This is a genomic window from Paenibacillus sp. CMM36 (assembly GCF_053570945.1).
In genome coordinates this window covers 285,327-400,669 of record NZ_JBSEDY010000004.1, presented here as the reverse complement: position 1 = coordinate 400,669, position 115,343 = coordinate 285,327, and the positions used below count along the sequence as shown (strand labels likewise).

The 115,343-nt window shown below is 46.8% G+C and carries 110 protein-coding genes and 6 pseudogenes (2 of these 116 cut by a window edge); 92 read left to right on the top strand and 24 right to left on the bottom strand.

Going from position 1 to position 115,343, the window contains the following annotated elements:
- From ACWA2B_RS11935 to spoIVA, 3 genes are all read left to right on the top strand, one after another.
- On the top strand, nucleotides 1-133 hold the final stretch of the coding sequence (locus ACWA2B_RS11935; protein WP_029517325.1) for a 2Fe-2S iron-sulfur cluster-binding protein. The gene continues 218 nt to the left of window position 1, outside the view; the window shows 133 of its 351 coding nt (coding positions 219-351); its start codon lies off the left edge, out of view; its stop codon occupies nucleotides 131-133.
- A gap of 244 nt (nucleotides 134-377) precedes the next feature.
- Nucleotides 378-515, top strand: coding sequence for a hypothetical protein (locus ACWA2B_RS11930; RefSeq protein WP_013371690.1), 138 nt, complete (start codon nucleotides 378-380; stop codon nucleotides 513-515).
- 38 nt (nucleotides 516-553) lie between these two features.
- Entirely contained in the window at nucleotides 554-2,032 is a 1,479-nt protein-coding gene (spoIVA, locus tag ACWA2B_RS11925) for a stage IV sporulation protein A (RefSeq protein WP_029517326.1), read from the top strand.
- 197 nt (nucleotides 2,033-2,229) lie between these two features.
- Here the strand turns inward: spoIVA and ACWA2B_RS11920 are convergent, their stop codons facing one another.
- The gene (locus tag ACWA2B_RS11920) at nucleotides 2,230-3,135 is read right to left on the bottom strand and encodes an MmyB family transcriptional regulator (protein WP_069012700.1); all 906 of its coding nucleotides are present in this window, start codon (nucleotides 3,133-3,135) and stop codon (nucleotides 2,230-2,232) included.
- Nucleotides 3,136-3,266: 131 nt separating this feature from the next.
- Here ACWA2B_RS11920 and ACWA2B_RS11915 point away from each other — a divergent pair, with 131 nt between their 5' ends.
- The 5 genes from ACWA2B_RS11915 (at nucleotide 3,267) to ACWA2B_RS11895 (ending at nucleotide 8,653) form a co-directional block, all read left to right on the top strand.
- A complete protein-coding gene (locus ACWA2B_RS11915) occupies nucleotides 3,267-4,199 on the top strand; it encodes a zinc-binding dehydrogenase (protein WP_069012699.1) in 933 nt (310 codons plus the stop codon).
- A 251-nt stretch (nucleotides 4,200-4,450) separates the two neighbouring features.
- Complete coding sequence (locus ACWA2B_RS11910; protein ID WP_340885733.1) at nucleotides 4,451-5,566, top strand: sugar ABC transporter substrate-binding protein; 1,116 nt, start codon at nucleotides 4,451-4,453, stop codon at nucleotides 5,564-5,566.
- 66 nt (nucleotides 5,567-5,632) lie between these two features.
- Nucleotides 5,633-7,150 (top strand): sugar ABC transporter ATP-binding protein, encoded by a 1,518-nt coding sequence (locus ACWA2B_RS11905; RefSeq protein ID WP_165147000.1) that lies wholly within the window; start codon nucleotides 5,633-5,635, stop codon nucleotides 7,148-7,150.
- Nucleotides 7,147-8,133, top strand: coding sequence for an ABC transporter permease (locus ACWA2B_RS11900; protein WP_069012697.1), 987 nt, complete (start codon nucleotides 7,147-7,149; stop codon nucleotides 8,131-8,133). The genes ACWA2B_RS11905 and ACWA2B_RS11900 overlap by 4 nt, the downstream gene beginning before the upstream one ends.
- A 247-nt stretch (nucleotides 8,134-8,380) precedes the next feature.
- Nucleotides 8,381-8,653: an HU family DNA-binding protein gene (locus ACWA2B_RS11895; RefSeq protein ID WP_013310732.1), complete on the top strand. Its 273-nt coding sequence runs from the start codon at nucleotides 8,381-8,383 to the stop codon at nucleotides 8,651-8,653.
- Between the two features lie 71 nt (nucleotides 8,654-8,724).
- Here the strand turns inward: ACWA2B_RS11895 and ACWA2B_RS11890 are convergent, their stop codons facing one another.
- Nucleotides 8,725-8,898, bottom strand: a complete 174-nt coding sequence (locus tag ACWA2B_RS11890) for a hypothetical protein (protein ID WP_165146994.1) — start codon at nucleotides 8,896-8,898, stop codon at nucleotides 8,725-8,727.
- Between the two features lie 156 nt (nucleotides 8,899-9,054).
- Here ACWA2B_RS11890 and mtrB point away from each other — a divergent pair, with 156 nt between their 5' ends.
- From mtrB to ACWA2B_RS11785, 21 genes are all read left to right on the top strand, one after another.
- Complete coding sequence (mtrB, locus tag ACWA2B_RS11885) at nucleotides 9,055-9,285, top strand: trp RNA-binding attenuation protein MtrB (protein ID WP_013310730.1); 231 nt, start codon at nucleotides 9,055-9,057, stop codon at nucleotides 9,283-9,285.
- A 98-nt stretch (nucleotides 9,286-9,383) separates the two neighbouring features.
- Complete coding sequence (locus tag ACWA2B_RS11880; RefSeq protein ID WP_165146991.1) at nucleotides 9,384-9,935, top strand: hypothetical protein; 552 nt, start codon at nucleotides 9,384-9,386, stop codon at nucleotides 9,933-9,935.
- A gap of 116 nt (nucleotides 9,936-10,051) precedes the next feature.
- On the top strand, nucleotides 10,052-10,921 hold the full coding sequence (locus ACWA2B_RS11875; RefSeq protein WP_039271060.1) for a heptaprenyl diphosphate synthase component 1: 870 nt from the start codon (nucleotides 10,052-10,054) through the stop codon (nucleotides 10,919-10,921).
- 9 nt (nucleotides 10,922-10,930) lie between these two features.
- A complete protein-coding gene (locus tag ACWA2B_RS11870) occupies nucleotides 10,931-11,659 on the top strand; it encodes a demethylmenaquinone methyltransferase (protein ID WP_039271329.1) in 729 nt (242 codons plus the stop codon).
- The gene (locus tag ACWA2B_RS11865; RefSeq protein WP_029517333.1) at nucleotides 11,652-12,518 is read left to right on the top strand and encodes a UbiA-like polyprenyltransferase; all 867 of its coding nucleotides are present in this window, start codon (nucleotides 11,652-11,654) and stop codon (nucleotides 12,516-12,518) included. Before ACWA2B_RS11870 ends, ACWA2B_RS11865 begins: the two co-directional genes overlap by 8 nt.
- Before the next feature lie 5 nt (nucleotides 12,519-12,523).
- Nucleotides 12,524-13,183: a UbiX family flavin prenyltransferase gene (locus tag ACWA2B_RS11860; RefSeq protein WP_340955770.1), complete on the top strand. Its 660-nt coding sequence runs from the start codon at nucleotides 12,524-12,526 to the stop codon at nucleotides 13,181-13,183.
- Complete coding sequence (locus ACWA2B_RS11855) at nucleotides 13,140-14,006, top strand: menaquinone biosynthetic enzyme MqnA/MqnD family protein (protein WP_342434252.1); 867 nt, start codon at nucleotides 13,140-13,142, stop codon at nucleotides 14,004-14,006. Before ACWA2B_RS11860 ends, ACWA2B_RS11855 begins: the two co-directional genes overlap by 44 nt.
- Entirely contained in the window at nucleotides 14,003-14,977 is a 975-nt protein-coding gene (locus tag ACWA2B_RS11850) for a polyprenyl synthetase family protein (RefSeq protein WP_307346146.1), read from the top strand. Before ACWA2B_RS11855 ends, ACWA2B_RS11850 begins: the two co-directional genes overlap by 4 nt.
- Before the next feature lie 110 nt (nucleotides 14,978-15,087).
- The gene (gene ndk, locus ACWA2B_RS11845) at nucleotides 15,088-15,531 is read left to right on the top strand and encodes a nucleoside-diphosphate kinase (RefSeq protein ID WP_039271067.1); all 444 of its coding nucleotides are present in this window, start codon (nucleotides 15,088-15,090) and stop codon (nucleotides 15,529-15,531) included.
- A 30-nt stretch (nucleotides 15,532-15,561) separates the two neighbouring features.
- A complete protein-coding gene (locus ACWA2B_RS11840) occupies nucleotides 15,562-16,362 on the top strand; it encodes a CheR family methyltransferase (protein WP_023989169.1) in 801 nt (266 codons plus the stop codon).
- 229 nt (nucleotides 16,363-16,591) lie between these two features.
- Nucleotides 16,592-17,761, top strand: a complete 1,170-nt coding sequence (gene aroC / locus ACWA2B_RS11835) for a chorismate synthase (RefSeq protein WP_013310720.1) — start codon at nucleotides 16,592-16,594, stop codon at nucleotides 17,759-17,761.
- Between the two features lies 1 nt (nucleotide 17,762).
- The gene (gene aroB / locus ACWA2B_RS11830) at nucleotides 17,763-18,857 is read left to right on the top strand and encodes a 3-dehydroquinate synthase (protein ID WP_318627154.1); all 1,095 of its coding nucleotides are present in this window, start codon (nucleotides 17,763-17,765) and stop codon (nucleotides 18,855-18,857) included.
- A gap of 2 nt (nucleotides 18,858-18,859) precedes the next feature.
- On the top strand, nucleotides 18,860-19,234 hold the full coding sequence (aroH, locus tag ACWA2B_RS11825; RefSeq protein WP_342434251.1) for a chorismate mutase: 375 nt from the start codon (nucleotides 18,860-18,862) through the stop codon (nucleotides 19,232-19,234).
- A gap of 502 nt (nucleotides 19,235-19,736) precedes the next feature.
- Nucleotides 19,737-21,287 (top strand): anthranilate synthase component I, encoded by a 1,551-nt coding sequence (trpE, locus tag ACWA2B_RS11820; RefSeq protein WP_342434250.1) that lies wholly within the window; start codon nucleotides 19,737-19,739, stop codon nucleotides 21,285-21,287.
- Nucleotides 21,288-21,321: 34 nt separating this feature from the next.
- On the top strand, nucleotides 21,322-22,368 hold the full coding sequence (gene trpD / locus ACWA2B_RS11815) for an anthranilate phosphoribosyltransferase (RefSeq protein ID WP_165146982.1): 1,047 nt from the start codon (nucleotides 21,322-21,324) through the stop codon (nucleotides 22,366-22,368).
- Nucleotides 22,358-23,152 carry an indole-3-glycerol phosphate synthase TrpC gene (trpC, locus tag ACWA2B_RS11810; protein ID WP_165146979.1) on the top strand — a complete coding sequence of 265 codons (795 nt, stop codon included), beginning with the start codon at nucleotides 22,358-22,360 and terminating at the stop codon, nucleotides 23,150-23,152. Before trpD ends, trpC begins: the two co-directional genes overlap by 11 nt.
- A complete protein-coding gene (locus tag ACWA2B_RS11805; protein WP_165146976.1) occupies nucleotides 23,149-23,820 on the top strand; it encodes a phosphoribosylanthranilate isomerase in 672 nt (223 codons plus the stop codon). The genes trpC and ACWA2B_RS11805 overlap by 4 nt, the downstream gene beginning before the upstream one ends.
- Nucleotides 23,817-25,013: a tryptophan synthase subunit beta gene (gene trpB, locus ACWA2B_RS11800; RefSeq protein ID WP_013310713.1), complete on the top strand. Its 1,197-nt coding sequence runs from the start codon at nucleotides 23,817-23,819 to the stop codon at nucleotides 25,011-25,013. The genes ACWA2B_RS11805 and trpB overlap by 4 nt, the downstream gene beginning before the upstream one ends.
- A complete protein-coding gene (trpA, locus tag ACWA2B_RS11795; protein ID WP_165146973.1) occupies nucleotides 25,010-25,816 on the top strand; it encodes a tryptophan synthase subunit alpha in 807 nt (268 codons plus the stop codon). The genes trpB and trpA overlap by 4 nt, the downstream gene beginning before the upstream one ends.
- A gap of 58 nt (nucleotides 25,817-25,874) precedes the next feature.
- Nucleotides 25,875-26,978, top strand: a complete 1,104-nt coding sequence (gene hisC / locus ACWA2B_RS11790) for a histidinol-phosphate transaminase (protein WP_342434249.1) — start codon at nucleotides 25,875-25,877, stop codon at nucleotides 26,976-26,978.
- Between the two features lie 26 nt (nucleotides 26,979-27,004).
- A complete protein-coding gene (locus ACWA2B_RS11785) occupies nucleotides 27,005-28,093 on the top strand; it encodes a prephenate dehydrogenase (protein WP_069012433.1) in 1,089 nt (362 codons plus the stop codon).
- A gap of 288 nt (nucleotides 28,094-28,381) precedes the next feature.
- Here the strand turns inward: ACWA2B_RS11785 and ACWA2B_RS11780 are convergent.
- Nucleotides 28,382-28,997: pseudogene (locus ACWA2B_RS11780) on the bottom strand (class I SAM-dependent methyltransferase).
- Between the two features lie 708 nt (nucleotides 28,998-29,705).
- On the opposite strand from ACWA2B_RS11780, the pseudogene ACWA2B_RS11775 reads away from it, so the two are divergent.
- From ACWA2B_RS11775 to ACWA2B_RS11740, 8 genes and pseudogenes are all read left to right on the top strand, one after another.
- Nucleotides 29,706-30,301: pseudogene (locus ACWA2B_RS11775) on the top strand (RNA polymerase sigma factor).
- Nucleotides 30,298-30,924: a hypothetical protein gene (locus tag ACWA2B_RS11770; RefSeq protein ID WP_029517350.1), complete on the top strand. Its 627-nt coding sequence runs from the start codon at nucleotides 30,298-30,300 to the stop codon at nucleotides 30,922-30,924. The pseudogene ACWA2B_RS11775 and the gene ACWA2B_RS11770 overlap by 4 nt, the downstream one beginning before the upstream one ends.
- 70 nt (nucleotides 30,925-30,994) lie before the next feature.
- Complete coding sequence (locus tag ACWA2B_RS11765) at nucleotides 30,995-31,597, top strand: histidine phosphatase family protein (protein ID WP_029517351.1); 603 nt, start codon at nucleotides 30,995-30,997, stop codon at nucleotides 31,595-31,597.
- 166 nt (nucleotides 31,598-31,763) lie between these two features.
- Nucleotides 31,764-32,873: a hypothetical protein gene (locus tag ACWA2B_RS11760; RefSeq protein ID WP_342434248.1), complete on the top strand. Its 1,110-nt coding sequence runs from the start codon at nucleotides 31,764-31,766 to the stop codon at nucleotides 32,871-32,873.
- A gap of 52 nt (nucleotides 32,874-32,925) precedes the next feature.
- Nucleotides 32,926-33,432: a gamma carbonic anhydrase family protein gene (locus tag ACWA2B_RS11755; RefSeq protein WP_039271101.1), complete on the top strand. Its 507-nt coding sequence runs from the start codon at nucleotides 32,926-32,928 to the stop codon at nucleotides 33,430-33,432.
- A gap of 22 nt (nucleotides 33,433-33,454) precedes the next feature.
- Nucleotides 33,455-33,634, top strand: a complete 180-nt coding sequence (locus ACWA2B_RS11750; RefSeq protein WP_013371655.1) for an IDEAL domain-containing protein — start codon at nucleotides 33,455-33,457, stop codon at nucleotides 33,632-33,634.
- Nucleotides 33,635-33,806: 172 nt separating this feature from the next.
- On the top strand, nucleotides 33,807-34,451 hold the full coding sequence (locus tag ACWA2B_RS11745) for a DUF1405 domain-containing protein (protein WP_307346094.1): 645 nt from the start codon (nucleotides 33,807-33,809) through the stop codon (nucleotides 34,449-34,451).
- Between the two features lie 171 nt (nucleotides 34,452-34,622).
- Nucleotides 34,623-35,468 (top strand): sporulation protein YpjB, encoded by an 846-nt coding sequence (locus ACWA2B_RS11740; RefSeq protein WP_165146955.1) that lies wholly within the window; start codon nucleotides 34,623-34,625, stop codon nucleotides 35,466-35,468.
- Nucleotides 35,469-35,544: 76 nt separating this feature from the next.
- On the opposite strand, the gene ACWA2B_RS11735 is transcribed toward ACWA2B_RS11740, so the two are convergent.
- Nucleotides 35,545-36,414, bottom strand: coding sequence for a YitT family protein (locus ACWA2B_RS11735; RefSeq protein ID WP_029517356.1), 870 nt, complete (start codon nucleotides 36,412-36,414; stop codon nucleotides 35,545-35,547).
- 214 nt (nucleotides 36,415-36,628) lie between these two features.
- On the opposite strand from ACWA2B_RS11735, the gene ACWA2B_RS11730 reads away from it, so the two are divergent.
- From ACWA2B_RS11730 to ACWA2B_RS11600, 27 genes are all read left to right on the top strand, one after another.
- A complete protein-coding gene (locus tag ACWA2B_RS11730) occupies nucleotides 36,629-36,958 on the top strand; it encodes a nucleotide pyrophosphohydrolase (RefSeq protein WP_029517357.1) in 330 nt (109 codons plus the stop codon).
- A gap of 50 nt (nucleotides 36,959-37,008) precedes the next feature.
- On the top strand, nucleotides 37,009-37,527 hold the full coding sequence (locus tag ACWA2B_RS11725; RefSeq protein ID WP_029517358.1) for a tetratricopeptide repeat protein: 519 nt from the start codon (nucleotides 37,009-37,011) through the stop codon (nucleotides 37,525-37,527).
- Between the two features lie 31 nt (nucleotides 37,528-37,558).
- The gene (gene dapB / locus ACWA2B_RS11720; protein WP_029517359.1) at nucleotides 37,559-38,362 is read left to right on the top strand and encodes a 4-hydroxy-tetrahydrodipicolinate reductase; all 804 of its coding nucleotides are present in this window, start codon (nucleotides 37,559-37,561) and stop codon (nucleotides 38,360-38,362) included.
- A 56-nt stretch (nucleotides 38,363-38,418) separates the two neighbouring features.
- Complete coding sequence (gene mgsA, locus ACWA2B_RS11715) at nucleotides 38,419-38,853, top strand: methylglyoxal synthase (protein ID WP_029517360.1); 435 nt, start codon at nucleotides 38,419-38,421, stop codon at nucleotides 38,851-38,853.
- A complete protein-coding gene (gene bshB1, locus ACWA2B_RS11710; protein ID WP_449292238.1) occupies nucleotides 38,853-39,545 on the top strand; it encodes a bacillithiol biosynthesis deacetylase BshB1 in 693 nt (230 codons plus the stop codon). Before mgsA ends, bshB1 begins: the two co-directional genes overlap by 1 nt.
- 84 nt (nucleotides 39,546-39,629) lie before the next feature.
- On the top strand, nucleotides 39,630-40,793 hold the full coding sequence (gene bshA / locus ACWA2B_RS11705) for an N-acetyl-alpha-D-glucosaminyl L-malate synthase BshA (RefSeq protein WP_029517362.1): 1,164 nt from the start codon (nucleotides 39,630-39,632) through the stop codon (nucleotides 40,791-40,793).
- A 55-nt stretch (nucleotides 40,794-40,848) separates the two neighbouring features.
- The gene (locus ACWA2B_RS11700; protein ID WP_340932481.1) at nucleotides 40,849-42,171 is read left to right on the top strand and encodes a CCA tRNA nucleotidyltransferase; all 1,323 of its coding nucleotides are present in this window, start codon (nucleotides 40,849-40,851) and stop codon (nucleotides 42,169-42,171) included.
- Nucleotides 42,164-43,138: a biotin--[acetyl-CoA-carboxylase] ligase gene (locus tag ACWA2B_RS11695; RefSeq protein ID WP_029517364.1), complete on the top strand. Its 975-nt coding sequence runs from the start codon at nucleotides 42,164-42,166 to the stop codon at nucleotides 43,136-43,138. The genes ACWA2B_RS11700 and ACWA2B_RS11695 overlap by 8 nt, the downstream gene beginning before the upstream one ends.
- 346 nt (nucleotides 43,139-43,484) lie before the next feature.
- Nucleotides 43,485-44,393, top strand: a complete 909-nt coding sequence (gene panB / locus ACWA2B_RS11690; RefSeq protein ID WP_039271112.1) for a 3-methyl-2-oxobutanoate hydroxymethyltransferase — start codon at nucleotides 43,485-43,487, stop codon at nucleotides 44,391-44,393.
- Nucleotides 44,390-45,328 carry a pantoate--beta-alanine ligase gene (gene panC, locus ACWA2B_RS11685; RefSeq protein ID WP_069011505.1) on the top strand — a complete coding sequence of 313 codons (939 nt, stop codon included), beginning with the start codon at nucleotides 44,390-44,392 and terminating at the stop codon, nucleotides 45,326-45,328. The genes panB and panC overlap by 4 nt, the downstream gene beginning before the upstream one ends.
- Nucleotides 45,321-45,704 (top strand): aspartate 1-decarboxylase, encoded by a 384-nt coding sequence (gene panD, locus ACWA2B_RS11680; RefSeq protein WP_013371641.1) that lies wholly within the window; start codon nucleotides 45,321-45,323, stop codon nucleotides 45,702-45,704. Before panC ends, panD begins: the two co-directional genes overlap by 8 nt.
- Nucleotides 45,705-45,786: 82 nt before the next feature.
- Nucleotides 45,787-46,419 carry a tetratricopeptide repeat protein gene (locus ACWA2B_RS11675; protein WP_209947376.1) on the top strand — a complete coding sequence of 211 codons (633 nt, stop codon included), beginning with the start codon at nucleotides 45,787-45,789 and terminating at the stop codon, nucleotides 46,417-46,419.
- 157 nt (nucleotides 46,420-46,576) lie between these two features.
- Entirely contained in the window at nucleotides 46,577-49,444 is a 2,868-nt protein-coding gene (gene dinG, locus ACWA2B_RS11670; protein WP_318627170.1) for an ATP-dependent DNA helicase DinG, read from the top strand.
- A 43-nt stretch (nucleotides 49,445-49,487) separates the two neighbouring features.
- Nucleotides 49,488-50,141, top strand: coding sequence for a redox-sensing transcriptional repressor Rex (locus ACWA2B_RS11665; RefSeq protein ID WP_029517369.1), 654 nt, complete (start codon nucleotides 49,488-49,490; stop codon nucleotides 50,139-50,141).
- Complete coding sequence (locus tag ACWA2B_RS11660) at nucleotides 50,128-51,429, top strand: amidohydrolase (RefSeq protein WP_069011508.1); 1,302 nt, start codon at nucleotides 50,128-50,130, stop codon at nucleotides 51,427-51,429. Before ACWA2B_RS11665 ends, ACWA2B_RS11660 begins: the two co-directional genes overlap by 14 nt.
- A 37-nt stretch (nucleotides 51,430-51,466) precedes the next feature.
- Entirely contained in the window at nucleotides 51,467-51,991 is a 525-nt protein-coding gene (locus ACWA2B_RS11655; protein ID WP_039271118.1) for a cell wall elongation regulator TseB-like domain-containing protein, read from the top strand.
- Nucleotides 51,992-52,437: 446 nt separating this feature from the next.
- Nucleotides 52,438-52,971 carry a hypothetical protein gene (locus ACWA2B_RS11650; protein ID WP_069011509.1) on the top strand — a complete coding sequence of 178 codons (534 nt, stop codon included), beginning with the start codon at nucleotides 52,438-52,440 and terminating at the stop codon, nucleotides 52,969-52,971.
- Nucleotides 52,964-54,466 (top strand): AAA family ATPase, encoded by a 1,503-nt coding sequence (locus ACWA2B_RS11645; RefSeq protein WP_029517373.1) that lies wholly within the window; start codon nucleotides 52,964-52,966, stop codon nucleotides 54,464-54,466. The genes ACWA2B_RS11650 and ACWA2B_RS11645 overlap by 8 nt, the downstream gene beginning before the upstream one ends.
- Before the next feature lie 137 nt (nucleotides 54,467-54,603).
- On the top strand, nucleotides 54,604-55,476 hold the full coding sequence (locus tag ACWA2B_RS11640; RefSeq protein WP_029517374.1) for a 3-hydroxyacyl-CoA dehydrogenase family protein: 873 nt from the start codon (nucleotides 54,604-54,606) through the stop codon (nucleotides 55,474-55,476).
- Complete coding sequence (locus tag ACWA2B_RS11635; RefSeq protein ID WP_029517375.1) at nucleotides 55,473-56,669, top strand: acetate/propionate family kinase; 1,197 nt, start codon at nucleotides 55,473-55,475, stop codon at nucleotides 56,667-56,669. The genes ACWA2B_RS11640 and ACWA2B_RS11635 overlap by 4 nt, the downstream gene beginning before the upstream one ends.
- 132 nt (nucleotides 56,670-56,801) lie before the next feature.
- Nucleotides 56,802-58,097, top strand: coding sequence for an asparagine--tRNA ligase (asnS, locus tag ACWA2B_RS11630; protein ID WP_013310674.1), 1,296 nt, complete (start codon nucleotides 56,802-56,804; stop codon nucleotides 58,095-58,097).
- 3 nt (nucleotides 58,098-58,100) lie between these two features.
- On the top strand, nucleotides 58,101-58,829 hold the full coding sequence (locus ACWA2B_RS11625) for a DnaD domain-containing protein (RefSeq protein WP_049816981.1): 729 nt from the start codon (nucleotides 58,101-58,103) through the stop codon (nucleotides 58,827-58,829).
- Between the two features lie 141 nt (nucleotides 58,830-58,970).
- Nucleotides 58,971-59,636, top strand: a complete 666-nt coding sequence (locus tag ACWA2B_RS11620; RefSeq protein ID WP_029517378.1) for an RNA polymerase sigma factor — start codon at nucleotides 58,971-58,973, stop codon at nucleotides 59,634-59,636.
- Nucleotides 59,633-60,103, top strand: a complete 471-nt coding sequence (locus ACWA2B_RS11615) for a hypothetical protein (RefSeq protein ID WP_449292237.1) — start codon at nucleotides 59,633-59,635, stop codon at nucleotides 60,101-60,103. Before ACWA2B_RS11620 ends, ACWA2B_RS11615 begins: the two co-directional genes overlap by 4 nt.
- Nucleotides 60,104-60,197: 94 nt before the next feature.
- Complete coding sequence (locus ACWA2B_RS11610; RefSeq protein WP_342424967.1) at nucleotides 60,198-61,463, top strand: multi-tm2 domain protein; 1,266 nt, start codon at nucleotides 60,198-60,200, stop codon at nucleotides 61,461-61,463.
- Nucleotide 61,464: 1 nt separating this feature from the next.
- On the top strand, nucleotides 61,465-62,247 hold the full coding sequence (locus tag ACWA2B_RS11605; protein ID WP_069011514.1) for a hypothetical protein: 783 nt from the start codon (nucleotides 61,465-61,467) through the stop codon (nucleotides 62,245-62,247).
- A 164-nt stretch (nucleotides 62,248-62,411) separates the two neighbouring features.
- The gene (locus ACWA2B_RS11600; protein WP_069011515.1) at nucleotides 62,412-63,023 is read left to right on the top strand and encodes a flavin reductase family protein; all 612 of its coding nucleotides are present in this window, start codon (nucleotides 62,412-62,414) and stop codon (nucleotides 63,021-63,023) included.
- 138 nt (nucleotides 63,024-63,161) lie between these two features.
- On the opposite strand, the gene ACWA2B_RS11595 is transcribed toward ACWA2B_RS11600, so the two are convergent.
- The 8 genes from ACWA2B_RS11595 to ACWA2B_RS11560 all read right to left on the bottom strand — a co-directional run bounded on the left by ACWA2B_RS11595 (nucleotide 63,162) and on the right by ACWA2B_RS11560 (nucleotide 71,048).
- Nucleotides 63,162-63,512, bottom strand: a complete 351-nt coding sequence (locus ACWA2B_RS11595; protein ID WP_318627176.1) for a nuclear transport factor 2 family protein — start codon at nucleotides 63,510-63,512, stop codon at nucleotides 63,162-63,164.
- 157 nt (nucleotides 63,513-63,669) lie between these two features.
- Nucleotides 63,670-64,326 carry a methylthioribulose 1-phosphate dehydratase gene (locus tag ACWA2B_RS11590; protein WP_029517383.1) on the bottom strand — a complete coding sequence of 219 codons (657 nt, stop codon included), beginning with the start codon at nucleotides 64,324-64,326 and terminating at the stop codon, nucleotides 63,670-63,672.
- The gene (locus ACWA2B_RS11585) at nucleotides 64,327-65,004 is read right to left on the bottom strand and encodes a 2-hydroxy-3-keto-5-methylthiopentenyl-1-phosphate phosphatase (RefSeq protein WP_029517384.1); all 678 of its coding nucleotides are present in this window, start codon (nucleotides 65,002-65,004) and stop codon (nucleotides 64,327-64,329) included.
- The gene (locus ACWA2B_RS11580; protein WP_449292236.1) at nucleotides 65,001-66,212 is read right to left on the bottom strand and encodes a 2,3-diketo-5-methylthiopentyl-1-phosphate enolase; all 1,212 of its coding nucleotides are present in this window, start codon (nucleotides 66,210-66,212) and stop codon (nucleotides 65,001-65,003) included. The genes ACWA2B_RS11585 and ACWA2B_RS11580 overlap by 4 nt, the downstream gene beginning before the upstream one ends.
- Nucleotides 66,209-67,075 carry a pyrroline-5-carboxylate reductase gene (gene proC / locus ACWA2B_RS11575; RefSeq protein WP_029517386.1) on the bottom strand — a complete coding sequence of 289 codons (867 nt, stop codon included), beginning with the start codon at nucleotides 67,073-67,075 and terminating at the stop codon, nucleotides 66,209-66,211. The genes ACWA2B_RS11580 and proC overlap by 4 nt, the downstream gene beginning before the upstream one ends.
- 39 nt (nucleotides 67,076-67,114) lie before the next feature.
- Nucleotides 67,115-68,407: a glutamate-5-semialdehyde dehydrogenase gene (locus ACWA2B_RS11570; protein ID WP_449292235.1), complete on the bottom strand. Its 1,293-nt coding sequence runs from the start codon at nucleotides 68,405-68,407 to the stop codon at nucleotides 67,115-67,117.
- A 12-nt stretch (nucleotides 68,408-68,419) separates the two neighbouring features.
- On the bottom strand, nucleotides 68,420-69,625 hold the full coding sequence (proB, locus tag ACWA2B_RS11565; RefSeq protein WP_340955743.1) for a glutamate 5-kinase: 1,206 nt from the start codon (nucleotides 69,623-69,625) through the stop codon (nucleotides 68,420-68,422).
- Nucleotides 69,626-69,866: 241 nt separating this feature from the next.
- Complete coding sequence (locus ACWA2B_RS11560) at nucleotides 69,867-71,048, bottom strand: aminotransferase class I/II-fold pyridoxal phosphate-dependent enzyme (protein WP_449292234.1); 1,182 nt, start codon at nucleotides 71,046-71,048, stop codon at nucleotides 69,867-69,869.
- A 176-nt stretch (nucleotides 71,049-71,224) separates the two neighbouring features.
- Between ACWA2B_RS11560 and ACWA2B_RS11555 the strand changes: the two genes are divergently transcribed.
- The 5 genes from ACWA2B_RS11555 (at nucleotide 71,225) to ACWA2B_RS11535 (ending at nucleotide 75,100) form a co-directional block, all read left to right on the top strand.
- Nucleotides 71,225-72,043, top strand: coding sequence for a carbon-nitrogen family hydrolase (locus tag ACWA2B_RS11555; protein ID WP_449292233.1), 819 nt, complete (start codon nucleotides 71,225-71,227; stop codon nucleotides 72,041-72,043).
- Nucleotides 72,044-72,065: 22 nt separating this feature from the next.
- The gene (locus ACWA2B_RS11550; protein WP_342434243.1) at nucleotides 72,066-73,346 is read left to right on the top strand and encodes a helix-turn-helix domain-containing protein; all 1,281 of its coding nucleotides are present in this window, start codon (nucleotides 72,066-72,068) and stop codon (nucleotides 73,344-73,346) included.
- Nucleotides 73,347-73,582: 236 nt separating this feature from the next.
- A complete protein-coding gene (locus ACWA2B_RS11545) occupies nucleotides 73,583-74,002 on the top strand; it encodes a hypothetical protein (RefSeq protein WP_029517392.1) in 420 nt (139 codons plus the stop codon).
- 72 nt (nucleotides 74,003-74,074) lie between these two features.
- Nucleotides 74,075-74,878, top strand: a complete 804-nt coding sequence (locus ACWA2B_RS11540; RefSeq protein WP_449292232.1) for a hypothetical protein — start codon at nucleotides 74,075-74,077, stop codon at nucleotides 74,876-74,878.
- Nucleotides 74,879-74,959: 81 nt separating this feature from the next.
- Nucleotides 74,960-75,100: a hypothetical protein gene (locus ACWA2B_RS11535; RefSeq protein WP_165082404.1), complete on the top strand. Its 141-nt coding sequence runs from the start codon at nucleotides 74,960-74,962 to the stop codon at nucleotides 75,098-75,100.
- Between the two features lie 338 nt (nucleotides 75,101-75,438).
- Here the strand turns inward: ACWA2B_RS11535 and ACWA2B_RS11530 are convergent, their stop codons facing one another.
- Complete coding sequence (locus ACWA2B_RS11530; RefSeq protein ID WP_029517394.1) at nucleotides 75,439-76,356, bottom strand: LysR family transcriptional regulator; 918 nt, start codon at nucleotides 76,354-76,356, stop codon at nucleotides 75,439-75,441.
- 238 nt (nucleotides 76,357-76,594) lie between these two features.
- Between ACWA2B_RS11530 and ACWA2B_RS11525 the strand changes: the two genes are divergently transcribed.
- The 3 genes from ACWA2B_RS11525 to hydG all read left to right on the top strand — a co-directional run bounded on the left by ACWA2B_RS11525 (nucleotide 76,595) and on the right by hydG (nucleotide 80,982).
- A complete protein-coding gene (locus ACWA2B_RS11525; protein WP_209947405.1) occupies nucleotides 76,595-78,211 on the top strand; it encodes an alkaline phosphatase in 1,617 nt (538 codons plus the stop codon).
- A gap of 256 nt (nucleotides 78,212-78,467) precedes the next feature.
- Complete coding sequence (hydE, locus tag ACWA2B_RS11520; RefSeq protein ID WP_274385934.1) at nucleotides 78,468-79,508, top strand: [FeFe] hydrogenase H-cluster radical SAM maturase HydE; 1,041 nt, start codon at nucleotides 78,468-78,470, stop codon at nucleotides 79,506-79,508.
- A 61-nt stretch (nucleotides 79,509-79,569) separates the two neighbouring features.
- Nucleotides 79,570-80,982, top strand: a complete 1,413-nt coding sequence (hydG, locus tag ACWA2B_RS11515) for a [FeFe] hydrogenase H-cluster radical SAM maturase HydG (protein ID WP_013310651.1) — start codon at nucleotides 79,570-79,572, stop codon at nucleotides 80,980-80,982.
- 144 nt (nucleotides 80,983-81,126) lie between these two features.
- On the opposite strand, the gene hydF is transcribed toward hydG, so the two are convergent.
- The 7 genes from hydF to ACWA2B_RS11480 form a co-directional block, all read right to left on the bottom strand.
- Nucleotides 81,127-82,380, bottom strand: a complete 1,254-nt coding sequence (gene hydF, locus ACWA2B_RS11510) for a [FeFe] hydrogenase H-cluster maturation GTPase HydF (protein WP_029517396.1) — start codon at nucleotides 82,378-82,380, stop codon at nucleotides 81,127-81,129.
- On the bottom strand, nucleotides 82,367-83,815 hold the full coding sequence (locus ACWA2B_RS11505; protein ID WP_341039490.1) for an aspartate ammonia-lyase: 1,449 nt from the start codon (nucleotides 83,813-83,815) through the stop codon (nucleotides 82,367-82,369). Before ACWA2B_RS11505 ends, hydF begins: the two co-directional genes overlap by 14 nt.
- Nucleotides 83,812-84,402 (bottom strand): 4Fe-4S dicluster domain-containing protein, encoded by a 591-nt coding sequence (locus ACWA2B_RS11500; RefSeq protein WP_013310648.1) that lies wholly within the window; start codon nucleotides 84,400-84,402, stop codon nucleotides 83,812-83,814. Before ACWA2B_RS11500 ends, ACWA2B_RS11505 begins: the two co-directional genes overlap by 4 nt.
- 63 nt (nucleotides 84,403-84,465) lie before the next feature.
- Nucleotides 84,466-85,971 carry a [FeFe] hydrogenase, group A gene (locus ACWA2B_RS11495; RefSeq protein WP_449292231.1) on the bottom strand — a complete coding sequence of 502 codons (1,506 nt, stop codon included), beginning with the start codon at nucleotides 85,969-85,971 and terminating at the stop codon, nucleotides 84,466-84,468.
- Nucleotides 85,972-86,003: 32 nt separating this feature from the next.
- Nucleotides 86,004-86,654: a 4Fe-4S dicluster domain-containing protein gene (locus ACWA2B_RS11490; protein WP_029517399.1), complete on the bottom strand. Its 651-nt coding sequence runs from the start codon at nucleotides 86,652-86,654 to the stop codon at nucleotides 86,004-86,006.
- On the bottom strand, nucleotides 86,651-88,813 hold the full coding sequence (gene fdhF, locus ACWA2B_RS11485; protein WP_029517400.1) for a formate dehydrogenase subunit alpha: 2,163 nt from the start codon (nucleotides 88,811-88,813) through the stop codon (nucleotides 86,651-86,653). Before fdhF ends, ACWA2B_RS11490 begins: the two co-directional genes overlap by 4 nt.
- Before the next feature lie 128 nt (nucleotides 88,814-88,941).
- Entirely contained in the window at nucleotides 88,942-89,478 is a 537-nt protein-coding gene (locus tag ACWA2B_RS11480; protein ID WP_239645200.1) for a hypothetical protein, read from the bottom strand.
- 295 nt (nucleotides 89,479-89,773) lie between these two features.
- Between ACWA2B_RS11480 and ACWA2B_RS11475 the strand changes: the two genes are divergently transcribed.
- Entirely contained in the window at nucleotides 89,774-89,998 is a 225-nt protein-coding gene (locus ACWA2B_RS11475) for a hypothetical protein (RefSeq protein ID WP_141695494.1), read from the top strand.
- 176 nt (nucleotides 89,999-90,174) lie between these two features.
- Here ACWA2B_RS11475 and ACWA2B_RS11470 read toward each other — a convergent pair whose 3' ends face one another.
- Nucleotides 90,175-90,600, bottom strand: a complete 426-nt coding sequence (locus ACWA2B_RS11470; protein ID WP_029517401.1) for a MaoC family dehydratase — start codon at nucleotides 90,598-90,600, stop codon at nucleotides 90,175-90,177.
- Between the two features lie 237 nt (nucleotides 90,601-90,837).
- On the opposite strand from ACWA2B_RS11470, the gene ACWA2B_RS11465 reads away from it, so the two are divergent.
- The 4 genes and pseudogenes from ACWA2B_RS11465 to ACWA2B_RS11450 all read left to right on the top strand — a co-directional run bounded on the left by ACWA2B_RS11465 (nucleotide 90,838) and on the right by ACWA2B_RS11450 (nucleotide 93,013).
- Entirely contained in the window at nucleotides 90,838-91,059 is a 222-nt protein-coding gene (locus tag ACWA2B_RS11465) for a hypothetical protein (RefSeq protein WP_449292230.1), read from the top strand.
- Nucleotides 91,060-91,131: 72 nt separating this feature from the next.
- Nucleotides 91,132-91,533: a phage holin family protein gene (locus ACWA2B_RS11460; RefSeq protein WP_449292229.1), complete on the top strand. Its 402-nt coding sequence runs from the start codon at nucleotides 91,132-91,134 to the stop codon at nucleotides 91,531-91,533.
- A pseudogene (locus tag ACWA2B_RS11455) lies at nucleotides 91,511-92,455 on the top strand (GH25 family lysozyme). The gene ACWA2B_RS11460 and the pseudogene ACWA2B_RS11455 overlap by 23 nt, the downstream one beginning before the upstream one ends.
- A gap of 120 nt (nucleotides 92,456-92,575) precedes the next feature.
- Complete coding sequence (locus ACWA2B_RS11450) at nucleotides 92,576-93,013, top strand: phage holin, LLH family (protein ID WP_069010183.1); 438 nt, start codon at nucleotides 92,576-92,578, stop codon at nucleotides 93,011-93,013.
- Between the two features lie 102 nt (nucleotides 93,014-93,115).
- On the opposite strand, the gene ACWA2B_RS11445 is transcribed toward ACWA2B_RS11450, so the two are convergent.
- The gene (locus tag ACWA2B_RS11445) at nucleotides 93,116-94,309 is read right to left on the bottom strand and encodes a hypothetical protein (protein WP_449292228.1); all 1,194 of its coding nucleotides are present in this window, start codon (nucleotides 94,307-94,309) and stop codon (nucleotides 93,116-93,118) included.
- Nucleotides 94,299-95,114: a hypothetical protein gene (locus tag ACWA2B_RS11440; RefSeq protein ID WP_238437744.1), complete on the bottom strand. Its 816-nt coding sequence runs from the start codon at nucleotides 95,112-95,114 to the stop codon at nucleotides 94,299-94,301. The genes ACWA2B_RS11445 and ACWA2B_RS11440 overlap by 11 nt, the downstream gene beginning before the upstream one ends.
- A 283-nt stretch (nucleotides 95,115-95,397) precedes the next feature.
- On the opposite strand from ACWA2B_RS11440, the gene ACWA2B_RS11435 reads away from it, so the two are divergent.
- From ACWA2B_RS11435 to ACWA2B_RS11425, 3 genes are all read left to right on the top strand, one after another.
- Nucleotides 95,398-96,813, top strand: coding sequence for a helix-turn-helix transcriptional regulator (locus ACWA2B_RS11435; RefSeq protein ID WP_039271170.1), 1,416 nt, complete (start codon nucleotides 95,398-95,400; stop codon nucleotides 96,811-96,813).
- 180 nt (nucleotides 96,814-96,993) lie between these two features.
- Nucleotides 96,994-97,224: a hypothetical protein gene (locus ACWA2B_RS11430; RefSeq protein ID WP_029514980.1), complete on the top strand. Its 231-nt coding sequence runs from the start codon at nucleotides 96,994-96,996 to the stop codon at nucleotides 97,222-97,224.
- A 49-nt stretch (nucleotides 97,225-97,273) separates the two neighbouring features.
- Nucleotides 97,274-97,693 carry a hypothetical protein gene (locus tag ACWA2B_RS11425; protein ID WP_449292227.1) on the top strand — a complete coding sequence of 140 codons (420 nt, stop codon included), beginning with the start codon at nucleotides 97,274-97,276 and terminating at the stop codon, nucleotides 97,691-97,693.
- A gap of 6 nt (nucleotides 97,694-97,699) precedes the next feature.
- Here ACWA2B_RS11425 and ACWA2B_RS11420 read toward each other — a convergent pair whose 3' ends face one another.
- Nucleotides 97,700-97,924, bottom strand: a complete 225-nt coding sequence (locus ACWA2B_RS11420; protein WP_449292226.1) for a hypothetical protein — start codon at nucleotides 97,922-97,924, stop codon at nucleotides 97,700-97,702.
- Nucleotides 97,925-98,163: 239 nt separating this feature from the next.
- On the opposite strand from ACWA2B_RS11420, the pseudogene ACWA2B_RS11415 reads away from it, so the two are divergent.
- From ACWA2B_RS11415 to purT, 12 genes and pseudogenes are all read left to right on the top strand, one after another.
- A pseudogene (locus ACWA2B_RS11415) lies at nucleotides 98,164-98,282 on the top strand (fibronectin type III domain-containing protein); the annotation flags it as partial.
- Between the two features lie 621 nt (nucleotides 98,283-98,903).
- On the top strand, nucleotides 98,904-100,328 hold the full coding sequence (gene leuC, locus ACWA2B_RS11410; RefSeq protein ID WP_322252554.1) for a 3-isopropylmalate dehydratase large subunit: 1,425 nt from the start codon (nucleotides 98,904-98,906) through the stop codon (nucleotides 100,326-100,328).
- 21 nt (nucleotides 100,329-100,349) lie between these two features.
- Complete coding sequence (leuD, locus tag ACWA2B_RS11405) at nucleotides 100,350-100,952, top strand: 3-isopropylmalate dehydratase small subunit (protein WP_165146838.1); 603 nt, start codon at nucleotides 100,350-100,352, stop codon at nucleotides 100,950-100,952.
- A gap of 232 nt (nucleotides 100,953-101,184) precedes the next feature.
- Complete coding sequence (locus ACWA2B_RS11400) at nucleotides 101,185-102,762, top strand: N-acetylmuramoyl-L-alanine amidase (RefSeq protein ID WP_449292225.1); 1,578 nt, start codon at nucleotides 101,185-101,187, stop codon at nucleotides 102,760-102,762.
- A 296-nt stretch (nucleotides 102,763-103,058) separates the two neighbouring features.
- Nucleotides 103,059-104,558, top strand: a complete 1,500-nt coding sequence (locus ACWA2B_RS11395) for an N-acetylmuramoyl-L-alanine amidase family protein (protein WP_029514972.1) — start codon at nucleotides 103,059-103,061, stop codon at nucleotides 104,556-104,558.
- A gap of 45 nt (nucleotides 104,559-104,603) precedes the next feature.
- A complete protein-coding gene (locus ACWA2B_RS11390) occupies nucleotides 104,604-105,254 on the top strand; it encodes a GerMN domain-containing protein (RefSeq protein ID WP_029514971.1) in 651 nt (216 codons plus the stop codon).
- A gap of 213 nt (nucleotides 105,255-105,467) precedes the next feature.
- Nucleotides 105,468-106,142 (top strand): endonuclease III, encoded by a 675-nt coding sequence (gene nth / locus ACWA2B_RS11385; protein WP_029514969.1) that lies wholly within the window; start codon nucleotides 105,468-105,470, stop codon nucleotides 106,140-106,142.
- A gap of 58 nt (nucleotides 106,143-106,200) precedes the next feature.
- Nucleotides 106,201-106,473, top strand: coding sequence for a hypothetical protein (locus tag ACWA2B_RS11380; RefSeq protein ID WP_013310628.1), 273 nt, complete (start codon nucleotides 106,201-106,203; stop codon nucleotides 106,471-106,473).
- Nucleotides 106,474-106,954: 481 nt separating this feature from the next.
- Nucleotides 106,955-110,605: a dynamin family protein gene (locus tag ACWA2B_RS11375; RefSeq protein WP_241113298.1), complete on the top strand. Its 3,651-nt coding sequence runs from the start codon at nucleotides 106,955-106,957 to the stop codon at nucleotides 110,603-110,605.
- A gap of 263 nt (nucleotides 110,606-110,868) precedes the next feature.
- A pseudogene (locus tag ACWA2B_RS11370) lies at nucleotides 110,869-112,645 on the top strand (ABC transporter ATP-binding protein).
- Nucleotides 112,642-114,481, top strand: a pseudogene (locus ACWA2B_RS11365) (ABC transporter ATP-binding protein). Before ACWA2B_RS11370 ends, ACWA2B_RS11365 begins: the two co-directional pseudogenes overlap by 4 nt.
- A gap of 130 nt (nucleotides 114,482-114,611) precedes the next feature.
- Nucleotides 114,612-115,343, top strand: partial view of a formate-dependent phosphoribosylglycinamide formyltransferase gene (gene purT / locus ACWA2B_RS11360; RefSeq protein WP_318627360.1) — the 5' portion only. It continues 453 nt past the right edge of the window; the window shows 732 of its 1,185 coding nt (coding positions 1-732); the start codon lies at nucleotides 114,612-114,614; its stop codon lies beyond the right edge, outside the window.

Genomic DNA, 115,343 nt, shown 5'->3' with positions numbered 1-115,343 from the left:
GGATGAAGGAATGCGCTTATCCTGCCAGGCACGTGTCCAAGGCGATATGGAGGTAACCATACCGGAGGATAGGCTCAAGGCGGCTATCAGACGGCAACTGGAGCGTCAGGCGCTGGATGATGAACTGTGGTAATGCCGATTATATCAGGAGAATAGAAAAAGGATGTTTCCGACGACTCTAAACGGTCAGGAGAAACATCCTTTTTTTATTTAATCTAGCGACGAAGTCATGGGAGAGTCTTGCCCCGCATATATTAGGTGAGTGGAACCAAACGTAAAATATCGTTTCTGCAATGATCGCTCTGTCGTAATCTATTTTTCAAAAAACTAAACATATTTTACGGAGGGGATACATATGATGGTATCAGTCCAAATGCATGTACGAGTTTACGCCGTTTCGCCGATTCCATCAGTCTCCTGAATCTCGGCGGCGGACGACTTCCGGGCATTTTAAAGGCTGTTCTGCCGCATCTGGGATCAAGCAGTTGGTTGAACACGAAGCGGATGCTCTTTAAGCATTTTTCCTTCGGAGACTTTTTAGGAGGGGATTTCATTGGAGAAAGTAGACATTTTTAAAGACATTGCCGAACGTACCGGAGGAGACATTTATCTTGGGGTCGTCGGCGCAGTCCGAACAGGAAAATCAACGTTTATCAAGCGGTTTATGGAGACGATTGTTCTGCCAAACATTACAAGTGAGGCGGACCGTGCCCGCGCCGTAGACGAGTTGCCGCAAAGTGCGGCAGGCAAGACGATCATGACGACGGAGCCTAAATTCGTACCGAATAATGCCGTCCAGATCAAAGTAACGGAAGGACTGGATGTGAATGTACGTCTGGTTGACTGTGTAGGATATGCAGTAGAAGGAGCAAAAGGGTACGAGGATGAAAATGGTCCGAGGATGATCTCCACACCATGGTTCGAAGAACCCATTCCTTTTCAGGAAGCGGCAGAAATTGGTACACGCAAGGTTATTCAGGAGCATTCGACGCTCGGTGTGGTAGTCACTACAGACGGCACGATTGCGGAAATCCCGCGCAGCTCTTATGTAGAGTCGGAGGAACGCGTCATTGAGGAGTTGAAGGAAGTTGGCAAACCATTTGTTTTGGTTATCAACTCCACGCATCCTCGCAGTGATGAAACACTCCAGCTTCGCGGTGAGCTGGCTGCCAAGTACGATATACCAGTTATGACACTCAGCGCGGCGACGATGACGGAAGATGATGTTACAGGCGTACTTCGTGAAGTATTGTATGAATTTCCGGTGCATGAGGTGAATGTAAACCTGCCGAGCTGGGTCATGGTACTGAACGAAGAGCACTGGCTGCGTAGCAATTATGAAAATTCCGTTCGCGATACGGTTAAAGATATTCGACGCCTGCGTGATGTAGATCGAGTGGTTGGCCAGTTTATGGAATATGAATTCATCGACAGGGCCGGATTGAGCGGGATGAATATGGGGCAGGGCGTAGCTGAAATTGATCTGTATGCTCCCGATGAGCTGTATGACCAGATTTTGGTCGAAGTCGTCGGGGTAGAGATTCGTGGCAAGGATCATTTGCTGCAAATGATGCAGGATTTTGCCCATGCCAAACGAGAGTACGACCGCTTCGCCGAGGCGCTGGAAATGGTCAAGACAACGGGATATGGCATTGCCGCGCCGTCGTTATCTGAGATGGCACTAGACGATCCGCAGTTGATTCGTCAGGGTACAAGGTTTGGTGTGCGGCTCAAGGCGACAGCACCTTCTATACACATGATTCGTGTCGATGTGGAATCGGAATTTGCTCCGATTATCGGAACAGAGAAGCAAAGTGAAGAGCTTATGCGCTATCTGATGCAAGATTTTGAGAATGACCCAATCAAAATTTGGGAGTCAGACATTTTCGGACGTTCGCTGCATTCCATTGTACGGGAAGGCATTCAGGGTAAAATCGCCATGATGCCGGACAATGCACGCTATAAGCTGCAGGAAACGCTGGGTCGTATCATTAATGAAGGCTCCGGCGGTCTCATTGCTATTATTCTTTAAGGGTAAGCCACACCTAAAAAATGTATAAGAGAAATACCGTGGAGAGCAATTTGCTCTCTACGGTTCGCAAAAACAAAATATTAGACTGACCTCCAAAACCAGACAGGGGTAGCCATGGACGAGAAAATAAAGTCCTAGACTACCTCTGTTTTTATTGAGCTTTTCGTTTCTCGTAAAGTGCTGTAGGCGAATTTTTCCTATTCATTAAAAGCGTAGTTCTGATATTCGGCTGGACAACCCCAATATTGAAATACTATGCGTGCAGGATCGTCAATCGGTAAGTATACTTCAATTCCAGGATACATGTGGCTACTTACAGAAAGATGAATTTGCTTGTAGCGAATAGGGACTAAATCGTCCGCGGTTCCCATTCTGGCCAAAATAATTTTGGGTTGCTCAATTTCACTTGCTGAGTCCTTTGGCTGCATATTCCAATATTTATTAAGATCATCGTATTTTTGAAATCTGTCTATTAACTTCGTATACCAATGGTCGTATCGGGACAACATGTTATATCTTTTGAAAGCTTGTATCCCAAAAATAGCATGAGACTCCCACTGTTCGAACGACTCAGCATCGAAGGTAGAACGGGGACGAATGGAAAAATCGGAGTTAAAATGAAAATCTACTTTATTCAGTTTGCCATTCATAAAAGAATCGGAAGGAATATCAAATAAATGGCGAAACGGTTCATTTAACCCTTTGATATCTAAGGTATGAGTAACAATCATCGCCGGAAATGGCAAATTACTCATGATTTGCTGTGTTTGCTCCAGCGCCAGCTCTAGAGAACGTCCTTCGAGTTCGTAATGGATCGGAAGATATTCAGCGGCGAGGAGAAGGTCATTGCGCTCATGTGAAGTACACTCCAGATACTCAGCAATATGGATTATCGTTTGCCGGTCCGGTATTCGACGAGACCGTCCAACCAATAGATTTTTATACGTAGGACATGCCTCATCATTAAGCTCCTGCTGAGTAAATCGTTTTAATAACGGGTGTGATAGCTCAGTATATTCCCGTTGACGCTTCATGCGAACAGCTTCAATCTCTCCCAAAACGTTTTTTAATGTTTTATATCGGAAGTCCTTGTGCATGGTCATCCTTTTTCAATCCTTTTCATAATGAGGTGTAGTTCTACACTTGGTGCAGATAGTTCCCTACAGTATACTACAATGTGAAAAAGGGGAGCTATTTACAAGGGTTTCTCAATGAGAATGATGGGGGAGATCATATGGTTCGTGCAATTGTAACAGATCCGTTTGCTTCAGGATATTTCGCAATAAAGGAAGTTTCAGTCCCGCAGGCCCAGCCTTGGGAAGCGATCGTTCAAGTACAGGCCTTCTCTCTGAATCGGGGTGAAGTTGTAGATGCAAGAAATCATGGAAGACAGAGCAGACCAGGATGGGATTTTGCCGGGATTGTCATCGAGCAAGCCAAAGATGGCACGGGCCCGAAACAAGGAAGCCGTGTCGTAGGACTTCTCCCGATGGGAGCATGGGCCGAACAAATTGCCGCTCCTACTTCATTAGTGGCTGAATTTCCTGATGATATTACCTTCGCCCAGGCTGCTACTTTACCAGTAGCCGGTCTGTCAGCGCTCTATACACTTCGAAAAGGAGGAATGCTGCTCGGTAAGCGAATATTGATATCTGGATCGACTGGCGGAGTTGGGACTTTTGCACATCAGCTAGCGGCGCAATCAGGAGCTTTTACAGTAGGTGTAGCCAGAACAGAGGAAAAAGCTCTACTTGTTCAAGAGGCTGGTGCTAATGAGGTTATCGTTGGCGATCCGGCGATTTCCTCGCTGGATACATTCGGACCTTATCATCTCATTGTGGATTCAGTAGGTGGGGATACGCTAGCTGCATTACTACCTCAGCTTATGCCAGAGGGGATATGTGTGTCCATGGGACATTCGTCCTCACCTTACGCAACGATTAATATTAGGGGCTTAGGTGGTAGAACTTTGTATTGCTTCTTTCTAGGTGAGGAAATAAATCGTTATTCCCCAGCGGGAGATCTAAAATTACTAGGTGAGCTTGTATCAAAAGGCCAGTTAGTACCAAAAATCGAAGTGGAGGCATCGTGGAAGGAAATTGGAGCTGTAGCCCAACAACTGATAGATCGGAAATTTTCCGGTAAAGCAGTGCTCCAAATAAGTTAGATGTGAGCGTTCTCCTATTTAAAATAAACAGACAGATTGTATCTTCGACCCAGGCTCCGCCTTGATTTCAAATTTAAGCAGCAACCGTTTTCCGGTATTCAATCGGGGGGGCGGTTGTTTGTTGTGTGTTGGCCTATAAAACCGGAAAATTTTCTATATTTAATAAAACCTATTTACATACTTGGTTTAAAGCGATATATTAAGTATCAAATTTGAATCATTTTGTGGTTGAACGAGGGGGAAATGAAATCATGGATATCCAAAAAGAGTTCCAAAGACACAAAAAGCTAGGACTGGGAGGTATCATGCTACTGGTGCTGGTTTTGCTGGTCACTGCATGTGGCGTGCCGAAAACAGAGAGCGGCACTCAAGGGACAAGCACTGCGGAATCGAATACAACAAACGAAAAAACGGACAACTTAAATCTAAAGGGTAAACGGGTTGCGTTGATCATGGAGTTTAACACGGGCACATTTTCGCAACAGTATGTTCAAGGTGTGGAAGAGGAAGTTAAAAAATTTGGCGGTACGCTGACTAAGTTTGTGGCAGATAACGATAAGGCTAAAATGGCTTCTCTGCTTGATAGTGCGATTAACCAGCAGTTTGATGTCATTTTGACTGATCACGGTGATGCATTACTGGAAACAGGGTTGAAAAAAGCAGTTTCCCGCAATATTCCAGTTATCGTGTTCGATGCTGCCGTCAATGTTCCGGGTGCGGTAGTGCTCTCACAGGATGACCAAAGCATGGCTGAGCTAACGCTGGAGCAAATGAAGAAGGATATCGGTGGCAAAGGCAACATTGTGAAAGTATGGGTTGCCGGATTTGCGCCGATGGAACGTCGTCAGGTTGCTTATGGTGCATTTTTGAAATCCAATCCGGATATTAAAGAAATTGCGACTTTTGGTTCGGCTCAGAATCCTGCGTTGGATACGCAAGCCAAAATGGAAGCTGTATTAAAGCAATATCCTAAGGGTGAAATTACAGCCGTCTGGGCGGCTTGGGATGAATTTGCCAAAGGCGCAGCCCGTGCCATCCAACAAGCGGGACGTACAGAAATTAAAGTCTACGGCATTGACATGAGCGACGAGGACTTGCAAATGATCCAAGACCCGAAAAATCCTTGGGTGGCCTCGGCAGCCGTAGATCCAACAGATATCGGGCGCGTACAAGTGCGCTATGCATATCAGAAGCTGCATGGGGATAATCCGGAGGAGAAAGTCGTACTGAAGGCTGTATATGTGCAACGCGAAGCGTTGCCGGATAAGCAAATTTCCACATCCGAGCTGTCCCAATATGTGAAGGGCTGGGGCCAAAGCGAACAGGGCTATAAGGATTGGATGAAGGAATATGAAACGTCCAAATAAAATGTTTGCATAACGCAAAGGCGCGCTTCGGCGCGCTTTTATCATAAGCAGGCGTGAGGGGGCACCATGAGTTCACAAGTATATACATTGGAAATGAAGAAAATTAGCAAACAGTTTGCTGGTGTAGATGCGCTGCGAGCCGTGGATTTTACAGTGCAGGGTGGCGAGATTCACGCTCTGCTGGGCGCCAACGGGGCAGGGAAAAGTACATTGATGAAGATTCTGTCCGGTGCGTATCATTCCGATCAGGGAGCTATCGTAGTTGGTGGCAAGGAACTGAACATTAGTTCACCGTGGGAGGCCAAAAGAGCGGGAATTCACTGTGTGTATCAGGAGGTCGATTCAGCGCTTGTACCACAGTTAACTGTTGCTGAAAATATTGTAATGGACGATTTGTCAGCCCCTGATGGTCGATGGTGGACTGCACCGGTTTCTATGCGCAGACGAGCGCGTGAGGCATTAGCACGTCTGGAGATAGATATTGACGTGCGACGATATGTGTCTGAATTGACGTTGGCAGAAAAACAGCTTGTACTTATATCACGCATTCTGACACAGCAAGCCAATGCCATCATTTTTGACGAGCCTACGGCGCCGCTCAGCGAAGAAGAAACGCGACGTTTGTTCCGCACAATCCATACACTCAAGGATGAGGGAGTTGCATGTATCCTCATCACACACCGATTGCCGGAGGTTATCGAACACAGTGACCGTGTTACGGTGATGCGTGATGGTGAGCGCGTGTTCACGGGACCTGCGTCTGATTTAAGTGTAGGTGACATCGTTACGCATATGCTTGGGAAAACATTTGAGGAGGAATTCCCAAAAACAGAGGTACCGATTGGTGAAACGGTATTGGAAGCGAAAGGGCTTCACAAAGGATTACGAGTGCACGGCATTGATGTACAGGTCCGATGTGGTGAGATTCTCTCTATTGTGGGTTTGGTTGGTGCAGGCAAGACAGAGCTGTCACGACTTCTTACAGGAGCAGACAAGCCGGATAAGGGAGAGCTGACCTTTAAAGGTCGCTCCATTCGATTGAGAGAACCAGCGGATGCGGTAGCTCAAGGAATTGTGTCCATACCCGAGGAGCGACGGAAGCAGGGGGTGCTAATTGAGGAGAGTGTGGAAAGAAACCTTAGTCTTCCGCTTTTGGGCAAACTGAGTGTCCTTGGTTTCATCAGTCGGCGTAAAGAACGAAATAACGGTAATGGGATTGTCGCCTCTCTCGGTATTAAGACACCATCGCTCCGTCAGAATGTTAAATATTTAAGTGGCGGGAATCAGCAAAAAGTTGCTATTGGGAAATGGCTGCATTCCGGAGCGGATGTATTTGTTTTTGACGAGCCAACCAAGGGTGTAGATATAGGGGCAAAAAGTGATATTTTCCGTATCATTGGTGAGTTGGCGGAGCAAGGAAAAGCGATCATTTATCTAACCTGTGAATTTGCTGAAGGGATTGGCATTGGTGATCGGATTGCAGTGATGTATGATGGCAAAATTATAAAGGAATTTGCTCGGGGCGAAGTGGAACAGGAACAGCTTCTGTTGTATGCCAGCGGGGGTGAAGAGGTGCATTCATGAAGGAAAAATGGTTAAACGTCTCATTTCGTTACGGTGCCGTAGTTGTCATTATAGGTGTGTTGGCGTTTTTTTCATCTACATTACCTTATTTCTGGACTTATGATAATTTAATGGACATTCTTGGCTCGATTGCCATTGTGACTTTCGTTGCCATTGGTGTGACATTGTCACTTATCGTGGACGGTTTTGACCTGTCGGTGGGAGCTACAGTATCTTTGACAACGGTCGTTTCCGCTTCTTTAATGGTCTGGTATGAGCAGCCTGTTGCGGTGGTCATTATTGTGTCTCTGATTGTCGGCGCTTTGGTAGGACTGTTGAATTCATTATTGATCATTAAACTGCGTATTCCTGATTTGCTCGCAACCCTTGCAATCATGTATATTGTAAGCGGGATTCACAAAACGTACGCACAGGGCTATACCATATATAATCATATGCAGTTTCCCGATGGTAGCAAGGCGCCGGGGGAGATATCTCCTGCATTTCTTTTGCTGGGGCAAGGTAAATGGTTGGGTATCCCGATTTCGGTTATTTTACTGTTGCTGGCTGTGGCGGCAGTGCATGTTTTCTTGACCTATACAAAGCATGGGCGTCAAATGTATGTAACGGGTGGAAATAAGGAAGCTGCTCGTCTGTCGGGTATACGGGTAAAAAAAGTCCGTACTCTGGCCTATGTTGCTTCAGGTGTATTTGCGTCGATTGCCGGTATTTTGTATGCCTCGCGCGTAGGCTCAGGCCAAATTGACGCGGGTTCCCCCTTGCTCATGGAAGCGGTAGCTGCAGTATTCGTCGGTTTTTCGGTCTTTGGTGCTGGTAAACCCAATGTCATTGGTACATTTATTGGTGCAGTTTTGATCGGTGTGTTGGTTAATGGACTAACGATGATGAATGTGCAATATTTCGCCCATGATATTGTCAAAGGAGTAGTGCTGGTACTTGCGCTGGCCGTTACTTTTTATGTGTTAAACCGTCGTCGTACTTGAAATTGTCTGTGGACTGTATTACTATAAACCTTGTTCCACGCAAGCAGGGTGCCATAAAACGCCAGTTTCGGCCTATATTGCGGAGGTTAGGTATATTCTATGTATATTTAACGACGAAACGGAAACAGATGATAACATTATGGAAGGCAGTACGCCGCCCGGGTTATTTTATACAGGCGACCTCATATCGGTCATTAACACCGATAACCTAAATGCTGGACTACACTTGAATTGGGAGGTGAATATATTGAATAAAACGGATTTGATCAATCAGGTTTCTGAAAGCACTGAATTGTCCAAGAAGGACGTAACCAAAGCAATCGATGCAGTATTTGAGGCGATCTCTGGAGCGTTGCAAAGCGGAGATAAAGTGCAACTGGTAGGTTTCGGGAACTTTGAGGTTCGTGAACGTTCCGCACGTAAAGGACGTAACCCGCAAACAGGAGAAGAAATCGAAATTCCTGCGAGCAAAATTCCGGCATTTAAACCGGGTAAAGCGCTTAAAGACGGAATTAAATAAGATTTCTTACATATTCCCAATGCGCTGAAAAGACCGTGAATTTGATTCACGGCCTTTTCTTTTTGTCCTGTTTACTTCGTGGTAGGGGTGCTATGGACTGGAGAAGAGGAAGCTGCCCTGCCGTTTCGCGAGGCATAAGCGATCAGCACTAGGGGTTCACCTGTTAGCTCGGCAAATTCATGCTCCAGCTGTTGAAGCCGTTCGATTTGGGCAGGACTGAGATTGGCGGGAAGGTAGTTTTTCATCAGATCCGTTCCTTTCTTTAATAGATGGGACTGCACGGATAGTATGGCTCGGGACATGCTAATTATTGCAGGAGCACGGGAAGCATGTAGTTGACAAAACAAGCTTGAATCTCCATCATAAAAAGTATAGCTTCGGCTCTCAGGGAGGAAAAGGATATGGAAGATAACGTGACGGGTAGCAGTGAGTACGTCGTAATTAAAGCGAAAAGCAACGGATGTCAGGTATTTGGTTTGACCAGAGGCCAGGATACACGCTTGCATCATTCAGAAAAATTGGACAAGGGCGAGGTACTGATTGTCCAATTTACGGATCATACTTCTGCTATTAAAATTCGCGGCAAAGCCGTTGTGATGACTAAGCACGGGGTAGTAGATACGGAGGATTAAAATGCAGGCATAGCCTGCTTTTTTTTGTTGTAGAATGAGAGTGAGGACCTTTACCGTAGCAAACCCACATTATGAGGTAGAGGTCAGGGGAGGCTCTGATGAAACCTTGGATTGTATTCGGTGGCTCCATTCTCATAACCATCGCAGCAGCTGTGTTGCTGCCGTCTTTACAAGTGCTGGACTCAGGAACCGCAGCAGTTCGTGAGACACAGGCGACGATTTCGCCTCAGCAACGGGTGCTGCTGTCAGATGACAATCTGGTGGATACGCTGAATGAGCTACCGTTGACTACACCGATTGCAAGCGCAAGCTGGGAACATTCAGTCCTGACCCTGGATGTCAAACTGTCCAAGGAAGAAACTGCCCCGCTAGAGATTTATCAAAACATGGCGGAGATTGCCGCTTTTAGCTTTTACGGAACGACGAATGTGCGGCAATTGCTGCTTCGGGTGGTGACGCAGGACGAATGGTCAGGAGAACGTCATTTGCTGCTTGCATCCGATATACGCCGGAACGAGTGGACGAACGAGACATTGGAACAGCTGAGAAGCCGGGAAGGCGCGGAATTGCCAGAGGATTTGAAATCCCGTTTCCGCATTACAGTAACGCCCATGTGGCAAAACAGGTTTAACGGTGTATATACAGATTAGATGTTTCTGCCGGTGGACCTACAGTACTTTAGTCGCGAATCATTTTAAATTGTGATATAATATAAGGCATTGCAATTATTTGAGTATAGCAGAAAGTCATGTCTCGGAGGCTTAGGATGAAACCGTATCGCGTACCCCAATTAGCAAGGAAATATGTGGAATACGACATGATTCAACAACATACGGAAATGCCGGCTTTTCCTGACAGCCGTACCCGTTTGATGTTTGTGTTTTTGAACCGGAATGCGCAGGAGCTGCATGCCAGTGAGGACGAACTGTACGCATTGGTAACCTCACTTGTGCAGATGGGGCTGGATACGCATGATATGATTGATACTTTATCCGGTATACGGAGCCCGGAGGAGATGCGTTCCAGACAGCTGAAAGTGTTAGCTGGGGACTATTTTAGCAGTCGTTTTTATCAGCTGCTTGCACTGGCAGGCCGCATTACGGCCATTTCGAAGCTGAGTGATGCTGTATGTGAAGTGAACGCAGGGAAAATGAGTCTGTACTGGGGAATGAAGCAATTCCGCTTGGATGCAACTCAGTATTTAACTCAGATGGTTCGTTTCAAAAAGGAGCTTTTTTTATCATTCACTTCACTTATAGCAGAACAGGATCAGGAAATTTGGAAGCAGCTTCTCAACAAATTTGCCCTCTGTGATACCTTGGTGGAGGAATGGGGCAAGCGGACAGAACCGGGCAAGTCCCGTTTCGGATATGTGTTCTGGCATATTTATGGTAACGGAGACCGGAACGAGCAAGCGTTGCTTTCAGAAAGTGGTACTGACACTGAAGCATGGCGTAAGCTTGTTCTGAAATACAAAGCCGAGGATGCGATACTGGACAAGCTTCGCACGGCTGTTACACACATCCGGCAGATCCTGTCAGATGACCAAAATACGGGGATCGAGGAATTTGAACGCATGCTTGAGCCTTTCCTAAAGCTGCTAAATAGTCCGCACCCAGTTGTGAGGGAAGGTTAGGTGAACGTGATGGGATCAAGCGACACCAAGCCGAAAGAGCAATTCGTTCATGGCGTGTTTGAAAGCATAGCAGGTAAATACGATTTGATGAACGATATACTGAGCTTTCGCAGACATAAGGCTTGGCGGAAATTTACGATGAAAAAAATGAACATGCGTCGCGGCGATACGGCAATTGATCTTTGCTGTGGTACATGTGACTGGACGCTTGCGATGGCGCGAGCAAGTGAAAGTGGTCACATCGTAGGACTCGATTTTAGTCAGAACATGCTCAATGTTGGCGAGCGTAAAATTATATCAGAATCCCGTGAAAAGCAAATTAAGCTTGTTCAGGGCAACGCGATGGAACTGCCTTTTGAAGATAATTCATTTGATTATGCAACGATTGGTTTCGGTCTGCGCAACGTACCTGATCTGCGCCACGTGTTACAGGAGATGCAACGAGTCGTCAAACCTGGCGGGCAGGTCGTATGTCTAGAATTGTCCAAACCTACTTGGCAGCCGTTCAAGGGAATTTACTACACATATTTTCAACACATCTTGCCCATGCTCGGCAAATTGTTCGCCAAACGTTATGAGCAGTATAAATGGCTCCCTGATTCGTTGGCGCTTTTTCCTGGAAGGGATGAGTTGGCTGGCATCTTCCGTGAAGTCGGATTGAAGGATGTTCAGGCTCATTCTCTCACCGGAGGCATTGCGGCATTGCACATTGGAATCAAGGAGAGTCAGCATGTTTAAGAAAATTGCTATTTTTTTGGAAATGATTAAAATTGAACATACGTTATTTGCGCTCCCATTTGCATTCATGGGGGCTGTATTGGGGTCAGTTGTCGTGACAGGCAACCTTCCCTCGTGGCCGCAGATCGGCTGGATCCTGCTAGCTATGGTTGGCGCACGCAGCGCTGCTTTTGGCTTCAATCGTATGATCGACCGGGTGATTGATGGGAAAAATCCGCGCACAGCAGGACGCGCTATCCCGGCAGGGTTGCTCAAATCAAGCGAAGTGGTAATTTTCATTATCGTCAGTCTGGTGTTGTTATTCTGGGCATCATTCAAGTTAAGTCCGCTGGCGTTCAAGCTGTTCCCGCTGGCCTTTTTTATGCTCGTTTTTTACTCTTACACCAAGCGTTTCACTTGGCTTTGCCATATTGTACTTGGTCTGACCATTGGTTTGGCGCCACTAGGCGCGTGGGTTGCGGTAACGGGACAAATAGATTTGACCGCTATCGTTCTGTATCTCACGATCGCATTTTGGACGGCTGGATTTGATGTTATTTATGCTTGTCAGGATATAGATTTTGACCAAAACGAAGGAGTTTATTCTATTCCTGCCCGTTTTGGTGTAGCAGGTGCATTGAACATCGCTCGGGCATTCCACGTCATTACGGCGATCGGATTTATTGTACTGTTCTTTATTGCAGATTTAAGCTGGTGGTATCTGGCGGGCATGATTATTTCGTACATCATTTTATTTTATGAGCACTATATCGTATCTCCAAAAGATTTGAGTCGTTTGCAGACGGCATTCTTTACTATGAACGGTGTACTTAGCACTGTCGTATTTGCCTTTACACTGATTGATTTGGTGGTGCGTTAATACTAATGAATAATCAGGTGAGCGAACATCAAGGCAAACGAATCGTTATTGGCATTACAGGCGCGAGCGGAAGCATTTATGGTGTGCGACTGGTAGAGACTCTGCTGGACTTGCAATACACAGTTCACCTGATCGTGTCTAATGCTGGCTGGCGGGTGTTGAAAGAGGAGTTGGGCTGGAATGTGACTGACCGGGAAGGGGCTTTGAATGAACAATTCGGAGGCCGTCCCGGTTCTCTTGTATACCATCCGTTCACAGATATTGGAGCTTCGATTGCGAGCGGCTCTTATTTGGTGGATGCGATGATTATCATGCCATGCTCGATGGGGACGTTGTCAGCAGTAGCACACGGTTCGTCCGATAATCTCATGGCGAGGGCAGCGGACGTGATGATAAAGGAAGGTCGTCCGCTGATCCTTGTGCCTCGTGAGACACCTCTACATGCCATTCATTTGGAAAACATGCTTAAGCTTGCGAGACTTGGCGTCAAAATGATTCCGGCTATGCCGGCTTTTTACTTTCATCCGAAGACGCTGGATGATATTGTGCTGTTCCTCGTAGGCAAAGTATTGGACAGCTTGCGTATAGAACATCAACTGTTTACGAGATGGGGGGATTCCGATGCCGACACCGGACACCAAGACAATCACAATCGGAAAAATTAAATATACAAACGCTTGGCCTATTTTTCATTATTTTAATCCTTCTGAGCTTCTCCATTCGGCGGAGATGGTTTCTAAAGTTCCGGCTGAATTGAATCAAGGTATGTTGAATGGGAGTTTGGATATCAGTGCGATGTCCTCCTTTGCGTATGCATCCGGTGCTGAGGAAATGCTACTGTTGCCGGATTTATCCGTCAGTGCAGATGGTCCTGTGCAATCCATTTTACTATTTTCACGCAAGCCGCTGGACGAAATCAAAAACGGAACCATTGCACTAACGAATACGTCTGCTACATCCGTGAATTTGTTGAAAATTTTGATGCAAAAGGCATGGGAAGGTCAGCCTTCCTATTTTGACTGTGAACCGGATCTTGACTTGATGCTGGAACAGGCAGATGCAGGGCTACTGATTGGAGATCACGCGATTAAGGCATCATGGCGAAGCGAAGGTCTGTATGTTACGGACCTCGGAGAAGAGTGGAAGCGCTGGACGGGCTACAGTATGACTTTTGCTGTATGGGCAGTACGACGTACTGTTGCTGCTCAAAATCCCGCAGCGGTGGCTGAAACTGCGAGTGCGTTCCGCGCAAGCAAGCAGCGTAGTCTGTCGGACTTGACGTCTGTTATTTCTGAAGCATGCGAGGAAATTGGAGGTCTGCGAGATTATTGGGAGCGCTACTTTACTAATCTGTGTTATGATTTTGGAGAGAAGCAACAACAAGGTTTAGAGCTTTATTTACAGTATGCGCATGAACTGGGGCTGCTTGACCGACGAGTGAAGCCGCTTCTCTGGAGTGACAATACGCTGACACGGGTGAAAGAATGAAACGATTGGATTTGTTCGGTTTATTAAAGAAGGATATGAACTTTATAGAAGAAGAGTTGTACCGCAGTATCGATAGTACGGAGCCGTTGATTAATGATACGTCGCTTCATCTGCTTAAAGCAGGGGGCAAGCGTTTGCGTCCCGTATTTGTATTGCTGGGAGGCAAGTTTGGAGAATATGATCTGGACAAGCTCAAGCGTATAGCGGTACCTCTGGAACTGATTCATTCTGCCTCTCTCGTTCACGACGATGTGATTGACGATGCGGAAATGAGACGCGGTCAACCCACCGTGAAGTCCAAATGGGACAATCGGGTGGCTATGTACACCGGAGACTACATATATGCACGTGCGCTGTCTATTGCTGCTGGATTGCCGAATCCCGACATTCACCGGGTACTGTCTAAAGCGCTGGTGCAGATGTCCATTGGTGAAATGGAACAAATTCGTGATTTTTTTAATGTGGATCAGAGTGTGCGTAATTATTTGCTTCGCATACGGCGCAAAACGGCTTTATTAATTGCGGTTAGTTGCCAGCTGGGAGCTATGGCTGCAGGGGCACGGGAAAGTGTCAATTCCCTGCTGTACAGCTACGGCTATAACGTAGGTATGGCTTTTCAAATTCAGGATGATCTGCTCGATCTGTGCGGAACAGAAAAAAAGATCGGCAAGCCCCCGGGCAGCGATATGAGACAGGGTAATATTACGCTTCCGGTGATTTATGCGCTCGAACAGCCTGAGTTGCGTGCAGATCTACTGGCTGAAATTCGCCGCATTCAGGATGGGGATGGGCAAGGAGACGCACGCAAAGCGGTGGATATAATCAAAAAAAGTGAAGGAATCGCTAAAGCTGAAATTCTCGCCGACCGATATATTAATAAAGCGCTAAACGCGCTGGACTTACTACCAGATGTCAAAACAAAAAAGACGCTACGCGATATCGCTCATTTTGTAACACGCCGCTCCTACTAAAGTTGTGTTTTGGGTTTGCTGTGACAAAATACTTTAACCGTTTCCAAGCTTTCTGTTACAATACAGTTTAGTACTGTATAAATACATTAGATTGGATTGGGAGTGAGCCGATGGATCGTACTTTTTTGATGGTTAAACCGGATGGTGTACAACGTGGATTGATTGGACGTATCATTAGTCGTCTGGAAGACAAAGGCTTTAAAATGGCGGCTGGCAAGCTTGTACAAGTATCAAGAGAACAAGCAGAACGGCATTATGCGGAGCATGTGGGCAAGCCTTTTTTTGAAGAGCTTGTAGGTTTTATCACATCAGGCCCTGTGTTTGCTATGGTATGGGAAGGGGATAACATCGTTACGCTTTCCCGCTTGTTGATTGGTAAAACACAAGTAACCGAAGCTCTTCCGGGCACAATTCGTGGAGACTTTGCAGCACATACACCGTTTAACCTCATTCATGGTTCAGATTCACCGGAGAGCGCAGAGCGCGAGATTGCAAATTTTTTCATGCCGGAAGAATCCGTTCGGTATGAAAAAAGTGTGGCGACCTGGATGTAAGTTTAATTACGTATGAAGAAGGATGGTAGCATGACGGATATGGAACTGGGTCAGACGGACCCCGATTACACAGCGTTTATCCGCAAAATCAAGGACAGCACAGGTATTGATCTTGCACAATACAAAGAAGCACAGATGAAAAGGCGGTTAACTACGCTTCGCAACAAAAACGGGTTTCCCAGTTTTGTTTCTTTTTATGATGCCATGATGAAGGAAAAACCTCTATTCTATGAATTTCTGGATCGGATGACGATCAATGTTTCGGAATTTTGGCGTAATCCCAATCGGTGGGAAGTGCTGCGAGATACAATCTTGCCACAACTGCTTGTGGGGAAGCAGAAGCTTAAGCTGTGGAGTGCGGCCTGCTCGACTGGTGAAGAGCCTTATAGCTTGGCTATGGTTCTCGACGGTAAAGGGATTTTGGGGAATTGCTCCATTACGGCTTCCGACATTGATGATGGTGCATTGGCAAAAGCCAAGGAAGGCAAATATTTGGAGCGTTCGCTCAAGGATGTGCCTGAGCAGGTAGCTAGCAAATATTTTAAGCCGGATGGTGCGATGTATCGAATTGATGACCGTTTGAAACAAGCCGTGAAATTTCAAAAGCAAAACTTGCTGCTGGATCGGTTTGAGGATGGCTATGATCTCATTATCTGTCGAAATGTAATGATTTATTTTACAGAAGAGGCCAAACATACGTTGTATCAAAAGTTTGCAGCCAGTCTTCGTCCCGGCGGAGTATTGTTTGTCGGTAGCACAGAGCAAATCTTTTCTCCTAACCAATATGGTCTGGAATCGACGGAAACCTTTTTTTATCGCAAAAAAGCATAAGCCTGCATACATCATCCAAAGTTTTATAGGGACTTATTTATATCTTTGAGTAATTGATGGTTGGCTTATTAGCAAAGCACGTCCTTTAGCCCCTTTGGCTAAGAGGCGTGTTTTTGTTTATCTGCATACACGTGGCTTTTCTTGTCAAAGAAAGGTGCGTATACTATAATGAAGCACAGTTAAAGATTTTAGCGATGCACAGTTTAACAGTTTAAAGGGGGAACGCGTCATGAGTTTACGTTATTTAACCGCGGGGGAAACGCATGGTCCCCAGCTAACTGCCATTGTAGAGGGTATGCCGAGCAATTTAAAATTGGATTTTGAGGAATTGAATTTTCAGCTGCACCGTCGTCAGAAAGGATATGGACGGGGTCGGCGTATGCAGATTGAAAAAGATACGGCGAAGATTGCTGGAGGCGTACGTCACGGATACACCACGGGTGCACCGATTGCGCTGGTTGTGGAAAATAACGATTGGAAGCACTGGCAGAACATTATGAATATTGAGCCTATTGAAGGCAGTGATGAAGAAAAGCGTCGGGTTCACCGGCCACGTCCGGGTCATGCGGATTTGAATGGCGGAATGAAATACAACCTGAAGGATCTTCGTAACGTGCTGGAGCGCTCCAGCGCACGTGAAACAGCAATTCGTGTGGCATGCGGCGGTTTGGCTCGTCAATTGCTGGCTGAGTTCGGAATCAAGGTGGCAGGTCAGGTCATCCGTATTGGGGAAATCGAAGCTCCTTACCGCGATTTGCCGATTGATGAGCTGATTGCGGTGACAGAAGCTTCCTCGGTGAGAGTAACCGATCCAGAAACCGAAAAGAAAATGGAAGCATATATTGATTTGATCAAGCAAGAAGGTGATTCAGTCGGTGGGGTAGTGGAATGTATTGTAGAAGGTGTTCCGATTGGTCTGGGCAGTCATGTACAGTATGATCGGAAGCTGGATGCACGTATCGCACAAGGCGTCATGTCGATTAATGCATTTAAAGGCGTGGAAATCGGCATCGGTTTTGAAGCAGGAGAGTTGCGCGGTTCACAGGTGCATGACGAGATTCTATATGATGAGGAACGTGGATATCACCGTCGTACCAATCGTTTGGGTGGTTTTGAGGGGGGCATGACGAATGGAATGCCAGTTGTGGTTCGTGGCGTAATGAAGCCGATCCCCACACTCTACAAGCCTCTGCAAAGTGTCGACATTGATACGAAGGAGGCGTTCACTGCACAGGTTGAGCGTTCGGATGCATGTGCAGTACCTGCGGCTAGCGTAGTTATGGAGCATGTGGTAGCTTGGGAGATTGCAAAAGCTTTGCTAGAAAAATTCGGCGGGGATTCGATTGAAGAGATTCGTGCGAATATTGCATCCTACGAAGAACAATTGGGGCGGTACTAAAATGAGTACGCTGACGGTACAGCTTGGCGAACGTTCTTATCCTATTCATATTGGACGAGGACTGCTATATCGAGCGGGAGAGTTGTTGAAGGAACGAGGAATTGCGCAAAAAAGCCCGTTGTTGATTGTTTCTGACGAAAATGTAGCGGGATTCTACTTGGCAACATTGGAGAGCAATCTTCAGGCATCTGGCTACAAGACAGTGTCCTTTGTCGTTAAGCCAGGTGAAACCTCCAAGTCGCTTGCTGTATTTGAGCAGGTCATAACAGCAGCCATTGAGGGCGGCTTGGATCGCAATTCAGCCGTTATTGCACTTGGGGGTGGTGTCGTGGGTGATTTGGCTGGATTTGTGGCAGCTTCTTATATGAGAGGTGTCAAGTTTGTACAGATCCCCACTACGATTCTGGCCCATGACAGTAGCGTGGGCGGTAAGGTCGGCATCAACCATCTTTTGGCGAAGAATATGATAGGAGCTTTCCATCAACCGGAACTTGTATTGTATGACGTAGATACGTTGTCTACACTGCCTCCTCGTGAGGTATCTGCGGGGCTTGCTGAAATGATCAAGCACGGCTTGATCTGGGATGCTAATTTCGCCCAGTGGTGCCGTGACCATGCGACTGATTTGCTTGCACTGGATGCGACAGCTCTGGAGTACGGTCTGGAAAAGGGATGTTCCATTAAAGCCGAAGTGGTGTCACGCGATGAACGAGAACATGATTTGCGCGCTATTTTAAACCTAGGTCATACGATTGGTCATGCGATTGAAGCTATTGCGGGATATGGTGAGTTTTTACACGGGGAAGCCATTTCGATTGGAATGGTCGGCTCCGCACTTTTGGGCGTGAAGCTGGGGGCAGATCCTTCTTTGGTAGATGCAACGAAGGATATGTTGTCTTCACTACGGCTACCGACCTCCCTTCCGTCACATCTCGATACAGATCGGCTACTGGACGCGATGATGCATGACAAAAAGTTCAAAGAAGGCAGCATTACTTTTGTCGTCCCACGTAGCATCGGGCACGTGGAGGTTGTGAAGGATATTTCCGTCTCTTACATCCGAAGAGTTATTGAACAGTTAAAAGAGGGGGTGTAACGATGTACAATCGTGGAATTCGTGGCGCGACGACCGTAGCGAATAATGAAGAAAATGAAATTTTGGAAGCAACAAGCCAACTACTGGAGGAAATTGTATCCTACAATGAAATTCAGCCAGAGGATATTAGTAACGTATGGGTTACGGTGACCCATGACCTGGATACTGCCTTTCCAGCCAAGGCCATTCGTCAGCTTGATGGCTGGGATATGGTTCCGCTCATGTGTTCATTAGAAATTCCTGTGGCAGGCAGTTTACCCAAGTGCATCCGTTTGATGGTACAGGTGAACACTGATAAATCCCAGCGTGAAATTAAACATGTATATTTGAACGGAGCGCAGGCGTTAAGACCGGATCTGGCTTCCCAAGGGAAATAAGCGCCCGGTTTTAAAGTTGGTGGTTGCCAAAGTAACATCCCATGAGATATAGTGTGTGTAGCAGAGTTAAGTAGAGTAGAGTTAGCCAGAGACAGAGTTGAGATGAGAAGAGTGCAGCCTTAGCCAATTCCATATGAGATTACAGAGATCGGCAGTAGCGGGTGAGCTTTTGTCTATGAAGAGATAATCTTCTACAGAGAAGCTTATTTGAGGCAACCTGCGCGGTTATACCAAAGGGATGAGTGTATACTTATCTATTTGCTGTAGTCATTTTACATATGGAGCATTCTTATAATTTCAATAACTGACAGCCTCTACCTTACCGGTAGAGGCTTTTTTACGATTATAGAATTTATAAAATTTTCAGCGGAGCTGAACAATTCTATAATCGCAAGAAAAACTTCCGCTACACGCGGTCTGGCCTCCGTGAAGGTACGTCGATAGACGTTTTTCTTATATTCTCTCCTTTGGTTCTGCGCCAATTTGGAAAGGAAGTGATCTCATGTTAACGCCGCATGTGGAGCAAGTGATAACGATGGCGAGTGAATTTAACCTGATTCCTGTGTACAAAAAAGTGCTGGCTGATATGGAGACGCCGATTCGGATTTTCCGTCGGTATGCCGAGCGGGACCATGCCTTTCTGCTAGAGAGTGTAGAGGGAGGCGAGCAGTGGGCGCGACATTCGTTCATCGGTACAGACCCGTTTCTAATGGTCTCGGGTAAAAAAGGACGTTTGATATTGGAACAACACGGTAAACGGCAAATATTAAACGACAAGCCGATTGAAGCGCTCAAAGCATTGCTACGTAAATACCGCAGTCCGAAACTGAAAGAAATGCCTCCATTTACAGGCGGGGCTATCGGATTTTTTGGATATGACCTGCTTCAATACTATGAAAAGCTGCCAGAGCACTCGGTAGATGATTTGAATATGGATGATATTCGTTTTATGTTCTGCGATCAAGTCATTGTCTTTGATCATGTGAAACAGCAAATTTTGCTGGTTGGCAATGTTCATGTAGGCGAAGGGTTCCGCGATGAGGACATTCGAGCTGCTTATGCTGATGTGGAGCGCAAGTTGGAGGAAACGGCACAGTATCTGCGCAAGCAGCCTCAGCCTGAGCGATTAGGATCGGCCTCCATTCCAGATGATGTGGAACTGGGTGAGATTCAATCCAATGTGACGAAGGAACAGTTTATATCAAACGTAGAGCAGGCGAAGGAGTATATCCGCTCCGGTGATATTTTTCAGGTTGTACTATCCCAGCGTTTTCACATTGATACAGAGGCCTCTCCTTTACAGGTATACCGCGTGCTGCGCACGATGAACCCGTCGCCATATATGTATTATTTGAAAATGGATGACGAGATCATCGTAGGCACTTCGCCTGAGGCACTCGTCAAGGTGGAAAACGGCCGGGTAGAAACCCGTCCTATTGCAGGAACGAGACCGCGTGGGGTAACGGAGACAGAAGATGCGGCACTTGCTGAAGAACTGTTAAACGACGAAAAAGAGCGTGCAGAACATCTGATGCTGGTCGATTTGGGAAGAAATGATTTGGGCCGTGTATCACAGTTTGGCACAGTCAAATGCGATACGTTTATGGAGATTGAACGCTATTCCCATGTCATGCACATTGTATCCAATGTGTCAGGTGAGCTACGTGAGGACAAAGATTTCTTCGATGCTTTCCTGTCTTGTCTGCCAGCCGGTACCGTATCAGGGGCACCAAAGCTGCGGGCCATGGAGATTATTGCTGAGTTGGAGCGGGAAGCACGTGGACCCTATGCAGGGGCGATTGGATATTTGGGCTTCTCGGGCAATATGGACGCTTGCATTACGATTCGCACAATTGTGTTTAAAAAGAACCGGGCTTATGTCCAGGCAGGCGCTGGAATTGTGTGGGACTCAGTTCCGGAAAGCGAGTATCAGGAGACGGTGAACAAAGCAAAGGCATTGCTGAAGGCAATCCGCACGGCAGAAGTGATGTTCCCGGCAACGACACAGCCCTATAACAGCGTCATCAACCAGGATTATTTGTACACTCCGTAACACGCAAAAATCTGATTTTGAGGAGGAGACGACAATGGAACGACATGACATGATGCAAGTGGGGTTAAGCCGGATCATGGAGGGACAGCATCTTTCGCGTACGGAGGCCCGTAGCGTAATGGAACAGATTATGAGTGGAAGTGCTACACAGGCGCAAATTGGCGGGCTGCTGACGGCTCTTCGCCTCAAAGGGGAAACGGTAGATGAAATCACTGGTTTTGCCGAGGCTATGCGTAGCTACGCTAGTCCAGTGCAAGCTGAAGAAGGCAACGGTCGTCTGCTGGACACATGTGGTACTGGAGGTTCGGGGATTCACAAGTTTAATATTTCCACGATATCCGCAATCATCGCAGCTTCGGTGTCTGTACGGGTAGCAAAGCATGGCAACCGTTCTGCAAGTGGCCGTGCCGGGAGCGCTGATGTCCTGGAGGCATTGGGAGTCAACATTCATTTGACGAGTGATCAGGCTAGGTCATGTCTGGACCGAATCGGCATCTGCTTTTTATTCGCACAGCTGTATCATCCGTCTATGAAGCATGCCGCCGCGCCGCGCCGCGAGCTGGGTGTGCGGACGGTATTCAATATGCTGGGTCCATTGACGAATCCGGCTGGTGCGGATCGGCAGTTGTTGGGCATTTATGACGCCAGCAAAACGGAAGTCATTGCCGAGGTATTGAACCGGCTAGGCTCCAAACGGGCCATGGTTGTCAGTAGTCTGGATGGACTAGATGAAATTAGCATTTCAGCTGCGACACGAGTATCCGAGCTAAGGGACGGCAAGGTTCACACGTTCGAGCTTCATCCGTCGGATTTGGGCTTGCAGACGCATTCTCTTGATCAGGTGCTGGGCGGTGACGCACAGGTTAACGCAGATATCATACGACGAATTTTAAACGGAGAGCATGGAGCTTATCGGGATGTTGTGTTAGCGAATGCAGGAGCGTGCATTTATGTATCAGGCACAGCAGCTACCTTGACGGACGGAGTAGCACGAGCGGCCGAAGCCATTGACTCTGGACGGGCACTTTCCAAGCTGGACCAATTAATACAGGCAACGGGGGAATATCAATATGTATCTTGATAAAATTGTGGTGACGAAGCGACAAGAAGTGGAGCAGCTTAAGGAGCATTTTCAAATAAGTAAAGCTGAACGATTAATTGCTGATTTACCTGCGACGAGAGGATTCGAAAATGCGATCGCGAGCGGACGCAACCGTCCGCTCGGACTGATTGCTGAGGTGAAGAAGGCTTCCCCATCCAAAGGGCTGATTCGACCGGATTTCCATCCGGTGGACATTGCACGTGCATATGAGGGAGCAGGAGCGGATTGCATTTCTGTACTGACAGATGTGACGTATTTTCAGGGAAGTCCTGAATATTTACAGCAGATTCGCGATCAGGTGAAGATTCCGCTGTTGCGAAAGGATTTTATCATTGATGAACGGCAAATATATGAAGCTCGTTTGCTGGGAGCGGATGCGGTGCTGTTGATTGCCGCTATACTGGAACGGCGTGTATTAGGGTCCTTTTTACAAATCGCCAAGAACCTTGGGCTGGACGCATTGGTAGAGGTGCATGACAGTGAGGAGCTTAAAGCGGTGCTGGAGCTGGGGACAGCAACCTTGATTGGCGTAAATAACCGAAATCTGCGAACATTCGAGACTCGTCTCCAGACGACGGAGGAGCTGATCTCACTAATTCCTAAAGGGATTACGTTCATCAGTGAGAGCGGAATTGCTGGACCGGAAGATGTAAAGTATCTGCATTCGGTGGGTGCACACGGCATCCTGGTAGGGGAGCATCTGATGCGCAAGGAAGATGTGGGACAGGCTGTAACCGAATTGATGGACGGGATTAAAGTATGAACAAAACGGGCGTAAAAATTTGTGGACTTCAAAGCGTTGAAGTGCTAAAATCTATGGTAAACTTACCGGTCGATTATATAGGTTTTGTGTTTGCCGACAGCAAGCGCCGGATTGACGGCGTACAGGCTGGAGAGCTGCTTCGCGTATTGGATGAATGGACCTCAGGCAGCAGACCGCGCAGCGTGGGCGTATTTGTGAACCCTGGTGATGCACTGTTAAATGATGTGATGGAGAAAGCACCCTTGGATGTCATACAGCTGCATGGACAGGAGAGTCCAGAGCGCTGTCGGGAAATCAGGGAGTATTTTGGTATACAGGTATTCAAGGCATGGTCTGTGGACAGTCAAGGACAGAGAGAACGCTCGGCGGACGAATTGGATGCCTATGTCGGAACAATTGATGCTTTACTGCTCGATACATACGATCCCCTGTATGGTGGCGGTTCTGGAAAAACGTTTGCGTGGGATCGAATTCCTGCCTATCAGGCTTGGACCCATCAACATGGAATTCCTTTGTTTGTAGCCGGCGGGCTGACTGCTGATAATGCGGAAAAGCTGGTTCATGAGTATCATCCCGAAGGGCTGGATGTATCCAGCGGTGTAGAGACGAACGGAGTCAAGGACATTGCAAAAATCACAGCATTCGTAGAAAGGGTGAAGCAGGCATGACACAATTACCTGATAACAACGGACGTTTTGGAACATTTGGAGGACGTTTTGTACCGGAAACGTTGATGAACGCACTGATTGAATTGGAGGAATCCTACCGTAAGTACGCGGATGATCCCGAGTTTAAAGCAGAGTTGAACGGGCTCCTGAAAGACTATTCTGGTCGGGAAACCCCGCTTTATCATGCGGAACGTCTGAGCCAGCATTTGGGCGGGGCTAAAATTTACTTGAAGCGCGAAGATTTAAACCATACTGGCGCCCACAAAATCAATAATGCATTAGCTCAGGGATTGCTGGCGAAGCGTATGGGTAAACAGAAGGTTATTGCTGAAACAGGCGCAGGACAACATGGTGTCGCGACAGCAACTGTGGCTGCGTTGCTCGGATTGGAATGCAAGGTGTTTATGGGCGAAGAGGATACTGTGCGCCAGCAGTTGAACGTTTTTCGGATGCAGCTTTTGGGTGCAGAGGTCATTCCAGTGACATCGGGTACACGTACACTTAAGGATGCTGGTAATGAAGCCTTGCGTTACTGGGTCAGCCATGTCCATGATACGTTTTATATTTTGGGTTCAGCTGTCGGCCCGCATCCATATCCAATGATGGTGCGGGACTTCCAACGTGTGATTGGTGATGAAACGCGTCGCCAGATCCTAGAGAAGGAAGGCAGATTGCCGGATGTCATCGTGGCAGCGATCGGTGGCGGAAGCAATGCCATCGGCATGTTTTATCCTTTTATTGAGGATCAGGGTGTCGCTTTGATTGGCGTGGAGGCCGCTGGAAAAGGTGTCGAAACAGAATTCCATGCAGCTACGATGACCAAGGGAACACAAGGGGTCTTCCAAGGCTCTATGAGTTATCTGCTTCAGGATGAGTACGGACAAGTGCAACCTGCGCATTCCATCTCGGCTGGACTGGATTATCCAGGTGTTGGACCGGAGCATTCATACCTGAAAGATATTGAGCGGGCCAAATATGTTCCGATCACGGATCAGGAAGCGCTGGATGCGCTTCAGCTCCTCTGCCGTACCGAAGGAATACTTCCTGCATTAGAGTCGGCACATGCAGTTGCGCAGGTTGTCAAGCTGGCACCCACGTTGACGGCAGATGATATTATCGTTATTTGTTTGTCTGGACGCGGGGATAAAGATGTGGACTCCATTATCAAGTATTTGGGAGGAAATCCGTCATGAATTTAATTGATCAGGCGTTTGATCGCCTTAAAAATGAAGGCAAAACGGCATTAATTCCTTTTCTGACGGTAGGCGACCCGGATGTGGATACGACGATAGAGATCATTCGGCAGTTAGAGTCGGCCGGAGCTGACATATTGGAACTGGGTGTACCCTATTCCGACCCGCTGGCTGATGGACCTGTAATTCAGCGCGCGTCTGAGCGTGCACTGAAACGGCAAATTTCCATCCGCACGTGCATGGAGACAGCTTCTCTGGCTAGGGCGGCAGGTTCAAGCCTGCCTTTTATTCTGTTCACGTATTATAACCCTGTATTACAGATGGGGATGGATGCTTTCTTTGCAGGCTTGCAGGAGCACGGTATCAGCGGTCTTATTATTCCGGACCTTCCGCTTGAGGAAGCGGAGGAGCTGGGAGGACGGGCAGCTGAGGTGGGTGTGCATCTGATTCCTCTGGTGGCTCCAACGTCTGAACAGCGGATCGAGCGAATTGTCCGTCAGGCACGTGGATTTGTATACTGTGTATCCTCGCTGGGTGTAACTGGGGAAAGAGCTTCCTTTTTTGAAGGTATAGAGGGCTTTATCGCGCAGGTCAAACGGCATACGGATATTCCGGTAGCGGTGGGCTTCGGGATCTCTACTCAGGTGCAGGTAACCCGTTTCTCAAATATTTGCGATGGTGTTGTAGTTGGTAGTGCTATTGTACGTCAGGTAGAGGAGGCCATTCCACTACTGAATGATTCTGCACGCAGGCAAGAAGGTCTTTTGCAAATTCATAATTTTGTGGCACAATTAAAGCAATAATGGGTGTCAAAATATAAAGTAGTAAATATAGTTCTGATTGGATAGAGGAGGTAGGGGCATGCAACCTAAACCGCATATTGTACATTTGCCAGTATATCAGCCCGGTAAACCGATTGAAGACGTAAAACGTGAGCTGGGACTCGATGAAGTCATCAAGCTCGCCTCGAATGAGAATCCGTATGGTAGCTCTCCTAAAGTATTGCAGGCCATTCAACAGGAGTTTGCTAACATTAGTGTATATCCTGACGGAAGTGCGGTAGCTTTGACACAGGCATTAGCTAAACGGACGGGTTTAAAAGAGGATCAGTTTATCTATGGCTGCGGATCTGACGAAATTATTGCGTTGATTACGCGTGCTTTCCTCCTTCCTGGGGAAGAAAGCATTATGGCCGATCAGACATTTTCCGTGTATAAAAGTAACGTGGAAATTGAGGGAGCGGTTGCAGTTGAGGTGCCTTTGCGTGACGGTGTACATGATTTGGATGCTATGCTGTCCCACATCAATGACCGTACAAAAATTATTTGGATCTGTAATCCAAATAATCCGACGGGCACGATTGTACCCGAAGCGGAGCTGATTTCGTTTTTGAACCAAGTACCAAAGCATATCATGGTTGTGCTGGATGAAGCTTACGCCGAGTTTGTGACGGATCGTTCTTATCCCGACGGCATTCGTTTGTTGCCAGTGTATGAAAATCTGGTTGTACTTCGCACCTTCTCCAAAATCTATGGCCTTGCTTCGCTACGCATTGGTTATGGTATGGGAGCTGAGTCAATTATTCGCTTGATAAATCAGGTTCGTGAACCGTTTAATACTTCACGGGTAGCACAGGCTGCGGCTATTGCTGCTTTGGAAGATCAGGAATTTGTTCAAGAATGCCGGGATCGTAATGCAGAGGGCAGAGCTTATTTGCAAAATGAGCTGAAGCGTCTGGGATTGGAGTCTTTCCCAGCACATGGTAATTTTATTATGCTGGATGTACGTCGTCCATCCGGTGAGGTATTCCAGGAGTTGCTTCGTAAAGGTGTGATTATTCGCGCAGGTCATCACAAATATCCGACATATATTAGAGTGTCCGTTGGATCACAACCGCAAAATGAGTTGTTTATTCGTGCGCTGGAACAGGTCCTGGGGGCGGAAGCGGCGAAAGTACGCCTATAATTTCCGCAGATGGGATTTGATAATTGATGAAGATTGCCATTTTCGGCGTGGGACTGATAGGTGGGTCCCTCGCACTTTGTTTTAAAGGGAAGCCGGATATTTCGGTTGTCGGCCATGCCCATCTCCCTGAACTGATGGAACCGATGTTAAGCCGTGGTGTCGTGGACACCGCGACTCTTTCGGTTGAAGAAGCGGCAGAGGATGCCGATTTTATTTTTTTATGCGTACCTGTGGGCTTATTGGAGTATTATCTCGAACTGTTAAGCAGGCTACCGCTTAAAGCGGGTTGTATTATCACCGATGTAGGCAGCACGAAATCGGCAATTGCCAAAAAAGCATCAGAAATTTCTTTGCGCAATGCTTACTTTATCGGTGGTCATCCGATGGCTGGTTCGGAGCGTTCCGGTGTAAAGGCTGCTTCCGCGTTGCTGTTTGAAAATGCATATTATGTGCTTTCCCCGGCAGAGGGTGTGCCTGAGGAAGCATACTGCTCGCTGGAACGTTTATTAAAATATACTAATGCTCATGTTGTGCGTGTCGAACCAGCTATGCACGATGACATTGTCGGTGCGATTAGCCATCTTCCGCACATTATTGCAGCAGCGCTGGTGAATCAGGTGCGAAAGCACAATGATGAAAATCCGTTGTACCGTACATTGGCTGCCGGTGGGTTCCGTGATATTACACGGATAGCCTCTAGTGATCCGGTTGTGTGGCGGGACATCTTACTGAGCAATCGTGAAGTTTTACTAGGTCTGTTGGAAGAATGGAACGGACAGATTGAGCGTTTTACCCATTTACTGAGAATACAAGACGGTGAGGGAATCGCTGACGAGTTTTTAACAGCTGGGCACTTCCGCAGTGAACTGCCAGAGCGTCGTAAAGGAGTCATCGTCTCTACGTTTGATCTGTATATTGATGTACCGGATACCCCAGGGATTATCGGGCGAATTGCTATGGAACTGGGGAATCACAGCATTAATCTGAGCAATATGCAAATCATCGAAAGCCGGGAGGATGTCCCAGGCATCATGCGGCTTTCCTTCCGTCAAGAGCAGGATTGGGAGCGTGCCAAGACACTGCTGGATTCGATGGGCTATAAAGTGGTGGTATAAAGGGTGAAGAAAGTATGAGTGTTCGTTAAAGGAGGGACTGCGCTCCGCGATTCATTTGATCTTACGATCGCTGTTGTCTGCGGATTTTCTGAATATATGTACAAAGGGGAAAATCCCGCAGGCAAAGGCGAGTGCTCCGCTTCTCCAGATTCAAATGAACCTCTACGCTATGGACCGCCTTAAAAGCACCACACTTTCTGGGAGTGAAGTAGTAAGAAAAGATCTAAAGCGGGTGAAGGTTCTCTTCGCTCGCTTTTTTGTTACTTGAAGAGGTAGTGGAGCTACGCGTTATTTTGTAATTACTATCTTTCTATACATACCGTTGAACATTATAGGTGCATCCTCTTTGATCCGCAGTTTTGTTTTTTGGGTTTCAAACAGTTCTTCAAAATTCAACCCTATATCGGTTCCTAACACCTTAATAACGGGCCTTATCGTTTTTTTGAATAATGAGGGCTTTTTTCCTTTAGGAGAAAACTTATCGAAAATAATAATTTCCCCGTCTTTTTTCAAAACCCGCACCATCTCATCGAAGCATTTATTTGCGTTAGGTACTACTGAGAGAATTAAACTTCCTACTACTATATCAAATTGCTCATCCATAAAATTCATTTGTTGAGCATCCATTTCCAAGAATTTTATGGATTTTTTTGGCAAATTTATCTTTTGCTTTGTTAAGCATTTCAGGTGAATAATCTATGGCAGTAATATCCAGCCCGTAGTGATTTATTAATTCTAAATCTGCTCCAGTTCCTACACCTACAAAAAGTATTTTTTGCTCGCTATTAAATGACTTTTCTTGAAATATGATCTTTCTAGAATTGAGGAAGCTACCTGAATTGAAAAAGTTATCATAAATTGGAGACCAAATCTTATATACAGCCTTGTTCCACTTATTATTCATTTCCTGCCCCCTATCTATTGAAAAAATTAATTATATAATAATGTGTTTTAATAGGACAACCAAATAATTGGTGAAATATTGATGTATTTTATCAACCCACATATGGGGTAGGTGAGTAAGGTAAAGAGGAGTATTGGAAAACAAAAAAAAGACCACCCGGGTAAAGCCCCGGGTGGTAGCTACTTTTAGTGAAGTAGCTGAGTAGGATAGGAGTGGAGAGAAACCATACTGTACTTTTATTATATGTATACGTTTTCATTTTGTCAATATTTTTTTAAAGCGTTTTCTTTTTTTGTGTAATTATCCTTATTGGTTTATTTGATGGCACGCTTTCAGTAGGTTTGTCATTTAATCTTGAAAAAATTTAAAATCCATTGAAAAGCTGTATAAATGAATTAGTTGCCAGCGTTAGGGAGGCATTGATGGAAATCGTGGGGATTTTGGACTTTTTTACTGGCGGTCATTTTGTGGTACAATGGGTAAGTCCATTTTGTGGTACAATGGGTAAGTCCATTTTGGACGTTGAATATTGTTGGGGATAGCACCGTTAATGTTGGCACTACATAGGGTAAGAAAATAACAAATGTTCCCATGATGCTGTTTCATCCATTTGCGCAGAGGGCGCAACTTTTTTTGACCTGTTCGGTATATATAGACAGAATCGAACGGGAAAACAGCACATGTATGGGCGAGGAGGGTCTCACTCGGATGATGACAGATTCCCAGATGATTCAGGAAATCAAACAAGGTAATGTTGAGGTTTATTCAGAATTAATGAGGCGTCACCAACGTAAAATTTTAGCTTTTGTTTATCATATGCTGAAAAGTTCGAACCTGGAAATGATTGCTGAGGACTTATGCTCGGAGACGTTTTACAAAGCGTATCGGAGCCTGCACTCTTTTCGCGAGGTAGACGCATCGTTCTCCACTTGGTTATATACAATTGCACGCAATACGGTGCTAAGTGAGCTTCGCAAGCACCGTAGCGGTCAGGTTCCATTGGAGGAGAGCGGTTATGTACCGGTAGCTCCATCGGATGTAATTCCGGAGCAGGCTGTCCTTCGCGGTGAGAAGGTAGAGATGGTTCGTGAAGCGATCAATAGATTGCCTGAGAAGCAGCGATCTGCGCTGATTTTGCGTGAATATGAGCAATTAGATTATCAGGAGATTGCGACTATTTTAGGACAGACCGTCAGTGCGGTGAAGTCGTTGCTTTTCCGGGCAAGAACCAGTGTGAAGACGCAGTTGGAGCCTTATTTTTTGAGCCTCTCTATGAGGAAAACGAAGGGATGAGCAGCCAATGAAATCCAGGGACACTGAGGATTTGTTCGCTACAGGCAAAAATGTATCGAAACAAGACTCGGAGCGCAGACGGGCCAAAAGCTCGTCTGCTGGGTGGGAACATGGTTCGGAAGAAAAAGAGTGGGATTTGTCAAAAGAAAATCGATCCGCTATTCGTGATATTTCCTTTGAAATAACAGATGATAAGCTAGAGGCCATGAATCGCAGAGTCATGGATCGAATTTATGAAGAATCACCGTGGCTTGTTCCGGGTGAGCATCGACGTGCGCGTGTGAACCCAGCAGCCCGTAAGTATATGTCTGTATGGATCGCTGGCTTCTTGGCCGTATTTTTATGCAGCTTTTTGTTTTTGAACTGGAATGGAAGCTCCTCTAAGGAAAATCCCCCTCAAGCAGCTCCTGTCATGGATACGGGTATTTTACCGACAGGCCTGTTGGAAACTACAAGTACATCTCCACAATATCAATACCACATTAAAGATGTGAATAGTGGCATTATGGACCCGCTGGTTGCTAGCATTGTTCCTACTTATCCGCAATACTGGATGCTGTTGTCTGTATTGGCACTTGCGCTTGCTTTATTTTCTCTGGGCTGGATCCATCGGACGAGAAGGGTCAGAAGTTAGCAGGACAGCTGGACTCCAATATGAATTCATAACAATGCCTGAATAACAAAACAGCGGAGGAAAAGACACGATGCTTATTGGCTTGATCAGACATGGATTGACGGATTGGAATGCGGTAGGGAAAATCCAGGGCCACAGTGATATTCCGTTAAATGAGGAAGGACGCCAGCAGGCACGCTTGCTTGCAGAACGATTAAAGAGAGAGTCTTATCATTGGGACGGGCTTATTACAAGTAGTCTCTCCAGAGCGAAAGAGACCGGGGAGATTATTGCTTCTGCTCTGCATCTTCCGTTGCTAGAATCTGATGATCGACTAAGAGAACGTGCTTATGGTCAGGTCGAGGGCATGACACAGGCCGAGCGTGAAGAGAAGTGGGGAGTCGACTGGCATCTGCTGGATCTAGGGCAGGAAAGCGATGCGGATCTTCAGCTTCGCGGGCTAGGTTTTATGGAGGCCATTTGGACGGAAAATCGGGACAAGAATCTGCTGGTCGTTTCCCACGGCGGTTTTTTGGCTAATTTGTATAAGGCTCTGTATCAGGAAAAATTCACGGAACGAATCGGCAATTTGTCACTTAGTATACTTCAGCGTGAGGATATGGATTGGGCACCACTTTTGTATAATTGCACGAAGCATTTGCAAGAGAAAAGTGACTGTAACTCAAAAAGTTAGTAAAAGACCACGGCTTCTACTCATCGTAGAAGTCGTGGTCTTTTTTGTTTTTTAATTATACCTTTGCAAAAAAAGAGGTTTAGAGTTTGAACAATCCGTCAAAGCTGTGGGTACAACAGGTAAGAATCAATTCCGGATGACAGTCCAGTGACGAGGCGATGGAACAATGAATCTGGCGGATATGCTGACATTTGCGGATATTGTGCATTTGAACAGAATCGCGGTGTATTACGATTGTGACTGTAAACCTAATTCCAAGCATGAGTTGATCCAGGGGATTTTGACGAAGCTCGGCAGCAGTAGTTTTTTTGAGGCGCAGGTCAAGGAGCTGAGGTTGTCAGAGGTAAGGTTTTTGAACGCACTGCTGTTCGATGACCGACCGTATTTCAGCATGGAGGAATTGATTGCAATAGCCAAACAGTCTGTTGAGGAGGACGAAAATCCTGGTGAGCGGCCAAGAGATATTGTGACCCGTCTGCGTTCTAGTGGCTGGTTGTTCAACGGTTCGACGCACAACACGAGGTATTTGTTCCAAATTCCGTTGGATATGAAGGAGCGCTTTCGACGTGTTATGGTACATGACTTCCAAAGCGGAATGACACGGGTAAGCGAACCGTCATCGTACCGGGATGAAGGGCATCTACTGGCAGAGGATTTACGGCTTTTCCTTCAATACATGGGGCAGCATGAGGTCCCGCTAAATCCCGAGGGGGCTTGGTATCGTCGCAATCAGCAGCAGCTGATGGAGCATTTGCACATTGCGGAGCCGCTTTTGGGTAAGGGAGGATGGCGTTTCGGGTATGGTTCCTCTTTTAAGTTTTATCCAGACCGAATGGCCCTACTGTATGATTATGCCCGTCACTCCAAGTACATCGAGGAGAAAGGGGACCAGGTTGTGCTGACAGCAAAGGGAGAAGCGCATCAGGAGCATACAATTGAGGAAGAAATGATACAGCTATTCAGGTTTTGGTTAAGACTGTATAAAGGAGCCGTTCCTAATTTGCTTTCTCTAGTCTACTGGATTGGAGAATGTGCCAGGCCGTGGACGTCCTCAGAGTCGCTTTTTGTACATATCGGCCCACTGATTCGACCGTTTTACTATGATACGCCCCGTTCGGTCTTTGATCAGAGAATTATACGAATGATGCTTCACTTGGGTATGCTTCGTCAGGGTGAACATCCGACGGGATCCTCTGTACAGATGACGGCCTGGGGGCTGAAGTTGGCGGGAGAGTGCCGCATTGGGCGGAAGGACTCGGGTATACGGCTCCATTGACAAGCAACACACATGTTGATAGAATTTCACCCAAAAAGAGAGGGTGAAGTTGATGCTGATTCACTATACCGGAAACATGCCACAGCTCCATTCATCTGTCTATGTGGCAGAAGGAGCAAAAATTGTCGGAAAAGTAACGATCGGCCAAGATTCCTCTGTATGGTTTAATGCCGTACTGCGCGGAGATATGGCGCCTATCATCATCGGTGAACGCTGCAATATTCAGGACGGTGTCGTGGGACATGTGAACACGGATCAGCCCCTGTTGCTGGCGGATGACATTTCGATAGGTCATGCTGCAATAATCCACGGTTGTACGGTAGGCAAAGGCACTTTAATCGGTATGGGGGCCATTGTACTCAACGGAGCGGAGCTTGGTGAATATGCTTTAATAGGAGCAGGGTCGGTCGTTACGGAAAATACCAAAATACCACCCTATACTCTTTCTCTCGGTACACCTGCCAAAGTGGTGCGCGAATTGACAGATGCAGATTTGCAGCGGATGTCACGAACGGCACTCAGCTATGTGGCGAAAGGAAAAGAATATAGGATCTCTTAAACTCATGTTGGAGGTGCATCCTATGGATAAAATGAAGGTTACTTATGAAGTAATGTTGGGCCTGTCTGCTGAAATGGTTTTGGACGAGGCATTACGTAAACACCGGAGTGAAAAACTCTACAAGGATATTGATGAGGCGCTAGCCTCCGGAGATGAAGTAGCTTTTCGTCATCTTACGGATGAGCTGAAAGCAATGAGTTAGAATAATCTTAGGAACCCTAAGTTGGATTTCAGACCAATTGTTAGTTCGAGATTATAATCATCAAACCTGACTGTAGCGGCGGTCAGGTTTTTTTGGTACGCTTGGATATGATATAGTTTTTGTAGGATGGGCCTGTACAAGGCAACCGTCGTATGAACGGAGGATGAAGGGCGTGTCGTTATCTTATTTGTGGAGCCGGTCGTTCTTGACGAGCCGGCCTTTTTTGTGGCTGCTGTTCTGGTGTAATCTGGTAGGAACAGTGTATGGGTACATATGGTATGGGGGGCAGTTGGAATATACTCTAAATTATCATCCGATGTGGCAGATTGTATTTGTGCCTGATAGTCCGACGGCGAGTCTGTTTTTTACGATCTCTATAGCATTTTTGCTCTATTCTCCGCGTCTCAAGAGCTTGAAGGTCATTCGACAGATCATGGAGGCGTTGGCTGTTGTCACGAGTGTAAAATATGGCATATGGGCTTCAGCTATTATTTTTTGGGGAGTTGCGCAGGGGGGACATATGATATGGCAGGATTGGATGCTGGTGGCATCTCACACGGCAATGGCGGTCGAAGCGTTACTGTTCGTGCGTTTTTTCACCTGCAAATGGACTGCTTTATGCCTAGCCGCACTCTGGACATTGTTAAATGATACGATGGATTATACATTTGGTATATATCCGTATCTTCCAAAGACGCTAACGGATAATGTACCGCAAGTGCGTGCGTTTACCTATATGCTAACCCTTGTCAGTATCGTAGCAGCATGGCTTGCCATGTTTGCGCGCAATCGAATGGAAGTAAAAGTGGAGAAATAGAGATGAACATCGTTATAAATCAAAAGGAATATATTTAAAAAAGGAATCCGTGATGATCATAAAATAAGAAAGAGCTTTAATCTTTTTGCTACACAAAGTTTTGGTTTTGATTTTGAAGTAAGTTCTAGTCCCGGTAACCTTGCCATACAGTAAGGTGAGGAGGGATGTCCCATGATTAGGGGTCAGACGTTTCAAATTACGATACGTATTGTTTCGAGTGTTGTATTATCTATGGTCCTGCTGCTGTCCGTCTGCGTCCCTCCAGGTGTGGCAGAAGCACGTGATCAATCAAAACCCATAGGAAATACAAAAGAAATTGAGGAACTGGACCATGCAGCTGCGATACTGTATCGGGATGTGATGGACGGGAACATTGAAAAAGCGCACGCGGATGTAGCCGAGGTGAGTCGATGGTTTGGCACCGGCCAGGTGCAGGCAGCGTTATCTGTAGAGGCCATTCATGCTTTGTCCGGCAGCATCCTTGAGGTCCAGCAAGCTACACAGTCCGTCCAAGCATCACCAGATGAGTGGGTGAAGGCTGCGGCCAATTTACGACTTGCGACAGATGCGCTTGCACATCCGCGTCAGCCCTTATGGCAGCAGTATTATAAGATTTTAAAAGAAGATGTTAGCGGCTTGAACAGCCAGTTTGCTAAAGGTAACATGAAGGGTTTCAAAGCTGGAGCCGCGGTGCTGGAGGACCATTATGAGACGATCCGTACAGCAGCATTGATTCATGGCAGAACAAGTGAGGTTGTCCGGGCTGATTCATGGATTTCCTACGTCAAAGGATTGGGGGATCAGCAACATGCAGATGCCTCAGCCATTAGAGGGGCGTTGGATCAGGGAAATCCGACGTTTAATGCCTTGTTTGGACGTGAAAAAGACGCCACTGCACTGGCGCCATTTATCCCACGTGAAAGTGAGCGCCGGGCAGAATTGGCAATCGGCATGATTGTTCTGCTGGCGCTGGTCTATGCAGGTTATCGTAAATATCGAGCTGGTTTCTCTGGATAACGATGCAAATTCGAACATTCGCGTCGTTGGCTGCTGAGCCATCCATATAGATTAGCCCATCGCCCGGATTTCCGGGCTATTCCTCTTTGAACCCCTCTCCATGTACATCATGCACATCCTGTATGATAATAAACGCCCGTGGATCAACCGATTTAACAATTTGGTGCAAACGTCGTATTTCCTGACGAGGCACGACACAATAGGCAACATGCTTGGCCTGCTTGGAAAATGCACCTACAGCCGGAATAATAGTAACTCCGCGATCCATGTCTCTAATAATAATATCCGCAATGTCCATCGTGTGGTCGCTGATAATCATAAAGGCTCTGGCGGAATAGGCGCCTTCTTGTATAAAATCAATAATCTTGGACGCGATGAACACGGCGACTAATGTATATAGAATTTTTTCTTTTGGTATGTAAAGTAGTGAAGCACCGATAATGACGATATCAATGACCAGCATAATCCTTCCCATACTCCAGCCAAACTTCCGGTTTAGAATACGAGCGATTATATCCGAGCCGCCCGTGGTGCCGCCAAAGCGGAACACAATACCTAATCCGGCTCCAAGCGTAACCCCCGCATATAATGAAGAAAGTATAAAATCGTGTTCAGTTTGAAATGTTCCCATCCATCCGAGATGAATCATTTTTTCATACAACCACAGAAAAAAAGTGAGCGACCCAATACCTACCCCTGTATATAGAATTTGCTTGCCCCCAAGCATTTTCCATCCAATTAAAAATAAAGGAATGTTCAGAAGCAATGTGGAGAGAGAGGGTGAAATCGAAAAAGCATAATTGAGCAGCAGGGTGATCCCAGTAATACCACCTTCCATCAGTTTACTGGGTATAATAAAATAAAGCAGACCGAATGCATAGATGGCGGTCCCGAGCACAATGGGTAAAATCATTTTAAGCTGTTCCATGGACTTGGATATCTTCATATAATCCCTCGCAGTAGCAGTTTAAGGAAGAACGACTTCATGCTGATTTTGCTAATCGCAGCTCCTTATATGTAGTATACCTTTTTACGGTAGCTTTAAAAGACTGATGACAGTAAGTTGGGGTCATAAGTTCACAATTAAAAAAAAATTTGTTTTAAAATGTGCTTTACGATAACATATGAATAAACCTGCACATGGGGGGATTGCGTGTTTCATGGAAAAATCATTAGATGAAATTCAACGTGAGGTAGACCAGTATATATCTCAATTTAAGGAAGGGTATTTTAGCCCTTTAGCGATGTTGGCCCGGATGTCTGAGGAAGTCGGGGAACTGGCGAGGGAAGTCAATCACTCCTTTGGCGAGAAACCGAAAAAAACGGATGAGGCGGACAATTCCATTGAGCTGGAGCTGGGGGACATTTTGTTCATCACCATCTGCTTTGCGAACTCGCTAGGTATAAATTTGACCGAGGCACATGATAAGGTTATGCATAAATTTAACACACGTGATGCGAATCGTTGGACCAAAAAGGACACCGATTAGGCGCTTTGTACATATGCTGTACCAAACCGGTTACCCGGAGGTGCAGTGTCATGAAGGCGGAGGAATACGTTCAGAAAGCTTATCAGTGCATTTTGCAGAACGATTTTGAGCAGGCCGTGGAATGGTTTGAAAAAGCAATTTCAGCTCAGCCTGATCATGCGGAGCATTATTTCCGGTGCTCGGTTACCTATGCTCGTAGTGGTCGTTTGGAGCAGGCTCTCGCATATGCAGAGCATGCGGTTCGTCTCGCTCCACAGCAGGATGAATATGTTCTCCATCTACATGCGCAGGAAGCCAGGCAGCATACGGAGAAGGCCAGAAAAATGCTGGATGTCGACAGAGCTACGCCGCAGGTGCGTCAGGATGCGATCTTGTTACTGGAACGAGCAATAGCCCTCGATCCGTTATGTGGGGATGCTTTTTTGCTGCTCGCATTGATTTATGACGAAATGAATGAGTATAAGCTGGCTGTGCAGGCTGCTCGTGAGGCGGCTGCACTGTTTCCTCACAATGTGCAGCTTGCCAACCTCATGAAGAAGTTATGCCAGCAGATGAATGAACAGATCTAGCACAAATGGATGCATAAGGAGTTGTAGGGATATGTCAGAACCAATAAAAGTGGCTGTTGTAGGAGCAGCAGGGCGTATGGGCCGTGAAGTTGTCAAATTGGTTCTTCAAGATGAGGAACTACAGCTTGTGGCCGCAGTGAACAGAACACATGCCGGCAGTGATGCCGGCCTTCTCGTCGGACTACCGGAAGCGGGTATCGCTATTGTGGAGGATGTGGAGCAGGCATTACTGGATAGCCGAGCGGATGTCATGGTCGATTTTACGGGGCCGCGTTTTGCATATGCACATACAGAGCTTGCTATCAAGCATGGAGTTCGTCCGGTTATCGGAACAACAGGGTTTACTCCCGAACAGATTGATGAACTGGACAAGCAGTGTCGTGAGCAGCAAATTGGTGGTCTGATCGCGCCAAACTTTTCAATTGGCGTCATTTTGATGATGCGGTTTGCGGCTCAGGCAGCGAAATACTTCCCACATCTGGAAATTATCGAATATCATGGTGACCAAAAATTGGACGCGCCATCGGGCACAGCCATTAAGACCGCAGAGCTGATCGCCGAACAGCGTGAAGAGCTGCGACAGGGTAACCCGGAAGAGGAAGAAACGTTAGAAGGATCACGGGGAGGTTACTATCAAGGGTTTCGTGTCCACAGTGTCCGTCTTCCCGGTGTGTTCGCACAGCAAGAAGTGATATTCGGAGGGTTTGGACAATCTCTGAAGATTCGTCAGGATTCTTATGAACGGGCGGGCTATATGCCGGGTGTTAAAATCGGTATTCAGAAGGTCATGGAGCAGCCAGGGCTTGTATATGGATTTGAGCATTACATCGATTAAGAATACGCGAATGATTGGACGAATGAAATTATAGAATGAGGCAGGAGGAACTTCGAATGTTAAAGATTGCATTTATTGCGCATGACCGAAAAAAGGATGAAATGGTAAATTTCATAACGGCCTATGAGCATGTTTTTACAGATCACAAGTTATTTTCAACAGGTACAACAGGTCTGCGTATTATGGAGCAAACCAAGCTTGAAATTCACCGTTTCATGTCCGGGCCGCTTGGAGGAGATCAGCAAATTGGGGCCATGGTTGCGCAAAATGACATGGACTTGATTATATTCTTGCGTGATCCGCTCATGGCACAACCGCATGAGCCGGACATTAGTGCCTTGTTACGTTTGTGTGACGTGCAGGGGATTCCTTTGGCGACAAACGTTGCAACTGCTGAAATACTGGTGAAAGCGCTAGACCGAGGCGATTTTGCTTGGCGTGAGCTGGTACATAAATATAAACCGGGCATTGACCAGCAGGGTGATATATAATGACGCTGGACATCCTGATTTTCGGAGCTCATGCTGACGATGCAGAAATAGGAATGGGAGGCACGATTGCCAAGCATACAGCCGCTGGTTTAAAGGTGGGCGTGTGCGATTTGACGCGGGCTGAAATGTCATCCAATGGTGATGTGGATACTCGTATGTCAGAAGCTGAACATGCTTCGAAAGTGCTCGGGCTTGCTGTGCGGACGAATTTGGGTCTGCCTGATCGTGGATTATATGTAACTCCTGAACATGTAGCTGCAGTTACAGCAGAAATCAGGCGCCATGCACCGAAAGTCGTATTCGCTCCTTATTGGGAGGATCGGCATCCAGACCATGTCATGTGTAGCAAGTTGGTGGAGGAAGCGGTATTTAACGCGAAGTTGCGACGTTTTATGCCAGAAAATCCTGCGGTACAGGTAGAGCAATTATATTTTTATTTTATCAATGATATTGGCAGAACGGATTTGATTGTGGATATCACCGAGCATTATGAAGTTAAGGAACAGTCGTTATTGAGTTATGCTTCGCAATTTCAGGCAGCGCCTGGAAAGGATACAGTGTCCACACCATTAAATCAGGGATATGTGGAACGCGTAAAAGCTCGCGACTCGTTGTTGGGTCAGCGCAAATTGATTACGTATGCAGAAGGGTTTGCGTCCAAAACGCCATATCTGGTTAAGCTATTCACATAAGAATTCTATACTTGAGCATTTTGCAGAGTGTTAAAATAAATCGGCAGAAAAGTTATCACTGGTGAGCGGAAGGAGGCAGCTAGCTTGAATGACAAACTGAAAATTGGGATTACCTGTTATCCGTCGCTGGGTGGTTCCGGCGTAGTGGCTACTGAGCTGGGCAAGTTGCTGGCAGAAAAAGGGCACGAGGTTCATTTTATTGCCAATAGCATTCCGTTCAGATTAGGCGGGACGTTTCAGAAAAATATTTTTTATCATGAGGTTGAAATTAACGATTATTACGTGTTTAGATATCCGCCCTATGATTTGTCACTGGCGACCAAAATGGCCCAAGTCGCACAAATGAAGAATTTGGATGTACTCCATGTTCATTATGCGGTACCACATGCAGTATGCGCTTACTTGGCGAAGGAAATGGTGGGTGATCATCTGAAGGTGGTAACCACCCTACACGGTACGGACATTACAGTCTTGGCACAGGATGAGTCGTTGAAGGACCTGATTCGGCTGGCTATTAACAAAAGTGACGCTGTGACGGCGGTTTCCAAAGATTTGATTCGGGAGACGATAGATGCGCTGGAAATTACACGGCCTATTGATTTAACCTATAATTTTGTAGATAAACGGGTGTATTATCCACGAGATGCCGCTGCGCTTAGAAGAGACTTTGCCCAACCGCATGAAAAAATAATGATGCATATTTCCAATTTCCGTCCTGTCAAAAGGGTGGGCGATGTGTTGGATATATTTGAAAGAGTGCAACGAAAAGTGCCTGCGAAGCTGCTGCTGGTGGGGGAAGGACCGGATCTACCAAAAATCCGTTGCAAAATTGAGGATTTAGGACTTCAAGACAAGGTCTTCTTTTTAGGTAAGCAGGATCAGATCGCAGAAGTGATTTCTATGGCGGATGTGCTGCTGCTTCCCTCGGAAAAAGAAAGTTTTGGTTTGGTTGCGCTGGAAGCAATGGCCTGTGGAGTGCCGACAATCGGTTCTCAGGCCGGAGGAGTTCCTGAACTCGTTGTGCATGGAAGTACGGGGTATCTTGCTGAAATTGGTAATACTGAGGCGATGGCTGATTATGCAGTTGAGCTGTTGTCCGATGAAGCGATGGCGGAACGTTTCCGTGAAGCGTGTCTGACCCGCGCCCGTACCGTTTTTTGTGATGAGCTGATTACCCGTCAATATGAAGAAATCTATTACCGTGTGTTGGGACGCGAGGTGCCGGATCTTAAACCGATCAGCGTTTAAGGGGGCGGACTCGCGTCCGTTTTTTATATTGAATACTTGCAAAGGGGGAAACCCTATGAATACAAATACTTGGCAATGCGCTGACCAAGAGATGGCACTTCATGGCAGAGAGGTCATACATACACTAACAGCAGCAGGCCACGAAGCTTACTGGGTTGGCGGCTGTGTGCGGGATGAGCTATTAGGACGAGCTATTCATGATATGGATCTGACCACTTCGGCTGAGCCTGAACAGGTCTTAGCGCTATTCCCTCATGTTATTCCGACAGGAATCCAGCATGGGACGGTAACGGTTATGCAGGGTGGCCATGCGTTCGAGGTGACCACTTTTCGTACAGAAAGCGGTTATGCCGATCACCGCCGTCCAACGGAAGTTGCCTTCGTGAAGGATATCCGTGAGGATCTGATGCGACGGGATTTTACTATGAATGCGATTGCGATGGCAGAACACGGAGAGCGGGTGGACCCGTTTGGGGGAGAAGCCGATTTGCGAGCTGCTCTCGTTCGTTGTGTGGGACGAGCTGAGGAACGCTTTGAGGAGGACGGGCTGCGAATGCTGCGTTGCATCCGTTTTGCCTCTGTATTTCGGTTCCGGGTGGCCTACAATACCTGGAAAGGTATGATCCGTCGCAGAGAGGGACTTCGATATATAGCCATGGAACGGGTACGAGTCGAGTTAGAAAAGATGCTAGCGGGGCCTGACCCATTACGTGGATTGGAGATGCTGGGACGTAGCGGATTGCTTGGCTGTACGAAGGTTCCGGTTCCCTGGGAACAATGTGACGCACAGGCGCTCAAGGAGATCGTGCAGCTGCCAGCAGAGCTACGGTGGGGTTTGCTCCTTATGTCTTGTAGACTTAGCTCCGAGGCAGCGGACGAGCTATTAAGAGCTTGGACCTTCTCCAACGCCGTACGTTTGCGTTTGGTTCATTTATTGGAATGGGAGACCGAGCTCATCAGCCATGCTGTTGCCATAGCTGACAACTCTGTTTCGAGAGATTCTGACCCTATCAACGACGAGGTACTGCGTCGTAACTGGATTCGATTGTTAATTAAGCTGGGAAAGGATACAGCTTCAGACTGGCTGGAGCTTCACAAGACACTGCCTTCTTCGTTCCGTGGATTACCGCCGTGGGTAGAAAAGCATGTGAAGAAGATTGCCGAACTGGCAAACTCGTGGACACAGCAGGCTGTCGTCGTTCGTATCAAAGATTTAAATATTACTGGAAATGAACTGGTTCAGGCAATGAATCGACCAGGTGGACCTTGGCTGGGGCAGATGATGGAACGGCTTTTACAAGCGGTCGCTTGCGGAGATATCCCGAATGAAACAGAAACATTGCTTCAGGAAGTGAAACGGGTGATGAGTAGTGAATAATCATGATAGACTGTTAGGCATACTGGAGGAAGGTTCATCCGATTACGTATCTGGTGAGGAGATTAGCCGACGCCTCTCCGTTAGTCGCACAGCAATATGGAAGCAAATCAACAAACTGCGTGAGCTGGGTTATAATATCGATGCCTCTTCGCGCCGGGGCTATCGGTTGATATCTCGGCCTGACCGATTGGAAGTATCCAAACTGGCAGATCTATTAACTACACAATCGTTTGGCCAGCGTATCATAGTGCTGGATTCGACGGTATCCACTCAGCAGGATGCTATGCGTTTAGCAGAAGAGGATGCGCCGGAGGGAACGGTAGTGCTGGCAGAAGAACAGACGGCGGGTCGGGGACGTCAGGGACGTAAATGGTATTCCCCTCGCGGCAAAGGGATATGGATGAGCATTGTATTGCGCCCCACCCAGCCCTTAGCTTTTACCCCCCAGCTAACGCTACTTACAGGTGTAGCAGTGTGTAGAGCCATTCGTCGGCTGACGGGTGTGGAGGCAGGAATCAAATGGCCAAACGATCTGTTGATTCATGGTCGCAAAGTATCCGGTATTCTGTTGGAATCTGCAACAGAGGATCAACGGGTCCGCTACTGTATTGCAGGGGTCGGCATTGACGTAAATTTAAATAAAGAAGATTACCCGGAAGAGCTATCCCATGTAGGGACATCCTTGAAAATAGAAGCAGGGCTTGAAATTGACCGTACTGCACTGATTGCTGCAGTTCTGGAAGAAATGGAGCTGCTAAGTAAGTTGTATGCCGAGCAGGGGTTCCAGCCCATAGCCATGCTGTGGGAGGCGTTATCCGTGACGATGAACCGCAGCGTTCGGGCACATACGGGACAAGGGATAGCGGTAGAAGGTACAGCGGTGGGTTTGGACCCTTCAGGGGCACTAGTGATAGAAACGAACCAGGGTGAGCGGATTCAGGTTATTTCAGGGGATATACAATTGTAGAAGCGACCCTAGCTGAGTATACGACCACAATCTTTCTGTTTCCTGTGTGAAACTTCACGTGAAAAAGCTGATGTTTTTTGTTATACTGTGCAGGAGGCGGCATCGGACGGTCCGAGCTGCACTCCAAGGGCACATTGCTCTACTTTAGCAAGTTTGTAAGACCATCATAACTTCATTTGAAGGTTACGTTGGATTCTGCTCTGAGCCGAACAGGACCGAGACAGAAGGGACGATCTCAAAATGAGTGTCTTTTTTGGCTGTTCGGACCTTTTGATGACGCAGATGTACAGGCGTTCATAAAAGGTTATTTTTTGTGCCAAAAAAAGATGGAAGGGAGCCATTCGCGATGGCAGGAAAACAAGCGCTGAATATTGTAAAAATGAAAAAAATGAAGCAGGAGGGCATTCCGCTCAGTATGCTGACCGCCTATGATTATCCATCGGCTAAGATAGCCGAGGAGGCGGGAATTGACATCATTCTCGTGGGGGACTCGCTGGGTAACGTAGTTCTTGGTTACGATTCGACCATCCCTGTGACCTTGGATGATATGGTGTACCATTCCCGGACAGTTGCAAGAGGCGCTGAGAATACATTTATCGTAGCGGACATGCCTTTTATGACATATCACGGCAGCATATCCGAAAGTCTTCAAGGCATCCGCCGTCTGATGCAAGAAGGACATGCGCATGCTGTTAAATTGGAGGGCGGAGCTGAAATTACCGATGTCGTAAAAGCGACTGTTCAGGCAGGTGTACCTGTGCTGGGACATATCGGGCTTACTCCGCAATCAGTTAATCAAATTGGTGGCTATCGCATTCAAGGTAAGGACGAAGCAGACGCACGCCGGTTGATGGCAGATGCCAAGGCATTAGAGCAGGCGGGTGCCTTTGGTATTGTCTTGGAATTGGTGACTGAGGAAGTGGCAACGGCGATTTCTAAAGAACTTTCCATTCCAACCATTGGAATCGGTGCAGGACGTGGATGTGACGGTCAAGTACTTGTTTATCACGATCTGATTCAGTACGCATCTCCTTATTTCAGCAAACGCTTTGTTAAAACCTATGCCGATGTAGGCGGCTTGATCCGCAGCAGCATTGAGCAGTATGTGAGTGATGTGAAAGGGCGGGCATTCCCGGCCGCAGAGCATGTATTCAGCGCGGATGACCGTGTTGTGGAGTCCCTGGAGTCCTTGTACGGACAGGCAAAAGGACAAGCGCAGAAACAAGCTAAGGAAAAGGTGGAATCTCAGTCATGATCATCGTAAGAGAAGTGGCTCAACTACGCAAGGTTATTGCCGAACGTCGGCAACTTGGAGCCAATGGAGCAAAAACGGTACACGATTCTGCCTCTTTACTGCAACATAAAGTCGGCTTTGTACCAACGATGGGATACCTGCATGAAGGACATGCGAGCTTGATGCACAAGGCGCGTGAAATGGCAGATACGGTGGTGCTTAGCATTTTCGTAAATCCGATCCAATTTGGACCGAATGAAGATCTGGAAAGCTATCCCCGCGATGAAGCTCGTGATTTGGAGGTAGCACGGCGTGAGGGCGTGGATATTGTATTTTTGCCAACTGTAGCAGAAATGTATCCACAACCAACCCAAACCAAAATTCGTGTATCCGCTTTGACAGATCGCTTGTGCGGTGCTTCCCGTCCCGGCCATTTTGATGGTGTGACTACGGTGGTAGCCAAGCTTTTTAACATGATAGGTCCTGATTTGGCCTTTTTTGGGATGAAGGACGCACAGCAGGTTGCTGTGCTCCAGCAGATGGTGACTGATCTCAATATGAACGTGACTATCGTACCTTGTCCCATCGTCAGAGAGGCGGATGGTTTAGCCCTCAGCTCCCGTAACGTGTATTTAAGTGCAGAACAGCGCGAGCAGGCATTGGTGCTGTCCCAGTCACTGCGTAAGGTGCAAGAAGTGAGCGAAGATATTGTAACAAACACAATTACGATTCGTCAGTTACATCAAATGGTGGAGTCCACCATTACTTCCTCTCCTTTAGCAGACATTGATTACATTGAAATTTTAACTTTTCCTGGTCTGGAGCCCCTTCTTCCCGAGCAGCGGCTATGTGATGTTCAGGAAGACATCATCGTAGCGCTAGCTGTGAAATTTGGCAGTACCCGACTGATTGACAATATAAGAATACAGAAGGCGGAGGTGCTTTCCCATGTTTAGAACTATGATGAAATCCAAAATTCACCGCGCTACGGTTACGGAAGCTAACCTGAACTATGTGGGGAGTATCACTATAGATGAAGATCTCATGGAGACATCGGATCTGTTGGAGAATGAAAAGGTTCAAATTGTAAACAATAACAATGGAGCTCGACTGGAAACCTATGTTATCCCCGGACCGCGTGGGAGCGGTGTGATCTGTCTCAACGGTGCGGCAGCTCGTTTGGTGCAGCCTGGTGATACAGTCATTATTATTTCCTATGCTTCCATGTCAAATGAAGAGGCCAAAACATACAAACCAACAGTGGTATTTGTTGATGAACATAATAAACCAGCCCAAACGATGAACAAAGAAGTACATGCGACGATCATGTAATGAATGGGAGTGCGGATGAAACCCGTCTTTTAAGCGAAAAATGTGAGTGTATTAATCCATCTTTCATAAGGGCGGGATGCACATGTTCCAGCATGTATTCGCAGAAATGAACAGCATGTTAGATGATATCGTGAAGCATTACCCATCAGCCCAGGGCTCCCGCAGGCAGGAGCTGCTACAGCACTGGAGTCTGCTGCGGAGAATGAGTGACGGAATTATGGATGAGTGGCTGGCCTTTGAGGAAAAAATGGTGTGCCTGCGTGCGGCCGGCTTTTCCGCGGAGACCGATATGTCTGACACGGAGCTGCCTGAAAAAGAGCTGCCGGCTTTTAGTCGGGGGCAAGGGTATTATCGATTACTTATGTACCCTGAGGCGATCCAACAATTTGAGCAGGTACTACAGCATTTTCCGAACAGTTGGCAGAGTCGCATGTATATGGGAATGGCCTATTTTCAACTAGATGATCCAGCAGAAGCTGTATACCATTTTCAGAAGGTGCTGGACCTGACTGAGCAGGCAGGACTAAAAGCGGTCATCTATAATGCGCTAGGCTGTCTGTTGGCAAAGCAGGCTGACGTAGAGGAGGCGCAAAAATGTTTTGCTCTCGCACATCAGTTCGATCCTGCGTTACCCGAGCCGCTGCACAATATGGAAGCCTGTTTGTCCGGTACCGAAAAGCTTCGATACGACAGCTCCATAATGACCTGGATGTAGTTGTCAGACACCGAGTAAGACGATGCATGCCCACCTCCTGAGGCGGCGTATGCATCGTCTTTTTTGGCTGTCTTAATTTCCAAACACGCGATCTTCTGCTATGCTAATATACGGAGTTATTATTTTTGTAAGTGTCATAAGAAAGGATTAAGCCCGAATGAAATTTGCGGTATTGGATTTTGAAACGACAGGCACCCAGTCCGCGGATGACATCATTCAAGTCGGACTTGCAATTATAGATCATGATAACAGCATTTCCCGTGTTTACGGCTCTTATGTGAACCCTGGCAGATCTATTCCACCTTTTATCACTGGATTGACCGGAATTACAGACGATGACGTGAAGGATGCACCTGCACTTGAAGAAATGATGATGGAGCTTGTGCCTATGCTGGACGATGTTGTACTGGTCGGTCATAATGTGGCGTTTGATTTTAATTTTTTGCAAAACGCTCTGGATCGGTGCGGATACTTGCCATTTAGCGGAAGAATCTTGGATACAATGGATTTTCTGAAAATTATGTTTCCATCACTATCTTCGTATCAGTTGGGTTTTGTGTCTTCTGAGTTCGGGCTGGCACATGATCGCCCTCACCAAGCAGACAGCGACGCATTGGCTACGGCCGAGGTGTTTTTAAAGTGTCTGGGTGAGCTTCAAGCATTACCTCTGATAACGATACAGCGGCTTAGTGATTTGTTTGCAGAGGAAGACAGTGACCTTGGATGGTTTCTTGATGGGGTGCGTGAAGAGAAAGAGCTTGATCCTATTCAGGATTTGGAGGGATATCAGTTTTTTCGTCAGCTTGCGCTAAAAGTGGAAGATTGGACGGAGCTAGCTGCTCCGCGTAGAGAAGATGACCCGAATCCACTGTCAGGTGTTACCTTTGAGGAGTACATGGATGATGTGCGGGACAATTTGCGTTCATCCTTGAGTCAATATGAGGAGCGCGAGGCGCAGATACAGATGATTGAGGGTGTGAATCAGGCACTGAGTGAAGACAAGCATCTGCTGATTGAAGCAGGTACAGGAACAGGGAAGTCTCTGGGTTATTTGCTCCCATCGCTGTATCACAGTGTGAAAAAGGGACAGCGCGTTATGGTGAGTACACATACGATCAACCTGCAGGAGCAATTACGCGAGCGCGACATTCCGATGCTGACCAAGGTGATTCCGTTTCCGTTCCGGGCTGCTATTTTCAAGGGTCGGGGACATTATTTGTGTCTGCGTAAGTTTGAACATAAAATAAACAGAAGAGACTTCGCTACACCGAAGGAAGATTTAATTACAGCGGCTCAGATGATCGTCTGGTTGACGCTAACAGAAACCGGTGATGATGAAGAACTGAATCTGAGCAACCGTGGAGGGGATTTCTGGGAAACGGTGGCGAGTGATTCAGAGTCCTGTCTTGGTCGTTCCTGCCCATGGTTCCGCAAATGTTATTATCATCGTGCACGCCATGAAGCAGGAATAGCGGATGTTGTTATTACGAATCACTCTAAGTTGTTCACAGACGTCAAAGCCAGTCATCAGTTATTGCCTAGCTATGAACATCTGGTGATAGATGAAGCCCATCACCTGGAGGAAGTAGCTGGTAAACACCTAGGTATGCATATGAAATATTTCACACTCGTGCATACACTGACGCGACTGTTCAAAGACAGCAAGAATGGACAACTGCCTTCACTTCGTCAACAGTTGGCGAAATCGGGGCACGAGAAGTCGGCAGATTGGGCCTCAACTATCGACCAGCTGTATCCGCTCGTGTTAGAGGTGAAGGAAACTTGGGACCTGCTAAGCGACAAGCTGTTTGGCATGTTGCCGGAGCGAAGTGATGCGACACCGGGTGAAACAGGACAGTTTTCTTCCCGTCTCAAACCTTCGGCCAAGCCTGCAAAGTGGGATCAGGCGGGAGCTTTGGAAAATCAGCTATATGTAACGATGAGCGAAATTTTGCGCAAGGGCGACAAGCTGATGCTGGACGTCAAGGAAGAACATGACGATTATGCGGCGGATAGCCTTATTACAGATATCACGGGTCTGCTCAAGGATTTGGCGGGGATTCGAGAAAATTTGCGCTTTTTTATCCGACTCGATGATGAAACAACCGTATACTGGCTCGAGGCAAGCGGGCAATTCCGTAGTAAATCATTGCAATTTTATGCGGTACCCGTCGATGTGAGCCGCCAGTTGAAAGAAATGTTTTTTGACAAAAAAAGAAGCATTATTCTGACTTCTGCTACCTTGTCGGTAGATAAGTCGTTTCAGTACATGATCGATCAGCTCGGCTTACAGGAGGCCGCAGATCAAGAGCGGCTGATGACTTCGCAGCTCCCGTCACCCTTTAATTACAGGGATCAGGTGTTGCTGGTTATTCCACGGGATTTCCCAAGTGTGAAGGGCAGTGTAGGAGATGCGCATTTTGTAGATATGCTCGTTAGCTCTCTAGGAGCGACTGCTCAGGCGACACGTGGGAGAATGCTCGTTCTGTTTACGTCCTATCGGATGCTCCGGCAAGTGTATGAGCCGCTCAAAGAGGCCTTAGCATCCAGCGAAATTACTGTGCTGGGACAAGGTGTGGACAGTGGAAGTCGCAGCAAGCTAACCCGCCGGTTTCAGGAAGCGAAAGCTTCTGTATTGCTGGGGACCAGCAGTTTCTGGGAAGGCGTCGATATTCCGGGGAAGGCTCTGACTTGTCTAGCCATTGTTCGCTTGCCGTTTCAACCGCCGAATCACCCGCTGCTGGAGGCAAAAAGCGAACTGCTCCAGCAGCAGAAGAAGAATCCATTTATGAAGCTGTCTGTACCGCAAGCGGTCATTCGCTTCAAACAGGGATTTGGTCGGTTGGTACGTACAGCGAACGACCACGGGGTCGTTATCGTTTATGATACGCGTGTGATTGAATCCTATTACGGAAAGCACTTTTTGTACTCGTTACCGGGACCAAAAATGGAGCATATGCCATCGGAGCAAATGGTGCCCCGCATCGCCGAATGGCTCCAATCCGCCCCGGAGACAGAGGCATAACGGACGGACATAAGTATGTTCGTTACAATTAGGGGGAGCAAGTATGAAATCAGATAAAATTTCAGAGGCTGTCGTACGGAGGTTACCCGTATATTTACGTTATCTGAATGCACTGCACAAACGGGAGGTGGCTACGGTCTCTTCTCAAGAGCTGGGACAGAGGCTAGATTTGAACCCGGCCCAAATCCGTAAAGATCTTGCTTATTTTGGAGATTTTGGTCGGAAGGGTATCGGTTATGATGTTTCTTATCTCATTGAGAAAATACGCCATATCCTGAAAATCGACCAACAAATTAATGTAGTATTGGTCGGAGCGGGTAATCTGGGGCAAGCCCTTTCGAATTATAACGCTTATTTAAAAGACAATATGAAGATTGTGGCGGTATTTGATGCGTTTCCGGATAAGGTAGGAACCAAGATCAATACATTGGTCGTGCAACCGATGGATGAACTGGAAGCGACTGTGAAAGAAAAAAACATTCGAATCGGGATTATTACCGTACCTGATTTTGAAGCACAGCACGTGGCTGATAGGCTTATTGATAGCGGAATTGGAGCGATCCTGAACTTTGCACCGACTACTCTCAAGGCACCAGCCAACATTCGGATTCATGCCACAGACTTTACAACTGATTTGCTTAGCCTCGCTTATTATTTGGAGGACGGAAAGGAAGAAGCACAATATGACAGTGAATAAATGGATGATTAAAAACGGATCTTTTGCCGTAAATGGACCAGAAGCAGGGGTAGTCCATGGTTTTATGATTGTGGAGGATAGTCGTATTACTTATATTGGCGAAACCTTGCCTGCGGGTGAGGAAGAGACGGAAGCGATCGATGGTAAAGGGCTATTGTTTTTACCTGGTCTGATCAATACTCATGGTCATGCGGCGATGTCTCTACTGCGTGGGCATGGAGATGATTTGGCACTTCAAGTATGGCTTCAGGAAAAAATGTGGCCTATGGAAGCCAAGTTTACATCTACAGACGTGTACTGGGGTACGTCCTTGTCTGTGCTGGAAATGCTGAAAGGTGGAACAACAACCTTCCTCGATATGTACGATCATATGGATGAGGTGGCTCGTGTGGCTGAAGAGTCAGGTATTCGTGCAAGTCTGATGCGTGGAGCAATTGGACTATGTTCGGAGGAAGAACAGCGAATCAAGCTGGCAGAGGCCGTGACTTTTGCGCGTAACTGGCACGGTAAAGCAGACGGCCGTATTACAACGATGATGTCACCGCATGCGCCATATACATGTCCACCTGCGTTTATTGAAAAATTCGTACAAGCTGCGCATGATCTGGACTTGCCACTGCATACGCACATGTCTGAGACGATCGCCGAAGTAGAGCAAAACGTACGCGACTACGGTTTGCGTCCGGTTGCACACTTGGATAAGCTTGGCTTTTTCTCCCGTCCTTCGCTTGTTGCCCATGGCGTTCATTTGAACGACGAAGAAATAGCTTTACTGGCAGAACGTGGTGTAGCGGTTTCCCACAATCCTGGCAGCAACTTGAAGCTGGCAAGTGGTGTGGCAAGAGTGCCTGAATTGCTGCGTGCAGGGGTTACGGTTTCTCTCGGAACGGATGGTCCTGCCAGCAATAATAACCTGGATATGTTCGAGGAAATGCGTCTGGCAGCACTTATTCACAAGGGTGTATCCGGTGACCCTACGGCAGTTCCTGCAAGTGAAGCGCTGCGTCTGGCAACAGAATACGGTGCAAAGTCGATTGGTTTAAAAGAAGTAGGAGCGTTGGCAGCAGGCAACAAGGCTGACTTTATCGCGTTGGATCTGAATCAGGCACATTTCTTGCCGCGTACAGATCTTATTTCCCATGCGGTATACTCTGCAAGCGCCAAGGACGTGGCTCATGTGTGGGTAGACGGTCGTCAGGTTGTGAAAAACGGCGAATGCCTGACTATGGACGAGGAACGTATCAAACATGAGGCACAAGCCGCCTTTGAAGGGCTGCTGTCGCGCTAATTCAGGTGTCACATCCCCTTAGAGAGGAAGCACGGGTTTGAAAAATAAGAAAAAATGGATAGCGGTCGCCATTTTGGCCGTGATACTGATCCTGGTCAGCATTTTCTGGTATTATTCCTATGTTACTCAAGACCAGGTGGCTGAGAAAAATGCCGCTATCATTAAGGCCAAGCAATCAGGTGGTCTGGTTAGCACGACTCAAACATGGAAGTCTGTGTGGGATCAGGTATATTGGGTGGTTCAAGGGAAAAATGCACAGAATGAAAATATAATGGTATGGGTTCCTTTTCAAAAAGTGGAGGGACAACCTAACGTACCTGCCGCAGATAATAGCGGTGTTCATACCGAGCTGCTGAAGAACGGAGTCGACGAGCAAAAAATGACGTCGCTAATTCAGCAGCAGCTTCCAGGTGTAAAAATTGTAAGCCTCCAGCCGAGTGTGTTCAATGGCGAATATGTGTGGCAGCTGTTTTACGATGATGGAAGCCATCATTACTATGCCTTTTACCGTTTTTCAGATGGGGGAGCGACGGGGGTAAAGTATACTTTGCCCAATAACTGAGCTGGTTGAGGATCAGCAGATGTGGAATGAATGACTAGTAAATGATTAAAAGCTCAAGAAAAAGACGTAAATGCGATGAAATTCGTATTTACGTCTTTTAGTCTTGCTATGCCGTAAAGATGAGCTGAATGCCAGCGAAGCATCTTTACCTACCCAACTTCTCTCCTAAGGAAAATTCATCTTTATGGCGGGCAACAGCGATCGTAAGATCAAATCCTACACGCAGCGTCCCACCTCCACCATAACCAAAGATTTTGCCTCATCACAACTCCTCCACACATTGCCTTCGATTTTAGATATACGTTATGATATACTATATTTTATAAGTGATAGACAAAAATGATAGAAAAAAGAATTGCTGATCACTGTAAGATCATGCAATTTGGTTGTTTGTTGACATTCGTCCCGTTTCTTCTGAGTTTTACATTTTGAGAGGAGGATGTTGTTTGAAATTGCGTGCAGTTCCTATCGTTGTGGCGGCAGTTTTGGCAGCTTTGCTGCTATTTGGGGGATGGTTCATTTACCGTCAGGTTACAATGCAAAGTCCTCTGGAAAAACTGGTTTCTCAATATCCAGGCGTGACAAGCGCTCAAATAGATATTAAACAGGATCAGGTTGTATTGAAACTAGATCTCAAACCGCAGGCGGATGTGGCCGGATTGGTCGATGTAGTTAAGCAAAAAGGACAATCCATCATTGGCAGCCGCACCATTAAGCTCGATATTGCAGACCGTTCCAATACAGCACTGAATCAATGGTGGTCTGAGGCTATGTTTCCTGTAGCCGAAGCGATGGAAAATAGAAAGTATACTCAAATTTCATCTACAGTTGAGCATATGAAAAAGAAAAAGACGGGTATCAAAGCTGATACCGACATGGATTCGAACAATGTCTATATCCGACTCAGCGAAGGGAAAGCGACCAAGTTTATCGTTTTGCCACGTCAATCTCAGCAGATGGGGGTATGGCCTAATGCCTAGATGGATCAAGGAAATATTAATCGGCATTGTGCCGGTAACCATTATATTTCTCGTTTTTATTGGGGTAAATATTATCCCTCTTCTAGTTGCTGGTGTGATGTTCAGCGGCTTGTTAATGCTCATGCATGCTCGTGGAGGCTTGGCCGTAGGTGCTGGGCAAGAACGTAAACGTAAAAAAAATGGCCCGGACAAGCTGACTTTTGAGGAAATCGGTGGGCAAGAAAGCGCTAAGCAGGAGCTGCGTGAGGCCTTGGATTTTTTGAATCGACATGATGAAATCTCCAAGTTTGGTATCCGTCCATTAAAAGGCGTTTTGCTCACAGGTCCTCCGGGAACAGGAAAAACACTGATGGCTAAGGCAGCGGCACACTATACTAATTCTGTTTTTGTTGCAGCCTCAGGTAGTGAATTTGTTGAAATGTACGTTGGTGTTGGAGCAGGTCGTGTGCGTGAGTTGTTCCGGGAGGCACGTACTCGTGCAGCCAAGGAAAAGAAGGAAAATGCAATTATTTTTATTGACGAAATCGACGTAATTGGTGGTAAACGTGAGGGTGGACAGCAACGAGAATATGATCAGACTTTGAATCAGTTGCTGACAGAAATGGATGGTATTTACTCGGTAGATACACCGCGGATTTTGATCATTGCGGCAACAAACCGTAAAGAAATGCTGGACAGCGCCTTAACGCGCCCAGGGCGTTTTGACCGTCATATTCAAGTGGATTTGCCTGATAAGAAGGGCCGTCTTCATATTCTTAAAATTCATGCCAAAAACAAACCGATTCAGGAAGATGCGAATCTGGATAAAATTGCTGAGGAATCTTACGGGTTTTCTGGCGCACAGCTGGAGAGCGTAATGAATGAAGCGGCAATCTATGCGATGAGACAGGATCAGAAAATGATTGCACAGAAACATCTGTCGATGGCAATTGACAAAGTGATGATGGGTGAAAAGACAGATCGAGAATCGACCTTGGAAGAGAAAAAACGTGTAGCGATCCATGAACTGGGACATGCTATTATGGCCGAAATTGTTCGTCCTGGTAGCGTAAGCCAGGTTGCACTTAGCCCACGTGGGAAAGCGCTTGGGTATGTGCGCCACAATCCACAGCAAGAGCATTATTTATACACCAAGCAGTATCTGGAGGAGCAGATTATGATCTCGCTCGCAGGGGCTACGGCAGAAGAAATGTACTATGGCGGTCGAAGTACCGGCTCTAGTAATGATTTTGAGCAGGCGCTGAACATCGTCCATACGATGATGACTTCCGGTTTGACTTCACTTGGCATTATTAACATGGAAATGGTAACGAAAGAAGAACTCATGCGGGAAAATGGCGAGATTATGGCTGACCTGCATACCCGAACTTTGGAACTGCTGGAAAAGCATCGTCCTGTGTTCGACAACTCACTTGACATCCTAATGAAGGAGGAAACTTTGTCTGGAGACCAATTTAGATGTCAATTTAGTGAAAATGCTTTATTACCAGCATAATTTTTTATGCTGGTTATTTTTTTTTTACTTTTAGTCCGTGCTAAGATATTATTATCTATTGGGACATAAACATGTATTTTTCGACAAAGAAGGATACAATATATGAGAGTGACCAGGAAAGGGTGGAGTTAAGAATCATGCAATTTAAAAAAATCGGCGTCATCGGCGGCGGCACCATGGGACAGGGAATTTCTGAAATGCTCGCGTCCAAAGGAATCGATGTGCTGCTGGTAGAGCAGACACCAGAGAAACTAGACTACGCCTACAATATGATTGAAACGAGTCTGGACAAACAACTGGAAAAATGGGCAATTACTCAAGCTGAGAAAAAATTGATCTTATCCCGCATTCAGAAAGTATCCCATTTAGCGGAGCTCGGCAGCTGTGATATGGTCATTGAGACTATTACAGAGAATCTGGACGAGAAGAAAGCAGTGTTCCAAGAGCTGGACCATGTGTGTCCAAACAATATTATTCTTGCAAGTAATACATCCACGCTGAGCCTGACCGAGCTTGCCAGCTCGACCAAGTATCCAGAGCGTGTTATTGGTATGCACTTTATTTATCCAGTATCCCGTATTGATCTCGTAGAAATTATTCGTGGTTTAAAAACTTCGGATGATACCTTTGAAAACACTAAGATGTTCGTGGAAGAAATAGTGGAGAAAAAAGGAGTCATGATTTATGAATCTCCTGGATTCGTAACAAGCCGGATTATCTGTCTGCTGATTAACGAAGCGGCCCATGTACTTCAAGAAGGCGTGGCTTCCGCTGATGATATCGATGACGCTATGCGAATCGGCTATAACTTCCAAAACGGCCCTTTGGAAATGGCTGACCGCTTTGGTCTGGATTCCGTTTTGGCTGCTCTGGAGCGTATGTTCCGTGAATTTGGTGAATTGAAATATCGTCCGTCCATCGTACTGAAGAAAATGGTGCGTGCAGGTAATCTGGGCGTGAAATCGGGCGAAGGCTTCTTTAAGTACGACAAGGATGGTGACCGGATATGAAAATTCTCGTAATCAATGCAGGGAGTTCTTCTCTGAAATACCAATTGTATGATATGACGGACGAGTCCGTTTTGGCAAAGGGACTGGTAGAGCGTATCGGTATGGATTCCTCCATTCTGACGCATAAGCCAACCAATAAAGAAGAATACACCGAAGTTAGCGAAATTTTGGAACATACTACAGCCATCCGTAAAGTGCTAAACGCACTCACAGATGCTGAACATGGTGTAATCTCCAGTACTAGCGAAATTCAGGCTGTGGGCCACCGTGTGGTTCATGGAGGCGAAATCTTTAAACAGTCAGCAGTTGTAACGCCTGAAGCGAAGAGTGAAATCCGCCGCTTGTTTGACCTGGCGCCACTGCATAACCCTGCTTCCATGATGGGGATTAAAGCGGCTGAATTGAATATGCCAGATGTACCGCAGGTTGTAGTATTCGATACCTCGTTCCATCAAACCATGCCTGAAAAAGCTTATATGTACGCCATTCCAAGAGTGTTGTACAATAAGTACAAGGTTCGTCGTTACGGTGCCCACGGTACTTCCCATGACTTTGTGAGTAAGGAAGCAGCCAAATTCCTTGGTCGTCCTTTGGAAGACCTGAAGATTATCACTTGTCATATCGGTAATGGTGGTAGTATAACAGCAGTTCAAGGCGGTTTGTCTGTTGATACTTCCATGGGGATGACTCCACTGGAAGGCCTTATGATGGGTACTCGTAGTGGTGATTTGGACCCAGCAATCGTACCTTATGTCATGAACAAAGAAGAATTGACTGTCAATGAAGTCAATTCCATGCTGAACAAGCATAGTGGACTTTTAGCTATCTCCGGTATCAGCAGTGACATGCGTGAAATCACAGAAGGTATGGAAAAAGGCGAAGCTAATTCTACATTGGCATTTGAAATGTATGAATACCGTCTGCGCAAATACATTGGATCGTATGCTGCCGCAATGAACGGGGTAGACGTAATTGCATTTACAGCAGGTGTAGGCGAGAACTCCATCGTTCTGCGTAAGAGAGTGTTGGAGCAATTGACATTCCTCGGTGTCGAGCTGGATGAATCGTTGAATGCTATTCGTTCTGGCGAGCCTCGCCGGATTACAACTGCAAATTCAAAGGTAGAAGTACTGATCATTCCAACGAACGAAGAACTGGTTATTGCCCGCGACACGTTCCGTCTGGTTCAGTAGTTCGGTTCGAAAGTGTAAACTTTATGCATGTGGACTATTGTTTGAGTTCCGCATGCACCAAACAGCGAGAGCAAACAGCCTGACCCAGGGGGAAGGGCTGTTTGATTTTCGGTTAAGAGGAGAGAGAAGGTCATGACGAATAAAAGTACGATTGCCCAAGTGGGTCGCCATGTAGGGGAAACGGTTACAATCGGCGCTTGGGTAAACAATAAACGATCTAGTGGTAAAATTCAGTTCCTGCAACTGCGCGATGGTAGCGGGTATATTCAAGGGGTTATCGTGAAAAGCGAAGTGTCCGAGGATATTTGGAATGACGCCAAATCCTTGACTCAAGAGAGCTCCCTTTACGTTACTGGAGTGGTGCGTGAAGAACCGCGTAGCCAATCGGGCTTTGAATTAACGGTTACAGGCATTGAGATTATTCATTTGACCGAAAACTACCCGATTACACCCAAAGAGCACGGTGTAGATTTCCTGATGGATCATCGTCACTTGTGGTTGCGTTCCGCCAAGCAACGTGCTGTTCTGATCGTACGGGCGGAAATTATCCGTGCTGTACAGGAATTCTTTAACGGCAACGGCTTTACGAAGGTGGACCCACCCATTTTGACTCCTTCCTCTGCAGAAGGCACAACAGAGTTGTTCCACATTAAATATTTTGATGAAGATGCGTATTTGACACAAAGCGGACAGTTGTATATGGAAGCCGCGGCAATGGCGCTGGGCAAAGTGTATTCCTTTGGTCCAACTTTCCGTGCAGAAAAATCCAAAACACGTCGTCACCTGATTGAGTTCTGGATGATCGAACCTGAGATGGCTTTTGTGGATCATGAAGAATCCTTGCGCGTACAGGAGCAGTTTGTAAGCCATATCGTGCAATCTGTTCTGAAAAATTGTGCGAAGGAGCTTGAAACTATCGGACGCGATGTTTCGAAGCTGGAGCAAATTCAAGGCGAATTCCCACGTATTACGTATGATGAGGCGATTGCCTTCCTTCAAGGTGAAGGTTTCGATATCCCATGGGGGGAAGACTTTGGTGCTCCTCATGAAACGGCGATTGCCGAAAGATATAACAAGCCTGTGTTTATTACACATTGGCCGACACACATTAAGGCATTCTATATGAAACCAGACCCGACCCGTCCAGAGGTTGTTCTGTGTGCCGATATGATCGCTCCTGAAGGCTACGGCGAAATTATCGGGGGTTCCCAACGGATTGATGATCCAGCATTGATGGAAGAACGTTTTAACGAGCATAACTTGGCTCGTGAAGCCTACCAATGGTATATGGATCTGCGCACCTATGGTACCGTTCCGCATTCTGGTTTTGGACTGGGCCTGGAGCGTACAGTAGCATGGATTTGTGGACTCGATCATGTACGTGAAACGATTCCGTTCCCACGTATGCTGTATCGTTTGTATCCGTAACCGATGACCGGATCATTCGACAAGACATCAGCGGCAGAATGGGCGGAGGGAGTAGCCTTTGCTATGGAAGCCGGAATGGTCCAGATTCCCTACGCCCTGCTCAAGCATTATCGAACACTTCGGCTGGCAGATGGCGAAATGCTGCTACTGATGCAGTTGCTTGCCTTCAAACAAGCGGAACGTAATGAATTTCCGACATGGGAACAATTGCAGGCCCGTATCGGATGCACTGCGAATGAAATCGCACTCTATTTCAGTAAGCTCATGAAAGAAGGATTTTTGAGAATTGATTCCGTAGAAGACCGCAGTTCATCTGTACAATTCGAACGTTACAATTTGACGGGGCTGTATCGTAAGTTGGCAGAATGTATGATCGCCGAGCGTAACGAGCAGCACGATGAAGATGACATTTTGTTTGCCGGAAAGCCGGATTTACTGAATGGAATATCGGAATCCCCGCTTACAGAAGAACGGAATTTGTTCACGATTTTCGAGAAAGAATTCGGGCGACCATTATCACCGATGGAATACGAGACGATCACCAGCTGGGTGGATCAGGATCGGTATCCCGAGGAGCTTATTTTGCTGGCTTTGAAGGAAGCGGTATTTGCAGGGAAGGTACATTTCCGGTATATAGACCGTATTTTGCTGGAGTGGAGCCGAAACCGTGTCCGTAATGCACAGGATGCCAAAGAATACGCCCAGCGATTCCGTGGTGGCGGACGCAATTAATGTATCGGTCTAAGCCTTTTAGGTAGTAGACTTATATATGAAGGCTGTTACTGCAGATTGGCTATTGTGCAATGAGGACAACATGGAATATCGCCTGTGCGCGTGAGCTAAGCCGAAATGAAGACGAGTAAATAGGCTTTAATGATAGAGGACACACCATTCCGTCAGGAGGGTGTGTCCTTTTTAAATTATTTTTTCGAAATATGCAGGGGAAGGAAATTTCCTGGCGTCTATAGTATTGGGAAGGGGGAGAGCGTCATTGATATAGAGAGAATCATTGAACGAATACGGTCTGGTGACCGGCAGGCGTTCCGTGAGATCGTAGAGCTGTACAGCAAGCATGTATTTCATATCGCCTATTCGGTGCTGCATGACAGCAAGGAAGCAGAAGATGCCGCGCAGGAGGCATTCGTTCAGGTGTACAAGTCTCTCCCCCAGTACCGGAACGAAGGTTTTAAAACGTGGCTGAGCCGAATTGCGCTCCACAAAGCGCTGGATATTAAGCGCAAACAGGACAGACGCCCCGCAGAGCTAATAGACGTCGCACAATCCCTTGTACAGCTCCCTTCCCGGGATGAGGATGTGCTGGCTCGTCTCATCCGCGAGGAGCAAATTAAAGAACTATCGCAAAAAATCGCTCAGTTGCCCCAGCAACATCGGGATATTATTCAAGCCTACTATATGCAGGGCAAAACCTACGACCAAATTGCAGAAGAGACGCAGGTAGCTTTAAAAACGGTAGAGTCGAGACTCTACCGGGCGCGACTATGGATTCGAAACCACTGGAAGGAGGAGGAATGGCAATGACTGACCAACAGGATAAACCGTGGATTGAAGGGAAATCGAATGACTGGCATGCTTACATTGCAGGAACTTGCACGATAGAGGAATCTGCCCGGCTGGAAAGGCTCCTGCTGGAAGACGAACAGGCGCTGATGTTATATCTTGTTGCACTGGAGCAATTGGAGTCAACTATGAAAGATTATTCTGCCTGGATGGATACGGAGCGCTTCACAGATCAGGTAATGGCCGTTCTTCCCGAGCTAGAAGCTGAACCGAGTCAAGTTATGTTCAAAAAACGCCGCTGGTTTGAAAAACCTGTGTTTCACTATGTTTTCGCCGCAAGCCTAACGTTGATCTTGTTGTCCAGTGGAGCCTTTGACAAAATGATGCCGCAAACAGACGGAAAGCCGATTCCTCCAAAAGAGCGCGTCTCTTACAGTGAAGAGGTCATGCGAGCTACCACGACCTGGCTCGATAAATTAAAGCCCTAAATCTTCGGATAAAGGGTGAGACGAAAAACTCAAAAACAACAACCTTCAGATGGGGACTTCATTAAAATTCCATAAATAGAAAGGAAGTGTAGCGATGCCTTATACGGAACGAAGCAAGCTCTTGGCATTTCTATTGAACATCATTCCCGGTGTGGGACACTATTACTGGACCAGAAAAGCCAACGCGTTTGTATACACCATTTTGTTTTTCGGATGTCTGGCAGGAGGAATATTTTTTTCAGTGATAGCAAGTGACGGAGCGCCTTTTGTGGTGAGTTTGTTTATTGCTGCCCTTTTATGGGGGCTGAGTATGCTGCATATCATCATTAGCTTGTTGCGTTATGATCCTCGTGCAGTTGCTGTTCCATATCCTCCTCATGCAGGACCCAACCCATATGGTTTTTACTCGCAAAGCGGACCTTATGGACAGGCTGGTTTAACAGGAGAGGTACCGGAGGAGGCAACACACTCAGATACGGATGCGCCGGGAGCAGGAATGGGATATGGTCCGGGCTATAACTATTATCAACAAGGACACCATGGTATGGCAGGATCACCAGCTTTTCAAAAGGGATCGGACAATGAACGCTTTTTTACGATTTTGCTGTCGTTCATTCCTGGATTGGGACACCTTCATTTGGGGCTGATGCAGCGTGGTTTGTCTTTTCTGCTATCTTTCTTTGGCTTTGGAGCGATCCTCGTTTTTATTACCAGCATTACAAACGAATCCGGATTTTTGGCGTTTGCGGGCGTGTTACCGATCATTTGGCTGTATTGCATGTTTGATGCGGTGCAGCATGTACATCGCAAACAAGCGGGAGAAATGCTTCAGGACCGTACTTTGTTTGAGGAACTGGAATATGGAAGAGTCGAGGGACGGCGGAGTAAAATGCTGGCTACCATTTTATCGGTATTTCCCGGTGCTGGACATATGTATATCGGTTTGCAAAAGCGTGGACTCCAGCTCATGCTTCTGTTTTTAGGAGGCATCTATGTACTGGACGTGCTGCATCTTTCACTCTTTTTGTTCCTGATTCCGGTGGTCTGGTTTTATAGCTTTTTTGATGCGTTGCAGCAAGTAAGCCGTTATGGACGGGAGCCGCTGATCGACAAGCCTGTGATCGGTATGTTTGCACAATATCACCGCTGGGTAGGCTTGGGGTTGCTATTGCTAGGAGCCTATTACATCTTAATCAACGTATTAGTTCCTACTTTGGATCGTCTGTTTCCGAATGGAGAGATTTATAATTTGGTTGACATGTATCTACGAACGATTATCGTATCCTTATTGTTGATCGGCGGTGGTATTTGGATGATGATCGGGAATTCCAAATCTAAACGAGTAAAGGAGAAGCAATAGAATGGATACTGAATTTTCAAAGAGTGAGGCTCCCTTTAAGGGAGCCCATCATCCTCAGAGCGATGGAGGAGGCTCCACAGGTATATTGGGTACATCATCTAACAAAAATAATTCCTCTAAAGCGTCAAACGCTCCGGCAGGGGTGTGGAAAGTCGGAAGGCTGTCCATGGGACTTTTCCTCGTCCTGCTGGGGAGCATAACGTTTGCCTCCAAGTTTTGGGGAGCGGGCATACTGGACCAGGCTTTGACCTGGTGGCCTGTCGTTTTTGTTTTGCTGGGTTTGGAAATTTTAATGTATACTGCTTGGAAGGGGACGCGTGAGCGTATTCGTTATGATGTATTCAGTATGTTTATTACGGCGGTATTGGTTTTTTGCTGTATCGGATTTGCCTTGGTCAGTTCATTGGGGATCACTCCGCAAGTCAGAGAAATAATGAGTTCGGTTCAGGAAACAAGGGTTCTCCCAGACTGGCATGAAAAACTGCCTGCCGAAGTGAACAAAGTGATTGTACAGGGAGAAGATCCTTATGCGGTCAAAATTGACGCAACCAGCTCACCGGAAGTGCATGTGTTCGGAAGTTATGTATACACAGGCAAAGAGGACGAAATAAAGGGTCAAGATTTATATCAGACCAAGCAAATCGGCGATACCTTGTATGTATTACTGGGTCAAATCCCGACACGGTTCATGCAGACTCAACAGCAGCTTGATGTTACGATTGCTGTACCTGAGGGAATTACGGTTACTGTGCGCGATAGCCGAGGAAATATAATTGAAAAATAGGGAGATTTTCCGGATCCAACTTTACATTTTGTATCATTCACGCGATACTTGAAAAGGAAGCTGAGATGTCATCCATGTCGCTAACTAATGGTGCATTTGCTTATCAGGCGAAACTTGATGGTGTGCAGTCGAATAGCGATTGTGATCGGAAATGAGGGAGAAAAATGATTTCGTTGAATCCTGATACGCTTACAGGGCGTGAAAATTATAAGCTGTTGACCGGAAGTATTATTCCAAGGCCGGTAGCCTTTGTAACGACTTTGAGCAGCGAAGGGGTGCTGAATGGTGCGCCGTTCAGTTATTTTTCCATCGTTGCTTCCGAGCCGCCACTGCTGTCTGTATCCGTACAACGTGTCGATGGAGTATCCAAAGATACAACACGTAATGCGATGGAGCATAAAGCTTTTGTCGTACATATCACAGACGAGGACAATGTGGGAGCGGTGAATGTGACGGCTTCCCGTCTGTCTCCGCAGGAGAGTGAGGTTACACTGGCAGGCCTTACCCCGATAAAAAGTACAAAAATCGCAGTTCCCGGTGTGACAGAAGCGAAAATACGCATGGAATGTATTCTGGAACAGGTGATACCGCTAGGAGGCAAGGAGGACACACCTGCTTGTGATCTGTTAATCGGACGCGTAGTGCAGTATCATTTATCCGAGGAAGCGTACCAAAATACGTATGTGATTGCTAAAGAGTTGCGTCCAGTAAGTCGGTTGGCTGGGAACAATTATGCGAAGCTAGGAGAGCAATTCACGCTGGAGCGTCCCCAATAGGGGGCGCTTTTTTTACAGCACGCCTTAAATTACATCGGAAGGATTCTTATTCATCACATTTCCTTTATGAAGGCAATGTTTAATCTGAATGTTGATATTATTGTGGTGTTTCGAGAGCCAAGTGTTTAAAATGAGTCCCTATTTTGTTGGAGTTCCCTGATGAAAAAACATTTGCCATTGACCATCGTTTAGTTTCCAAATGGAACTTCTTAATGACCTATTTCCATCGTCAATCGATTTAGTACAGTATGTTGAATGTACAAAATCTGACGACAACAACTTTATTTTAAAGTTGGTAATTATAAATGGTATGTAGTTCAAAGGAGCTCTATCATTTAAAAAAATTAATTGCAATGATTTGTCGTATTTTTTACCCGAAGAGCCATATTCAATATAATCATTAGCTAATAGCTTTTCAAAATCTTCTTTTCGATAATGCATTAACTGCTTTTCTAAATTCAATATAATCTCATGTAATTCTTTACTCACCTTATCACCTCAACTAAGATTTTATGTCACCACTAGGATAGGAAACTTTTTTAATAAAAAAGAGAACGTACCGTGCTTTTCGCTCAGGCCCCGTTCTCGATATTCAATAACCGCTTTTACTAATAATGATACACATCTTTGAGACTTATGAGTTTATTTACTTCAAAGTTTTCAGCAGCAGGGAGCGATACGTCGTTTCAAACAAAAATTCAAACGCCTCCAAATGCTTTTTAGCCTCAAATACATCACGGCCCCACGCATAAATGCCGTGGTTACGCAATAAAATTCCAGGCACCTGATCATTCAGTACACCAGACACCAGCCTGGCAATCGAGGCAATATCCGCGTAATTAGGCAGCACAGGAATATCAATCGCAGCATTTTCTTCCCAAATGTTAAAAGCCTTGATCAGCTCAATACCTTGGATAGGTACAGCGCTTTGCTCACCATAATATTCGGAAATCAGATTGTTAAACACGGTATGCACATGAAAAACTGCTCCACAGCCTGTCAGGCGGTAAATTTCGCAATGGATGAGCGTCTCTGCACTTGGCTTGAGATTTGTGGCTTCTGCTGCTTTTCCGTATTGGTCTACGAACAGAAAATCCTCAGGAGTGCGTTTGGTCTTATCCTTGCCGCTGGCGGTAACTGCAAAATAAAATTGTTCGGGGTGAAAGTCACCGATTCGGATCGACAGATTACCGCTTGTGCCTGGGAACCAGTTGCGAGATGCGAATAGTTCTTTGACATCAGCGAGCTCTTCCAGTGCGCGGCGTTTTTCTTCCAATGAAATGTCTGCCAAGTTAAAACTCATTTACAGCACCCCTTGCTCCTGTTTTTGCTTTAAATCCTCGATAATGTCATCAAATGTTTCAAAGGGTACATGTGGTACGCCAAGTTCTTGACACTTTAAAGTCAGATGCGAACGGGAGTACACAAGATCGGCAATTTTAGCTCCTTCAAAATCGGTCAGACTGTCGCCGATCAAAATCCGTTCATATTGTTCGGGAGAGTATTGACGAATCACAGTCGTTTTACACATGCCGCAGTCATTTGTACACGGCTCCTCACATGGATGCGGCCACGTAATCTGGATGCGCTCCTCGGAAAAATCTGCTTTGTTGCAATAGACGTGGTCGTGTGGAATATCGAATGGTTTTAGCAATGGATCAATAAAAAAATCAATGCCGCCGCTGGTAACGAAAAATTCAATCTGCTGCTCCCGTACATAGTCCAAAAAGCGTGCAAAGCCCTCGCGTATACCAGCTTGTCCAAGTACATATGAGATAATTTCGCCCTTTTGCTCCGAAGGCATCAAGGCGAACATCGCACCTACGCCTTCACGAATGGATGTATGCCCATTTACGATCTGATGCATGATGGGCTCACAGCCTGCAGGCTGAAAATGCTTCATAATGGCGACAATATTATCGCTGTTCGTAATTGTCCCGTCAAAATCGCAAAAAATGACGGGCTTCTTTGCTGTGCTCATCGTTCACCTCCCCATATGTCAAGCGCAGATTGCAGCTCGGGGTGAGTACGGGCGTATTCTGCCAGCGGGACATTCTGCTGTACGGCTTCAATCGCCTGCACAAAGGCGCGCCCACCGGCTTCTGTACCTAGCGGATGGCCGTGAATCCCACCCCCGGCGTTGACAACAACGTCAGTACCAAAGTCACGTACAATTAACGGCACGAGGCCCGGGTGAATCCCTGCGGAAGGGACAGGCATGCTGGCCTTCAGCGGTAGATCAGGGGTGATCAGTTCATCGCGGATCGCCATGTTTTCCTCACGCGGCATCGTCACTGAGCCGTAGGGAGAAGGGAAGAGGACGAGGTCAGCGCCAGCCAGCCGCATAAGCTGACCAAGTAGAACGGACGCCGATATACCATAATGTGGCGACGGATAAGCAGCTCCCGCCAACGAAGGATGAGCAGCAATTGGCACCGAGACGGCGGGATCGCTGCTAAGTTCATGCAGCACATCGTAACCGTAGGCCAACACGTTAAACAGTAACGCGTTGGCACCCGCGTCGATGGCCTTGAGAGCTTGCGTCTTAAGCTGCGAGGTCGGCCCCGTTAAATTAGCCGCATACAGCAGCTTTTTACCGGTTTCGCGCTCAGCCGCTTCGGCAGCTTTGATGCAGGCTTCGACTCGTTTCTCAATTGGTGTCAGCGCATTTTCAAACAAGATCTCGTCATCCTTGATCAGATCGACACCGCCGAGAGCCTGCCGGGTAAACTGTTCACGAAGTTCGTCCAAATTGAGGCCAATCACAGATTTGAAAATGTTCATGAGCAGAGGGCGATCATGCACGCCGAGCTGCTCGCGCAAGCCGCTGATACCGAATTTCGGTCCGGGAAAAGCAGAGCGGAAGGCTTCCGAGAAACCCAGCTTCGTTAGTTTAATTCGGCCGTCCATCGAAATTTTGCCGAAGACTGTGACCAGCAGTGCGGGAATATCCCGGCTGAAGTTGACATCCGGGTAAGCGATGGTCAGGTCGGCGTACCGTTCACCAGGACCTCCATCGTGAATATCCACAGAATGAACCGAGCCAAGATGCTTTTGCATCGCGTCCCGTTTGGCTTGCGGGAGCTCAGTCCAGCTGCCCACCGTCATGCCGATGGCAATAGATTGGGCCTTTTGGTTAAAATCGGCTTTGTCATCGTATACCCGGTAGGTCGCCAAGCAATAGCTCATTCAATTCCCTCCTTGAGTACAGCTCCCATCTCGCGGGATCGTTCAGCGCACCGCTGCACCGCCGCAATCACCGTTTCATAGAAGTCACCTTTGTCCAGCATTTCCAATGCAGCTACCGTAGAGCCATTAGGAGACATGATTTTGTGGCGAAGGGCAGAAGGCTCCTCTCCGGTTTGCTGTACCATGCGTGCCGCTCCAAGCGCGGTTTGCACCGTTAGTTCGTGCGCTTGCTCAGGGGTCAAGCCACCACGAATTCCCCCGGCAATCATGGCTTCCATCAGATAGTAGACATAGGCAGGGCCGCTTCCAGATATCCCGGTCAAAACATCCATTTTCTCTTCCTCTATAACCGTCACCGTACCTACAGATTCGAACATCGTAAGCACATTTTTACGCTGGTTTTCGCTGATCTCTTTGGAAAAGCTAATGCCTGTAGCTCCCAGCCCAATCGAGCTGGATGTATTGGGCATCGTCCGTGCGATCGGCTGCTTGCGACCCAGTAAGGTTTGCATCGTACGAATGGACAATCCAGCGATGACCGATATGATCAGCTGCTCATCAGACAGAAGTGGGCCGAGCTGTCCAAGTGCTTGTGCAGCATCCTTGGGCTTCATGGCAAGCACAATGACTGGAGAACGACGCAGAAGCTCGGTTTTGGCGGCATCCTCGGTTTGGTACAAGACTCCATATTGCTTTTGGAGTTCCTCAAGACGAGCCTGATTACTGCGGTTGATAACGGTAATACCACTACGTTTAACGACAGAACGAGCCGTCATTCCACGAATAATAGCCTCTGCCATTGATCCTGCCCCGAAAAACGTAATTTGCTCGTTAATTAAAACTTTCGTTTGTGATTCACACATAGATTCATAACCTCCAAGGATACGGATTGATTTTTGTTATTATTCCCTGATTTGTCCAGTACCGTACACGCGATATTTGGTTGAAGTCAAGGCAGGCAATCCCATTGGACCACGGGCATGTAATTTTTGTGTGCTGATTCCGATCTCGGCACCAAACCCGAACTCAAAGCCATCCGTGAAGCGGGTAGAGGCATTGTGGTACACGGCTGCCGCGTCCACTTCTTGCAGAAAACGCTCGACATGGGCTTGGTCCTCGGTGACAATACACTCAGAATGCATCGTACCGTAACGGGCAATGTGCTCCAGTACTTCGTCCAGATTGTCCACGACCTTGACGTTCATAATGTAATCATTATACTCGGTGCCATAGTCCTCTTCTGTGGCAGGAACAGCCCAAGGAACCAATTCTCGTGTGCGTGCACAGCCGCGTAGCTCAACCCCCGCATCACGAAAGCGTACTGCCAATCCTGTTAAGTGTGCTTTTGCATAATCCGAGTGTACGAGCAATGTTTCCATCGAGTTACACACGGACGGTCTTTGCACCTTGGCATTCAGTGTAATCGCTTCGGCCATTGCTGCATCCGCTGTAGCGTCCAAAAAGGTATGGCACACACCTGCTCCGGTTTCGATGACAGGTACGGTAGCGTTCTGAACAACATTTTGAATGAGTGAACGCCCGCCACGTGGAATAATTACATCCAGCAAGCCGTTCAAGGTGAGCATTTCGTTGACCGAGGCACGGTCTGAATCTTCAATAAGTTGAAGTGCCTCGCGTGGCACAGCTGTTGCGTCTAGTGCCTGCTGGAGTACTTCGATAATCTTGCGGTTGGAGAAGAGGGCGGCCGAACCACCGCGTAGCACAACCGGATTACCTGTTTTCAAGCACAGGCCCGCGGCATCCACGGTTACATTTGGACGCGCTTCATATATGATGCCGATGACACCCAGCGGCACACGTATCTTCTCAATTCGCAGACCGTTTGGACGTTCAATTTGCTCAAGGGTGTCGCCGACCGGGTCAGGTAGTGCCACAATTTGGCGTAATCCTTCGGCAATTGCCCCGATTCGGTCCTCGGTCAGCGTGAGGCGGTCGAGCAGTGATTCCGATGTTCCCAATTCCCGTCCATGTTTCAGGTCATTATGGTTTGCTGTAATCAGCTCTTCAGTATGATTTACTAGAGCTTCAGCCATAGCAAGCAATGCTTCGTTTTTCTGTGCTGTAGTCAGGCGGTTCATGACCCCGGAACTTTTTTTGGCAAGATTCGCTTTGGTTCGTACTTCGCTAAACTGATTCTCCTCGGTTGTAGCTGTGTTTGTCGTTAAATCACTCATGTTACGGCCTCCCTACATACATAATGTAATCCATTCATCCCTGTGAATCACCTCAAGCCGGTGAATGGGACCAATTTTGCCCACAACCTCACCGCTCGGTAATCCTTGTACCATTCGAAGCTGTTCATCGTCATAATTGACGATGCCGCGTCCTAACACTTTATTTTCCGGTCCGAGCACCTCAACGACATCTCCGGCATGAAAGCTGCCCTCGACACGTCGTACGCCAACCGGAAGTAGACTGTGTCCTCCGTGAACCAGCGCTTCCTCGGCCCCTTCGTCTACATGCACCGCGCCCAGAGGGGTGGACATAAATCCAAGCCATTGTTTTTTCATCGGAAGTGAAGAGAGGTGAGTGTCAAAATATGTTCCTGGTCCGTGTCCTTCGACGGCTGCGTCTAAATCGCCATTCGCGCTTACACGTCCCACATATACAGGCACACCACCGCGTGTAGCGACTTTGGCAGCTTCGATCTTGGATCGCATGCCGCCAGTACCTACAGACGATCCGGAACCTCCAGCTAATGCATAAATCTCCTCTGTAATTTCTTCGATACGTTCAAAACGTACGGCATTCGGATGCTTGCGCGGATCTGCCGTATATACGCCGTCAGTGTCCGTAATGATAATCAGATGCTGAGCTTTGACCAGATTGGCAACCAGCGCGGACAACATATCGTTATCGCCGAATTTCAATTCGTCAATTGATACCGTGTCATTTTCGTTAAAGATCGGGATAACCTGCTGGCGCAGCAATTCTTCTACGGTCATTCCGGCATTGTTCATCCGTTTGCGGCTCAAAAAGTCACTACGGGTTAGCAGAACCTGCGCGATCACTAGGTCAAAATCTTTAAAAGCCTGCTCATAGGCCTGCATGAGAAGAGCTTGGCCAACAGCCGCTGCCGCCTGCTTTTCATGTAGCAGCTTAGGGCGAAAAGGGTACCCAATCTCTCTGAATCCGGCGGCTACTGCGCCTGATGTAACCAGCAGCACTTCATGACCTTTTGCGCGAAGCAAGCTGATTTCCCGGGCAAAATAAGCGATGGCTTCCCTATTCAAGCCACCTTCCACTCCAGTTAGAGAGCTGCTACCGATTTTAATGACGATACGTGTTGACATGACGTCCACTTCCTTAATTTTACTCTTTTTAATGCAAAAAAACTTCCATCCTTTGTATGCAAAGGACGAAAGTTTGTGCTTCCGCGGTACCACCTTCATTGATGATTCATGATCATCCCACTTGAAACCTGTTAACGGCAGGGGCCGCCTGATTGCGCAGGGCGCTCGGGGATAGGAGTTGGGAGAGAGTCCAGGTAAATTCTTGCAGCCTATCGGAATTTACTCTCTGAACAGGACCGGGTCTCTCTTAATAGTCCCTTCAACGCGCTAAATGATATTGGATACAGAATACCACGAAAAGACCAGGTTTGGCAAAGAAGTTGTAGCTGGAAAATACGGATTAACCAAACAGGTTTAGCTTGCCAATTCGATCAGCCGCCTCGGTCAGTCGAGCTTCTGAGCTCAGTAGTCCCGCTCGCACATATCCTTCGCCGCCACTCCCGAAGCCGATCCCTGGAGCGACAGCCACCTTGGCTTCACGTAACAACAGATCGGCAAAAGAAGCGGAAGTATAGCCCTGCGGCACAGGCAACCAGCTGAAAAAGGAGCCACTTGGGCGTGTCGCCTTCCAGCCGATTTGCCCAAGTGCATCATAAAAAGCGTTACGGCGCGATTCATAACGGGCAACCAGCTCGCTTACGCAGTTCTGCGAGGCCGTCAAGGCTGTTGCTGCGGCTGCCTGAATGCCGCCAAACAAGCTTACATAAATATGATCCTGCAGCAGGTTAATCATCGAGATGATTTCGGCATTACCGAGCGCGAAACCAACACGCCAGCCCGCCATATTGTACGTTTTGGACAAGGTATAGAACTCAATCCCCACGTCTTTAGCACCCTTAGCCTGTAGGAAGCTTACCGGACGTTCGCCATCAAATCCAATAGCGCCATAGGCAAAATCACTGGCAACCACAATGCCGTTACGTTGCGCGAATTCAACCGTATCCTCGTAAAAGGAAAGTGGAGCAGTAGCCGAGGTAGGATTATTCGGATAGTTAAGGAACATTAGCTTAGCGCGGCGGCGGTCTTCCGCGGAAATGGCTTCATAGTCGGGCAGAAAACGATTCTCTTCCTTTAATGACAGAAAAGACATTTCCGCTTTAGCCAAGGCTACACCTGACCAGTAGTCCGGATAACCGGGATCAGGGACGAGACACATATCGCCGGGATTGAGTAAAACTTGCGGTAGCTGAACCAAGCCTGTTTTCCCGCCAAACAGGATGGCGACCTCGGTTTCAGGATTGAGCGTTACACCGTAATCCTCCTGATAGCGCTGGGCAACGGCTTCCTTGAGAAAGCTATAACCGCGAAATGGCGAATATTTATGATATAGCGGGTTATCTGCTGATTCCTGCAAAGCTTTTACAATATGAGAAGGAGTGGGGGTATCGGGGTTCCCCTGTCCGAGATTAATGACATCATGCCCCGCCGCGATTTCACGGTTTACATTTTGTACAAGTGTGGCAAAAAATTGAGTGGGTAACTGTTTCATGACGTCAGAGGAAGGAATAGAAAAATGAGTCATCCATGTACACGACCTTTTGGAATAGTTTAAGAAATAATCTATCACGATTTTACCGAGCTGTATAGGGGGAATTAAGCTTGCATGGTTGCGTAATCCAGACTGATCGGGCTATGATGGGAGAAAATACCGGACATTGGGTCACGAGAAGCTCCGGCTCACAAGGAGGATGAAGGATTTTGACGTATCAGGAAGCTCAGCCGTTCAGTGTTGCACTCATACAAGCTCACATAGAGATAGGAAATCCCCCGGAAAACCTCAGTCATATCCGAGCTTTAATGGAACAAGCGATGAAAGCCGAACTGAGGCCGGATCTGATTGTCCTGCCAGAAATGTGGAACACAGGCTATGCCTTGGAGCGCATTCATGAGCTGGCGGACAAGGAAGGAACGGAGACCCGGGCATGGATAGCAGCATTCGCTGCCACCCACCAAGTGAACGTAGTAGCTGGGTCGATCGCAGAGAAAAAAAGCGACGGTCATGTGTATAATACGATGCTTGTTTTTGACCGAACAGGCAGAGAGGTTGCTTCGTATTCCAAAATTCATCTATTCCGACTTATGGATGAAGAAAAATATTTGCAGCCTGGCGAAGAAAAGGTTTTATTCGCACTGGATGATGGGATTCAGGCAGGTGCGTCGATCTGCTATGATATCCGGTTTCCTGAACTAGCCCGCAGTTTGGCTCTGTCGGGCGCGAATTTGCTGATCGTACCCGCAGAATGGCCTCATCCTCGGCTGCATCACTGGCGCACCTTGCTGACCGCACGTGCTATAGAAAATCAAATGTATGTCATTGCTTGTAACCGGGTAGGTCGCAGCGGAGAAACTGATTTCTTCGGGCATTCACTTATTATTGATCCATGGGGAGAAATCATTGCTGAGGGCGGAGAGCAGGAGGAGATTCTCACAGGAACGATTGAGTCTGCCTTGGTGCAGGACGTGCGTGGTCGTATTCCGGTGTTTGAAGATCGGCGTCCCTCACTGTATGACCGATAATCAGTGTAGAAAGGAATACTCCATGCTTAAGGAACGCATTGAATTTTTGTGTAAAAAGAAAAACCTGTCCCGTAAAGAGCTGGTAGACGGGCTGGTGACACCTGCACATTTTGCGAATATACTGGCCGACCGTTACCCGTTAGCAGAGGATCTGGCCGAGCAAATTGCTGGGCGTTTAGGTGTAAACCCATCGTACCTCTTACGTGCAGCGGCAGAGGATGAGGAAACGCTGGCTACAGCGGATAAGATTTTTACAGAGCTGTCCAAGCTGGCTAATCCTGCCACGGAAGGCTATGTGGATCAGCTGGAGGATCGCAACGATTCACTGGTAGTGGAAATGACGACTTATTTGATGAAGGCCGTTTATTACCAGCAATTAAATGACCCAACGGCCTATGAATATTTACATCAAACCTATTTGAATTTTTATTTGGAGAAGTTTGGTCGTTCGGATGAGGTGGAGCTGCCCGCACCGCTAAAAAAAGCAATTTTATTTTATAAAATCCAGTATCTCCGCTCTAAAAATCATTATTATGATGTGCTGAATAACGTTACGCAGTTAATCCGATTGGTGGAAGAGGGGACGGAAAACTGGCTCAATGCGCAAAACATTATGGTGGAGGCCTGCATTCAGGTTAAGCAATTTGATCAGGCGAAGCAGGTATTCGAGCAGACGATGCGAAGGGTGTATGATGATCGGCTTTTTCACCGTTTGACGGGCCTGTATGTAGCTTACAGCGGATATTGTTTTGCCATGGGTTCTGTACAGGAAGCACTGTTAACGCTGTCTATGGCTGAGGCCAATCTAGTCTATTTGGAAAATGCGGCAGATATGCTCACGACCATCCTGAACAACCGAATTATTATGCTGACATCGATTGGAGAGCTGGACAAGGCATTGGAGGAAGTAGGGCGTTTTGAAGCGCTGGTGAGTCGGGAGCGGGAGGAAATGCAGCAGATGATGCTGCCCGTTACGCTGATATATCGTTGTGAGATTGCGTTTGTGCGGAAAAATTGGGGCCTTCTCTCACAGCATTTGGATCAGCTTCGCCAAACCAATCTGACAACAGATCAGCAAATGGGGCTTGATTTTTATGAAAGCCAGCTTGCGCTTGCTCAGGGAAATCAGGACGCCTTTTGGATGCATGCCTTGCAATGCTTGCCTTATTTTGAAGCTCTTCAGCATCCAGCGCGGCTTGAACAGTTATATGAAACGCTGGCTGTGGTGTCCGAGGACAGTCGTCGTTATAAAGAATCATCTGCGTATTATCGTAAACTGGTCTATCTTTTAAGAAAAAAATAGTCAGAAATCATTCGCTTTTCACAAAACTATCGGATAGATTGTTCGAAAGAATACTCGGAAGTGTGCAAAATTTTGTGCGAACCGTGCCAAAGTTCAAAAATAAACCGACAAAATACAGGTTGAAGCTCCTGTTTTTCCGGTTTTTTTGTATGTGCCAAAACGTATTGTGATGTCAGGAACCGTCTTCTATACTGAATTCATAAGGTACGACAATACAAAATACGAGGTGCAATCACATGATGAACTTTTTCGGTAAAAAGAAAAAACAGCAGGATGCGATAGAACAAGCAGACCAACTGATGAATAAAGGCCTGTCAGGCTTATTTATGAAAGGTCTAGTACCCAAAGAGCATCGGGAACAGATCAACCAAAGCCTAAATTCGGCAAGACAAGCTCAAACAGCGGCTAACGGTGGTTTGGCGATGGCAGCGACTGCGGTTATTATTTCGGTAACAGATACCGGGAAGCTCGTGAATTTTGATCCGATCGTAGTGCTAGTGCTAGATGTGACAGAAATTAACGGCAATCGATACCAAAAAACGTTGGAAACGCTCGTATCCAAGCTGCAAATCCCGCGGCCTGGAGATACGGTGGGTCTGGGAAGCAACCCGAAAAATCCATCAGAGCTGATCTATATGGGTCTGGTGACAGCGTAAAATGAATGAGGTGTTTCACCCTATCTTGCTGACATATATTTTAAACAGATGATTGAAAAGGGGTTTTGAAGGATGAAAGGATTTTTGAGTATGATCGGGGTACTTCTAGTGTTTGGTGTAGGCTTCTCACCATTCTTGGCTAATTACTTATGGGATGATCCGTTTTTGATTATGGATGCCCCATGGTTCAGGCCGTTAATTTATACAGGCTTTGCGCTTATATTTCTACCTGGTATTATAGGTGCGTTTTTCGGAGGGGGTAAAGTCAAGAAGGGTGCTCCTGGGGTAGGGATCATTACTAGTGTTCAGCAAACAGGGACTTATGTAAACAATCAGCCGCAGGTAAAACTTGGGTTGACCGTAACCAAACAGGGAGAAGACAAATATGATACTGCTTTGACGACGATTATTCCTTTAACTTCCATGGCTCAATTTCAGCCAGGCTCGATCATTCCACTCGTAATATCGGAGAAAGACAAAAAGAAAGTAGGACTTGACCTGAAAGGGCAGGTGTCGCAGATGGATTTGCAAGCGTTAATGAATGAGCAAATGGTCAAGCAGGGCGTATCGCCCGAGCTGATGGAAATTGCCAAAACCGGTGAGCAGGCATATGCAAAGGTGCTGGATGTTACACCCATGGGTGAAGCGGGATCCGATAAAATTAAGCTTCAATTTACGCTGAGTGTAACGAAAAGCAACGGCGATACCTTTAATGTAACCACGCAAAAGGATGTTTTTTCTTCCCAACTATCCAAGCTGCAGCAAGGAAGCATTATAAAGGTCATTTATTCACCTCAAGATCCTTCGAAATTGGTCTTTAAAACACAAGTGAGTGAAGCCGAGGTACAGCAAGCATTTGGTTCTTCTCGATCATAAAAAAGTTTTTTATGATACCTGTTTCAGATACAGCCTATAGGTGTATTATAATAGTATCCCGACACCAGGAGGTTGATAACGATGGATAACCAAAGTAGATCCGAACTGGCGAATAGGGATGGCCTGTCACGGCCGAGAGGCTTAAATAGACAGGTTGTCGGAAACAACTATGAAATGGGCTATGATCAGGACAAAAGTCCACCACATCTAGGGAGACCCTGATCACAACAAGGCGAGGACAGACACTTTGGGATCACACAGCACATTGGAACTGAGGTAGGACATTCTTGGATACCAAGACTAGAGACCTTAAGGAAAGAAGTGATGCGGGATGGATAAAGTGGAGTTTCCGAGCAAGCGTAGAGTAATCAGGCGAGGCTGACATGAATTTCAAATGAACATGAAATGTGGTTCGTTGAAGACAGATGGAAGCAACATCGCAACAGTGTAATCGAACCCGTGATCTAATTGCAGTATTGAAAGTATAGGGGCGAAGCCCCAGGACCGTCTTCCTCACTAGCTTGGGCTGGGGAGGAAGACGGTCCTTTTCACGTTCGAGGCTACTTTTGAGAAAGTTGCTCGACTGTTTCTCGGAAGGTATCAATAAAAGCTTCGGCAGCTTTAGACAAATAGCGTCCGTTCCGGTAAGCAATCGCTAGGGTGCGGCTGGGAGTAGGTTCGGCGAGTGGCAGCAATGCTGGAACAAACTCGCTACTGGCGGCCCGTGCGATAAAACGTGGGACGAGTGTCACGCCCATACCTGTCGCTACGAGCGATTGAAGGGTCTCCATATTAGTGCTTTCAAACACCACATTGGGTTCAAAGCCTGCTTGATGACATAGATCCATCGTCAGCTTGCGAAAGCCTTGCCCTTTTTTCAGGACGACAAAAGGCTCGTCTTTCAGTTCTTCCATATGCACTGGCAGCGGCTGGGTACCATTTTTACGCAGGGCTAGGGGATGACCCGGAGGAACAGCGAGATCAATCCATTCTTCACCGATGGGTACATAAGAAAGTGTAGGTTCTACTAAGGGAAGAGAGAGCAGGCTGAGATCTGTATCGCCACTTGCCGTTTTTTTCTCCAGATTCATGGATGAATCTTCGACTAACACGATTTCAATGTCTGGATGAGCCCTCTTGAATACAGGCAGCACATGCGGCAGCAAATGGGAGCCTGTGATAGGCATACTGCCAACGACGACCTTCCCTTTTCGCAGCTGAGAAATATCGTCCATTTCCTGCCGGAGCTGCTCGACTGCATCAACTATTTTTTTTGCCTTTTCTACAAAGCTTGCTCCTGCATGTGTTAATTCCACCGTGCTGGTGTTGCGTTGAAATAAAAGTACCCCAAGTTCTTTTTCAAGTTTGGACAATTGTTGGCTCAAAGAAGGCTGAGCAATATGCAGTTTTTCTGCTGCGCGTGAGAAGTTTTTTTCCGCTGCAATTTGCAGGGTGTACTGAAGCTGTCTGAATTCCATCGAATTTCATGCTCCTTATCTTATAAACTTTTCCTATTACATCATAGACTGATTATACAATAATAAAATTAAATGCCCAGTCCTGACGAATCTCATGTGTCACAAGTATTATATAGATGAAGCGTTTTGTCACAAATATCGTCTTTTAATATAGATAATGAATTCCTTTAACATTCTCCTGATAAAACATAATTAATCTTAGTTCTGGTTGTACAAAAAAGATCTGGGAGGAAAATGAATGCTAAAATGTTGGGGGCTACATACGAAAAAATCGGTGGCTGCACTCGTAGCGACGATGATGCTAGCAGTAAGCGGTGGGACGGCGATGGCAGTCGAAAAGGACACGTCGATTAAAAACGTAATTATTTTGATTCCAGACGGTATGGCTAATGACGCCACTGCACTGGCTAGATGGTACAAAGGATCCTCCTTAACGTTAGACAGCATGGCAAGCGGCATGGTGCGTACGCATTCTGCGGATGCTCCAATTGCCGATTCTGCTCCAGCGGGTACTGCTTTTGCCACAGGACATAAATCTCATACTGGGTATGTAGGTGTCCTTCCTGATGAAGCGACAATGCCTGGACAACAACCCATTGCAGGGGGTGACGCCAAAAAACCTGTAGCTTCCATTCTTGAGGCTTCCAAGCTGGCAGGAAAATCGACCGGAATTATTGCGACTTCCGAGATTATGCATGCGACACCAGCTGATTTTACCGCACATTATCCTGATCGTAAAAATTATGATGCACTCAGCATGCAGCAAGCCTACAACGGGGTTGACGTAGTGTTAGGTGGAGGCGGCAAGTTTTTGGAGGCAGCAGGGCGTAAAGATGGCCAAGATTTGGTAGCCCAAATTAAAGACCAGGGTTATGACTTTGTTACGACACCTGAAGGGTTGAAAAAATCGACCTCCAGCAAGCTCTGGGGCAGCTTTTCTCCCGAAGCCCTTGCGTATAACCTGGATCGCGATGCATCCAAGGAACCTAGTCTGGCGGAAATGACATCGAAAGCCATTGATGTGTTGTCCAAAAACGATAAAGGCTTCTTCTTAATGGTAGAAGGCAGTAAAGTGGATTGGGCCGCCCATGCAAATGATCCAACCGGAATTATTAGTGACGTGCTTTCATTTGACGATGCGGTGAAAGTGGCTGTGGATTACGCCAAACAAAACCAAAATACTGTCGTCGTAGCAGTGACAGACCACGGAAACGGTGGATTGACGATTGGTAGCAGCGATACAACTAGCAATTATGACAAAACGCCTTTAGCTTCTTTTATAGACCCGCTGAAAAAAGCGAAGCTGACGGGTGAAGGCTTGGAAGCCAAGCTGAATGCAGATCGCAGCAATATTAAAGAGGTGCTTTCCACGTATTTTGGCATCACCGATTTGACAGACGAAGAAGTGAAAACCATTAAAGATGCCAAAGAAGGCAGCATGAACTATGCTGTCGGACCGATCATTAGCAAACGTGCGAATATTGGCTGGACTACAGGCGGACATACAGGAGGCGATGTCGTGTTGTACACGTACGCGCCGAACGGAGACCGTCCATCCGGTGTAATCGACAATACGGATGTAAATAAGTATATGACACGTGTACTTGGACTGGACTTGGATACAGTCAGCAAGCAGCTTTTTGTTCCTGCAAAAGCCGCTTTTGAAGCTAAAGGAGCCAAGTTTACTGCGGATACGAAAGTCATTACAGTGACCAAAGGCAGTAACAAGCTGGAGCTTCCGGTATACAAAAATATTGCTATGCTGAATGGTAAAAATACCACGCTCAACGGTGTAGTTGTATTTAACGGTGTTGATTATTTTGTACCCCAGCAGGCAATTGATTTGATTCAGTAATATGCAGAATCATCGACAAGGGCTGTTTCTTCCATTAGAGGAAGAGACAGCTTTTTTGTGTGTTGAGCTAAATGTGTATTTTTTGAGGCGGAAGTTGAAGAAGGTTTTTATAAAATGGGATTTTTTGTGAAACTAGTCACGTTACATCTTCTTCGATATTGCTAGAATAATACATGTACGGTACAAGCCGCTGATGATGCGAAGTCCGGATGGACGAGGGAAGAAGGGATGAGTCACGGACGAATTATTACTGCGTCTGGCTGACGGCAAGGAATGGACGCATACGGAAATGATGGAGTTGCTGACACGTTTGGATGATGAGCCGACGCTACGGGCTCAACTGAGGCACCTGGCAGCTCGCACCAAATTGGAGCGCTATGGCAAAGGTGTTTTTTTACGGGGATTAATTGAATTCTCCAGTATATGTCGTCAGGACTGCATGTACTGTGGGCTGCGTGCTTCGAATAAACAGGCAGATCGTTACCGTTTGCAGCCGGAAGAAATTCTGGCCTGTTGTGCGGAGGGCTATGAACTCGGCTATCGGACCTTTGTGCTGCAAAGTGGGGAAGATTACTGGTTTACAGCAGCCCGGCTGACGAAATTGATTCGAGAAATTAAAAGCCGTTTCGCGGATGTGGCAGTCACACTGTCCATCGGTGAACGAGATGATGAAACTTATGAGCAATTATACGAGGCGGGCGCGGACCGTTTTTTGCTGCGGCATGAGACAGCTTCCCCCCGTTTGTACGCCAAGCTGCATCCGACGATGACGATGGAAAGCAGGCGCAGCCGTCTGCTGGCTTTGCAACGAATCGGCTTTCAGATCGGGGCCGGATGTATGGTGGGGTTACCAGGACAAACAAATAGTGAATTAGCAGACGATTTGGTCTATCTGCATAGCCTGTCACCAGATATGATCGGGATTGGTCCTTTTTTACCGCATAGCAACACGCCGCTTCGGGATGCCAGTCAGGGGAGCATGGAAAAAGCTCTCGATATTATTTCGTTATCCCGACTGGTTGTTCCAGATGCACTTATTCCGGCGTCCACGGCAATGGGAACGATTCATCCCCAAGGCAGGGAGAAGGCGCTTCAGGCAGGGGCAAATGTGGTGATGCCCAATTTGTCGCCACTGGCGGTGAGGCCTAAGTATGCGATTTATGAGAATAAAATATGTTTGGGAGATGAGTCTGCCCAATGTCGTCATTGCCTGGAACTGCGGATTCGTGGAGCGGGATTTGAAGTCGATATGGGGCGCGGTGATAGTTTGAGGGTGCAACGACAACTTATGAGATAGGAAACTTTGTGAGGCTATGACGGAAACATTGCAGTAACCATAAATAAGGAGATGGGTATACGTGAGTGGAGTACGGGAGAAAGTATCGGCGGATTTTATTAATGAAGCAGAGATTATGGCAGCAGTGGAGCAGGGGAAACAAGAGGCAACAGATCGACACCGTATTTTAGAAATTTTAGAAAAGGGGAGAGCCTGCCGGGGACTGAGTGCGAGTGAAGCGGCGGCTCTTTTACATGTGGATGATCCTGAATTATTGGAAGAGATGTTCAAATCTTCGAGGGCAGTCAAAGAGCAAATTTATGGCAACCGGATTGTGTTGTTCGCCCCTTTATATGTAAGCAACCACTGCGTGAATAACTGCGAATATTGTGGTTATAAACATACCAATGACAGCTTTACTCGTAGCCGTCTGACACCGGAGGAATTGGTGGAGGAGGTTAGAGTGCTTCAAGAACTGGGACACAAGCGACTCGTGCTGGAAGCGGGAGAAGACCCAGTTCATTGTCCCATTGACTATATCGTCGATTGTCTGCGCCAGATCTATGAGGTCAAGGTGGATAACGGCAGCATTCGGCGGATCAATGTGAATATTGCATCCACAACCGAAGAGGACTATCGGAAGCTGGCAGAGGTGGGCATTGGAACGTATATTTTATTTCAGGAAACGTATCATCGTGAAAGCTATCGTAAATTCCACCTGCAGGGACCAAAGCGGGACTTTGATTGGCACACTACGGCAATGGACAGAGCCATGCGTGCGGGTATAGATGATGTGGGGATCGGTGTGTTGTACGGTCTGTATGATTTTCGCTATGAGACCGTAGCGATGCTGAAACATGCCGAGCACTTGGAAGAAGCCTTTGGCTGTGGCCCTCATACGGTTTCAGTTCCACGATTGCGTCCGGCTGAAAATGTAGATCTGGAGCGATATCCGTACCTGGTCAACGATGAGGATTTTATGAAAATTGTATCCGTTCTTCGACTGGCTGTCCCTTATGCTGGAATGATCCTGTCCACGCGCGAGGAGCCGGAATATAGGGACCGCGTCATTGGTCTAGGCGTGTCGCAGATTAGTGCAGGTTCAGCTACAGGCGTAGGGGCATATGCAAAACAGGAAACTGATGATAAGCCTCAATTTGAGGTGGGGGATCATCGCTCACCATCGGAAATTATTAAAAGTCTGTGCCGTGGCGGATATATGCCGAGCTACTGCACAGCTTGCTACCGTGAGGGGCGAACTGGAGATCGTTTCATGGAGCTTGCCAAATCAGGACAAATTCATAATGTATGCCAGCCGAATTCGCTGCTGACCTTCCAAGAATATCTGCTGGATTATGGGGATGAGGAGGCACGTGAACTGGGAGCTGCCGCTCTGCGAGAAAATCTGGAGCGTATACCACGTGAATCGACGCGCCGTTTGACGCTTGACAGACTTGAACGACTGGAAGCAGGCGAACGCGATTTGTATTTTTAGCAATTTATATTATTCGTAGTATCATTTCACGCTATGAAATCTCATGATTTATAATGAACTTGAAAATAAAAAGCAGTCGCGTTGAAATCAGCGCGACTGCTTTTGTGTGTCTGGAAAAAAATATGAATACCGAGATGAGGACTTTTAGGAATAACTGCCGGCCTCTACAGCTTGCTCCCATGCCAGCATAGCAGATGGGAAGCATTCAATAGCACGGGGAAAGACCCCCTGTACATAAGCGATGAAAACACCATAGTTCACAATCGGCACGCCGGCAGCTTTCGTTTCCGACATTCGATGAAGCATCGTACGCCGATTGAGCATGCATGCACCGCAATGAATAACCAGTGCATATTCGCTCAGATCATCAGGGAAGCTGGAGCCGGATGCATGCTCGATGATGAGACGTTTGCCTATCGTTTGGCGGAGCCAGCGGGGAATTTTCACTCGACCAATATCGTCAGATTGGCATTGGTGAGTGCAGGCTTCGGCAATAAGTACACGGTCTCCATCTTTGAGGCGATCAATGGCTCTTGCACCTCGTACCAGTTCGTCCAGATCGCCTTTATGACGGGCAAACAGGATGGAAAAAGAGGTGAGAGGCACATCTTTGGGCGTGTCAGCCGCTACTTTCATAAAAACCTGTGAATCGGTAATGACCAAGCGAGGCTTGCGTCCCAATCTCTCCAGTGTCAATCGTAGTTCATGTTCTTTGGTCACTACGGCGATGGCATCACTCTCTAGTGTATCGCGGATTGTTTGCTGTTGTGGCAGGATCAATCGGCCTTTTGGTGCAGCTTTGTCAATGGGAACGACCAGCACAACAACATCGCCGGGTGACAACAGGTCACCGACGATACGAAAACGATCCTCGTTTTGGGGGAGTGTATTCGTGATAGCCTTTTTCAGTTCCGTGTCTCCCCGGAGCAAAGATGCACTGAAAGGAATCAAGGTGAGATCCAGTTCAGTTGCCAGTTTTGTAGCCGTTTTATCTGATTCTGTAAGGGTATCTATCTTATTCAATACCCCAATAACAGGAATCTTTTTGATACGGAGCTTTTCGAGTAGCTCATGCTCGAATAATCCGACTCCAACGGTGGCGTCGATAACGAGAAGAGCCAAGTCTGTACTATTAAGTATTTCTAGCGTTTTGTTGCGGCGCAGCTCTCCGATCTCACCCTCATCGTCCAGTCCGGCGGTATCCACCAAAACAATGGGACCCGCTGGGAGCAGCTCCATCGGTTTGAAAACGGGGTCCGTGGTCGTTCCTCCTACAGGAGATACCACAGCGACGGGCTGACCAGTCAGGGTGTTCAGAATGCTGGATTTGCCTGCGTTACGGCGACCAAGCAGGACGATATGTGGTCGGTTGCTACGAGGGGTATCATTCATTCCCATGGTGAGTTCCTTCTTCCTGCCCCGGAATTCCGGGCTTGGTTACTGTATAGGGATGGCATAATTGGTCAATCCGCGAACGGGTCAGTAGGCCGCGATCTTCTGCAATATCCTCTGGTGTGCGACCTTGCACAATGGCCGTCGATGCAATGGAGGCAGCCTCATCATAGCCAAGCTCCGCGACCAGCGCAGAAGCCATCACGGCTGAGTTACGTAGATTTGTAATACAGCGTTCTTCACGCACGATCAGGCCACGCACACATCGTTCTTCGAATAGTCGAACCGCTCTGTTCAGAATATGTAGCGATTCCAGCAACGATTCGGCAATCAGCGGCAGGAATGCGTTTAGCTCCAACTGACCCGAGGCAGCGGCCATAGTGATAGCCGCATCTTCGGCTATCACACGCATGGCTGTTAGTCCTGCCATTTCAGCTATTACCGGATTGACCTTGCCAGGCATAATAGAGGATCCGGCCTGAACTGGAGGCAGCGTGTATTCGCCAATACCACCGAAAGGACCAGAGGCCAGTAGGCGAAAATCGCCAGATATTTTGTACAGATTCACGGCGGCTGCTTTGAGTAGACCGGACACCTCCACAAAGACATCCATATTTTGAATCGGATCCATCGGGTGGTCGCTGCGACTCAGTCCAAAGCCGGTCTCATCCGCCAGTTTTTCGACCATCCGATAGCTGTAAGCGCGGGGCGCGTTCATACCTGTGCCAATCGCCGTGCCTCCAATAGGGATTTCCCGCAGCCGCTCTTCGGCCTTATAGAGACGCCAGCGGTCGCGCGCTATAGCCTTTGCATAGGCACCAAAGCCCTGCCCGGCCATCATGGGCAGGGCATCTATTAGCTGAGTGCGGCCTAGCTTGAGTAGGTCGGCATATTCTGTTTCTTTGTGTTGTAAAGCATCCTGTAACGAAGACATTGTGTCACATAAAGGCCGAAGCAGCCGTATCGCTGCAATTCGTAGCGCTGTGGGATAGACATCATTCGTAGACTGACAGCAGTTCACATCATCCAGCGGATGTACAATTTCATACTGCCCTGGTCTGCCTCCTAGCTGTACGATGGCCAAATTAGCAATGACCTCATTTACATTCATATGGGTACTGGTGCCTGCGCCGCCTTGCATAGCATCCACGGTAAACATATGTTGGTGTCTCCCGGCGAGTATTTCATCACAAGCATATACAATGGCAGAGGCCCGTTGGACAGGAAGCCGTTTCTGCTCACCATTCACTTGAGCGGCTACTTTTTTTACCAACACAAGAGCGTGGATCAGGTTTTGGTTCACAGGCCTGCCACTGACCGCAAAATTGTTCATCGCGCGTGCGGTGTGAATACCGTAAAAGGCGTCTGCGGGAATTTCCATCTCTCCTAACGCATCCCGCTCGGTTCGCGTATTTGTAGGTAGAGGGAAACCTTCAGTCATAGACCTGTTGCCGGAATGCGTGTCATATGCAGCAGCTGACGTGCACTTGCAGCGCGTTTTTCCTCAACCCGGGCATGAACCAGATCTGGCTCGACCAGCTTGAGGGCTTGTGTTGGACATTTACCAATGCAGGCCGGTCCGCCGTCCACACCTTCGCACAAATCACATTTGCTGGCAATCATGCGTTCTTTGGGTTGCAAACGGCCTGACATATTGGTGTACAGTCCGTCTTGAACGACAGGCTGCCCGTTTCGATACTCGGGTACCATGGTAATCGCGCCGTAAGGGCAGGCGATCATGCAGGTTTTACAGCCAATGCAGCTTTCACTGTTAATGAGAATGCAGCCATCTGCGTTCGTAATGGAGCCGTTCGGACAAGCGTTAGCGCATGGGGCATCCTCACAGTGACGACACTGAACGGGTGCAGTGACTCCAAATGATTTAATAACCTTCAGACGAGGGTGAAAATGAAACTCATCATCTGGTGAGATAAAAGGGTTCTCCGCTGAATGTGCGATGACACATGCGATTTCACAGGTACGACATCCGATACACTGGTCGGGATCAGCTAAAACAAAACGGTTCATACAATTCGACTCCTCTCTAACTAACGACAAATATAATGTATACAGCATAAAAAACTTAACGTATTAATGAATGGAGTAATCCGTATCCCCATTGATAGAAATAGTGCTACTGCGGCTTTGCTTGCCAGGCCCCCGTTGTTGGAAGGTAGTGTGCAGAAGATGATGCGACACATGACCCAGCGGCTCACCTAGAAATTCATCATAAAGTTTAATGATGTGAGGGTTCTCATGCGATTTTCGTACCTGGCGTGCAGCATCATGTCCATAGATGGAGGATTTACGTGCCCGATAAGCTTCAATTCGTTGCTTTTCTAACATGATCTTGGGTTGTCCCCCTCCACTGATACATCCGGCAGGGCAGCCCATCACCTCAATAAAATGATAATCACATTCGCCCGCCTGGACACGATCCAGTAGCTGATAGGCATGCTGTAGCCCGGCGACGACCGCTACCTTGAGCTGTAGCTTGCCTACCTGAACCTCAGCTACTCGAATGCCTTCCTCACCACGTACAAAATCGAGTTGGAGCTTCGGCAGTTTTTCATTCGTCAGCAGCTCGTAACCTGTACGGATGGCAGCTTCCATGACTCCTCCAGTGACTCCAAAAATGGAGCCTGCACCGGAATATTGCCCTAACGGTGAATCGAATTCTTCATCAGGCAGGTTTGCAAAATCAATTCCGCTCTGCTTGATCCAGTATGCAAGTTCACGCGTGGTCAGTACCTCATCTACATCACGGTAACCGTCAGATTCCATTTCGGGACGATCACATTCAAATTGTTTACAAGTACATGGCATGATGGCAACGCTGTATATATTCGCAGGTTCCACTTCATCCAGTTGTGCGCCATAAGATTTGATAAGCGCTCCTAACATTTGCATCGGAGATTTGCAGCTGGATAGATGGTCTAGCAGATCGGGATATTCGATCTCGGCAAATCGGACCCATGCTGGACAGCAGGATGTGAACATAGGCAAGGGACCGCCTTCGGTCACGCGACGAATCAATTCCGTGCCTTCCTCCATGATGGTCACGTCAGCTCCAAAGTTGGTGTCATATACCCGGTCGAAACCAAGGCGGCGCAAAGCAGCAGCCATTTTCCCAGGCGTCAAGGTGCCGAACGGCATTCCGAATTCCTCCGCGAGTGAAACACGAATGGCCGGAGCACATTGGACGATCCGAAACTGTCCAGGTTTGGTCATCATATCGCTTACCTTATTCAAGTTGTAGCTATAGTAGGCAGCGAATAGCGGCTCTCTGATGTCGGCAGGCATATCGCGTTCTTGTATACGTTCCAGTCGTCTAGCGGCGCCTTCCTGTGGAGATGAACCTGCCCAGTCGGATGCGTATACGCTGCATATTTGTACACATTGACCGCAAATAACACATCGGTCTGCATTAACGGTTTGCGGTTCTCCAGGCAGTCCCTCTATGGCATCTACTGGACAAACCCCAGCACAGCGTCTGCATCCCGTGCAGAGCGTTGGGTCAATATGAATGACAGGGTCTGTGCAATCAGTCGTCTTCATACAAGGAGGTGAAGAGATCTTGTCTATTGTGGTTGACATGTTTTTCTACCTTTCTGCGGCTGATTTTGACCTTACAGGCGTGGGAAAAAGACTTCCCGCCGAGGCTCTGGAGGCGAGTCGGATATACCCTTGGCCAGCCGTAGGACATGATTCGGGCAGGCATCTACACATGCAGGCTGTCCGTTCTCTGTTTCCGCACACAGATCGCATTTGCTTGCCGCGGTGCGGGGAAGGGCCACTCGATTTGCCCGGTGAGTCAGGCCGGACTGCGTCACAAGGTGTCCGGCCCGGTAGACCGGAGACACCTCAATTGCCCCGAAGGGGCAGGCCAAAACACAGGAAGTACAGCCGATACATCGATCCTCATCTATCATGACGACTCCGTCCTCCTGACGAATGGCCTGCACCGGACAGGCATGTGCGCAGGGGGCATTTTCGCAATGCCGGCATTGCACCGGCACATACGTATCCCCTGTACGAACAACATACACCTTGGGTACGACAGGAACGCTGACGGTTCCGACCGAAGCTCCTATACCGTTAGCCTGACTGTGAACGGCGAAGCACGCCAGTTCACAGGCTTTGCAGCCGATGCACTGCCCGGCGTCTGCGACTACAAAAGAAGAAGCAACAGCGCTTGTTCTACCGGCTGCTCCCATTCTACTCATCGAAGCTGACCGGGTATCAGTCGGACGGTGCATCATATTCCCTGTGCCGCTCATCTTGTCACCTTATCAGCCAAAACAGCTTCCTGGACGTTCATCTGTTTGCGAATCTGTTGGTACGATTCATGTACATCACGTTCGGCCTGAGCTTGGTCGGCGATTCGTTCCAGGCGGATGGCACAGTATTTTAATTCCGGGGTTTTGGATACCGGATCGAGAAAATCAGCGGTCAGCTCGTTGCATGCTCCAACCCACCAGTGATAGGTCATGTAGGTCGCACCTTGTTGCACACGGTCACTGATTTGTGCCCGAGCCATGATGCGTCCCCGGCGGGAGGATATGGCAACAATTTCACCATCCAGAATATTCAGATCTGCTCCGTCTTCCGGGCTAATCTGAATAAAGCCAGGCTCATCAGACAATTGGCGCAGCGCACGGCAATTGCCAGTCATGGTACGAACGGAGTAGTGGCCTACCTCACGGACTGTAGACAAGACAAGCGGGTATTTTGCATCCGGTTGTTCTTGTGGCGGACGCCATTCGCAGGCGAATAATCTGCCTTTGCCACTAGGTGTCGAAAATTGATTTCCTTTATACAAATACGGTGTACCTGGATGATCCTCAGTAGGGCAGGGCCATTGCACGCCGCCTTGCTGCTCCATTTTTTGGTAGCTGGCACCGGAGAATAATGGGCAGAGGCTACGCATTTCATCCCAAATTTCCTCTGTGTTTGCATAGGACATAGGGTAGCCCATGGCGGTAGCAACCTCGCTAATAATAGCCCAGTCTGGCTTTACATCACCCTGTGGCTCGACGGCCTTTCGGATGCGCTGAAAGCCCCGATCTGCCGAAGAATATACACCGTCATGCTCGCCCCAAGCAGTAGAAGGGAGGATGACATCGGCATGCAGCGCTGTTTTGTTCATGAAAATATCCTGGACCACGACAAATTCCAATTGGTCTAGGGCTTCACGCAACTCGGCGGCGTTCGGATCACTTTGTACAGGGTCTTCGCCGAAAATGTAATAAGCTTTCAGCTTGTTCTCCTTCAGGATGAGGTGTGGTACCTCCGTAAGTGGATATCCTTTTTTACGCGGCAGCTCAACACCCCATGCTTTTTCAAACTTTTTGCGAACCGTGGTGTCTGTTACATCCTGATAGCCAGGATACACATTCGGTAAAGCACCCATGTCACAGGAACCCTGTACATTGTTTTGTCCCCGTACTGGTCCGATACCCACATTCGGCTTGCCCAGATTTCCGGTCAACAGTGCAAGGGAAGCGAGCCCCTTTACTACGTCAACGGCCTGTGAAAATTGGCATACGCCCATTCCGTACAAAATGGTAGCGGTAGGGGCCTTTGCATATTCCCTCATAGCCGCCCGGATATCGGCCGCCTTGACCCCCGTAATGCCTTCCGCATATTCGGGAGTATATTTTTTAATGCTGTCTACATATTCGGCAAAGCCTTCTGTGTTTGCTTCCACATATCGTTTGTCGTACAGTCCTTCATGCACAAGTACATGACCAAAAGCGTTCACCAAAGCCATGTTCGAACCGCCCTTTAAGGGTAGCCACATATTCGAGATACGAGCTGTTTCGGTCATGCGCGGATCGCATACAATAATTTTGGCGCCTCTTTGCTTGGCAGCTACAATGCGTCTTGCGACGATCGGATGTGTTTCGGGTGCATTATATCCAAATACGAAAATGAGATCAGAGTGTTCAATTTCAGGAATAGAGTTGGACATAGCTCCATCTCCGAGCGAGTAAGTCAAACCTGCCACAGAAGGGCCATGGCATACACGAGCGCAATGGTCAATATTGTTCGTGCCAATGACCGCCCGCATGAACTTTTGCATGACATAATTGGCCTCATTTCCCGGACCACGTGCGGAGCCCGTTCCCATAATGGAGTCGGGTCCGTATTTTTCCTTAATTGCTGACAGCCGTTCGGCAGTATATTGAATGGCTTCCTTCCACTCCACTTCCTCCATAACTCCATTTTTGCGAATCATGGGCTTGCGCAAGCGTGCAGTCAGAATTTGCGGGTCATTCAGAAAATCCCATCCGTAGTGTCCTTTTAGACACAACGTTCCTTCATTCGTACGACCACCAGCCGGCTCTGCGCCAATTACCTGTCCTTTTTCCACCAGCAAATGAAGCTGACAACCGCTCCCGCAGTAGGGACATACGGTCAATACCTTGTCTGCCATAAGTGCAGCACCTCTTTTATATGAAATAGATGAAACTCGAAACATAAAAAAAGCCAATACAAAAATGCCGCTTTACGCTGCATCCTGTACTGGCTTATCCGCGAGCGAGGAGACAAGGCTCCTTCCCGCTAATCCAACCGGTGTATGTGTTGTAGTTCTAGAGTAATGATAATGTGTCCGTCTCCATGGACGGAGGGGCAGACCTCCCAAGTATAAGTGAAGGGACTGCCGAGTGTTTTTTCGGCTTCGTTCATAAACTCCTTTTCCAGATAGGGACGAAGGACGTCCCAATATTCTCTGACCTTGTCCTCAGCCCCTTCATGAACGAGGATTTCGGACAGATTAGACAATGTACCTCGAATTTCTACCGTAATCCGGAGCGGCGAATCCAGTGAAACCTTGACGTTGTCCGGTCCTTTTCCCCGGTAGTGTTTGACAATACATACGGCCAACTTCCTGATGCGCTCACGGTATTCCAATTCGGTATTCAACATCTGGACACTCCGCTTCGAATCAAAATAAAGGCGTACTTGCCGCGCATGCCAGACAGCCTGTGTAACTAGTTTAGAACAAGACGTAACCGTCCCGACCAAAGTGGTCTGCCCAGCACGGCGTATCACTCTTCTATGGTAGAACAGGTTGGCCCGGAAAGATGTGAAATTCATTACACTGAACCAAAATTTTACATGGATTAGCCCCCTCTTGAAGCAGCTTTACCTCTATGGTTTGTATGATGCTTCTCGTTCTATCGCATTGCTTGTACAGTTCTAATACAAAAGCAGTAGATGAATTTATTATTATTACATTGAACGAAAATGCTAGTCGAACACCAGAAGATATAGATATGTTATCCAAAATGGGTGATATCGTACGTGATTCTGCAACTACCATGATATGTGTGGGATTGGAAGTGGTATTCGTGAACATCATCTTCAGGTTATGCGAATTCCGGAAGATTAGTTGCTAAGAGGAATACTGGGTACGCTAAATCATCAATCCAACGCTAATTTGTCTGTACACAAACCAACAGATCCTAAGCAGATCGCCCAAGTCATTGTCTGTTACAAACACCCGACGAACAGCGTTGGTTTCCAAGTCGAGACCCATAATAAAGTGGCAGCAAAGCAATTTATCGCACTGTACAATCGCTTTCATCATGGGGTAAAGTGCGGGTTCAAGATGTAGAATCTATGCGAAATTCAGTTGTAGAAGGGCAACTTAAAGGTCGCCAAATGAAGAAATTACTGCAACGTGTGGCTGAACATAAAGCCGCAAGTCAAGCCATGTATAAATAAAGAGAAGAGGTCCGTGCTAGAATGCATGGGCCTCTTCAAACCTTTAATAATTGATTTTATAAAACTTTACTGTTTAACCAGAACGGATAAATCGCCTTCAAAAACTTGCTCCTCTTTGTGGTTGAAAGTCGACAGCATTACAGTAACGAGTCCTGTTCCATTCCTCATCTCTTTTACTCCAATCACTTCAACGATGGTGTACAATTCGTCGCCTGGATATACTGGCTTAATAAATTTAATATTATTCATAGCAGTTCCAGCAATAACCTCATCACCGTAACTCCCTGTTTCAACCCAAAGCTTAAAAGAAACAGCTAATGTTTGAATTCCTGAAGCGATAATTCCATTAAACCTGCCTTTTAATGCTTTCTCTTCATCTAAATGCATATATTGCGGGTCAAACTCCCTTGCAAATCTGGTAATATCCTCTTGAGTTAATTTTAAAGACTTGGTTTTAAATACTTGTCCGATATAAAATTCATGAAACCGCATTATTACACCTCTTGATTAAATTATTTGCTTATTTATAGAGTAGCATAATATCACCAATCAAGTTCAACTGTCCGTTAGCTTAATGACGTATTGTCCGTCTACAAATTTATATTCACTGAACAATATTTCCCTTTAAAACTCGTAGCGTTATAGCAGCAAATTAATTTAAGATACAAGTATGAAAAGCCTCTGATAATTCAGGGGCTTATTTTGCGTCTTGAGGAGGTGACGAAATACATGGCAAAGATAAAATCCACATTGGATATACAACTGGATCTAACCAGATCGATTCAAGAATTGACTGAGGTTATTTCTGCTGTAATTGCTTCACAGCCAGCACGCCGGAAAGAAATTCTTATAGGTTTGGATATTGCGGTAGGAAATGCATTAGCAGAGATACAGGCCCAAGAGGAAAAGAATCAAAAAGCAAATGATGATAGCTCAGGAAAAGTTTCCTGAACGGAGAGACGGGGGAAGAAGGTTGGATAAGTGGGAGTTTTTAAGTTCTGTACTGCTTTAGGAAGCAGCGCTGTGACGTATTTTTATGGTGGGTGGTCGGGAGTATTGGGGGTGTTACTTGCTCTGGTCATTATTGATTATGTGACCGGCTTATTTGCCACTGCCGTAGAAGGTAAGAAGGGTACCGGACCAGGTTTAAAAAGCAAGACTGGTCTTATCGGTATAGCTCGAAAGGTATTTATTTTTGCAATGGTAGCAGTATCCCATCTAATTGATGGAGTCTTAGGCGATTCGCACCTATTCCGAGATGCGGTCGCCTATTTTTATATGGCAAATGAGCTACGGTCCATTTTGGAGAATGGTGGCAGACTCGGCGTTCCTATCCCGCCTGTGATCCGACAGGCCGTAGAAGTTTTAAAAAGTAAAAGTGGTAAGGAAGGAGAGAAAGAGGATGCAACGACGAAACAGCCGTAATGCCCAAGGAATAGACGTATCCTGTTATCAAGGAAAGATTGATTGGAAGGCGGTTAAAGCCGACGGTATTTCATTTGCCTACATTAAAGCAAGTCAGGGGCAACGTTATGTTGACCCAACATTCATTACAAATGCAAAAGAAGCCAAGAAAGCAGGCGTGTTGTTGGGGGCCTATCATTTTTTAGATGCCACCAGTGTTGACACAGCGAAAGCGGAAGCACGGCATTTTGCTGATGTGTTGGATCAGGTTGGAGGAGCCAAAGCGCTGGAGCTTCCTGCGGTGATGGACTACGAAAACAATCCTGGCAAGCTCTCCAAAACACTTATTAGTGCTGTAGCATTAGCCTTTCTTTTGGAATTGGAGCGCCTGACAGGACGAAAGCCAATCATTTACACGGGTAATGCCTTTGCCGCCAATTTTAACGCCTCATTGGGCGATGGATAGCCCGGATAGTGACACTCGCGTCCCAAGCGACACAGTGACATGGAAACGTTGGGATATTTGGCAATACAGCGACAGCGGCAAGGTAGCTGGGATAAAAGGGAACGTGGACATGAATGAGTTTGACGGTACAGCGGACGAGCTGTGTAAGCGATTCGGCGCTGTTGTCCCTGCACAAGAGACAGAATCCGTTACACCCGGCATATTCCGTGTCAATGGCAAAGAAGCGGGGAGAGCACTTCTACATGGCTCCAGAACTTATGTACCGTTGCGGTCTTTGGCAGATGCCTTGGGCTTATCTTATCACTGGGACAACACCCGTAAGGAAGCGTATTTAAACAGAGCCAAGCTGCAAACTGTCCAACTTGTAGACGATACGGCTTATGTGCAACTCAAGCCAATTGCAGAAGCTTACGGGCAGTAGTGTCCTGGGATTCAAAAAATAAAATCGCATCGTTGAAAACGAAAGGGGAAAAGTAATCATGCAATCAATTATCGAAACTGTGCAACCTTACGTAAATACCATCGCCACAGCCGCTGTGGGTGTGCTTACAGCGTTTGTTTTAGGAGGTCTGAACAAAACTCAAAACTAAGGTTAACGTGTGGCTAGAAGCGCGTACTACGGCGGCACAGAGGGAAATAATCCATAAAATTGCTGGGGAGGGCTTTGCTTTTGCTCAAACAGCATTTAAAGAAGCTGGAGGAGAACGTAAGCTTCAGGAGGCTTTGCAGTATGCTTCACTTACTCTTTCCAGTCAAGGTATCGTAGTATCCCAAGTAGAGTTAAAATCCGCGATTGAGAAGGCATATCTGGAGTATAAGGCCAAAACAAAAGTGGCACTCGCTACTGACGCACAGCCAAACGAGGAGGCAACACGGGCAGCAGCTAAGGAAGCTGTATCGGGTCTTGCCGCGAAGCTTAATGATTTTTTGGCTCAGGCTACAGCAGAGGTATCATCCGGTCAGGTTCAGACAGCAACTGAGTCTATTCAAGAACCAACAGAATCAGTACAAGCGCCTGCTACGGAGCAAGACTAATACGGCTATAGTTACAAAGTAAACACTAAACAGATAAGGAAAGCCGGAAAGATAGCGTAAACTTGCTTCTTTCCGGCTTTTTGGCATAGTTCAACAGAATGATTACTTGTTCAGCAGTATGAAGTTATTGATAAAACCCTCTTCTTGTATGAAAATGGGGGTTTGAATTTTCGATGTGAAATCATAATAATATACGCCGCGTCTTTCTGCCTGATTTTTCTGAGAAGTGCTGCCCAAATAATAGACCCCCTTGCCATCCGGGGACATATAGACAAATTGGCGGGATAAAAAGGGTAACTTTATTTTGGTACGTTTACCTGTTGCAATATCAACCAGACTATACTCGGGATTGCCGTGATTAATGAAACGAGTGGTTATGAGGAGCAGCTTATCATTACTGCTGGACATTGAAGTTATTTTCTCTTTTTTTAGTGTGACGATAGAACGCTCTTGCTTGGTAACGTTATTGATTTCTGTAACCTTGTTGTCCGGGGGGACCATAATGGTCTGTGTTCGGTCTGAGATGTCACCTTGTTTATCTCGCTCCCTCTCCGAATACTGTGAATTGTAAATTGTATTTTTTTCTGAATTATAGGCTATAGACCAAGTGATATTATCTTGGTTTTCATCATGCATAAATTTCATGGCGTGCGTTGTTTTATTGTAGAAAATAGTTTTAAGTATACGTTCTCCTTTTTTGACCGCAACCAGAACGAGTGGGCCATCTGGAGTAGTTGGTACGATACGATTGATGGCAAACAAATTATCGGTAAGCTGTTCGATTTTTTTGGTATTCAAGTCATACGAAAATAATTGGTCTCCCTTATCACCAACATCGGCAGAGTAATAAATTTTGTGATCAGGCAAGGACACTACAGAAAGCGGGTATTGAGAGGTATAAGGAACATCGGCCAGCTTGGTCAATTTTTTGCTGTTTAAGTCGTATGTCATAACTCGCATAACCATGCCTTGATCTGTGTTCTTCCCATTCACATACTCTGTATAAGTCATGGATAGATACTGGCCTTTCCCGGCCGACACTACTTTTTCATTTGATTGGGCCTTTTTGGGTACAGATGATTCTGCTGGTGGGGTAAAAGAGGGAGAGCAGGATGACAATAAAGCTGGCACGAGCAGGGAAAGTATAAAGAATCTAAAAAATTTGTAGCTGCTTGTTCTCAACACGAAGCATCCTTTCTGAGATAAGTGATGAATCAAACTGAAGATGATAACGAAAAGGGAAAGGATAGGACGCGAGATCCTATCCTTTTTTGGTGCAAAGATATTAAAAATCATAGGAATATCTTGCTGAAAATGAGACGTACGAATGCCATTCTAAACCTAGATCCTCTACACCCGTTTTCCAAATATCAATGACTGCATCTGGAAGACTCCCATTATCAGCTTTATAAAAATTAGCTACGATATCATTATCATAATTTCTTACCCGAATTTTTGTCCCAAACTCGGGATTATCAATGGCTCCTTTTGTTGCACAGTCACCTCTTTGAAGTCTATTGGAATTTTCTCCATACGTGTCTGTGAAGTTTGTTCCTCTCCCTGTGCCTCGAACATAGCCATCAGATGTTCCGCTAATTTTAATTTCATTATCATGATTTCCATATGTATATGCCCCAGGTGGTTTGCGTGTACCGCGTGGTAATGCTTGAAGCGAAACATTATTAGTAGTAATCGCATTTTCTTTTTGATCAGGCAAGATAATATCTTTGATGTAACCTTCGCCGTCATAAATAACTTTTAAACCAGGCTGAGGGTCAGGGTTATCAATATGATATACCGGCAGTGATTTGGTTGCTTCATCGATTTCTTTATCCTGTTGTTTTTCTTTTTCTAGCTCAGCCTGTTGTTCAGCAGTAAGTGGGGCAATAGCAGCTTTAGATTTTTGCTGTTCAGGTACTGGAGTTCCTTTTTCCAATACAACCATGTTATTGTTCTCATCATATTGGATGATGGTACCCGCTAACATGCGGTCAGGGATTTTATCTCCTTTTTCGGCATGAGAGATTGCCGGGCTGACGACTCCCAAAGAAATGAGTAGCGTTGCAGCCAGAAAAGCTTGTGGAAGAAATTTTACTTTCATACAAAGTACCTCCTTGAAAAATTTGTAAATACAAAGCCAGCGTAAAGGAATCTACTAATATTGTAAACCTTTTTATGGCAGATATGAATATATTTAATATTTTTTAAGATGGGTATAGGCTGCGGAGAGTGTTCTTTACGTCATTTCATGCCACCGATTATGCCGAAGTTCTTTAATAAAATGCAAAAGAAATAAAGGTTATTGACAACTGTTAAATTATGGACAACAATAGAATGCAATAATATAAAAGTTTTGGAATTTCTGTATGAAGGGTGGATATGACATGAAGCATACACCTACGATTAGAGCAGAATTAGACGGATATTTAAAACAAGAAGGTTTGAGTCTATCGCAATTTGGGCAAGTTGCAGGCATGAATAGGGGGGCGCTAAGTGCCATTGTGACAGGAAACAAGCCTATGTCTGTTAACCAGCTTGATCTAATTACTGAGGCGATGGGTTTACCGGAAGGCCACTTTTACGACTTATTTATAGAAAACTACATCATCGACACGCCCCCGAATATGAGACGAATCGAGCCATTTTTGTATCGTTGTGCGGAGTTGGACAAGTTGGATGCGATCCGTCGAGTGGTAGGAGCCATCATGGACAATCTACTTTATTCGCCCAAACTGTTTGACATTGCAGAAACCCTATTCGCTCAAGGACGCCATGCTGCGGCGCTGCTGCTCTATGAGAGCGTAGCAGAAGCAGAGAAGTACCAACATTCTGAACGTCTGGCAGTCTGTCAATATCGAATATTTACGATTCAAATTGGAGATGATCAAAGTCGGAATATGAAGGCAGCTATACTGTTTGAGCCTTATGTCGAGCGTTTGGATGAAATAGACCAGCTTGACGCATTGAAGGATTTGGCAAACGTATATAGGTCATTACGTAAATGGGACAAGGTAGACGAAATGGCAAGGCAAATGAGAGCTAAAGCGGAAATCCAGTACAGTTTACAACACCAAGAAAAACGAAAGTTTCTAGATGATGAAAAGAGAACAAGAGGGCCGTTATTTGGATACATTGCTTATGCTGACCTGTTGTGTGCTAGTGTTTGTGAAGCTCAAGGCGATTATCAACAAGCTCTACAATATACATACGCCTATGCGGATTTAGACTGGGTTAAAGAGGATGACGAGGACACAAAACACTGGGTAAACCTGTTCAGTCACTGGGCGGTAGGAAATACTTACGTATATAAGCTGTTGTCAGGAGAAATAAGCCTGCTGAACGATTATGTTGAATATATTGCTACAACATCAGCCGCTAACGAGAATGAAAAGCTTTCAAAACTGCTGAATGTTATAATCGCAGCAAACCAGTTTAGCATAGATGTAGACGATATACTCAAACGATTTGAAACGCTAATTGCGACTTTTTCACAACAACCATCATCAGATGATATGTATACCCGACAAGTGATACCGGATTATATCGCGTGGTTTGGTTACGAGTTAGGTTTTTATTATTTATACCGAGGGAAGTACATTGATGGCTTTAAATATTTGATGAATGCAATGGTAAAGTCACATATAATAAATAATGAAACTTACTTTATAAACTGTATGGGGTTGTTTGTTCGTTTTCAAGCCCATGCAGTTCCTGAAACTAAAGCTGAGTATTTCAATTTTATTGAAAGGGTGTGGGAAAACAATGTTCAAAAAAATGGTACTTTTAGTCATCGCGGCTAGCTTTTTGTTTATTGTTACTATGCCGGACCAAGCCTTTAACCACCACCATAGTATTCAGCCTAACGTTACCATTGGAGGATTTTAAAGAAAAAGCTCTGCTAACCTTATGGTTGGCAGAGCTTTCTTCAGTGTAGGAATTACCACACGATTTACTCGAATACTATTTCTGAAGTGATCAGCATGAACTATACATATAGAGTGTCAAAGTCGGATATAGAACTTTTTGCAGATGCGTTAGGCCAGGTAAGAGTATATGTAGTACAGCCGTTGAGCAATGAGTTGATAACGGTCGTTGACTACGGCGGAGTAGTGGAAAAGTTTTCGCCTGATGCAATTAAGATTAACGAGTCGTATTTCTTTCGTAAGCAGTTTGAATTTAGAGTAGATCTTAAAGAACCTACCAAATTGTAATCGGTAGCCTTAAAGGTAGACCATAACAAAAAAATAGGAGAGGAAAAGGATGAAGAAAAAAATATTTCTGTTCTCGATTTTATCTTTAGCTATAGCAACTACGGTAGGTGCTGCTTCAGCTTCACCAAGTATAACTAGCAAAAACACCATAATTAATCAAAGATCGGGGGGAAGCGCAACTGTAAAAGAATCCTTTAGTGTCCCTAAAGGATGGGGTCATGTTAAACTTCGTATGAAGAATCACTCTGATCATCCAGTAAAGGTAAGTTTAACTCACAGCGGTTCAAACAAACTATATATTGAAGGATTAGTAATCGCTCCTCACGACACAGTGACTTGGAAATCTACTGACCAAGGTTTCAGCGACGGTTTGCGTTCTGGAGACTACATACTTCAGTGGAGAGGCAGCGACTATAAAGTTAATGGGGAAACATGGGGGGTAGCTGATTCACAGCCTGGAAATCTCTAAGTTATCCTAGCTATACAACTGTCCTTCTAGCCGTTTGGTGAGGAGGGCTTCTTTCCAGTTAGTAATATTTTTTTGTGTATCGAGAATGACCCGTGAAACACCGTCCGACCCTTCGAACATCCAATCTTTTGGCGATTCGGTTAAACTAGATCTACGTGGAGCCAACACATATTTGTTGACAACTACAGGACTTTCAAATTCATAAGCAATCCAGCGTGGATACTTCGCCACGCCTCATAATATAGTATTGAGAAGATTTAATATAATTCCAAGTAATAACAGGGGAGTAGGATCGATCTTGGGTAAGTCATCAGTTAGATAAATATGCAAATATTTAGATTGTATTTATAGATTGGCAGGTTTATGTTTAGACACATTTCGAGGAATATACTTCCAAATATATACAGTAAAATAATGAAGCCTCTGTCACTCCACAAGGAGGAGGTCAAACTGACCCTGAGCAACTCTCAGGTAATCGCGCAATCATGGTATTGACCATGACTACCGGTTTGGACAAGGAATTTGACTTAAGCATGAAAGAGGTCAATGACTTTATCGCTTGGTTGAGAGCAGACAGGCTGGTACTGGATTGACTAAGCATTTTTTGTTAAGAAGCCCTTCCTTTAATCAAGACCTCGCATAGCCTATGGAGTATAGTACCCTAAAATAAAGGAGGCGTTACGTGTGGGGGAAATGAAAAGAGACTACGCGGGAATCACCGGAAGAGTTTGGACGTCGATAGCTGCTGTCTTGGCACTGTTCATTTTGCTGGTAATCATCTTGAAATTAATTCATTTATAAAGATTCTTAAGCTCCACCAGCAGCCACATTAGCTCCTGAGGAATGTATAAGGTTCGCCGTTCGACCCGTCCCCGACCTTAAAGAAGTTGGTGAAACAACAACGTTTTGAAAACAACAGAATGACCTTCAGCCGCTTTTCCGGAGTGGGTAGGGGAATAACCCCTTAACGACGCCTGATCCACGCCGGAGCGGCTGAAATAAGTGGACTGTTTTTACTATTAAGAGCTGATAGAAATCAGTGCAAGGAACCGCCTATATTCACCTCATCTATTCTTATAGCCTTAACCTATCACTTCTATAGATATCATATCTTAGACCAATCAGACATCCCGTGGTATATTGTTGACATTCAAGAGAGAGCCGCTCAGCTTCTCTCCACTAGATTCGAAAAACACAGGGGTGAATAATGATGAGTAAAAAGACTATGTTCGAGAAAATTTGGGATAACCATGTCATCTATCAGGAAGCAGGTAAGCCGAGTATTTTGTACATCGATCTTCACCTCGTACATGAGGTAACATCGCCACAGGCGTTTGAGGGATTACGTCTTAGCGGCCGTCAGGTACGTCGTCCAGAGCTTACGTTTGCAACGATGGATCATAACGTACCGACTAAGGACCGTTACAATATTACGGACCCGATTTCCAAGCAGCAAATTGATACATTAACTCAAAATTGCCGTGATTTCGGTGTCACACTGTATGATTTGGATACGGTGGATCAGGGTGTCGTTCACGTTATGGGGCCTGAACTTGGTCTGACTCATCCGGGCAAAACGATTGTTTGTGGTGATAGCCATACTTCCACACATGGGGCGTTCGGAGCACTCGCTTTTGGTATCGGAACCAGTGAGGTAGAGCACGTAATGGCAACACAATGTCTCCAGCAAGCCAAAGCCAAAACGATGGAAGTTCGCTTTGTAGGTACCCGCAAACCTGGTGTGACAGCAAAAGACATGATTTTGGGTGTCATCGCCAAATACGGTACAGATTTCGCTACAGGCTATGTTATTGAGTACACAGGTGAATCTATTCGCGAATTGAGCATGGAAGAGCGCATGACTGTGTGTAACATGTCCATTGAAGGCGGAGCCAGAGCAGGAATGATTGCACCGGACGAAACCACCTTCAACTACTTGCGTGGACGTCAACATGTACCGCAAGGAGACGCTTTCGAGCAGGCGGTTGCTGAGTGGAAAGAGCTTGTCACAGATGAAGGCGCTGAGTTTGATGTCGTGCTGGAGTTTGACGTAGATGCTTTGATTCCTCAAGTAACCTGGGGCACCAGCCCGGGAATGGGTACAGATATTTCTTCAACCGTACCGATTCCGGCAGAACTGCCAACCGAAAATGAACGTAAAGCAGCTGAAAAAGCGCTTGAATATATGGATTTGAAGCCAGGTACTCCGATCACGGATATTGCGATTGATTATGTGTTTATCGGCTCCTGCACCAATGGGCGGATTGAAGATTTGCGTGCAGCCGCTGAGGTTGCCAAAGGTTACAAGGTTTCTGACAAAGTAACGGCCATCGTCGTACCAGGTTCGGGACGTGTGAAAATTCAGGCTGAAGAAGAAGGACTGGACATCATTTTTAAAGAAGCAGGATTTGAGTGGCGTGAAGCAGGATGCAGTATGTGTCTTGCGATGAATCCAGACGTACTGCAACCGGGACAGCGTTGTGCTTCGACTTCTAATCGTAACTTTGAAGGTCGTCAGGGACGCGGAGGACGGACTCATCTGGTATCTCCAGCAATGGCAGCCGCTGCGGCGATTCATGGGCATTTTGTTGATGTACGGGATTGGAAATTCAAGCAGGAAGAAGTAGTCCGCTAGGATACAGGGGGAGGAATTACGATGGAAGCTTTCACAACATTAAAAGGAATTGTAGCACCTGTGGATCGGGTGAACGTGGACACAGACGCTATTATTCCTAAGCAGTTTTTGAAACGAATTGAGCGTACGGGCTTTGGACAGTTTCTGTTCTACGAGTGGCGGTTTGATGAAGAAGGCAATATCAATCCTGAATTTGAACCGAACAAGCCTCGTTATGCAGGGGCGTCTGTGCTGATCTCTCGCGCTAACTTTGGCTGTGGCTCCTCACGTGAGCATGCACCGTGGGCGATTATGGACTATGGGTTTCGTTGCGTAATTGCTCCGTCTTATGCAGATATCTTCTATAATAACTGTTTTAAAAACGGTATATTGCCGATCAAGCTGTCTGAAGAGCAAGTAGAGGAATTGTTCCAGCGTACGGCGCAGCATGATAACTACCAACTGAACGTAGACCTGAATGAAAAAACAATCACAGACGACTATGGTCTGAAAATTGAATTCGATCTGGATGAACATCGCCGTCAGTTCCTGCTGCAAGGCTTGGACGATATTGGACTGACACTCCAGCATGAATCTGAAATTCTGGCGTATGAACAAAGACGCGCTGCGAAACAAGGCGCATAATCATAATTCCCAGTTTAGGTTCAATACGAAGCCATATAGCTTGCTCATTTGTTAGACAGAAAGCCCGTACTGGCAATCCTTTTGCCTGCGGGCTTTTATCATGCTCAAAAAATAAATTGGAAAATAAGGGGTTGACGGTTCGACTCAGCATGGTATTGTAAATGTAAAATGGTTGAAGGACTGTGTCTGTGAGAAACACCAAAAAATACATATATAAGTTAGGGGAATGAGGATGAAGAAATATGGTTGGGTGATACTAGCGGCTATCTTGATTTGGTTGTGGCCGTCCTCCCCTCATGTGAACGCGGCTGGAGCAGATTTGTTTTTAGATGGCAAAAGGGTGGAAGCGCCTGCAGATGCCAAGCCTGAAATGGTCAATGGAAAAATCATGGTACCGCTAAGGGTGGTTGGGGAGCAGCTTGGATATCAATTCAAGTGGGAACCACAATCCTATAAAATCTCAATTCAAAAAAATAGTACCGATATGTCTATGTATGTAGGCCGTACATCGGCTGATGTGAATGGAAAAACAGTTAGTCTGGATGCACCTCCTGTGCTTCGGGGCAGCTCAACCATGGTTCCATTACGTTTTGTTGGGGAGCAAATGGGACTAAAAGTAGATTGGAATAATAAAAGTAAATCCGTAAATCTCAGTCAAAAGGCTGCAACTCAACAAGCAAATAAACAGTCACAATCCCAACCATCGTCGCAAACGTCAACACGGAGTACAACAAGCACCAATAAAACGTCTTCAGCAACAGTGACGACAATAAACCCAGTTGAAGCAGATAAGCATACTGAAGCTGCAGCTTCACCAACCAAGCAGCAAAATACAGAACGGACCGCAGCAAATGCGTTGCTTGTAAAAAATATTACTTTTGAGGGTGAAACGTTAAAGATTTCTCTGAATAAAGATGTTACCCCTAAAGTATCCAAAATGACGGGGAATGATCGTATTGTTGTAGATTTACCCGGGACTTCACTGGCGACTGATTTTCTTCAGCCGTTCCCGATTCGCACCGATGGCACGCGGGCGTTGACGAATAGTGACAGTGAGGATGTGCAGGAAATTAGATTTGCTCCCGCAGATGGACGAGATGGGGGCGTACGCATTGTCATAGCTTTAAATCAGACACGTGATTACGATCTTTCAACCAATGGCCTAGGTGATATCACCCTTCAATTGCGTGAGCGTAGTGTGAATTCAGCAGTGGTAACACCAACGAATGTCGAAGGACGGCGAATCGTCGTAATTGATCCCGGACATGGTGGCAAGGACCCTGGGGCAGGTAGTGTGACTGGGCGACGTGAAAAGGAATTTGCATTGGCGGTAGCGTTAAAGGTCGAGCAGCTTCTGCAAAATGATCCCGATATCCAAATCATATTGACTCGTAATGGAGATACGTATCCCACGCTGGATGAACGACCACAGCTCGCTAATAATCAGCAGGCTAGCGTGTTTGTTTCCATTCATGGTAACAGTATGCCAGCTTCTAATAACGGAAAAGCTAATGGGTCAGAAACCTATTATGCACGTCAGGAAAGTTTGAGCCTGGCCACGATCATGCACAAGCATCTTGTAGCAGCAACCGAGTTCAAGGATAACGGCATTAAAGTGGCAAACCATGTGGTGACGAGAAAATCACAAATGCCTGCAGTATTGCTGGAGTGTGGCTACCTTAGTAATATATCTAATGAAGCAGCCATGTTCACAGAAGAAACACAAGAGAGGATCGCTGAAGGTATTGTCGATGGGTTGAAGGAGTATCTCGGAACAGCAGGCACAGCAGCAACGGAACCACTTAACTAAGTGAGGTTTACAATAAAAGCTACTTTCCACCTTTTTAATGAAAATTCATGGGGGTGAAAAGTAGCTTTTTTAGTTTTTTCGGCTGTGACTTTTGATGGAAAGCAAATGATCTATATTTTTAGTCAAAATTCGACAAAAGTAGTTCTTTGGCACGTATATTTCTGTTATGATGGAATATATTCGCAACTTTTGGTGTGAGATAACGTCTAAAAGGTTGTCTGATATTACATAAGCGCGTATATCAGGTCGCCGCACCGGAGCATGTGGCAAAAAAATTATGAATGGAAGGGTGACGAATGAAGAAATTTGGTTTTTTGTTGTTATTATTTGTCTTCATGTGGGCGGTTCCGGGTTATGGACATGCGGCTTCGAGTGGAACACAAATCTATCTCGACGATCAACAGTTAAGTGTCCCTAGTGGTGCTAAGGCACAAGTAATTGGCGGAAGTACAATGGTCCCGCTACGCGTAATTTCTGAAAATTTGGGATATGACGTGACATGGAAGCAGCAGGCGCGAACCATAACGATTGAGAAGGACAGTACCTTGATCCGAATGATAATCGGAAGTAAGACGGCGACTGTCAATGGAAGCGACATTAGTCTGGATGCTTCGCCTCTGCTGCGTTCCAATTATGCCCTTGTACCGCTTCGTTTTATCGGCGAGCAAATGGGACTGGACGTAAAATGGGACAGCAGCTCCAAGTCCGTAAAATTATATACCCGCAGTAGCGGGTCTGGAAACGGGGAATTTACACCTCCCAAGTCCGGAAATAACAGTACAGGTACTGGAAGTGTAACTGCACCAACGAATAATGCAAACTCAGGTGTTACACAGGTGCAGGGAATCAGTTTCAGCCAAAACCGTTTAACTATCACAACAGCCAGTGCCGTCAAGCCGAAAGCGTTTACGATGACAGGCCCTGATCGGGTAGTGGTGGATTTGCCAGCGACTGCGTTTGCTGACAATTTCGGAGACCAGCAAAAGCTGGATAGCAGCTTAAATGGTTCGCTGGACATTGAGAATGAAGCGGATGTGTCCGGTATCCGTTATGCTTTATTCCAAAAGGAACCTTCAACGGTGCGCGTTGTTATTGATTTGAAACATGCCATGAATTATACCGCATATAATGATGGCTCGAATCGTGTTATCGTCGATCTGGCTTCCAAAGATTCAGTGAATACCATGCCAGACGCAACGTTACCAGATGGCTCACAGCCGGATGACACACAGACATCACCAACGAACAGCAATGGTAAAAAGGTCGTTGTTATTGATGCTGGTCATGGAGCAAAAGATTCTGGAGCAGTTGGTGTTTCGAGAAAAAACTATGAAAAGACCTTCAACTTAGCGATGGCTCTGAAAGTAGAAAGCATATTAAAGCAGAACCCCAAACTTGAGGTTGTGCTGACACGCAGTGATGATACATTCTTGGAGCTTAAACAGCGCGTAAAAGTAGCTGAAAACCTTAATGCTAACGTGTTCGTGTCCATTCATGCTAACAGCAGCGGTAGCTCAGCTTCCAACGGTACAGAGACGTATTACCAGCGTAGTGCAAGCAAAGCGTTCGCCAACGTTATGCACAAGTACTTTGCACCTGCGACGGGCCTAACAGACCGCGGCATTCGTTATGGCAATTTCCATGTAATTCGGGAAACGACTATGCCAGCCGTATTGCTTGAAGTAGGATATCTGAGTAATGCAAAAGAGGAAGCCACACTGTTTGATGAAGATTTTCAAAACCGGGTAGCTCAAGGGATTGCAGATGGAATCACAGAGTATCTCGACGTAAAATAAATCTTCAACAAATCGCTTGTCAACGTCAAGCAAGGAGGGGGACATATGAACAAGAAAATCGTAATTGCAGGTCTGCTGGCACTGTTTGCCATTGCAGGTGCAGGGTGTGCCTCTAAGCAAACAACGGCTCCTGCGACTCCATCTCAGGAAACACAAACTTCTAATGCACAAAATAGCACACCCGAACAGACGACCCCTGATCCATCGGCTCAGTCTGCTGAAAATAATGGGGCGAGTCAAACACCTGCATCTCCGTCAACAGAGCCTACAAAGACCAAGACGGACACGGAAAATTCAGGAGATCGACAAACACAACAGATTACGGTGTACTATACGGATACTCAAGAGAATGGCTTGAAAGAACAGAAAAAGGAAATTACCTATCCAAGCGAGCTGGAAAAGTTGCAAAAAGCGTTTGAAGCTCTGCAAAAGAGTGGGGATTCTGCTCTAATCCCGTTGTGGTCCGAGAAAATTTCCGTGCATAAGATCAAATTGGATAACGGTGCATTGACTTTTGATATTTCCCTGCCGGACGAGGCTCGATTGGGAGCTGGCGGCGAGGAATTGGCTATCGATGCCTTGAAGAAAACGATGTTCCAATTCAAGGAAGTCAAAACGCTGGATTTGCTCGTAGATGGTCAATCTCTAGAGTCCTTAATGGGGCATGTAGATTTGGATCATCCCATGAGTCGCTAACCGATCAGACGCTATGAAAATTTCTTGGGAATTTGCACACTTTTCACGTGCAATCTGTGACAGATAATGATAATATAGGAGTGTATTTCTCGCCTATGCAGGCAGTCATGCACAAATAGTATTCGTTTCTTTCCGGATGATTATTTAGAGTGACCGTCTTGATGCGGGCTATCCCGTATCAAGACGTTTTTTTTGGTAGGAGGTAGGATTTCCGTGAATGCAGCAACCGCACGTCATATATTGGACACCATCGGTACGATGTTTCCGGATGCCCATTGTGAGTTGAACCATGACAATGCTTTTGAATTAACGATCGCCGTGTTATTGTCTGCTCAATGCTCCGATCAGATGGTCAATAAAGTAACGGCAGACCTGTTTCAAAAATACAAGTCACCTGAGGATTACCTAGCTGTTCCTCTTGAGGAACTGGAGCAGGATATTCGCAGAATCGGCTTGTACCGAAACAAGGCCAAGCATATTCATAACCTCTGTCGTATTTTAATAGACCAGTACGGGGGAGAGATACCTTCGGAGCACGATCAACTGGTTAAGCTACCCGGTGTTGGCCGCAAGACGGCTAATGTCGTTGTATCTACTGCTTTTAATGTACCAGCTATTGCGGTAGATACGCATGTAGAGCGCGTTTCAAAACGACTCGGCTTTGCAGGGTGGGATGATTCAGTGCTTGAGGTGGAAAAAAAGCTGATGAAGAGGGTTCCTAGGGATGAATGGTCTTTGACCCACCACAGGCTCATTTTTTTCGGGCGCTACCATTGTAAAGCTCAAAACCCTCAATGTCAGGTGTGTCCGTTGCTTGATGTATGCAGGGAAGGCAAGAAACGTATGAAAACGTCTCTTATCAGAAAAGATAAGGAACGTAGAGCTTAAAGACCCACAAAGGTAACAAGAGGGTTTAACCATTTATGTGTAGAAAAGGATGAAGAGTATGAAGTGCATTTCGGTATATACAGACAATTTTGAAGCATTCTCTGATATTTTTGAGCAAATTGTAACAACAGAATTTGCTGAAAACGAAGAGCGCGAGCTTGAGGGAATCACGGTTAGTCATTCCGGTGATGTACCTGAGCATTATCTGGAGCGTATGTCACAAAAGCCAGAAGTGGTCGTAATGAAGGATAAATCCCGTGGGATTACGATTTTACAGCATGGTCAAGTATTTGAAATTTTGCTGCCAGTGCTTGAGACTGCAGCCAATTAAGTTCAATTAGCGGACGACATGCGTTGCATGTTCCGGTATAGGCGGCTCGGCTGGTTTAACCAGCCCGAAGGCGCATATATACACGAACCTTGCAGACCATCCTGATGTGGATAGAGCCTCTTCCAATGAAGTGTGCATACATTTTGTACCCTGAATTATGGTGTCTCGTTCCGCATGTTCCAAAAGGTGAATGTACGTAATGAGCAGGCTCACCCGTTGTTTACATATCTTGCTTCGTCGTTGTCCCTTGAGGGCTTTGATAAATGCATTCGGTTGCCTAAATACTTATTCCTAATGATCCGTTTTGGACAGAATAAAATGAACTTTTTGTTATCATGTACGAAAACAGCGTTCCCTAAAGCCAGGTACTGGCGGGGAGCGCTGTTTAGTTTTTTTGATGTGATGATTCTCACAATGGCTTAGGAATGCTACAATATAGCTATTTGGTGCAGACAAGTGATAAGGAGTGGAACCGTAGCTTATGATGCAAACGATTACAGGGGATGCGGGAAAGTGGTTGGATACGATAGAACAGATACAGAATACACTGCGTAAAGCCGGGGATGAAGCGGGAGCGAAGGCGGTAGGGGATCTGCTGGAAAAAGCATATGCGCAGGAGCTGACCATTGCCTTTTGTGGACATTTTTCAGCGGGTAAATCGAGCCTGATTAACAGCCTGTGTGGTAAAACCGTCCTGCCATCTGGACCGGTGCCTACGAGCGCTAATGTAGTGTCCATCCGTTATGGACGTCCGAGAGCACTCATTCATCCAGCCCAAACAGCGGAAAATCCAGAGCCGGAAAGCATGGAAGCCTCCCTGTCCGAGCTTGCTGAGTATTGTAAAAATGGTGGAGCCTATGAATCGGTTCAAGTGTGGGAGGATGTTCCCATATTATCTAACGGAGGAGTGCTGCTGGATACACCCGGCGTCGATTCCACAGACCACGGACATGCGCTGGCGACACATTCTGCTTTACATTGGGCAGATATTGTTTTTTATGTAATGGATTACAACCATGTCCAATCTGAAAATAATTTGTCTTTTGCCAAAAGTTTATCGGATTGGGGCAAGCCGTTATATTTGATCATCAATCAAATCGATAAACACCGGGAGCGGGAGCTTTCATTTACACGTTATCGTAATGAGGTGGAGACTAGCTTTCACGCCTGGCAAGTTCATTATACGGACATCCTTTTTACTTCCTTGAAGGAGCAGAATCATCCATGGAACCAGTGGAAACAGTTGACGCACCTGATTCCGAAATTGCTGGAGCGAAAAACAGAGCTTTTGGCATACAGTTTAGTGTCCTCTATGCATCATTTGGTAGAGCAACATGTAGAGACTGTGCAGTCAGCTGAAGAAGAGGAACTGAACACACTGCTAAAAGAAGCGGGTGGGGAAGAAGCCATTTTGCGGCTGGATATAGAGCAGAAAACCTTGCAGCAAGAAGACGAACACTGGAAGATGCTTCCCGAGCAGGAGCGTAAACGGCTGCGTCAAGAGCTGGATCATCTACTGGAACACGCACATTTGACGCCAGCGGAGCTACGTGAAGCCGCAGGCGAATACTTAGAGAGCCGCAAGCCGGGCTTCAAAACAGGACTATGGTTTGCAGGAGGAAAGACTGAGCGAGAAAAGGAAAGCCGTTTGGAACGGCTGACAGGAATGCTGACTGATCAGGTGGAGGGACAATTGCTTCCTCATGTACGGGAGCTTCTGCGGTCTTGGGGTGACGGTCAGGGGTTGTGGACCTCTGCGATGGAGCAGGAGCTGGATGGCATCCGTCCTGTGATAGACCGGCAACTGGTAGAGCAGACGGTGAAGGAAAATGCGTTGTCGCCAGAGTATACGTTAAACTATTGCAAGGACCTACGCGCTGCTGTGACCGCCGATTGCCGCCGCAAGGCGCTGACGCTGCTAGACCGCCTGCTGGCCCAGCTAGCAGTGCGAGCCAAAGCCCGCCGCGCGGCTCTCGCAGAGAAGCACACTGCGCTGTTGGCGCAGGCGGAGGCGGCGAGCCGCTACAGCACTCGCGTGCAGGCCTCGGCTTCGTACGCCAACCTGTTGCGCAGCTTGCTGCCGCAGGCTCCCGCGCCAAGCGGGTTGCCCTGTGCGGACGCGCCTGCATCGGCGTCCGATACCGCCGCTGCTGCGGCGCCAACGGGCGTTGCGCGCCCAGGCATCGCTGGCCCGCGCAACGCATCGGCACAGCCGCTAGCAGGGACGGCGGCAGCACAGCCTGCCGCTGGAGGCCGCCGCACGCGGTTGGATGCAGCAGCGGCCCAATTGAAGGCTGCCGCTGCCCTCGTAAGTCCGTACCCTGCCATGCAAGCGGCGGTACGGGATTTACATGCCCGCGCCGCTGCGCTGGAGGGCGGGCAGTTTACGCTGGCGCTGTTCGGAGCGTTCAGCGCTGGGAAATCCAGCTTTGCCAACGCTTTGTTGGGTGAAGCTGTGTTGCCCGTATCGCCGCATCCGACGACAGCGGCGATTAACCGCATAATGGCGCCTGCAAGTGCTGAGCGCCATGCCACGGCTGACGTCCATATGAAATCAGTGGACGCGTTGCGGGAAGATCTTAAATACTCATTTCGGTTATTAGGATTGGGAGAGCCAGGGGCAGCGGGCTGGCAAGAAGCCGTTCATGCTTTATCTCCGGAAGGCATCCATCCTGCGGGCAGGCCTCATTATAGTTTTTTAAAGGCTGCCGCAGCCGGATGGGAAGAAGCTGAAAGCTTGCTGGGACAACAGCTTCAGGTGAATTTAGAGCAGTATCGGGATTTTGTCGCGTCTGAGCACAAATCATGCTTTGTGGAGCATATTGACCTTTATTATGATTGTGCTCTGACCCGTCAGGGCATCGTGCTAGTGGATACGCCAGGAGCGGATTCTGTGAATGCACGGCACACAGGCGTGACCTTCAACTATATGAAGCATGCGGATGCTCTTGTATTTGTCACCTATTATAACCATGCGTTTACGCAAGGCGACCGGCAGTTCCTGAATCAACTAGGTCGAGTTAAAGAGACCATGGCACTGGATCAGACGTTTTTTATTGTTAATGCATCAGATCTGGCTTCTTCTGAAGAAGAACTGCATTCTGTTACCCGGCATGTACAGGAACAACTACAGGCGAATGGAATCCGAAAACCACGTATTTATCCGCTTTCCAGTATGCTGGCGTTGGAAGCTACCGAACAGGGAGAGGCTTCGCTGCGTTCAGCTTCACGTTTTGATGCATTTGAAGATGATTTCTCGGCATTTGCAGCCGAAGAGCTGGCAGGTTTGTCCATCGCTTCGGCTATGCAGGAACTGGCCCGGCTGCGGAACCGCATAGAGCAACATGCAGCCGATGCCCGCTATAGCGTGGAAGAACGGGAGATACGATTAGAGCGATTAACTCGCATCCGTGGGGAATTGGAGCATACGCTCCTAGGCCTGACTGATAGCAACGGTGCATCTGTGTTATCGGGCGAGACCGATGAACTGCTGTATCATGTACGTCAAAGGCTGTCCTATCGGACTGGAGAATTTATGGCAGAGGCGTTTCATCCATCTGTTCTGCGTGAAGGAGTAGGTGATCTTCGTTCGGCTTTTGCATCTTGTGGTCGTGAGCTGATGCGTTTAATCGAACTGGAGCTGTCTCAGGAATTACTGGCAACCACACTCCAGCTGGAAAAAACGGGACAAACTTTGGTGCACAAGGCTATACAACAGTGCGTAGAACACATGAACCATCAGTTGCCAGGACTAGATTGCACAATACCTGAATCGAGAAAATGGGCTGTTCCCGAGCTGAAGGAAATTTCCCTGCAGGAGTCCATTCATTGGAAGGATTATTGGAATAGCTTTAAAAATCCAAAGCTATTTTTTGAAGGAACTGGTCGAGCGAATCTACAAACCAAACTGGAGCCGATATTACGCGAGCGAATCGGGGAAGCTGTGGATCAGCAACGTGAACGAATGTCTGCTTTTTACGTTACGCTGATGCAGGAGGAACAATTGTGGCAGAAAGCTCAGCTTCGAGAGCAAATGCTGGAGACGACTCGTGGCATGGAGCATGCCCTTATGGGCGGTGAGCAGCCACAGGTTTGGGAAGAACTTGCTGGCAAGATTGCGGCTTTGGAGTAAAGATAAATATGTTCACCAATGATTAAAGATCAGGACACCGGGTTGTGGGACAACCCGGTGTTTTATGCATGCTCCAAAAAGAAAGCAATACTGAGTAAATAGCCACATTCAATAATAAGAAAGCGATTTAATTTGTCTAATCAGCCACCAATTGATAACCTGCCTGAATACGGCTCGTTATCCTCTTTGCCGCCTTGGAACGCGAATGGTAAACTTCACTAAGCCATATAACAACGTCGTGCAACTAATGGAGGGACATTGACATGGAAGTGCTCAGGCAACTGCAAGTTTTTTTTTCGCGAGAGGAGACACTATCTGTTTCTTTCTATTTTATGCCTTGCGATAGCGACGGCTCTGGGACTGGTGTATCCGAACCTGCTCCAAAGGCTTATTGATAACGCTATCATCCCCGGTGACTTCGGGAAAGTTCCGGCGCTGGCTCTGACTGTGCTGGGAGTAGTCATCATCAAAGGGTTCATGCAATTTTTACATGGTTTTTTTGGTGGACGGCTAGGTAACTACCTGGCATACCGCCTCCGCAATGCTTGTTACGAAAAGCTGCAATTTTTGTCCTTTAGATATTATGACACGGCCAAAACGGGTGATCTCATGTCCCGACTGACTGGTGATTTGGAGGCAATTCGTAACTTTATTGGGTTTGGTTTTGCCCAACTCCTCAATGTGCTACTGATGGTCGTATTCGGCTCTATGATGATGCTGTATATTAACTGGCAGCTCACCCTCATTACGATGATCAGCATGCCATTGCTGCTCTTCGTCACATTCAAGTTTGAATCCCGGATTCATCCCACCTTTCAGGAAATGCGGATTGCCCTTAGCGCCTTGACGACAGCAGTCCAAGAAAACATAACAGGTGTGCGAACCGTCAAATCTTTTGCCCGCGAATCATATGAAGTTGAGAAATTTTCAGTACGTAATGAGCAATACAAAAGTAATCAAATTCAAGCTGCTTCCTTATGGAGTCGGTTCTTCCCTGCTATGGAACTAATTGCTTCTGTCAGTGTGGTCCTTCTGTTGGGCATGGGCGGGTATCTGGTCATTCAGAAGTCAATGACCTTGGGGCAGCTCGTCGCTTTCTTTAGCTTAATTTGGTATATTATCGGCCCCATCTGGAGCATTGGCTTTCATATCAATAACTATACGCAGTCCAAAGCTTCTGGTGAAAGGGTCTTGGAACTGCTAAATCAGTCCATAGATGTAACCGATGAAGCCGGAGCACTTACACTCGATGCCGATCAGGTGGAAGGACATGTTACGTTTGAACATGTTACCTTTGCTTACGGAAATAAGCTTCCTGCTGTTGTTGACATCAATTTAGACGCACCGCCAGGATCAGTCATTGGAATTTTAGGAGGAACGGGGTCAGGGAAGTCTACCATTATTCAATTACTCATGCGTGCTTATAATGTGAATGCAGGAAGTATCAAGTTGGATGGCAAGGATATACGTCACTTGAAGATTCGTGATTTGCGTGCTCAAATTTCTTCTGTGTTTCAGGAGACGTTTTTGTTTTCGTCCTCTATACGTAATAATATTTCATATGGTTTAAGCCATGTCAGTATGGATGACATCATACGCGTTTCCAAACTGGCTCAGGCGCATGAATTCATAACTGAACTACCGCTGGGATATGACACTGTCGTTGGAGAACGTGGATTGGGACTGTCCGGAGGGCAGAAACAACGGATCGCCATCGCGCGCGCACTACTCAAAAATCCGAAAATTCTGGTACTGGATGATGCTACCAGTGCGGTCGATATGGAAACAGAGCATGAAATACAGACCGGTTTTCAAGAGGTTATGCGTGGTCGAACAACATTTATAATCGCTCATCGAATCTCTTCGCTTCGCCATGCCAATGAAATTGTGGTGCTTGAGGAAGGACGAATCGTCCAGCGTGGAACACATGAACAGCTTATTGCTACTCCAGGTCCATATCAGGATGTGTATCATATTCAATACGCCGATTACATAGCTCAGGCTCCAGACGGTGTATCCGAAGGGCAGGTGAGACCATGAATATACCCGCAGAAAAAGCCAAACCGTTAAAAAAACCGACGAATGAGCGCTTTGTCTATCAAGATGATGATGTCATTGACAAACCGTTTAACTGGTCAGAATTCAAACGTTTGCTGGCATACATGAAGCCCTATGCCCGTCAGATTCTGCCGATCCTTCTGGTCATGATGATTCTTGGTACCATTACCAAACTGACGGTTCCTTATTTGATCAGTCTGGCCATTGATAAGGCAATTGCTCCCGCATGGCCTGCACTACCCAGCGTAAAGTTACTGCTGCTCATCACGGGTGCCGTGCTCTTGTTATATTTAATTCAATGGGCAGCCAGCACGTACCGCATTAAATTCACCAATATTATCGGTCAACGGGTTATTTACGATTTGCGTGAAGATTTGTTCAAGCATATTCAAAAGCTATCCTTTAACTTTTTTGATAAGAGACCGGCAGGTTCTGTATTAGTGCGCGTGACGAATGACATTAACTCGCTACAGGATCTTTTTACGAACGGTGCAGTGAATGTCCTGATTGACTGCGTACAGCTTATCGGAATTATTGTCATTTTGCTGCTTATTAACTGGAAGCTCGGTTTGGCAGTAATTGTGACCGTTCCGATCATGTTTTTGATCTCGACCAAGCTGCGCGTTCGCATCCGTCGCGCTTGGCAAGAAGTGCGTATGAAGAACTCGCGTATCAACTCTCATTTGAATGAGTCTATTCAGGGGATTCGTGTGACACAAGCGTATACGCAGGAGCAGGAAAACATGGCTTATTTCGACGATATGAACAGCTCTAGCAAAAAATCGTGGGATAAGGCTTCTGCCATGAATCAGGTTTTTGGCCCACTTATTGATATTACCGGAGGTTTTGGTACGCTTGTGCTGTTCTGGTTTGGAGCGCATTTAATTCAGACAGATCAGCTTACAGTGGGACTGCTGGTTGCGTTTGCCAACTATGTTGGGAACTTTTGGGAGCCGATTAATCGGCTGGGCCAAATGTATAATCAGTTACTGGTTGCGATGGCCTCGTCAGAACGAATTTTTGAGTTTATGGATGAACAGCCGAATATTGCAAACAAACCGGGAGCAAAAGCCTTGCCACCCATTCGGGGTGACATCCAATTTGAAAAGGTCATTTTTGAATATGAGAAGGGACGTCAGGCGCTTAAAGGTATTAGTCTTTCCGTCGAAGCGGGTCAATCTATAGCGCTTGTGGGTCACACCGGCTCAGGTAAAAGTACAATTATTAATCTGCTCAGCCGTTTTTATGACATTACGTCAGGGCGGCTTACGATTGACGGTCAAGATGTGCGTGATGTCACGGTGGAGAGCTTGCGAAGCCAGATTAGCATCGTGCTTCAGGATACATTTATTTTTTCGGGGACGATACGCGATAATATCCGATTTGGCCGTTTGGATGCAACGGATGAGGAAATTGAAGCGGCTGCGAAGGCGGTCAATGCTCATGAATTCATTGTTCACTTGCCAGCTGGCTATGAAACAGAAGTAGAGGAGCGGGGGGGGAATGCTGTCCATGGGCCAGCGACAGCTCTTATCCTTTGCTCGTGCCTTGCTGGCTAATCCGCGAATTCTTATTCTGGATGAGGCCACAGCCAGTATTGATACAGAAACGGAGCTGAAAATTCAGGAGGCTCTTCAGGTTTTACTGGAAGGCAGAACTTCTTTTATGGTCGCTCACCGTTTGTCTACCATTCGAAATGCTGATCATATCGTTGTACTGGATCATGGGGAAATCCAAGAAAGTGGTAATCATGAACAATTGATGAAAAAACATGGAATATATCGGGGGCTGGTGGAAGCACAGTTCAGATTTTTGTAAAAAAAAGATCAAAAAATCGCGTTTTTTGTAAATTTAAATGCCGAGCACTATTGCATTCTTGGAGCTAAACCCTGAAAATAAAGATGAAAAGAGATCAGAGCAATTTTCGTCAGAGGGGGAAGAGTTCAAGATGTGGGGTGCTCCTTTTTCTGCCAAGGCTAAGAAGATGCTGCTGCTGGGTAGCGGCGAATTGGGAAAAGAAGTCATTATTGAAGCTCAGCGGCTTGGCGTGGAATGTATTGCTGTTGATCGCTATGAACTGGCTCCAGCAATGCAGGTAGCCCATCGCTCTCACTGTCTGGATATGCAGGATGCTGAGGCGTTGAAGGCACTAATTCGTGAGGAAAAGCCCGACATAATTGTACCTGAAATCGAAGCTATTGCTACGGGTGCTTTGGAAGAATTAGAGCAAGAAGGATTTCACGTAGTACCAACGGCCCGTGCCGCCCGTCTTACGATGGACCGGGAAGGTATCCGCAGGCTGGCTGCCGAGAAATTACAGCTTCCGACTGCTGCCTATCGTTTTGCAGATAACTTTGAGCAGTTGCGGTCGGCGGTTCATGAGCTGGGCACGCCATGCGTGGTCAAGCCCTTGATGAGTTCGTCGGGTAAAGGGCAGTCTGTATGCCGGGCAATCGAAGATGCAGAATCCTGCTGGAATACGGCGCTGGAAGGCGCGCGTGCCAAAACTACACGTGTCATTGTTGAAGCTTTTGTCCCGTTTGAGAGCGAAATCACCTTATTGACCGTCAGATCGGTTTCGGGTACGACTTTTTGCCCACCGATTGGCCATATTCAGAAAGATGGGGATTATGTCGAATCCTGGCAGCCCCATGGCATGACGGACAAGCAGCTTTCGGAG

Excerpts from the sequence above, each read along its gene's own strand:
- ACWA2B_RS11570 (WP_449292235.1), bottom strand. The coding sequence starts at position 68,407 with ATGAGTGATTTAACGACAAACACAGCTACAACCGAGGAGAATCAGTTT.
- ACWA2B_RS11480 (WP_239645200.1), bottom strand. The coding sequence starts at position 89,478 with ATGAATTTCACATCTTTCCGGGCCAACCTGTTCTACCATAGAAGAGTG.
- trpB (WP_013310713.1), top strand. The coding sequence starts at position 23,817 with ATGACACAATTACCTGATAACAACGGACGTTTTGGAACATTTGGAGGA.
- ACWA2B_RS11525 (WP_209947405.1), top strand. The coding sequence starts at position 76,595 with ATGCTAAAATGTTGGGGGCTACATACGAAAAAATCGGTGGCTGCACTC.
- trpE (WP_342434250.1), top strand. The coding sequence starts at position 19,737 with ATGTTAACGCCGCATGTGGAGCAAGTGATAACGATGGCGAGTGAATTT.
- ACWA2B_RS11735 (WP_029517356.1), bottom strand. The coding sequence starts at position 36,414 with ATGAAGATATCCAAGTCCATGGAACAGCTTAAAATGATTTTACCCATT.
- ACWA2B_RS11890 (WP_165146994.1), bottom strand. The coding sequence starts at position 8,898 with ATGAAAAACTACCTTCCCGCCAATCTCAGTCCTGCCCAAATCGAACGG.
- ACWA2B_RS11585 (WP_029517384.1), bottom strand. The coding sequence starts at position 65,004 with ATGAGCACAGCAAAGAAGCCCGTCATTTTTTGCGATTTTGACGGGACA.
- ACWA2B_RS11395 (WP_029514972.1), top strand. The coding sequence starts at position 103,059 with ATGAAGAAATTTGGTTTTTTGTTGTTATTATTTGTCTTCATGTGGGCG.
- trpA (WP_165146973.1), top strand. The coding sequence starts at position 25,010 with ATGAATTTAATTGATCAGGCGTTTGATCGCCTTAAAAATGAAGGCAAA.
- panC (WP_069011505.1), top strand. The coding sequence starts at position 44,390 with ATGATCATCGTAAGAGAAGTGGCTCAACTACGCAAGGTTATTGCCGAA.
- ACWA2B_RS11765 (WP_029517351.1), top strand. The coding sequence starts at position 30,995 with ATGCTTATTGGCTTGATCAGACATGGATTGACGGATTGGAATGCGGTA.
- ACWA2B_RS11425 (WP_449292227.1), top strand. The coding sequence starts at position 97,274 with ATGAAGAAAAAAATATTTCTGTTCTCGATTTTATCTTTAGCTATAGCA.
- ACWA2B_RS11860 (WP_340955770.1), top strand. The coding sequence starts at position 12,524 with ATGAATAATCAGGTGAGCGAACATCAAGGCAAACGAATCGTTATTGGC.
- ACWA2B_RS11445 (WP_449292228.1), bottom strand. The coding sequence starts at position 94,309 with ATGATTTTTAATATCTTTGCACCAAAAAAGGATAGGATCTCGCGTCCT.
- mgsA (WP_029517360.1), top strand. The coding sequence starts at position 38,419 with ATGTTAAAGATTGCATTTATTGCGCATGACCGAAAAAAGGATGAAATG.
- ACWA2B_RS11590 (WP_029517383.1), bottom strand. The coding sequence starts at position 64,326 with ATGAGTTTTAACTTGGCAGACATTTCATTGGAAGAAAAACGCCGCGCA.
- ACWA2B_RS11755 (WP_039271101.1), top strand. The coding sequence starts at position 32,926 with ATGCTGATTCACTATACCGGAAACATGCCACAGCTCCATTCATCTGTC.
- ACWA2B_RS11880 (WP_165146991.1), top strand. The coding sequence starts at position 9,384 with ATGAAACCTTGGATTGTATTCGGTGGCTCCATTCTCATAACCATCGCA.
- ACWA2B_RS11855 (WP_342434252.1), top strand. The coding sequence starts at position 13,140 with ATGCCGACACCGGACACCAAGACAATCACAATCGGAAAAATTAAATAT.
- ACWA2B_RS11505 (WP_341039490.1), bottom strand. The coding sequence starts at position 83,815 with ATGACTGAAGGTTTCCCTCTACCTACAAATACGCGAACCGAGCGGGAT.
- ACWA2B_RS11605 (WP_069011514.1), top strand. The coding sequence starts at position 61,465 with ATGGATACTGAATTTTCAAAGAGTGAGGCTCCCTTTAAGGGAGCCCAT.
- aroH (WP_342434251.1), top strand. The coding sequence starts at position 18,860 with ATGTACAATCGTGGAATTCGTGGCGCGACGACCGTAGCGAATAATGAA.
- ACWA2B_RS11770 (WP_029517350.1), top strand. The coding sequence starts at position 30,298 with ATGAAATCCAGGGACACTGAGGATTTGTTCGCTACAGGCAAAAATGTA.
- ACWA2B_RS11530 (WP_029517394.1), bottom strand. The coding sequence starts at position 76,356 with ATGGAATTCAGACAGCTTCAGTACACCCTGCAAATTGCAGCGGAAAAA.
- ACWA2B_RS11675 (WP_209947376.1), top strand. The coding sequence starts at position 45,787 with ATGTTCCAGCATGTATTCGCAGAAATGAACAGCATGTTAGATGATATC.
- ACWA2B_RS11750 (WP_013371655.1), top strand. The coding sequence starts at position 33,455 with ATGGATAAAATGAAGGTTACTTATGAAGTAATGTTGGGCCTGTCTGCT.
- aroC (WP_013310720.1), top strand. The coding sequence starts at position 16,592 with ATGAGTTTACGTTATTTAACCGCGGGGGAAACGCATGGTCCCCAGCTA.
- ACWA2B_RS11535 (WP_165082404.1), top strand. The coding sequence starts at position 74,960 with ATGGATAACCAAAGTAGATCCGAACTGGCGAATAGGGATGGCCTGTCA.
- ACWA2B_RS11375 (WP_241113298.1), top strand. The coding sequence starts at position 106,955 with ATGATGCAAACGATTACAGGGGATGCGGGAAAGTGGTTGGATACGATA.
- ACWA2B_RS11740 (WP_165146955.1), top strand. The coding sequence starts at position 34,623 with ATGATTAGGGGTCAGACGTTTCAAATTACGATACGTATTGTTTCGAGT.
- hisC (WP_342434249.1), top strand. The coding sequence starts at position 25,875 with ATGCAACCTAAACCGCATATTGTACATTTGCCAGTATATCAGCCCGGT.
- ACWA2B_RS11440 (WP_238437744.1), bottom strand. The coding sequence starts at position 95,114 with ATGAAAGTAAAATTTCTTCCACAAGCTTTTCTGGCTGCAACGCTACTC.
- ACWA2B_RS11645 (WP_029517373.1), top strand. The coding sequence starts at position 52,964 with ATGCCTAGATGGATCAAGGAAATATTAATCGGCATTGTGCCGGTAACC.
- ACWA2B_RS11700 (WP_340932481.1), top strand. The coding sequence starts at position 40,849 with ATGAATACAAATACTTGGCAATGCGCTGACCAAGAGATGGCACTTCAT.
- ACWA2B_RS11900 (WP_069012697.1), top strand. The coding sequence starts at position 7,147 with ATGAAGGAAAAATGGTTAAACGTCTCATTTCGTTACGGTGCCGTAGTT.
- ACWA2B_RS11625 (WP_049816981.1), top strand. The coding sequence starts at position 58,101 with ATGACCGGATCATTCGACAAGACATCAGCGGCAGAATGGGCGGAGGGA.
- dapB (WP_029517359.1), top strand. The coding sequence starts at position 37,559 with ATGTCAGAACCAATAAAAGTGGCTGTTGTAGGAGCAGCAGGGCGTATG.
- ACWA2B_RS11430 (WP_029514980.1), top strand. The coding sequence starts at position 96,994 with ATGAACTATACATATAGAGTGTCAAAGTCGGATATAGAACTTTTTGCA.
- leuD (WP_165146838.1), top strand. The coding sequence starts at position 100,350 with ATGGAAGCTTTCACAACATTAAAAGGAATTGTAGCACCTGTGGATCGG.
- asnS (WP_013310674.1), top strand. The coding sequence starts at position 56,802 with ATGACGAATAAAAGTACGATTGCCCAAGTGGGTCGCCATGTAGGGGAA.
- ndk (WP_039271067.1), top strand. The coding sequence starts at position 15,088 with ATGGATCGTACTTTTTTGATGGTTAAACCGGATGGTGTACAACGTGGA.
- ACWA2B_RS11725 (WP_029517358.1), top strand. The coding sequence starts at position 37,009 with ATGAAGGCGGAGGAATACGTTCAGAAAGCTTATCAGTGCATTTTGCAG.
- ACWA2B_RS11660 (WP_069011508.1), top strand. The coding sequence starts at position 50,128 with ATGACAGTGAATAAATGGATGATTAAAAACGGATCTTTTGCCGTAAAT.
- panB (WP_039271112.1), top strand. The coding sequence starts at position 43,485 with ATGGCAGGAAAACAAGCGCTGAATATTGTAAAAATGAAAAAAATGAAG.
- ACWA2B_RS11580 (WP_449292236.1), bottom strand. The coding sequence starts at position 66,212 with ATGAGCTATTGCTTGGCGACCTACCGGGTATACGATGACAAAGCCGAT.
- ACWA2B_RS11560 (WP_449292234.1), bottom strand. The coding sequence starts at position 71,048 with ATGACTCATTTTTCTATTCCTTCCTCTGACGTCATGAAACAGTTACCC.
- ACWA2B_RS11545 (WP_029517392.1), top strand. The coding sequence starts at position 73,583 with ATGATGAACTTTTTCGGTAAAAAGAAAAAACAGCAGGATGCGATAGAA.
- ACWA2B_RS11920 (WP_069012700.1), bottom strand. The coding sequence starts at position 3,135 with ATGACCATGCACAAGGACTTCCGATATAAAACATTAAAAAACGTTTTG.
- ACWA2B_RS11495 (WP_449292231.1), bottom strand. The coding sequence starts at position 85,971 with ATGTCAACCACAATAGACAAGATCTCTTCACCTCCTTGTATGAAGACG.
- trpD (WP_165146982.1), top strand. The coding sequence starts at position 21,322 with ATGGAACGACATGACATGATGCAAGTGGGGTTAAGCCGGATCATGGAG.
- hydF (WP_029517396.1), bottom strand. The coding sequence starts at position 82,380 with ATGGGAATGAATGATACCCCTCGTAGCAACCGACCACATATCGTCCTG.
- ACWA2B_RS11635 (WP_029517375.1), top strand. The coding sequence starts at position 55,473 with ATGAAAATTCTCGTAATCAATGCAGGGAGTTCTTCTCTGAAATACCAA.
- dinG (WP_318627170.1), top strand. The coding sequence starts at position 46,577 with ATGAAATTTGCGGTATTGGATTTTGAAACGACAGGCACCCAGTCCGCG.
- ACWA2B_RS11550 (WP_342434243.1), top strand. The coding sequence starts at position 72,066 with ATGCTTAAGGAACGCATTGAATTTTTGTGTAAAAAGAAAAACCTGTCC.
- aroB (WP_318627154.1), top strand. The coding sequence starts at position 17,763 with ATGAGTACGCTGACGGTACAGCTTGGCGAACGTTCTTATCCTATTCAT.
- ACWA2B_RS11915 (WP_069012699.1), top strand. The coding sequence starts at position 3,267 with ATGGTTCGTGCAATTGTAACAGATCCGTTTGCTTCAGGATATTTCGCA.
- mtrB (WP_013310730.1), top strand. The coding sequence starts at position 9,055 with ATGGAAGATAACGTGACGGGTAGCAGTGAGTACGTCGTAATTAAAGCG.
- ACWA2B_RS11865 (WP_029517333.1), top strand. The coding sequence starts at position 11,652 with ATGTTTAAGAAAATTGCTATTTTTTTGGAAATGATTAAAATTGAACAT.
- ACWA2B_RS11540 (WP_449292232.1), top strand. The coding sequence starts at position 74,075 with ATGAAAGGATTTTTGAGTATGATCGGGGTACTTCTAGTGTTTGGTGTA.
- ACWA2B_RS11875 (WP_039271060.1), top strand. The coding sequence starts at position 10,052 with ATGAAACCGTATCGCGTACCCCAATTAGCAAGGAAATATGTGGAATAC.
- ACWA2B_RS11850 (WP_307346146.1), top strand. The coding sequence starts at position 14,003 with ATGAAACGATTGGATTTGTTCGGTTTATTAAAGAAGGATATGAACTTT.
- proB (WP_340955743.1), bottom strand. The coding sequence starts at position 69,625 with ATGAAGGTGGTACCGCGGAAGCACAAACTTTCGTCCTTTGCATACAAA.
- ACWA2B_RS11610 (WP_342424967.1), top strand. The coding sequence starts at position 60,198 with ATGCCTTATACGGAACGAAGCAAGCTCTTGGCATTTCTATTGAACATC.
- proC (WP_029517386.1), bottom strand. The coding sequence starts at position 67,075 with ATGTGTGAATCACAAACGAAAGTTTTAATTAACGAGCAAATTACGTTT.
- ACWA2B_RS11805 (WP_165146976.1), top strand. The coding sequence starts at position 23,149 with ATGAACAAAACGGGCGTAAAAATTTGTGGACTTCAAAGCGTTGAAGTG.
- ACWA2B_RS11435 (WP_039271170.1), top strand. The coding sequence starts at position 95,398 with ATGAAGCATACACCTACGATTAGAGCAGAATTAGACGGATATTTAAAA.
- ACWA2B_RS11910 (WP_340885733.1), top strand. The coding sequence starts at position 4,451 with ATGGATATCCAAAAAGAGTTCCAAAGACACAAAAAGCTAGGACTGGGA.
- ACWA2B_RS11730 (WP_029517357.1), top strand. The coding sequence starts at position 36,629 with ATGGAAAAATCATTAGATGAAATTCAACGTGAGGTAGACCAGTATATA.
- panD (WP_013371641.1), top strand. The coding sequence starts at position 45,321 with ATGTTTAGAACTATGATGAAATCCAAAATTCACCGCGCTACGGTTACG.
- ACWA2B_RS11400 (WP_449292225.1), top strand. The coding sequence starts at position 101,185 with ATGAAGAAATATGGTTGGGTGATACTAGCGGCTATCTTGATTTGGTTG.
- ACWA2B_RS11640 (WP_029517374.1), top strand. The coding sequence starts at position 54,604 with ATGCAATTTAAAAAAATCGGCGTCATCGGCGGCGGCACCATGGGACAG.
- ACWA2B_RS11930 (WP_013371690.1), top strand. The coding sequence starts at position 378 with ATGTACGAGTTTACGCCGTTTCGCCGATTCCATCAGTCTCCTGAATCT.
- ACWA2B_RS11870 (WP_039271329.1), top strand. The coding sequence starts at position 10,931 with ATGGGATCAAGCGACACCAAGCCGAAAGAGCAATTCGTTCATGGCGTG.
- leuC (WP_322252554.1), top strand. The coding sequence starts at position 98,904 with ATGAGTAAAAAGACTATGTTCGAGAAAATTTGGGATAACCATGTCATC.
- ACWA2B_RS11840 (WP_023989169.1), top strand. The coding sequence starts at position 15,562 with ATGACGGATATGGAACTGGGTCAGACGGACCCCGATTACACAGCGTTT.
- ACWA2B_RS11600 (WP_069011515.1), top strand. The coding sequence starts at position 62,412 with ATGATTTCGTTGAATCCTGATACGCTTACAGGGCGTGAAAATTATAAG.
- trpC (WP_165146979.1), top strand. The coding sequence starts at position 22,358 with ATGTATCTTGATAAAATTGTGGTGACGAAGCGACAAGAAGTGGAGCAG.
- ACWA2B_RS11620 (WP_029517378.1), top strand. The coding sequence starts at position 58,971 with ATGATAGAGGACACACCATTCCGTCAGGAGGGTGTGTCCTTTTTAAAT.
- ACWA2B_RS11470 (WP_029517401.1), bottom strand. The coding sequence starts at position 90,600 with ATGCGGTTTCATGAATTTTATATCGGACAAGTATTTAAAACCAAGTCT.
- ACWA2B_RS11785 (WP_069012433.1), top strand. The coding sequence starts at position 27,005 with ATGAAGATTGCCATTTTCGGCGTGGGACTGATAGGTGGGTCCCTCGCA.
- ACWA2B_RS11760 (WP_342434248.1), top strand. The coding sequence starts at position 31,764 with ATGAATCTGGCGGATATGCTGACATTTGCGGATATTGTGCATTTGAAC.
- ACWA2B_RS11380 (WP_013310628.1), top strand. The coding sequence starts at position 106,201 with ATGAAGTGCATTTCGGTATATACAGACAATTTTGAAGCATTCTCTGAT.
- ACWA2B_RS11465 (WP_449292230.1), top strand. The coding sequence starts at position 90,838 with ATGGCAAAGATAAAATCCACATTGGATATACAACTGGATCTAACCAGA.
- ACWA2B_RS11665 (WP_029517369.1), top strand. The coding sequence starts at position 49,488 with ATGAAATCAGATAAAATTTCAGAGGCTGTCGTACGGAGGTTACCCGTA.
- ACWA2B_RS11500 (WP_013310648.1), bottom strand. The coding sequence starts at position 84,402 with ATGAACCGTTTTGTTTTAGCTGATCCCGACCAGTGTATCGGATGTCGT.
- ACWA2B_RS11615 (WP_449292237.1), top strand. The coding sequence starts at position 59,633 with ATGACTGACCAACAGGATAAACCGTGGATTGAAGGGAAATCGAATGAC.
- ACWA2B_RS11490 (WP_029517399.1), bottom strand. The coding sequence starts at position 86,654 with ATGAGCGGCACAGGGAATATGATGCACCGTCCGACTGATACCCGGTCA.
- fdhF (WP_029517400.1), bottom strand. The coding sequence starts at position 88,813 with ATGGCAGACAAGGTATTGACCGTATGTCCCTACTGCGGGAGCGGTTGT.
- bshB1 (WP_449292238.1), top strand. The coding sequence starts at position 38,853 with ATGACGCTGGACATCCTGATTTTCGGAGCTCATGCTGACGATGCAGAA.
- ACWA2B_RS11390 (WP_029514971.1), top strand. The coding sequence starts at position 104,604 with ATGAACAAGAAAATCGTAATTGCAGGTCTGCTGGCACTGTTTGCCATT.
- ACWA2B_RS11905 (WP_165147000.1), top strand. The coding sequence starts at position 5,633 with ATGAGTTCACAAGTATATACATTGGAAATGAAGAAAATTAGCAAACAG.